This window comes from Neobacillus drentensis, from assembly GCF_021560175.1.
Taxonomy (GTDB): domain Bacteria; phylum Bacillota; class Bacilli; order Bacillales; family Cytobacillaceae; genus Neobacillus; species Neobacillus drentensis_A.
Map to the genome: position 1 here is coordinate 115,343 of NZ_CP091110.1, position 115,343 is coordinate 230,685.

Genomic DNA, 115,343 nt, shown 5'->3' on the forward strand with positions numbered 1-115,343 from the left:
TGATTTGTTTACTGCAGCAGAGAAGAGAAATGAGGCACCGTTCTTTTTACTGCTTGATGAAATAGAGGATCCCCATAACCTAGGTTCCATTATGCGGACTGCGGATGCAGTTGGGGCACATGGTATCATCATTCCAAAACGGAGGGCGGTTGGATTAACCGCAACGGTGGCAAAGGCTTCAACAGGGGCAATTGAATATATTCCAGTGGTCCGGGTAACGAATATGGCACGTACGATTGATGAGCTGAAAGAACGGGGCGTATGGATTGCTGGAACAGATGCCAAGGGAAAGGAAGATTACCGTCAGATGGATGGAACGCTTCCACTCGGTTTAGTAATTGGCAGCGAGGGAAAAGGAATGGGAAGGTTAATTCGTGATAAATGTGACTTTCTCATCCAATTGCCAATGGCCGGTAAAGTAACTTCATTAAATGCTTCTGTAGCTGCATCCCTACTCATGTATGAGGTATATCGCAAACGTCATCCACTTGGCAGGTAGTGGATATGGACATCCTGCTTGTCGACGGATACAACATTATTGGATCCTGGCCAGAATTAAAAGTACTCAAGGACAGGGATTTACCGGCTGCAAGGGATCGACTAATCGAAAAAATGGCCGAATATCAGGCCTTTTCCGGTTACCGTGTGATTATTGTTTTTGATGCCTATTATGTCCAAGGGATAGAGAAAAAGTATAAAAATCATAAGGTTGAGGTTATTTTTACAAAGGAAAATGAAACAGCGGATGAGCGGATTGAAAAAATGGCGATTAGCTTAAGCAATCGAAGAACACAAATCCATGTAGCAACCTCTGATTTTACAGAACAATGGGCGATATTTGGACAGGGTGCATTAAGAAAGTCTGCGCGTGAACTGCTGATTGAAATGTCCTCCATTGAAAAAGGAATCGAAAAGAAAGTGAAAAAGATCCAAGAAAAAAAGCCGTTCTCTAAGATACCGATTAGTGAAGAAATGGCAGAAATTTTTGAAAAATGGCGCAGAGGCGAGAAATGAGCTATCGACTTCAAAATATTTCTAATGTATACTAGTAATATCTATGCATGTTCGGTGGAGGGGATCTACTATGAGTACGGACTTCGGAGCAAAGATTAACGAACACTTTTTCGTAATGGAAGACGAGGGAATTGTCGACTTGGTACACCAAGGTGATAGTGAAGCATTGGATTATTTGATTCACAAGTATCGTAATTTTGTGCGTGCAAAAGCAAGATCCTATTTTTTAATTGGAGCAGATAAGGAAGATATTGTCCAAGAAGGAATGATTGGCTTATATAAGGCCATTCGTGATTTTCGCGAGGACAAGCTGACTTCCTTTAAAGCGTTTGCTGAACTCTGTATTACCCGCCAGATCATCACGGCAATTAAGACCGCAACACGGCAAAAGCATATTCCGTTAAACTCGTATGTATCATTGGACAAGCCTATTTATGATGAAGAATCTGACCGTACTTTAATGGACGTTCTATCAGGTGCGAAGGTCCTGGATCCTGAAGAATTAATTATCAATCAAGAAGAATTCGACCATATTGAAGTAAAAATGACTGAGTTATTAAGCGACCTAGAACGAAAGGTGCTAGCACTCTATTTAGACGGCCAATCGTATCAGGAAATTTCTGAAGAGCTGAATCGTCATGTGAAATCTATTGATAATGCCTTACAGCGGGTTAAGCGAAAACTAGAGCGTTATCTGGAAATTCGAGAATTTTCGTTGTAGGTAAAGCAATGAAATAGTATGTCAATATTAGTAACCCGTTTTAGGAGTTATTGACATTAAATAGGGGTCATGTTACATTTTTAGTGAAACAAAAGAAGAATGTTGAAGGTGTCGAATATGAGTAAAAAAGTCATCTTAGCTTGTGTGGAGTGCGGCTCCCGAAATTATTCGACAGTCGGTAAAGACACACAATCGGAACGATTAGAATTAAAAAAGTTTTGTAAGACCTGTGCGGCCCATACGATCCACCGGGAAACAAAATAAAGATAGATACTAGCATTGCTTACTTAAGTTGTTGGGGGTTACGAGATCATGCAGCGCATAACGAAATTCTTCAGTGATATATTCCGTGAAATGAGAAAGGTCAGCTGGCCGAAACGTGGGGAATTGGTTCGTTCGACGGTTACTGTTTTAACAACAGTCGTATTTTTCGCAGCGTTTTTTGCTGTACTAGATTTAGGAATCTCTAAATTGATTCGGCTAATTCTTGAATAAATAGCCATCATTCATGGTATAATGGAAATTATTAAAGGAATTTTTATCTAAAAACCCGTATAAACGGGTTTTTTAATTTGTCTTGAAAAGTGGAAGCGGTTGGGTTAGTGTCGTGATGCTCAGGAAAGGCATTAAAATTTCTGCAAAATTGAGGGAGGGACGGACGATCTAGTCCTCTTAAATGGAAAAGAATTGGTACGTAGTTCATACTTACTCTGGTTATGAAAATAAGGTAAAAGCGAATTTAGAAAAAAGGGTTGAATCAATGGGCATGGCAGATAAAATATTCCGTGTCGTTGTACCTGAGGAAGAAGAAACAGAAATTAAAAACGGCAAAAAGAAGGTTGTCAAACGTAAGGTATTCCCTGGTTACGTATTAGTCGAACTAGTTATGACAGATGATTCTTGGTATGTAGTCCGTAATACTCCTGGTGTAACAGGATTTGTGGGTTCTGCCGGTTCCGGCTCAAAACCAACACCATTACTTCCTGAGGAAGTAGTCGTGTTACTTAAGCGGATGGGTGTAGAAGAAAAACGGATTGATGTTGATTATGAAATTGGAGAAACAGTTCGCGTAAAGGAAGGTCCTTTTGCTAACTTCACTGGATCTGTCGAAGAAATGGACAAGGACCGTTCAAAACTCAAAGTTCTTGTAAATATGTTTGGCCGTGACACTCCGGTAGAACTTGATTTTACACAGATTGAAAAATTATAAAAACCTATGTGTTGGAACAGAATTTTTGTGTGATTTAAAAGAAAAATAATCAGTTATTGTAAAAAAACTTGAAATCATATTTAAAAAATGTTACTATTTCATAGGTCAGTATGTCTCCGTTGTGAGATTAGACTAATGTTTAAGTTCTTTATGATTTTTATATAAAGACATATGTTGAGTGGGAGGGTCTAATTGGTCCCTATTACCACATCACGGACTTTAAGGAGGTGTGTCTCGTGGCTAAAAAAGTAATTAAAGTCGTTAAATTACAAATTCCTGCTGGTAAAGCTAATCCAGCGCCACCGGTTGGTCCTGCACTAGGTCAAGCAGGTGTTAATATCATGGGATTCTGTAAGGAATTTAACGCTCGTACAGCAGATCAAGCTGGATTAATCATTCCTGTTGAAATTACGGTATTTGAAGACCGTTCATTTACATTTATTACGAAAACTCCTCCTGCTGCCGTTCTTTTAAAAGTAGCAGCTGGAATCCAGTCTGGTTCAGGTGAACCTAACCGTAATAAAGTAGCAACAGTAAAGCGTGATAAAGTACGCGAGATTGCGGAACAAAAAATGCCTGACCTAAACGCAGCTAGCGTTGAAGCAGCAATGCGCATGGTTGAAGGTACTGCACGCAGCATGGGTATCGTTATCGAAGACTAATCCATGTAACTGAAGCGCAAGTGTAATGAAGGGGTTGCGATATTTTAATATACTCGCAACCTTTGTTCTGTCTAGCAGCGGCATTTCGTTTTAAGGTCAATAGATTCTTAAAGATAGAAATGCCTCGGCTTTTCGGCGTGGGAGAATAATTCGCTAAAACCACAATCTAGGAGGAAATAAAAATGGCTAAAAAAGGTAAAAAGTATTTAGAAGCTTCAAAGCTTGTAGATCGCTTAAAAGCATACCCAATTGCAGAAGCAATTGATCTTGCTAAAAAAACAAACTTCACTAAATTTGATGCAACTCTTGAAGTAGCTTTCCGTTTAGGAGTAGATCCTAAGAAAGCTGACCAACAAATCCGTGGCGCAGTAGTGCTTCCAAACGGAACTGGTAAAACTCAACGCGTTTTAGTATTCGCGAAGGGTGAAAAAGTGAAAGAAGCAGAAGCAGCTGGAGCTGATTATGTAGGTGATTCTGAATACATCAACAAAATCCAACAAGGTTGGTTTGATTTTGATGTAATCGTAGCAACTCCTGACATGATGGGTGAAGTTGGTAAACTTGGTCGTGTTTTAGGACCTAAAGGCTTAATGCCAAACCCTAAAACTGGTACAGTTACATTTGATGTAACAAGAGCAATCAATGAAATTAAAGCAGGTAAAGTTGAATACCGTGTAGACAAGTCTGGTAACATTCATGTTCCTATCGGTAAATCATCTTTCGAAAACGAAAAGCTTGTTGAAAACTTCAACACTATTTTTGATACAATGTTGAAAGCTAAACCTGCAGCTGCAAAAGGAACTTACATGAAGAACGTTACAGTTTCTTCAACAATGGGCCCTGGTGTAAAAGTAGATCCTTCTACTGTAGCAGCTAAGTAATTTATTACCAATTGACAATCTAGAGTATATTTTATATAATCTAGATTGTTGTTTAAAATAAAACATTTGTACTGTAGACAGCAGGTGCCTTACGGCTTAATTTCCTGCCGAGGTAGAGCGAATAGATTAAGCTGATTATTCAGCTTTTGAATGCTGCCTCCATGTCTTGCTCGATATGGAGGCTTTAACTTGCCTGGTATAAATGGAGATAATCTACAGGAGGTGTAAAGATGAGCAGTGTAATCGAACTAAAGAAACAATTAGTTGACGAAATTACTGACAAGTTAAAAGCAAGTGTATCAACTGTCGTTGTTGATTATCGTGGTCTTTCAGTTGCAGAAGTAACTGAACTTCGTAAACAACTTCGTGAAGCAGGCGTTGAATTCAAAGTTTACAAGAACTCAATGGTACGCCGTGCAGCTGATGCAGCTGAGCTTTCTAACTTAAACGAAGCATTAACTGGTCCTAACGCAATTGCGTTCAGTACTGAAGATGTTGTAGCACCAGCGAAAATCTTGAATGACTTTGCGAAAAAGCACGAGGCACTTGAACTTAAAGCAGGTGTAATCGAAGGCAACGTTGCAACAGCTGAAGAGATTAAAGCTCTAGCTGATCTACCATCACGCGAAGGCTTGCTATCTATGCTACTCAGCGTACTACAAGCTCCAATTCGCAATCTTGCTCTTGCTGCAAAAGCAGTTGCAGATCAAAAAGAAGAACAAGGCGCGTAAGCTAGAAAAGCTGAAGCGACCGTTTAGCAGCGTATGGCCTGGAGCGCTTCGACTGAGATAAAGGAAACACGGAGAGCGCAAGCGAGCCGATGTTGACTTATCGTAGGGAGAAGAGCGAAGGACACTAGCTGCTGGGAGCTGAAGCTGGACAAATCTGAAACGCAAAACTAATAAAACGTAACGAAAACTAAGGAGGAAACATAATCATGACTAAAGAACAAATCATTGAAGCAGTTAAATCTATGACTGTTTTAGAACTTAACGATCTTGTAAAAGCAATTGAAGAAGAATTCGGCGTAACTGCTGCTGCTCCTGTAGCAATGGTAGGCGGAGCTGGAGCTGCTGCTGTTGAAGAGCAAACTGAATTTGATGTAATCCTAGCTAGCGCTGGCGATCAAAAAATCAAAGTTATTAAAGTTGTTCGTGAAATCACTGGTCTTGGACTTAAAGAAGCAAAAGACCTTGTTGACAACACTCCAAAAGCAATTAAAGAAGGCGTTGCTAAAGAAGAAGCTGAAGCAATCAAAGCTAAGCTTGATGAAGTTGGAGCTAACGTTGAAGTTAAGTAATTCTACTATAAAAAAGCTCGCTGCATAAGCGGGCTTTTTTTGGCTATTTTAAAGCAAAGACGACTTGGTTTGCAATCCATGGAGAATCCATTCGTTGCTAGTCGTTTGAGCAGATAGTTCATAAGGTTCAAAGGGTTATACTTTAATGATGAGCTATTCCTCTTATTTCTTCATATAATGATCTCCGGAGGTGAGTCTATTGTCCGAACACTACTATTCTCGAACACAAAACGTGGAAAGTGATCCGAAACATTGGGATTATCGATTACGAAACCATTCTTTCCATTTTAAAACTGATAACGGTGTTTTTTCAAAACGAGAAGTAGATTTTGGCTCACGTTTACTCATAGAGTCTTTTATGATGCCAGACGTTGAAGGACATGTTCTTGATGTAGGCTGTGGGTATGGACCAATTGGTTTATCAATTGCGAAGGAATTCAATGACCGCTTTGTTCATATGGTAGATGTAAATGGGCGGGCCATTGAGTTAGCTAAGGAAAATGCCACTATAAATCATATTACAAATGTTGATATTTATGAAAGCGACCGCTTATTAAATATTAAAGGTGATCATTTCGCAGTCATCTTAACAAATCCACCAATTAGAGCAGGTAAACAAACTGTTCATGATATTTTTGAACAAAGCTTTGCGCATCTGGTTCCTAATGGCGAACTTTGGATTGTCATCCAAAAGAAACAAGGAGCTCCGTCTGCGCTTGAAAAATTAAAAACCCTATTTTCTGAAGTTGAGACCGTCGACAAAGCCAAAGGTTATTTTATTATTAAGGCAATAAAATAGTTGACTCGACTTTGTCGTTGTGTTAGCATTATAAAATGCCATCATAATAATTTCCGATTTATTCCTAAAAATACTTATTTTCTTAGTATAAAAACGGCATAAGAAGGAAATGATGACAAAATAATAATCAAAATGTGAAAATGTGGTTTTTAATGAAAAAACCCTTTTTCTTTTTGTCTAATTGGTAGAGTTTTTAGCTTCTATTATTAGACGTAATAGATTTATTAAAAAACGCTTGATTTGAGGGGTGAATCAGTTGACAGGTCAACTAGTTCAGTATGGACGACACCGCCAACGTAGAAGTTACGCACGAATCAGTGAAGTTTTAGAATTACCAAATCTTATTGAAATCCAAACCTCTTCTTATCAATGGTTCTTGGATGAGGGATTACGTGAAATGTTTCAAGATATTTCACCGATTGAAGATTTTACTGGTAACCTATCACTGGAATTTATTGATTACAGCCTTGGCGATCCAAAGTATTCTGTAGAAGAATCGAAAGAACGGGACGTTACATATTCTGCTCCATTACGTGTAAAAGTACGTCTTGTAAACAAAGAAACTGGTGAAGTAAAAGACCAAGATGTATTTATGGGTGATTTCCCGCTGATGACAGAAACAGGTACATTTGTCATTAATGGGGCAGAACGCGTTATAGTATCACAGTTAGTGCGTTCACCGAGCGTTTACTTTAGTGGAAAACTTGATAAAAACGGCAAGAAAGGTTTTACTGCGACAGTAATTCCGAACCGCGGCGCTTGGCTGGAGTATGAAACAGATGCCAAAGATGTAGTTTATGTAAGAATAGATCGTACTCGGAAACTGCCCGTTACGGTTCTTTTGCGTGCATTAGGCTTTGGTTCCGATCAAGAAATCATTGAATTGATTGGTGATAACGAGTACATCCGCAATACGCTTGAGAAGGATAACACAGAGGGTGTTGACAAAGCGCTATTAGAAATTTATGAGCGTCTTCGTCCGGGCGAACCGCCGACAGTTGATAACGCTAAGAGTTTGTTAGTGTCACGTTTCTTTGATCCGAAGCGTTATGATCTGGCGAATGTTGGTCGTTACAAAATCAATAAAAAGCTTCATATCAAAAATCGTTTATTCAACCAGCGTTTAGCAGAGTCACTTGCTGATCCTGAAACTGGTGAAATCATTGCCGAAAAAGGAACACTCCTTGATAGGAGAAACCTTGATAGAATTATCCCTGCCCTTGAAAAGAATATTAATTTCCGAGGCCACAACCCTGTTGGTGGTGTAGTAAGCGAAGAGATCATTCTTCAAGGCATTAAAATCTATGCTCCTGGCGATGAAAATGAAAAAGTGATTAATGTACTAGGTAATGCCTATGTGGCAGAGCCAATTAAAAATATTACACCAGCAGATATCATTGCTTCGATTAGCTACTTCTTTAATTTATTACATGGAGTAGGCGATACAGATGATATCGACCACTTAGGTAACAGACGTCTTCGTTCTGTTGGTGAACTATTGCAGAACCAGTTCCGGATTGGTTTATCTCGTATGGAACGTGTTGTCCGCGAGAGAATGTCTATCCAAGATACTGCAACCATTACACCGCAGCAATTGATTAACATTCGACCGGTTATTGCATCAATCAAAGAGTTCTTCGGAAGCTCGCAATTATCACAGTTCATGGACCAAACCAACCCGCTTGCGGAGTTAACCCACAAGCGTCGTCTATCAGCATTAGGACCTGGTGGTTTAACACGTGAACGTGCAGGGATGGAAGTACGTGACGTACACTACTCCCACTATGGACGTATGTGTCCAATTGAAACACCTGAAGGTCCAAACATCGGTTTGATCAACTCACTTTCATCCTATGCGAAGGTAAACCGTTTTGGTTTTATTGAAACACCATACAGACGTGTTGACCCGGATACAGGTAAGGTGACAAGCAGAATCGATTATCTGACAGCGGATGAAGAAGATAACTATGTAGTAGCACAGGCGAATTCTCGTCTTGGTGATGACGGTGCCTTCCTCGATGACGAGGTAGTAGCTCGTTTCCGTGGTGAAAACACAGTTGTAAAACGCGAACGCATTGACTACATGGATGTATCACCAAAACAGGTAGTATCAGCGGCAACCGCGTGTATTCCGTTCCTTGAAAATGATGACTCAAACCGTGCTTTGATGGGTGCGAACATGCAACGTCAAGCAGTTCCTCTAATGCAGCCTGAAGCGCCAAGAGTTGGTACTGGTATGGAATATGTATCAGGTAAAGACTCCGGTGCAGCAGTTATCTGTAAGCAGGAAGGTATTGTTGAACATGTTGAAGCCCGTGAAGTTTGGGTGCGAGAAGTCAAAGAACTAGATGGCCAAGAAGTAAAAGGCGATCTTAAAAAATATCGATTACTGAAATTTATCCGTTCTAACCAAGGTACTTGCTATAATCAACGTCCAATCGTGGCTGTTGGCGACCGCGTGAAAAAGGGTGAAATCTTAGCGGACGGTCCATCCATGGAATTAGGAGAGTTAGCACTTGGACGTAACGTTCTTGTTGCCTTCATGACATGGGATGGTTATAACTATGAAGATGCCATCATTATGAGTGAACGTCTTGTAAAAGATGATGTCTATACTTCCATTCATATTGAAGAATATGAATCAGAATCTCGTGATACCAAGCTTGGACCTGAGGAAATTACCCGTGACATTCCAAACGTAGGGGAAGATGCTCTTCGTAACTTGGATGAACGTGGTATTATCCGCACTGGAGCCGAAGTAAAAGACGGTGACCTTCTTGTTGGTAAAGTAACACCAAAAGGTGTAACAGAATTAACAGCTGAAGAACGTCTCCTTCACGCTATTTTTGGTGAAAAAGCGCGTGAGGTCCGCGATACTTCACTAAGAGTTCCGCATGGCGGCGGCGGTATTGTTCATGACGTTAAAGTCTTCAATCGTGAAGATGGTGATGAACTGCCACCAGGTGTAAACCAGCTTGTCCGTGTTTATATCGTTCAGAAACGTAAGATTCACCAAGGTGATAAAATGGCGGGGCGTCACGGTAATAAAGGGGTTATCTCACGGATTTTGCCGGAAGAAGATATGCCTTACTTACCAGATGGCACACCTGTAGATATCATGTTAAACCCATTAGGGGTACCATCTCGTATGAATATCGGTCAGGTGCTTGAGCTTCATTTGGGAATGGCAGCAAGATACCTAGGTATCCATGTTGCAACACCAGTATTTGATGGTGCTCGAGAAGAAGATGTTTGGGGTACGATCGAAGAAGCAGGTATGGCTCGTGATGCCAAAACCGTTCTGTATGATGGCCGTTCAGGGGAACCGTTTGATAACCGTGTATCCGTTGGTGTCATGTATATGATTAAATTGGCGCACATGGTTGACGATAAACTCCATGCCCGTTCTACAGGACCATACTCACTTGTTACACAGCAGCCATTGGGCGGTAAAGCACAATTCGGTGGTCAGCGTTTCGGTGAGATGGAGGTTTGGGCGCTTGAAGCATACGGTGCTGCCTATACACTTCAAGAAATCCTAACCGTTAAATCGGACGACGTTGTTGGTCGTGTGAAGACATATGAAGCGATTGTAAAAGGTGAAAATGTTCCTGAGCCAGGTGTTCCTGAATCCTTCAAAGTATTAATTAAAGAACTTCAAAGCTTAGGTATGGATGTAAAAATCCTTTCCGGTGATGAAGAAGAAATTGAAATGCGAGATACAGAAGATGATGACGACTTACAACAAGTTGACACATTAAACATCGCACCAGATGCACCAAGTTTCGAATCTGAAAAAGTAGGTTCAAAAGAGTAATTTCTCGAGTTGAAGCGCACGCAACAATGTGTGTGCGCTTCTGCTTTTCTAATAAGGGTAGAACCTGGATATCGAAAGGGAGGTAGGCCCCTTGCTTGACGTTAATAATTTTGAGTATATGAAAATTGGTCTTGCTTCACCGGATAAGATCCGTTCATGGTCATTCGGAGAAGTGAAAAAGCCAGAAACCATTAACTATCGTACGTTAAAACCTGAGAAAGACGGCTTATTCTGTGAGCGAATCTTTGGTCCAACGAAGGACTGGGAATGTCATTGCGGAAAATATAAGCGTGTCCGTTACAAGGGCGTTGTTTGTGACCGTTGTGGTGTTGAAGTAACACGTGCAAAAGTACGCCGCGAACGTATGGGTCATATTGAATTAGCTGCACCTGTCTCACATATTTGGTACTTTAAAGGTATTCCAAGCCGAATGGGTCTTGTGTTAGACATGTCCCCTCGTGCTTTAGAAGAAATTATCTACTTTGCTTCATATGTAGTGACAGAATCAGGTGATACTCCACTTGATAAAAAGCATCTTTTATCTGAAAAAGAATATCGTGCCTATCGTGAAAAGTACGGAAACAAATTCCAAGCTGCCATGGGCGCAGAAGCGATTAAAAAGCTTCTTTCGGATATTGATTTAAATAAAGAAGTAGACATCCTAAAGGAAGAACTTAAGACTGCACAAGGCCAGCGCCGTACACGCGCGATTAAGCGTCTTGAAGTCTTGGAGGCCTTCCGTAATTCTGGTAATGAGCCATCATGGATGATTCTTGATGTACTTCCAGTTATTCCGCCGGAACTTCGTCCGATGGTACAATTGGATGGCGGACGTTTTGCAACATCTGACCTAAACGATCTTTATCGCCGTGTTATCAACCGTAATAACCGTTTAAAGCGTTTATTAGATCTTGGTGCTCCAAGCATTATTGTTCAAAACGAAAAGCGTATGCTTCAAGAAGCAGTCGATGCCTTAATTGATAACGGCCGTCGCGGCAGACCTGTTACAGGTCCTGGTAACCGTCCGTTAAAATCTCTTTCTCATATGCTTAAAGGTAAACAAGGACGTTTCCGTCAGAACTTGCTCGGTAAACGGGTTGACTATTCCGGCCGTTCCGTTATCGTTGTTGGTCCGAACCTAAAAATGTATCAATGTGGTCTTCCGAAGGAAATGGCTCTTGAATTATTCAAGCCATTTGTGATGAAAGAGTTAGTTGAAAAAGGATTGGCACACAACATTAAATCAGCAAAACGTAAAATCGAACGTGTATCTCCAGATGTTTGGGATGTACTTGAAGATGTTATTAAGGAGCATCCAGTTCTGTTGAACCGTGCCCCTACACTTCATAGATTGGGTATTCAGGCATTTGAACCAACACTTGTTGAAGGACGGGCGATTCGCCTTCATCCACTTGTATGTACAGCATATAACGCGGACTTCGACGGTGACCAAATGGCTGTTCACGTACCATTATCATCTGAAGCTCAAGCAGAGGCTCGTCTGTTGATGCTAGCAGCTCAAAATATCTTGAACCCTAAAGATGGTAAGCCGGTTGTTACTCCTTCTCAGGACATGGTATTAGGTAACTATTACCTAACCTTAGAGCGTGAAGGCACGATTGGTGAAGGTATGGTCTTTAAAGACACTAGTGAAGCAATCCTTGCCTACCAAAACGGCTATGTACACTTCCATACACGTGTAGCTGTTCATGCTGGTTCATTAGGCAATGAAACCTTTACAGAAGAACAAAATAATAAATTATTAATGACAACGGTTGGTAAACTTATTTTTAATGAAATTCTTCCGAAGTCATTCCCGTATATCAATGAACCAACAAGACATAATCTAGAAGTCGAAACACCTGCCAAGTATTTTATTGAAAAAGGTGAAGACGTAAAAGCTAGAATTAAAGAAATGCCTTTGATTGATCCATTTAAAAAGAAAATTCTTGGAAATATCATTGCTGAGGTCTTTAAGCGATTCAAAATTACCGAAACTTCTAAAATGCTTGACCGCATGAAGGATCTAGGCTTTAAACATTCAACTAAAGCCGGTTTAACCGTTGGTGTGGCTGATATTGTCGTACTTCCTGAAAAACCGCAAATTCTTCATGAAGCTCAAGAAAAAGTAGATAACGTAATGAAGCAATTCAGACGTGGTCTAATTACTGAAGATGAGCGTTACGATCGTGTTATTGCGATCTGGAGTGCTGCAAAAGATACCATTCAAGGTAAACTGATGCAGTCCTTGAATAAATCGAATCCGATCTTTATGATGAGTGATTCCGGTGCCCGTGGTAACGCCTCTAACTTTACACAGCTTGCTGGTATGCGTGGTCTGATGGCCAACCCGGCTGGACGTATCATCGAATTACCAATTAAATCAAGTTTCCGTGAAGGATTAACCGTATTAGAGTACTTTATCTCGACTCACGGTGCCCGTAAAGGTCTTGCCGATACAGCCCTTAAAACAGCCGATTCAGGTTACCTAACTCGTCGTTTAGTTGACGTAGCCCAGGATGTCATTGTTCGTGAGGACGATTGTGGTACTGACCGCGGCTTCCTAATCAGTGCTTTAAAAGATGGTACAGAAATCATCGAAGGTTTGGATGAACGCTTAATTGGCCGTTATGCTCGTACGGCTATCAAACACCCTGAAACAAAAGAAGTGCTTGTTCCTGAAAACGGCCTAATTACTGAGGACTTAGCAGAAATTATCGTTAATGCAGGAATTGAAGAAGTGAAAATTAGATCTGCCTTTACGTGTAATACTCGTCATGGTGTATGTAAGAAGTGTTATGGCCGTAACTTGGCAACTGGTCAAGAAGTTGAAGTGGGCGAAGCAGTTGGTATTATCGCTGCCCAATCAATCGGTGAGCCAGGAACACAGTTAACGATGCGTACATTCCATACCGGTGGGGTTGCTGGAGATGATATTACCCAAGGTTTACCGCGTATCCAAGAGATTTTTGAAGCGCGTAACCCTAAAGGTCAAGCAGTCATCTCTGAAATTCAAGGTGTTGTTGTAGGAATTAATGAAGGCCGTGACCGCCAGCATGAAATCGTGGTTCAGGGTGAAGTTGAATCTCGTACCTATAATGCTCCATATACAGCCCGCTTGAAAGTAGCAATCAATGAACAAGTAGAGCGTGGTCAAGAACTAACTGAAGGTTCTATCGATCCGAAAGAATTAATAAAAGTAAAAGACGTTACGTCCGTTCAAGAATACCTATTGCGTGAGGTTCAAAAAGTTTACCGTATGCAAGGGGTTGAAATTGGCGATAAGCACGTCGAAGTAATGGTTCGTCAAATGCTGCGTAAGATCCGTGTTAGCGATGCAGGGGAAACAGATGTACTTCCAGGTACGCTTCTTGATATTCATCAGTTTACTGATGCAAACGAGAAGGCTTTGCTTGAAGGTAAGTTGCCTGCAACTGGACGTCCAGTCTTACTTGGTATCACCAAAGCATCACTTGAAACAGATTCATTCTTGTCAGCAGCATCATTCCAAGAAACAACAAGAGTTCTTACTGATGCGGCAATCAAAGGAAAACGCGATGAGTTACTCGGCTTGAAAGAAAATGTAATCATCGGTAAACTTGTTCCTGCTGGAACAGGAATGCAGCGTTATCGTAAGGCAGAGCCAGTCCTGCGCGATACCACCTCTGAAGAAACTGTTGCAATTGATTAAATAAGCTGTGGTACCTGCAAAATGCAGGTACCACATTTATGAAATTATTACCACTGAGTACTTTGAATAAAATTTACGAAACATTTGTTGACATCTTTTTGGTAAGATGATATTATATCAAAGGTGCTCCTATTCAACGGATACTTTGGAGGATATACTCTATGTCTTATGAAAAAGTATTAAAAGCACACAAGATTGTTATTGGTACAAAACAAGCAGTGAGAGCACTGAAAGAAGGAACTGTACAAGAGATTCTCGTTGCAAACGACGCTGAACCAAAGTTAACAGCAAAAGTCGTTGAAGAAGCACTCTTGATGAAGATCCCAATCCAGTATGTAGACTCGATGAAAAACCTCGGTAAAGCATCTGGAATTGAAGTCGGTGCAGCAACTGTCGCTATTATCCGTTAAAAACTGTTTTTGTAGATAGAGTAATCTGCAAAAACTTTGTTTTTGCAAAAAAATGAACCACCTGGATGTGTGGGCTTACAAATAACGAAGGGAGGAAAAATCATGCCTACTATTAACCAATTAGTGCGCAAACCTCGTCAATCTAAAGAGGAAAAGTCAAAATCACCAGCACTTAACAAAGGTTATAACAGCTTTAAGAAATCTCAAACAAATGTATCTTCACCACAAAAACGCGGAGTATGTACTCGTGTTGGTACAATGACTCCAAAGAAACCAAACTCAGCGTTACGTAAATATGCACGTGTACGTTTGACAAATGGTATCGAGGTGACAGCTTACATTCCTGGTATCGGCCATAACCTTCAAGAGCACAGTGTTGTTCTTATCCGTGGAGGACGTGTAAAGGACTTACCGGGAGTACGTTATCACATCGTACGTGGAGCGCTTGATACAGCTGGAGTAAACAACCGTATGCAAGGCCGTTCTAAATATGGTACTAAGAGACCAAAAGCAGCTAAGAAATAATACACACTAAATAGAAGCTTCTTTGAAAGGAGGAAACAAAATGCCACGTAAAGGTCCTGTAGCAAAAAGAGACGTGTTACCTGATCCACTTTATAATTCTAAATTAGTTACTCGTCTAATCAACAAAATGATGATCGATGGTAAAAGAGGTAAATCTCAAGAAATTCTTTATTCTGCGTTCGATACAATTCGTGAACGTACTGGCAAAGAGCCGATGGAGACTTTCGAAGCAGCAATGAAAAATATCATGCCTGTTCTTGAAGTTAGAGCTCGTCGTGTAGGTGGTGCGAACTACCAAGTACCAGTTGAGGTGCGCCCTGATCGTAGAACAACTTTAGGTCTTCGCTGGTTAGTGAACTATGCGCGTCTTCGCGGAGAAAAAACGATGGAAGAGCGTTTAGCTAACGAAATCATGGATGCAGCTAACAACTCTGGTGCATCTGTTAAGAAACGTGAAGATACACACAAAATGGCAGAAGCAAACAAAGCGTTTGCTCACTATCGTTGGTAATTTAACCTTCAATATAAAAACTTTCATACTAGGAAGGAGAAAGACCCAATGGCAAGAGAGTTCTCCTTAGAAAATACTCGTAATATCGGTATCATGGCACACATTGATGCCGGTAAGACGACTACCACTGAGCGTGTTCTTTACTACACTGGTCGTATTCATAAGATTGGTGAAACACATGAAGGTGCTTCTCAGATGGACTGGATGGAGCAGGAACAAGAACGCGGTATCACTATCACATCAGCAGCAACAACTGCATCGTGGAAAGGCCACCGCGTAAATATCATTGATACACCAGGACACGTAGACTTCACAGTTGAAGTTGAACGTTCCCTGCGTGTACTAGATGGTGCGGTAGCAGTACTAGATGCACAATCTGGTGTTGAGCCACAAACTGAAACAGTATGGCGTCAAGCAACAACTTACGGTGTACCACGTGTCGTATTCGTAAACAAAATGGACAAAATCGGAGCTGACTTCCTATATTCTGTAGGAACAATTCACGACCGTTTGCAAGCGAATGCGCATGCGATTCAGTTACCTATCGGTGCTGAAGATCAGTTTGAAGCAATCATTGACCTTGTAGAAATGAATGCTGTATTCTACGGTAACGACTTAGGAACTGATATTGAAGTTCGTGAGATTCCAGAAGAATACCGCGCTCAAGCTGAAGAATACCGTGAAAAGCTTATTGAAGCAGTTGCAGAATTAGATGAAGAGTTAATGGAAAAATACCTTGGCGGTGAAGAAATCACTAAAGAAGAGCTAAAAGCAGCTATTCGTAAAGGTACTGTTAACGTAGAATTCTACCCTGTAATCTGTGGATCAGCATTTAAAAACAAAGGTGTTCAATTAATGTTGGATGCAGTTATCGATTATCTTCCATCTCCACTAGATGTACCTGCTATTAAAGGTCATGCGGTTGATGATGAAGAAGAAATTCTTGAGCGTCACTCAAGCGATGAAGAGCCATTCTCAGCTCTAGCATTCAAAGTTATGACAGACCCTTATGTAGGTAAATTAACGTTCTTCCGTGTTTACTCTGGTACTTTAGAGGCTGGATCATATGTTCAGAACTCAACTAAAGGAAAGCGTGAGCGTATCGGACGTATCCTACAAATGCATGCTAACAGCCGTCAAGAAATCTCTAAGGTTTTCGCGGGTGATATTGCAGCAGCTGTAGGTCTAAAAGATACAACTACTGGTGATACTCTATGTGATGAGAAAAACCTTGTTATCTTAGAGTCTATGCAATTCCCAGAGCCAGTAATCCAACTTTCAGTTGAACCAAAATCAAAAGCAGACCAAGACAAAATGACAACTGCTTTACAAAAACTTCAAGAAGAAGATCCAACTTTCCGCGCACATACAGACCAGGAAACTGGACAAGTCATCATTGCTGGTATGGGTGAACTTCACCTTGACATCATCGTTGACCGTATGCGTCGTGAGTTCAAAGTTGAAGCTAACGTAGGTGCTCCACAGGTTGCTTACCGTGAAACATTCCGTGCTTCTGCACAAGTTGAAGGTAAGTTTGCCCGCCAATCTGGTGGTCGTGGACAATACGGTCACGTTTGGATCGAATTCGGACCTAATGATGAAGGTAAAGGATTTGAATTCGTAAACGGTATCGTTGGTGGTGTTGTTCCTCGTGAATACATCCCTGCAGTACAAGCTGGTCTTGAAGATGCACTAGATCGCGGTGTTCTTGCTGGTTATCCATTAGTTGATATTAAAGCAAGATTATTCGATGGATCTTACCATGATGTTGACTCCTCTGAAATGGCGTTTAAAATTGCTGCCTCAATGGCGCTTAAAAATGCTGCTTCTAAGTGTCAGCCAGTTATCCTTGAACCTGTTATGAGAGTAGAAGTTGTAATCCCTGAAGATTACCTAGGTGATATCATGGGTCAAATTACTGCTCGCCGTGGCCGTGTTGAAGGTATGGAAGCTCGTGGTAATGCACAAGTAGTTCGTTCAATGGTTCCACTTTCTGAAATGTTTGGTTATGCAACTGCACTTCGTTCAAGTACTCAAGGTCGTGGAGTATTCTCTATGCACTTTGATCACTACGAAGAAGTTCCAAAATCAATTTCTGAAGAAATCATTAAAAAAAATAAAGGTGAATAATTGATTTTCACCCTTATATAAAGTATAACTACTTATGTAAGAACGGAAACTGTTGATTGGCTAACTCCTTTTAACAGTTTCCACTTAAAATATACTTAAAACCTTATAATCCAAAGGAGGATTTTCCAAATGGCAAAAGCTAAATTCGACCGTTCAAAGCCACACGTTAACATTGGTACAATCGGACACGTTGACCATGGTAAAACTACTTTAACAGCTGCAATCACTTCTGTTCTTGCTAAATCAGGTAAAGCAGAAGCTCGTGCATACGATCAAATTGATGGTGCACCAGAAGAAAAAGAACGTGGTATCACAATCTCTACTGCACACGTTGAATATGAAACTGATAACCGTCACTATGCACACGTTGACTGCCCAGGACACGCTGACTATGTTAAAAACATGATCACTGGTGCTGCGCAAATGGACGGCGGTATCCTAGTAGTATCTGCAACTGACGGCCCAATGCCACAAACTCGTGAGCACATCCTTCTTTCTCGTCAGGTAGGCGTACCTTACCTTGTTGTATTCATGAACAAGTGTGATATGGTTGACGACGAAGAGCTTCTTGAATTAGTAGAAATGGAAATTCGTGACCTATTAACAGAATACGATTTCCCTGGCGATGACACTCCAGTTATCAAAGGTTCTGCTCTTAAAGCTCTTGAGGGTGAAGCTGAATGGGAAGAAAAAGTTCTTGAATTAATGGCTGCTGTTGATGAGTTCATTCCAACTCCAACTCGTGACACTGACAAGCCTTTCATGATGCCAGTTGAGGATGTATTCTCAATCACTGGTCGTGGAACTGTTGCTACAGGACGTGTTGAGCGTGGTGTAGTTAAAGTTGGTGACGTAGTTGAAATCGTTGGTTTCACTGAAGAGCCAAAATCTACTACTGTAACAGGTGTAGAAATGTTCCGTAAGCTTCTTGATTTTGCTGAAGCTGGTGACAACATCGGTGCCCTTCTTCGTGGTGTTGCTCGTGAAGAAATCGAGCGTGGACAAGTTTTGGCTAAGCCAAAATCAATCACTCCACACACAAAGTTTAAAGCACAAGTTTACGTATTATCAAAAGAAGAAGGTGGACGTCATACTCCATTCTTCACAAACTATCGTCCACAATTCTATTTCCGTACTTCTGATATTACAGGTATCTGTAATCTTCCAGAAGGTACTGAAATGGTTATGCCTGGCGACCATATTGAAATGACTGTTGAACTAATCGCTCCAGTTGCGATCGAAGAAGGAACTAAGTTCTCTATTCGTGAAGGCGGACGTACAGTTGGTTCAGGTTCAATCACAACTATTCAAGAGTAATCACTCTATAAAAAGCAGATGGATGACGATCCATCTGCTTTTTTTTGTTTATGAATGAAATTAATGAATTCTGGTCTATTTTCGGATTCCATATCAATAATCTCATTCTATTGGACGATTTTTCATAAGGAAACTTAAAGGTTGTCCGATAGTTTCTTTCTATTAGACAAAATTGTGAGGTTGCAAAAAGATTTTGTCTAATAGGCGCTTTCTAATGGACAAACTTATGATTTTCAAAGAGATTATGTCCAATAGGGTGCTGCTATTGGACAATTTTTATAAGGAAACAGAAAATTTGTCCGATAGACTCAGTCTATAAGACAAAATCGTGGTGGTGTAAAAGGATTTTGTCCAATAGGGAACTGCTATTGGACAGTTTTCATAAGGAAACAGAAAATTTGTCCGATAGCCCAAGTCTATAAGACAAAATCGTAAGGAGTAAAAGGATTTTGTCCAATAACCCCATACTAAACGACAATTATTCACCCCTCAAACATACTTAGAACTTCCCCCATATCCAACCCCTAAGAAACTAATCCATAAAACCACAGCAAATTCACTCCATATTTCTTCTATATATATATAAGTTAGATAATTTCGAAATTAAGTAAATAAAGTTGAATGAATTAGGATATTTTTGGAGATTAAGATTAACAGTTGAAAAAGACTGTAACAGCCTTTATAATAGAAAAAGTGTTCAAGACAGAAGCATAAAGAAAAAGTCATAAAAAAATGTTGCTTTACCTTTATGTTTTATGTATAATAGACAATGTTGGTCTTTGACTGCGATGATGTGGAAGGTTGCTGACACACCCGGCCGCTTTGCCATGGCGAGTGTGTGGGAAATTTTCACTGAGAATGTCTATTTTGAAAATAGGCGAATAAAGGAGGGAAAATAATGGCAAAACAAAAAATTCGTATCCGTCTTAAAGCGTATGATCACAGAATCCTTGATCAATCAGCAGAAAAAATCGTTGAAACAGCAAAACGTTCTGGTGCGGCAGTTTCTGGTCCGATTCCGCTACCAACCGAAAAATCTGTTTACACAATTCTTCGTGCGGTTCATAAGTATAAAGATTCTCGTGAGCAATTCGAAATGCGGACACATAAGCGTCTAATCGACATCGTTAACCCAACTCCACAAACAGTTGATGCGTTAATGCGTTTAGATTTACCATCTGGTGTTGATATCGAAATTAAACTTTAATCAAATAAACATTTAAAAATATAGGAGGTGTGACTTACATGACCAAAGGAATCTTAGGAAGAAAAATTGGTATGACTCAAGTATTTGCAGAAAACGGACTCTTAATTCCAGTAACTGTTGTTGAGGTAGCTCCAAACGTTGTTCTTCAAAAGAAATCTGATGATAGCGATGGATATGTTGCTGTTCAAGTTGGTTTTGAAGACAAGCGTGAAAAGTTAGCTAACAAGCCTGAAAAAGGACATGTTGCGAAAGCAAATACTGCTCCTAAGCGCTTCATTCGCGAATTCCGCGGAGACGACTTAGCAGCATATGAAGTTGGTCAGGAAGTCAAAGTTGATATTTTCGCTGCAGGAGATATCGTAGATGTAACAGGAATCTCAAAAGGTAAAGGTTTCCAAGGCTCAATCAAACGCCACGGACAATCACGCGGCCCTATGGCTCACGGTTCTCGTTATCATCGTCGTCCAGGTTCAATGGGACCTGTTGCTCCAAACCGTGTATTCAAAGGTAAAGCATTACCAGGACGCATGGGTGGGGAACAAGTTACTGTTCAAAACCTTGAAATTGTTAAAGTTGACACAGAGCGCAACTTATTATTAATCAAAGGTAACGTACCTGGTGCTAAAAAAGCATTATTAAAAATCAAAGGTGCGGTTAAAGCATAATTCACTTTGTAAGAAAGGAGGAACAAAGGAATGCCTAAAGTAGCATTATTAAACCAAAACGGTTCTCAAGTTGGAGACATCGAACTTAATGACTCAGTTTTTGGTATTGAGCCTAACCAACACGTATTATTTGAAGCAATTGTTATGCAAAGAGCTTCTTTACGTCAAGGAACTCATAAAACAAAAGTTCGTTCAGAAGTAGCAGGCGGTGGCCGTAAGCCATGGCGTCAAAAAGGAACAGGACGTGCTCGTCAAGGTTCCATCCGTTCACCACAATGGCGCGGAGGTGGTACTGTATTTGGTCCAACACCACGCAGCTACAGCTACAAATTACCTAAAAAAGTTCGCCGTTTAGCGATCAAATCTGCACTTTCATCTAAAGTGTTAGACGAAAATATCTTGGTACTTGAAAGCCTAGCTTTTGATGCACCAAAAACAAAAGAATTCAAATCAGTATTAGGTGGCCTTTCTGTTGAGAAGAAAGCACTAATCGTTACTGCTGACCTTGATGAAAACGTAGCATTATCTGCTCGTAACATCCCTGGTGTAACAGTTGTAACAGCTGATGGAATCAACGTATTAGACGTTGTAAATCATGAGAAGTTAATCATGACTAAAGCAGCGGTTGAAAAAGTAGAGGAGGTGCTTGCATAATGGATGCACGCGATATCATTAAGCGCCCCGTTATCACTGAACGGTCTACTGACCTAATGTCTGAAAAGAAATATACGTTTGAAGTTGATGTTAGAGCTAATAAAACACAAGTTAAAGATGCTATTGAAGAAATCTTTGGCGTAGATGTTGATAAAGTAAACATCATGAACTATAAAGGTAAATTCAAGCGTATGGGAAAATTCGGCGGATACACTAACAAGCGTCGTAAAGCGATTGTTAAATTAACTGCTGATAGCAAAGAAATCGAAATCTTTGAAGCATAAGAAGCTATCAAGAAGAGGAGGGAAATAATATGGCGATTAAAAAGTACAAACCTACCTCCAATGGTCGTCGTGGAATGACAGTTTCTGATTTCGCTGAAATCACAACTAGCACTCCAGAGAAATCTCTATTAGCTCCATTAAAGAGCAAAGGCGGCCGTAATAACCAAGGTAAGTTAACTGTTCGTCATCAAGGTGGCGGCCATAAGCGTCAATATCGTTTAATTGACTTTAAACGTAACAAAGATGGCATTCCAGGACGCGTTGCTACAATCGAATACGATCCAAACCGTTCTGCAAATATTGCCTTAATTAACTATTTAGATGGAGAAAAGCGTTATATCTTAGCTCCTAAAAACTTAGAAGTTGGTATGGAAGTAGTGTCTGGTCCTGAGGCTGACATTAAAGTGGGTAACGCACTTCCACTTGCTAACATTCCTGTTGGTACTGTAGTACACAACATTGAGTTAAAACCAGGTAAAGGCGGACAATTAGTTCGTTCTGCAGGAACTTCTGCTCAAGTACTTGGTAAAGAAGGTAAATACGTACTAGTACGTTTAACTTCTGGTGAAACTCGTATGATTCTTGCTGAGTGCCGTGCTTCAATCGGCCAAGTAGGTAACGAGCAGCACGAACTTATTAATATTGGTAAAGCAGGTCGTTCACGCTGGTTAGGCAAGCGTCCAACTGTACGTGGATCTGTTATGAACCCTAACGATCACCCACATGGTGGTGGTGAAGGACGTTCACCAATCGGACGTAAGTCACCAATGTCTCCTTGGGGTAAACCAACTCTTGGATACAAGACTCGTAAGAAGAAAAATAAGTCAGATAAGTTTATCGTACGTCGTCGTAAAAAATAACGGGACTAACCTACGGTTCATGAGTAGAACCGTAGTACAGTCACGAAGGGAGGTTCCTTCATGGGTCGCAGCTTGAAAAAAGGACCATTTGTTGATGATCATTTAATGGTTAAGGTCGAAAAGTTAAATGAAACTGAGAGTAAACAAGTTATTAAAACTTGGTCTCGACGTTCTACGATCTTCCCACAATTTATCGGCCACACTATCGCAGTTTATGATGGTCGCAAACATGTGCCTGTATATGTTACTGAAGACATGGTAGGACACAAGCTTGGAGAATTCGCTCCAACACGTGCTTACAAAGGCCATGGTAATGATGACAAGAAAACAAGACGTTAAGAGAGGAGGGCATCCAAATGCAAGCTAAAGCTGTTGCAAGAACAGTTCGTATTGCTCCTCGTAAAGCACGTTTAGTCGTTGATTTAATCCGAGGTAAGCAAGTTGGTGAAGCGGTGGCGATTTTAAATCTCACTCCTAAGGCTGCTTCTCCAATCGTGGAAAAAGTACTAAAATCTGCTATGGCAAACGCTGAGCACAACTATGAAATGGACGTTAACAATCTAGTTGTTGCACAAGCATTCGTCGACGAAGGACCAACCTTAAAACGTTTCCGTCCTCGTGCTATGGGCCGTGCAAGCCAAATTAACAAACGCACAAGCCACATTACAATCGTTTTAACAGAAAAGAAGGAGGGATAAGCTGTGGGTCAAAAAGTAAATCCAGTCGGTTTGCGTATCGGAATCATCCGTGATTGGGAATCTAAGTGGTACGCAGGTAAAGACTTCGCTGATCTTTTACACGAAGACCTTAAAGTTCGTGAGTATATCACGAAGCGTTTAAAAGATGCTTCTGTTTCTAAAGTAGAAATCGAACGTGCGGCTAACCGTGTGAATGTAACTGTTCATACTGCGAAACCTGGTATGGTTATCGGTAAAGGCGGTACTGAAGTTGAAGCACTTCGTAAAGCTCTAAATCAATTAACTGGCAAACGCGTTCACATCAACATTCTTGAAATCAAAAGAGCTGACGTTGATGCTAAACTAGTTGCTGAAAATATTGCTCGTCAATTAGAAAACCGTGTATCTTTCCGTCGTGCACAAAAGCAAGCTATCCAACGTGCTATGCGTGCAGGAGCAAAAGGTATTAAAACAATGGTATCTGGTCGTTTAGGCGGAGCTGATATCGCTCGTTCTGAACACTATAGCGAAGGTACTGTTCCACTTCACACACTTCGTGCGGATATCGACTATGCTACAGCTGAAGCTGATACTACTTATGGTAAGCTAGGCGTTAAAGTATGGATCTATAAGGGAGAAGTCCTTCCTACTAAGAAGAAAAATGCGGAAGGAGGCAAATAATTATGTTATTGCCAAAACGCGTAAAATATCGCCGTCAACACCGTGGAAAGATGCGCGGTCAAGCTAAAGGCGGTACTGAAGTAACATTCGGTGAATACGGCCTACAAGCTTTAGAAGCTTCTTGGATTACAAACCGTCAGATTGAAGCAGCTCGTATTGCGATGACTCGTTACATGAAACGTGGCGGTAAAGTTTGGATCAAAATTTTCCCTCACAAGCCTTACACTGCTAAGCCTCTAGAAGTTCGGATGGGTTCCGGTAAAGGTGCTCCTGAAGGATGGGTAGCTGTTGTAAAGCCAGGAAAAATCATGTTTGAAATCGCTGGTGTTTCTGAAGAAATCGCACGTGAAGCACTTCGTCTTGCAATGCACAAACTTCCAGTTAAATGTAAGTTTGTAAAACGTGAAGAAATTGGTGGTGAATCAAGTGAAAGCTAATGAACTACGTGAACTTACCACTGCTGAAATTGAACAAAAAGTTAAATCTCTAAAAGAAGAACTTTTCAACCTTCGCTTTCAATTGGCGACGGGACAACTTGAAAACACAGCTCGTATTCGTGAAGTACGCAAATCAATTGCTCGCATGAAGACAGTTGTTCGTGAAAGAGAAATCAGCGTTAACAAGTAATTATCCGAGAGGAGGTTCACACAATGAGTGAACGTAACCAGCGCAAAGTTTACACTGGACGCGTTGTTTCTGACAAAATGGATAAAACCGTTACTGTTCTAGTAGAAACACATAAAAAGCATCCTTTATACGGTAAACGCGTGAAATACTCTAAAAAGTTTAAAGCTCATGATGAGCAAAACGAAGCAAAGATCGGCGATGTAGTACGCATCATGGAAACTCGCCCACTTTCAGCTACTAAACGTTTCCGTTTAGTTGAAATCGTAGAAAAAGCAGTTATCATTTAATTGTTCGGATAAGCTTCATTCCGAAGGGAGGTTACACACATGATTCAACAAGAATCACGTTTAAAAGTTGCTGACAACTCTGGTGCTCGTGAAGTACTTACGATTAAAGTTCTTGGTGGTTCTGGTCGCAAAACTGCTGGTATTGGTGATGTGATCGTTTGTACAGTAAAACAAGCAACACCAGGTGGCGTTGTTAAAAAAGGTGACGTTGTTAAGGCTGTTATTGTACGTACAAAGAGCGGTGCGCGTCGTCCCGATGGTTCTTACATTCGTTTCGATGAAAACGCATGTGTCATTATTAAAGATGATAAAAGCCCTCGTGGAACTCGTATCTTCGGACCAGTTGCCCGCGAACTTCGCGACAACAACTTTATGAAAATCGTTTCTTTAGCTCCAGAAGTATTATAATTTTAAAATTAATTGCCTTTAAGGAGGTGCGCACAGATGCATGTAAAAAAAGGTGATAAAGTAAGAGTCATCTCTGGTAAGGATAAAGGCAAAACAGGTGTAATCCTGGCTGCTTATCCAAAAGATAACCGTGTAGTGGTTGAAGGTGTGAACATTGTGAAAAAACACTCTAAGCCATCTCAAGTGAATCCACAAGGCGGAATTATTAACTTTGAGGCTCCTATCCATGTATCAAACGTAATGCCTATCGATCCTAAAACAGGTAACCCAACTCGTGTAGGTTACACAACGGTTGATGGCAAAAAAGTACGCGTAGCAAAATCCGGTGAAGTATTAGATAAATAGTTTATAAAAGAAGGGAGGTACAATGAATGAACCGCCTAAAAGAAAAATTTGTTAAAGAAGTAACACCTGCTCTAATGAGCAAGTTCAACTATAAATCAGTTATGGAAGTTCCAAAACTTGAGAAAATCGTAATCAACATGGGTGTAGGTGACGCAGTTGCAAATGCTAAAGCACTTGACAATGCTGTTGAGGAGTTAGCTACTATTACTGGTCAAAAGCCAGTTGTAACTCGTGCGAAGAAATCTATCGCTGGTTTCCGTCTTCGTGAAGGTATGCCAATCGGTGCAAAGGTTACACTTCGCGGTGAGCGCATGTACGAATTCTTGGATAAATTAGTTTCCGTTTCTTTACCTCGTGTACGTGACTTCCGTGGTGTTTCTAAGAAAGCATTTGATGGTCGCGGTAACTACACTTTAGGTATTAAAGAACAATTAATCTTCCCTGAAATTGATTACGATAAAGTAAGCAAAGTTCGTGGTATGGATATCGTTATCGTAACGACAGCAAACACTGATGAAGAATCACGTGAACTTTTAACTCAATTTGGAATGCCATTCCAAAAGTAATCGTTAAATAAGGGAGGCGAAAACGTGGCTAAAAAGTCAATGATTGCGAAACAACAACGCACGCCTAAATTCAAAGTACAAGAGTACACTCGCTGCGAACGTTGCGGACGTCCACACTCTGTATACCGTAAATTTAAGCTTTGCCGTATTTGTTTCCGTGAATTAGCATACAAAGGACAAATTCCTGGTGTTAAAAAAGCTAGCTGGTAAAACTAGAAGTTGGGAAGGAGGTAAAAATAATGGTCATGACAGATCCTATTGCTGATATGCTTACTCGCATTCGTAATGCGAACATGGTACGTCACGAAAAATTAGAAGTGCCTGCTTCTAATTTAAAGAAGGAAATCGCTGAAATTCTGAAGCGCGAAGGTTTCGTTCGTGATGTAGAGTTTATCGAAGACAACAAACAAGGTATTATCCGTATCTTCTTAAAGTACGGTGCAAATAACGAACGTGTTATTACTGGTCTTAAGCGCATAAGCAAGCCTGGACTTCGAGTTTACGCTAAATCAAATGAGGTACCACGTGTACTTAACGGACTTGGTATTGCATTAGTTTCAACATCAACTGGTGTTGTTACCGATAAAGAAGCTCGTGCAAAACAAATCGGCGGCGAAGTTCTAGCATACGTTTGGTAATTAAGTTTTTGAATGAATGGAGGTGCACTAAATGTCTCGCGTAGGAAAAAAACCAATCGAAATTCCAGCAGGAGTTACGGTTACTTTAAACAACAATACTGTGACTGTTAAAGGACCTAAAGGCGAACTTACTCGTACTTTTAATCCTGATATGTCAATTAACGTAGAAGAAAACACTGTAACAATTACTCGTCCATCTGACGTGAAAGAACACCGCGCATTACATGGTACTACTCGTGCCGTGATCGCAAACATGATCGAAGGTGTTTCTACTGGCTTCACAAGAGGCTTAGAGTTAATCGGGGTTGGTTATCGTGCTCAAAAGCAAGGTAACAAGCTTGTATTAAACGTTGGTTACTCACATCCAGTTGAAATTGAACCTGAAGCTGGCCTTGAAATCGAGGTACCTGCCAATACTAAAATTATTATTAAAGGTACTGACAAAGAACGTGTTGGTGCATTAGCAGCCAACATCCGTCAAGTTCGTCCTCCAGAGCCATATAAAGGCAAAGGAATTCGTTACGAAGGTGAATTCGTTCGTCGTAAAGAGGGTAAAACCGGTAAGTAATGCCGCATAAGTAAACGAAAGGAGTGACGTAAATGATTACGAAGCAAGATAAGAACGCTACTCGCAAGAAAAGACACGCTCGTGTTCGTGCGAAACTTAGCGGTACTTCTGCTCGTCCACGTCTAAATGTGTACCGTTCAAATAAACACATTTATGCTCAATTAATCGATGACATGAATGGAGTCACTTTAGCAAGTGCCTCTACAATAGAAAAAGATTTCGCTCTTGAATCTACAAGTAATCTTGAAGCTGCAAAAGCGGTCGGTGAATTAGTCGCTAAACGTGCGGTTGAAAAAGGTATCACTGCTGTGGTCTTTGACCGTGGGGGATACCTATATCATGGACGTGTGCAAGCACTGGCTGACGCAGCCCGTGAGAACGGCTTACAATTTTAATAGACAAAGGAGGGACACAAAAAGATGCGTCGTATTGATCCAAACAAACTTGAACTAGAAGAACGCGTAGTAACCGTTAACCGTGTTGCGAAAGTTGTTAAAGGTGGACGTCGTTTCCGTTTCACTGCTCTTGTAGTAGTTGGGGATAAAAACGGTCATGTAGGTTTCGGAACTGGTAAAGCTCAAGAAGTTCCAGATGCAATCCGTAAAGCTATCGAAGATGCAAAGAAAAATTTAATCGAAGTACCAATGGTTGGAACTACAATTCCTCACCAAGTAATTGGACGTTTTGGTGCTGGCGAAATTCTCTTAAAACCTGCTTCTGAAGGTACTGGAGTTATCGCTGGTGGACCGGTTCGTGCTGTCCTAGAATTAGGCGGTGTTGCTGACATCCTTTCTAAATCATTAGGAACTAACACTCCGATTAACATGGTTCGCGCAACAATTGATGGTTTAACACAATTAAAACGTGCTGAAGACGTAGCTAAATTACGTGGTAAATCAGTAGAAGAACTGTTAGGATAAGGGGGGAATTCAAATGGCGAAACTTTTAATTACCCTCAACCGCAGCGTAATTGGTCGCCCTGAGGACCAACGTGAAACAGTTAAAGCGCTAGGTTTACGTAAATTAAATCAAACAGTTGAGCATCAAGATAACGCTGCTATCCGCGGTATGATCAACAAAGTTGCTCACCTTGTAACAGTAAAAGAACAATAATTTATTGTTTTCTTTCATAAGGAGGTGCCAATATGAAACTTCATGAATTAAAGCCTGCCGAAGGTTCTCGTCAAGAACGCAAACGTTTAGGTCGTGGAATCGGTTCTGGTCAAGGTAAAACAGCAGGTAAAGGTCATAAAGGTCAAAACGCTCGTTCTGGTGGCGGTGTCCGCTTAGGTTTCGAAGGTGGTCAAACACCTTTATTCCGTCGTTTACCAAAACGTGGTTTTACCAATATCAGCCGCAAAGAATATGCTGTTGTCAATCTTGATGCTTTAAATCGCTTTGAAGAAGGTACAGAAGTTACTCCAGAACTTCTTATCGAAACAGGCGTTGTAAGTAACGAAAAAGCAGGAATCAAGATTCTTGCTAAAGGGAACGTAGAGAAAAAGTTGACTGTTAAAGCTCACAAATTCTCCTCTGCTGCTAAGGAAGCTATCGAAGCTGCTGGTGGAACTACTGAGGTGATCTAATGTTCCAGACAATCTCCAATTTTATGCGCGTGGGTGAGATAAGACGTAAAATAATATTCACCCTTTTAATGTTAGTCGTTTTTCGACTAGGTACATTTATTCCTGTACCGAATGTAAATGCTGATGTACTTGCTAATCAGGATAAGCTAAGTGTTTTCGGTATCCTTAATACCTTTGGAGGTGGAGCATTAAAACAATTCTCCATCTTTGCAATGGGTATTATGCCGTATATCACAGCTTCGATTATCATTCAGCTTTTACAAATGGACGTAGTTCCGAAGTTTACAGAATGGTCCAAGCAAGGTGAATCGGGCCGTCGTAAGATTGCTCAATTTACCCGATACTTTACTGTTGTGCTTGGATTTATCCAAGCATTAGGTATGTCCTACGGATTTAATAATCTGGCCAGCGGACAATTGATTGAGAATCCAGGTGTTGGTACGTATCTATTAATTGCAGTTACCTTAACTGCCGGAACATCATTCTTAATGTGGCTTGGCGAGCAAATCACTGAAAAAGGTGTGGGAAATGGAATTTCCATTATCATCTTTGCAGGAATTGCTGCTGGGATCCCATCAACTGTGAATCAAATTTATGTTCAACAGTTTGAGAATGCTGGTGAAGCATTATTCTTACGTATTGTGACGGTTGTTTTAATCGTGATTGCGATTATTGCGATTGTTGTAGGGGTTATCTTCATTCAACAAGCAAATCGTAAAATACCAATTCAATATGCAAAACGTATGGTTACAGGTCGTAATCCTGTAGGCGGACAGTCTACTCATATGCCGTTGAAGGTTAACGCTGCAGGTGTTATCCCGGTTATCTTTGCGGTATCTTTCATTGTAACGCCAAGAACCATTGCATCATTCTTTCCAACTAATGATGTAACATTGTGGATTACAAGAAATCTTGACTATACTCATCCAATTGGGATGACGTTATATGCCATTTTAATTATCGCGTTCACATATTTCTATGCTTTTATCCAAGTTAACCCTGAACAAGCAGCGGAAAACTTACAAAAGCAGAGCGGCTATATTCCTGGCATTCGTCCAGGAAAGAGTACGCAGGAATACTTAACTCGCGTCTTATACCGTTTAACCTTTGTTGGTGCTCTTTTCCTAACCATTATTGCGATTCTTCCTACTATTTTTATAAAATTAGCGAATTTACCGCAATCGGCTCAAATTGGTGGAACAAGCTTGTTAATCGTAATCGGTGTTGCACTGGATACGTATAAACAACTTGAGGCCCAGCTAGTTAAACGTCATTATAAAGGCTTTATAAAATAGGTTTTTAGGGACCTTTGGCCCCTAAAAACCCATTTAAAGCACGAGGGGGAACACGTGTGAATTTAGTATTAATGGGGCTTCCAGGTGCCGGAAAAGGCACACAAGCTGAAAGAATCGTCGAGCAATACGGCATCCCTCATATCTCTACTGGAGATATGTTCCGTGCAGCGATGAAAGAAGGAACAGAACTAGGTTTACAAGCTAAATCATTTATGGATAAAGGCGAGCTTGTTCCAGATGAGGTAACAATCGGCATTGTTCGTGAACGACTTAGTAAAGAAGATTGTCAAAAGGGTTTCCTTTTAGATGGTTTTCCTAGAACTGTACCTCAAGCTGAAGCTTTGGAAAATCTACTAACTGATTTAGATAAAAAGATTGACTATTGTTTAAATATCAATGTTGATAAAAGTATTTTAATGGATCGTTTGACTGGACGTCGGATTTGTAAAGAATGTGGTTCAACTTACCATCTAATCTTTAATCCTCCTGCAAAAGAAGGAACTTGCGACAAATGCGGCGGGGAACTGTACCAAAGAGCAGATGATAATGCTGAAACTGTTCAAAATCGCTTAGATGTTAATATCAAACAACAAGAACCATTACTTACTTTCTATGAAACAAAAGGCTATCTTCGCAACATTGATGGCCAGCAGGATATAAAGAAAGTATTTGCTGATATCCAACAAATACTTGAGGAATTACGTTAATGGTCATTGGTATCAATGTGCGAGCGACTCTCGACAACTCTTCCATTAGATCTAAAAGTATGTGCTAGAAAATTGCTTTTCTATAGTACTGAGTATGTAGAACCGAGAGTTGGGCAAGACTTACAGAGGAATTACTTATTCTTGCATATGTAGAAAAAAGTTGCGGACAGAAGACGAACAATATGGTAATATTAAAAGGTTGCTAATGTTGAACGAATAATAGTTTTGCAATATATTTTCGAACACTATTTTTGATTAAAGAAGGGAGACGAGACAATGGCCAAAGATGATGTTATTGAAATTGAAGGTAAAGTACTAGAAACTTTGCCAAATGCGATGTTTAAGGTAGAATTAGAAAATGGTCATACAGTGCTGGCTCATGTTTCTGGTAAAATTCGTATGCATTTCATTCGGATTCTTCCAGGAGACAAAGTAACAGTTGAGCTTTCTCCATATGACTTAACACGCGGAAGAATTACCTACCGCTTCAAATAAACTGCTTGCTTGCACTCCGTACTATTAAGGAGGTTAGGATAATGAAAGTAAGACCATCTGTCAAACCGATCTGCGAAAAGTGCAAAGTTATCCGTAGACGCGGAAAAGTTATGGTTATCTGTGAAAACCCTAAACATAAACAAAAACAAGGTTAATTTTAAGGAGGTGCGCTCATTATGGCACGTATTGCTGGTGTAGATATTCCACGTGAAAAGCGTGTAGTTATCTCTTTGACTTACATTTATGGTATTGGTAAAGCTACTGCACAAAAAGTATTAGCTGAAGCTGGTGTTTCAGAAAATACTCGTGTACGTGATCTAACTGAAGACGAATTAAACAAAATCCGTGACATCCTCGACAGATTAAAAGTTGAAGGTGATCTTCGCCGTGAAATTTCTCTTAACATTAAGCGTTTAATGGAAATCGGCTGCTACCGCGGATTACGTCATCGTCGTGGTTTACCGGTTCGTGGACAAAATACGAAAAACAACGCTCGTACACGCAAAGGTCCTCGTAAGACTGTTGCGAACAAGAAGAAGTAATCGGCAAAGGAGGTTAATTTAAATGGCTCGTAAAACTAATACACGTAAACGTCGTGTTAAAAAGAATATTGAATCTGGTATCGCTCATATCCGTTCAACATTTAACAATACTATTGTAACTATTACTGATGTTCATGGTAATGCAATTTCATGGTCAAGTGCAGGTGCGCTTGGATTTAGAGGTTCACGTAAATCTACTCCATTCGCAGCGCAAATGGCAGCTGAAACTGCAGCTAAAACTTCCATCGAACATGGTATGAAAACTTTAGAAGTTACCGTTAAAGGACCTGGTGCTGGCCGTGAAGCTGCGATTCGTGCTCTTCAAGCTGCTGGTCTAGAAGTAACTGCTATTAAAGACGTTACACCTGTTCCTCATAATGGATGCCGTCCGCCAAAACGTCGTCGTGTTTAATTTTTCTGTATAGAATTCTTATCATATGTCTATAATGGGATATGATATTAATTATTTGCACTAATACAGAATATTTTATTCCAGTTGTTGTGCACAAAACGGGAACGTATACATGGGGGAATTTCAGTTAGGAATACCTAATGAAGTTTCGACGTTTTGAAGGAGGGTTATTTGATGATCGAAATAGAAAAACCAAAAATCGAAACGATTGAGATCAACGATGATGCCAAGTACGGTAAGTTCGTCGTAGAGCCACTTGAGCGTGGATATGGTACCACTTTGGGTAACTCCTTACGTCGTATCCTATTATCTTCACTCCCAGGTGCCGCTGTTACATCGATTCAAATCGATGGGGTACTTCATGAGTTCTCAACAATTGAAGGCGTCGTAGAGGATGTAACATCCATCATTTTAAACATTAAAAAATTGGCTTTAAAAATCTACTCTGATGAAGAGAAAACTCTTGAAATTGATGTTCAAGGTGAAGGACCTGTAAAGGCTAGCAGCATTACCCATGACAGCGATGTTGAAATCTTAAATCCAGACCTTCATATTGCAACAATGGCTACAAATGGACATCTTCGTATGCGTCTAACTGCTAGACGTGGTCGTGGATATACACCGGCTGAACAGAACAAAAGAGAAGATCAACCGATTGGTGTTATTCCGATTGACTCTATTTATACGCCAATTTCACGTGTGTCTTATCAAGTAGAAAATACTCGTGTAGGTCAATTATCAAATTTTGATAAGCTAACGCTTGATGTTTGGACAGATGGAAGCACTGGGCCAAAAGAAGCGATTGCTCTTGGTTCGAAAATTTTGACCGAGCATTTGAATATTTTCGTAGGTTTAACCGACGAAGCTCAAAATGCTGAAATTATGATTGAAAAAGAAGAAGACCAAAAAGAAAAAGTTCTTGAAATGACTATTGAAGAACTAGACCTTTCTGTTCGTTCTTACAACTGCTTAAAGCGTGCTGGAATCAACACTGTTCAGGAACTAGCTAATAAAACTGAAGAAGATATGATGAAAGTTCGTAACTTAGGCCGCAAATCACTCGAAGAAGTGAAGGCAAAACTAGAAGAGCTTGGATTAGGCTTACGTAAAGACGACTAGTCAATCGTAGCTGATATCTGTTTTATGACTTCAACAAAGGAGGGAACCCTTCATGGCATACAGAAAGTTAGGACGCACAAGCGCACAGCGTAAAGCTATGCTACGTGATTTAACTACAGATTTAATTATCAACGAGCGCATCGAAACAACAGAAACTCGTGCGAAAGAACTTCGCTCAACTGTTGAAAAAATGATTACATTAGGTAAGCGCGGAGATCTTCATGCTCGCCGTCAAGCTGCTTCTTACGTTCGTAATGAAGTTGCTAATGCTGAAAATGGTCAAGATGCTGTTCAAAAACTTTTCGCTGATATCGCTCCACGTTACCAAGAGCGTCAAGGTGGATACACTCGTATTATGAAACTTGGACCTCGCCGCGGTGACGGTGCGCCAATGGTTATTATCGAGTTAGTTTAATACACTTTAACAGACAACAAGGGCGCTGGACAGTTTTCAAACAAACTTGTTCTTTGCCCTTTTTCTGTAAAGGAAATTCTTATAATTGTTCGACACAAGCCAAACGAGTGTTATGATGAGCGTGACTCTTATCTTAGGAGCCATCAGAGGTCTATTTATCCTCTTCGGAATGAAAACCCATTTATTGTTTTCTTCTTCACGTCTCGTCTAGCTCATGCACCTCCTCCCATTTCTTTTTAGAAATCCCTTTATTTGCAGTTTAATACGTGCTGCTTAGGGACGAGGTGCAGGCTTTTTTTGTTATATACAAGGTAAAATGATTTGCAGCGTGTGAGCGGAGAATAGTTTAGCTAGGAGAATGGGCGATGAAAAAGTCAATTGTATCTCTTAATGGTGTATCCTTTCAATATGATACACAGGAACGGTATGCCTTGAAAAATGTGAGCTTTGATATTTATGAAGGGGAATGGTTAGCGATTGTTGGACATAATGGGTCCGGTAAATCAACAATGGCGAAATTATTAAATGGTCTTCAGTTTCCGCAGGAAGGCGATATTACCATTGATCATGTAGTGCTGACAGAAGAAACGATTTGGGATGTTCGAAAAAGGGTTGGTATGGTTTTTCAAAATCCTGACAACCAATTCGTAGGGACAACGGTTCAGGATGATGTGGCTTTTGGTTTAGAAAATAATGGGATACCTCGAGAAGAAATGGTGCATCGCGTAGAAGATTCCTTAAAAAGAGTAAAAATGGATCAATTTCTATATCAAGAGCCCCACCATCTATCAGGTGGACAGAAGCAGCGTGTAGCGATTGCAGGTGTACTAGCCTTAAGACCCTCCATTATTATTCTCGATGAGGCCACCTCTATGCTAGACCCAAGAGGCCGTGAAGAGGTATTAGAGACTGTACGGCTGCTTAAACAAGAGAAGTCTCTTACTGTCATTTCCATTACCCATGACCTCGATGAGGCTGCCAAAGCTGACCGAATTATTGTCATGAACCAAGGAGAAGTATTTCGTGAGGGATCACCGGAAGAGATTTTTGCCATGGATGAACAATTGATCCAGTTAGGATTGGACATCCCTTTCTCTGTAAAGATGAGCAAAGCTTTCCGTCAAAATGGAATGACACTATCAAAGCACTATTTAACGGAAGAAGAGTTGGTGACAGAGTTATGGACATCTCACTTCAGCAAGTAGAATATCGATACCAGGCAAATACCCCTTTTGAACGGCTGGCGATTGAAGATGTGTCAATTGATATCCCAGCTGGCACATACATGGCGATCATTGGTCATACAGGCTCAGGTAAGTCAACGGTTCTTCAGCATTTAAATGCATTGCTCCAGCCTTCCAAGGGGATTGTGAAGATTGGTAGTCATGAAATTAAATCCGGACAGAAAAATAAGCATTTAAAACCTGTTCGACAAAAGGTTGGTATCGTTTTTCAATTTCCAGAGCATCAGTTATTTGAAGAAACGGTGGAAAAGGATATTATTTTTGGACCAATGAATTTTGGAGTCTCTGAAACAGAGGCTAAGGAACGGGCAAGACTTGCATTAAAACAAGTGGGACTTGCAGAAGAGATTCTATTCAAATCTCCATTTGACCTCTCAGGCGGGCAAATGCGGCGTGTGGCCATTGCCGGCGTGCTAGCAATGGAGCCTGATGTGATTGTCTTAGACGAGCCGACAGCAGGGCTAGACCCGCGAGGCCGTAAAGAGATTATGGATATGTTTTATGAACTTCATAAGGAAAGAAAGCTTTCTACCATATTGGTAACCCATAGTATGGAGGATGCAGCAAGGTATGCGGATCAAATCGTCATCATGCAGCAGGGCAGAGTCGCCAAAAAAGGGACGCCAGAGGAAATCTTCTCAGCTCCAGTTGAATTAGTAGAAATGGGCCTCGATGTTCCGGAAGTAGTTCGCTTTCAGTTGAAACTAGAAAAACAAACAGGCATAAAGTTAGACAAAATTTATCTCACAATTGAAGAGTTATCGTCAAAGGTTGCTGAGGTATTAAGCAGGGGTGTTCGCTCATGATGGAAAAAATGATTTTTGGCCGTTATGTCCCTGCTGATTCGACCATTCACAAAATGGATCCTCGTTCAAAACTATTAATTATCTTTTTATTTGTCTGTATTATCTTTTTTGCTAATAACTGGATTACTTATATACTTATAGGTATTTATACTTTTTATATGCTAGGCATGTCGAAGATTCCTGTCCGCTTTTTATATGGCGGCCTTAAGCCGGTTATATGGCTTGTTTTGTTTACGTTAGTACTGCAGTTGTTTTTTACAAAGCAGGGTGACCTTCTATTTAAATGGGGTCCTCTGGAGATTTATGAAGAGGGAGTAAGAATGGGGATTTTTATTTCACTAAGATTCTTTTTCTTAATTCTCATGACTTCTTTATTAACACTAACAACTAGTCCGATTGAAATTACTGATGGGATGGAAACTCTTTTAAATCCGTTGAAGAAGGTCCGGTTTCCGGTCCATGAAATGGCGTTGATGATGTCTATTTCTCTACGGTTTATTCCGACGCTCATGCAGGAAACCGATAAGATTATGAAAGCGCAAATTGCCCGTGGAGTGGAATTTGACAGCGGTCCAATTAAGGAACGGGTAAAGGCAGTTATTCCACTCTTGATTCCTTTGTTTGTCAGTGCCTTTAAACGGGCGGAGGAGCTAGCCATTGCTATGGAGGCACGAGGCTATCGCGGCGGTGAGGGAAGGACAAAGTACCGTCAGCTGAGCTGGAGGCCAGTGGATACACTCCAAATTCTTTTATTAGTTGTATTAACTGCTTTACTTATCCTATTACGGTCATAATGGAGCGAAATGATGCAAAGGTATAAGTCGATTATTTCTTATGATGGTTCAAGTTTTTTTGGTTACCAAGTACAGCCAAAGAAACGAACTGTTCAATATGAACTAGAAACTGCTTTAGCCAAGATGCATAAAGGAGAACACATTAAAGTTTTTGCATCAGGTAGAACGGATGCGGGGGTTCATGCAAAGGGACAAGTCATTCATTTTGATTCTCCACTTCCAATTTCGGTGGAGAGATGGCAAATAGCTCTTAATTCGCTGCTGCCGCAGGATCTATCTGTTCTTTCGGTTATAAAAGTAGATTCCTCGTTCCATGCCCGTTTTGATACGATTGGAAAAGAATATCGCTATGTTCTGCAGCTAACGAAAATAAGGGATCCTTTTCAACGGAATTTCTCTGTTCTGTACCCGTTTGATTTAAATATAGAGGCCATGAAGGAGGCTAGCCGCTTTTTCATTGGTACTCATGATTTTACTAGTTTTTGCTCAGCAAAGACAGAAGTTGAGGATAGAGTTCGGACCATTGAAACCATTGATTTTTTACAAGACGAAGATTTTCTGACGCTGCGTTTTGTGGGCAATGGATTTTTATATAATATGGTTCGTATCCTGACAGGAACATTATTGGAAGTGGGCAGTGGAAAGTTGAGACCGGAAGAAATCGCGGATATTTTGGTTAAAAAGGACCGCCGCTTTGCCGGAAAAACGGCTCCAGCCCAGGGTCTTTATCTTTGGAAAGTATTTTATGAATAAATTTTCTAAAACAACTTTTCCTGGTGTAACATTTCCTTGACATTTAGACCTGTAGTATTTATTATATTAGATGTGCGTGTTTTTAATCCCACGATTAAGCCCCGGAAAGTCTTCATCGTGATTGAAAATATATGATTTTGAAAATGACTGCACGAGGATATCAGCTGTTTATTCCCGGAACAGAATCGAACGCTGATAGCTTTAAAAGTGCGAAAATAATAATCTTTAATGGATTTAATAGGAGGGAAACTCATGCGTTCAACGTTTATGGCAAATGCCAACAATATCGAGCGTAAATGGTATGTGATTGATGCAGAAGGCAAAACTCTTGGTCGTCTTGCTTCTGAAGTAGCTTCAATCTTACGCGGTAAAAACAAACCAACTTTTACACCACATGTTGACACTGGTGATAATGTAATTATTCTTAACGCTTCTAAAGTAGAACTAACTGGTAAGAAATTAACTGACAAGATTTACTACCGTCACACAATGCATCCAGGTGGTTTAAAAACTAGAACTGCTCTTGAAATGCGTACGAACTATGCAGAGAGAATGATCGAGCTTGCAGTTAAAGGCATGCTTCCAAAGAATTCTCTAGGACGCGCAATGTTCAAAAAATTACACGTGTATGCTGGCAGTGAGCATCCACACCAAGCACAAAAACCTGAAGTTTACGAACTTCGCGGTTAATTTAGAAGGAGGGACAAAAACTATGGCACAAGTTCAATATATCGGTACTGGTCGTCGTAAGAGCTCTGTCGCACGTGTGCGCTTAGTTCCAGGCACAGGTAAAATTGTAGTTAATGGTCGTGAAATCGAAGATTATATCCCATTTGAAGCATTACGTGTTGTTGTAAGACAACCTCTAGTTGCAACTGAAACAGTTGGCAGCTATGATGTTCTTGTAAACGTAAGCGGCGGTGGATACACTGGTCAAGCTGGCGCAATCCGCCACGGTATTGCTCGTGCATTACTTCAAGCTGACCCAGAGTTCCGTCCATCATTAAAGCGCGCAGGTTTATTAACTCGTGATGCACGTATGAAAGAGCGTAAAAAATACGGTCTTAAAGGTGCTCGTCGTGCGCCTCAGTTCTCAAAACGTTAATATTTGCGGAACTACAAAGACTCTCAACCTTTTGGTTGGGGGTCTTTTTTTATGCTTAAAATAAGAAATTGGTCGTACAACAGAACAATTAAAGTTTTGTTAAATGAACTATTTGATCATTAAGGGGAATGGTCATATTTTTTGGGATAAAGTTGAGTTCACCGAAAACATATCACTTTCATTTTAAAAGAGTGAAGGAAGAATTAGTCACTATTTGCATAATTTAATCTGCCTTAGGTAATTATACCAATGTTCTTATTAAAATTAGAAAGTCTTGAGGAGGTATAATGACTCTGATTGGAGTAATTTATCATCAAAAATCCAATTTATTAATTCATAATGTCAGGGGGGTATTTTCGTAATGCAATTTTTAAAGTCATTAGGTTTAGTCTTGCTAGCGAGTATGGTTATAGTTGGCTGTCAGTCAAATAATGACAAGAATAATGCAAAAAACAAAGGGGAAACCAAGGAATCCAACCAGGCAAATCAGAAAGATGAGACAGGATTCCCAAATTGGGGGTATGACTTTCAACATACCCGACATGTGCCCTATAAACAGATTACAAAAGATAATGTGAAAAAAATGGGGATTGCATGGCAGCAGGATATCTTAGATTGGAATAACGATGTCCCAAATTTACAAGAAGATTTCCCGGTCGTTCACGACGGGGTCATGTATGTGACTAGTGCGAAAAATCATGTGTTTGCGATCGATGCCGCAAGTGGAAAGAAACTTTGGGCATGGACACCGCCCAAGGACGTACTTGATCATATTAATGGTTTGCCATGGCAGTCTAATGTGGCAAGCAGGGGTGTCGCAGTGGCCAATGGAAATGTATTTGTCTTGATGATCGATAATCGACTGGCCAAACTTGATGCGAAGAACGGAAAACTGTTAAAAATGGTCAACTTTTGGGATCATGAACCTTCTATCAAGTTAGAAAACAGATATTATGAATCTTCTGCTCCGATGTACTATGATGGCAACGTTTACGTTGGAAGCAGCGGCGGTGATAATGGTACAAGAGGTTTTGTTTGGGCTTTTAAAGCAGATACATTGGAACCGCTATGGAAAGAGCCGTTTTGGACCGTTCCTGAAAGAGGAACGGGTTGGGCAAAAGGTAAATATACAGGCGGAGGTTCCGTATGGACACCGATGTCGTTTGATCCAGATACTGATATGATGTATTTTGCAGTAGGGAATCCAGCCCCGGACTTTTATGATGCAGATAGAAAAGGAAAAAATCCATATACCGATTCTATCACTGCTTTAGATAGTAAAACAGGGAAGTTAAAGTGGTCATCTACTCAAGTTGATCATGATATATGGGATTATGACGCTGCCGCGACACCGATGATTCTCAATGCAAAAGTCGGCGGGAAAAAGCAAAAGGTTGTGGTTGAAGGCGGTAAAAATGGAAAGTGGTATGCGTGGGACGCAAAAACAGGGAAAACCATTTATGATGGGGTACCTTTTGTAAAAATTCAACATTCAGACATACCAAGCGATGAGAGTAAGGCTGTACTTCAATGGCCAGGAACGCCAGGTGGAGAAAGCTATGCCCCGCAGACTTATGATCCCGAAACCAACTATGTGCTTATTCCTGGTATTAATAGTCCTAATTTAATGGTAGCAGCTAAAGATGCAGAAGAGATTGCAAAAGATAATAATACCTTCCCAGGAACAAAGATCCTTCCTTTGCCAAAGGATGTTGATGTTTCTGGTACCATTACAGCAATTGATATGAATACAGGGAAAAAAGTATATCAAAATAAAACGGATGATCCGATGTATGGCGGATTCACAAGTACTGCTGCTGGTCTTGCTTTTTACGGGGAATTGGGTGGAAACGTAAATGCTCTTGATGTTAAAACAGGCAAAGTATTATGGAGTATGCAAAGTGGAGGAAAACAAATCAAAATGGCACCTTCCATATATACAGTTGACGGGCATGAATATGTTGCAGTCATTACTGGTGGTACGAAGGTTGTTGTTTATGGTCTCGGAGGTAAGTTAAAACCTGGAGCCATAAATAAAAATGCAAAATTACAAGGAGAAGCAGACGTAGTTATCGATCCGGAAAAGGTATACAAAAGAAGTTGTATTTCCTGTCACGGGGATAATCTCCAAGGCGCAACAGCTCCAAATCTTCAACACATAGGTAAAACTATGTCTAAAGAGGACATATTGAATAAAATTCTAAATGGTGGCGACCGCATGCCTGCAGGCATGGCTAAAGGTGCAGAGGCTGAAGCACTAGCGGATTGGCTATCCAAAAAGAAATGATTTCTACTCTAGCAGCAATCCGAGTCTGACTTCTTTAACGGACTCAGATTATTTCTTAAAAGGATAAATATAGATTGGCGAAACATCAGATATTCACGATAAATAAGGATGGTGGTAAAATGAGAAAATTACTGAATTATACCGTGCGATTCATTGGTGCCGCCTTATGTATTTCCTTAGTCTTTGGATTTGCTTCCCCAACTTTGACTAATGCTCAATCAAGTATAGGTTTAGGTTCGTCCGAGGATAACGGAATCAGGTTAACCATCAATGACTATTCGATAATAAACCACGGCCAAGACATTCAGCTGCATTATACGATAAACACAAATTCAAATATACAAGTTAGTTCGAATACTAAAAGTTTGATTGAAAACCCGTATATTTGGATTGGGAATACGTTAGTCCGTGAGGAATCAGAATCGTTTAAGAAGGTAAGTAAGAATGAGTATAGAGGGACGATAATAGCACAGATGCATCATTACCGAACCGATAATTCTAAAATGTCATTTCATACGCATGGAATATTGAATCAAAAGGGTCAATGGACAGTTGATTTTATGTTAAAGAGTAGTCAGTACTAAGGTAGATGTTGAAAAACTAAAGGGATCCCGTACCATTCTTAAAACGTATGATAGAACCAAGAAAACCTGAGTCTACGGACTCAGGTTTTTTTGTTCTAGGAAATTATAGATTTACTACTTGTGGATAACTTTTTACAGGGTTAGATACGTCCAGCTCCAGCGCCTAGCCCCTCGAGGTCATAAGCTTATCCAGTTGCGGCTCCTTGGGACTCGAGTCATAAGCCATCCCTCGAAGAAGGCAAAAAGCGCCTTCTTGCGGGGGCCGTCTTATGCCTTCGTCCCAGGGCAGTCGCCTCCACATTTAGGTCAATCCGTCCAAAAGGTTAAAGAGCAACCTTTCAGCCGGCTCGTCTTATGCTTGTCGGGGCTAACCAAGGCGCTTGCGCTTTTGTTCTGATACTGTGCTTCGAAGCTTGTCCTTTTTTGCAGTATTTTGCAAAATACAGGCACATTTGGACAACCCCAAGTTGAAATTTTAGTTATTTTGGTGTTTCCGCTGACATAAGATTGTTTTGAAAGGTAATATCAAACACTCCTTAAAAAAGTAATCATGATTGAAAGTGTCAAGAAAGGGGGGAATCACATGTGGTTAAAGCCTGAGTACGAAATAATCAACACTTCTTGCGAGGTGACGATGTATTCCTACATCGCGAAATAGTGGAAACTGCTTGCCTCTTGTTCATGATTTTAATCAAAAAACGGAGGGTGTGTATATGAATCGTTACTTAAAATCAGTAATTGGCATGATGATCGGGGGTGCTACAGCAGGTGGGTGGCTGCTTGTCGATCTTCTGCTTCCTGATCCAATAGGGGACTATTTGCTATATATCCTGATGGCTGTGGTGAATATGGCGATAGGATGGCAGGTTGCAAGGTTTTTTGGAAAACCCCGGAATATAGAAAAAAACAATGCCCGCATCAAAGGGAAAGGACTGAAACCAAATTCGAATTAGAGTATTAGGAGCGGCGGCTGGAGGAGGCTTTCCGCAGTGGAACTGTGCCTGTCCCAACTGTCGGGCAGTCCGCTCAGGAAATGCTGAACTCCAGCCGTTATTACAATCTTCGCTTGCGGTAACTGCCAATGAAAAGGACTGGTACCTCATCAATGCAGGTCCGGATATTCTCAGGCAAATTGAATCGTTTGATTCACTAAATGCAGGTCCAGGCATAAGAGAGACCCCTCTTGCGGGTGTTCTTTTAACGGATGCGGAGCTAGACCATACGCTCGGGCTATTGTCACTGCGGGAGGGCTCCAGTCTTACGATTTATGGGACCAAGGTGGTACAAAGCTGCTTGCAATCCGCTTTTCCGGTGTTTCCAATGCTAAAAAACTATTGTTCATGGGAATGGCAGTCTCTTGATCCAGGAATTCGGCAAAGGGTGGGACCATTACTTGAAGGGGCAGGAGAAACCATCACCGTTGAGCCGGTTCCCGTTTCGAAAAAACCGCCGCTCTATGCCAAGTCTGTTCAGGAGCTGGACTGTCAAGAGGATATTTGGGAGGTTGGACTGGTTCTTCATAATGAGGATTCGGGCAGGTGTCTTGCTTACTTCCCTACATTAGAAAAGATCACTCCGGCTATAGAGGCGTGTTTAAAGAAAGCCGATATTCTGATGGTAGATGGAACTTTTTGGTCTGAAGATGAATTAACCGGGTTAGGGGCAGCTGCTCGTGACGCAAGAAGCATGGGCCACTTACCGATTAGCGGACCTTCAGGCACCTTGGAGTTATTAGCTTCGATCCCGGCAGAGAGAAAAATCCTAATCCACATTAACAACAGCAACCCTATTTTGAAAAAGGGCTCAGTGGAGAGGAATACATTAGAGAGGCTTGGAATTGAAGTCGCCTATGATGGCATGGAAATGGAGGTGTGATGATGCTGGAGCAAAAAGGGTTCATCAACCGTAATAAAAAAAGAGAAGAGCTTTGGTCGGCGGATGAATTCACGGAGCGGCTAAGGAATGTAGGGAGTTCTTCTTATCATGACAAACATCCATTTCATATCGTAATGCACCAAGGAAACTTAAGCAAAGAACAGATCTGCGGCTGGGTGGCCAACCGATACTACTACCAGAAATCAGTCCCAATTAAAGATGCAGCCATTCTGTCAAATCTGCCGTCAAGGGAACTGAGACGGGAGTGGATTGGCCGCATTCTTGATCATGACGGAAGGCCTGGTGAAGATGGCGGTATTGAAGCATGGCTGCGGCTGGGAGAAGCGGTAGGATTATCTCGGGAAGAAGTCATACGGGAAGAGCATGTGGTCCCGGGTGTTCGATTTGCGGTGGATGCCTATGTGAACTTTGCTCGGACAAAACCGTGGATTGAAGCGGTTGCCTCAAGCTTGACGGAATTGTTTTCGCCTGACCTTATCTCAAAAAGGATAAAAGTTTTTGAGCAGCTGTATCCTTGGATTGACCGTTCAGGGCTTGATTATTTTCAAAGCCGCTTGACACAAGCACCTTGTGATTCGGATGTGGCCCTCAGGCTTGTTTTAACACAATGTCGAACACCAGAAGCGCAGCAGCGGGCTGTCAATGCATTAAGGTTCAAATGTGATGTATTATGGGCACAGCTTGATGCAATCGAAAAGGCCTATCCCTCTAAACCGTGACTAGGAAAAATAAATGATTGGTGGTGGAGTCTATTTTTGTAGCTGGCAGTCCTCCAAAACTCGCTGCAAAGGCGCGATTAAAATTTGATAAAGTGAGAGAAAAACATCTCCTTTTGCTGCCGGAAAAGGTTGTAGTCCTAAACGAAACTGCAGCGTCGATCCTTCGTTTATGTGACGGGAGCCGGACCGTAAATACCATCACTGAATACATCAGGAATTCTCTAATGGCAGGCTCAGAAACAGGAAGTTCGGGTGCTGTGCCCGAATTGAAAACAATGGAGGCTGACATTTCCGAATTTTTACAGGAGATGGCGGATCAGGGATGGGTGGTGATTCAGCATGAAGACGCAGAGCCATAGTGCCGTTCAACCCCCTTATTCGCTGCTTGCTGAATTAACCCATCGCTGTCCTTTACATTGTCCGTATTGTTCAAACCCTATTGAAATGGCAAAGGAAGCTAAGGAACTTTCAACGGAGGAATGGAGACGGATCTTGTCCGAAGCTGCCGAATTGGGAGTAGTTGAAGTTCATTTTTCTGGCGGCGAACCGCTGTTTCGGGATGACCTGGAAGCCCTTATCAGCCACGCTGCTGGATTAGAGATGTATGTCAATCTCATTACAAGCGGCATTGGTTTAACAGCGGAAAAAGCGATTCGGCTTAAGGAAGCCGGTTTAGCTAATGTGCAGGTGAGCTTTCAAGCAGCAGAAGCGAAACTTTCCGATCGGATCGGTGGGTACAAAGCATTTGAGAAAAAACGGGAAGCGGTCACTGCTGTAAAACAGGCAGAATTGCATTTGTCATTAAATGTGGTGTTACACCGAATGAATCTTGATCAGGTGGGGGAAATCATTCAGCTTGCGGAAGAACTGGGAGCAGAGCGGTTGGAGCTGGCGAACACCCAGTATTATAACTGGGCGCTGCTGAATCGGGAGAAACTGCTGCCAAGCAGGGACCAGATTGAGCGTGCAAGTGCAGTCTATGAAGCCGCTATAGCAAGACTGAAGCGGAAAATGGAAATCATTTGGGTTATTCCTGATTATTATGCATCTGCACCCAAGCCTTGCATGGGGGGATGGGGAGCTATTGGTCTAACGGTAGCTCCGAATGGAACTGCACTTCCGTGTCCAACCGCCGGGATTATAAAAGAATTATCTTTTGAAAATGTCCGTGAGTCTTCGCTAGAATTTATTTGGTATGAATCAGAATCTTTTAACCGTTTCCGGGGGGAAGAATCGATGCCCAAAGCTTGTCTCAGCTGTGATTTGAGGCAGCAGGATGGAGGAGGGTGCCGCTGTCAGGCTTTTGCCTTAACGGGAGATGCTTATGCGGTGGACCCAGTCTGCCAATGGGCACCAGAACATCATTTAATTGAAAAAGCTGTACAGGAGGCCAACAGCAAACCGGTTGAATCATCATCCCCCCTAATCTATCGGAGATACTCTCACGAAAGATCTGCAATAGAACGGTTATTAAAAAAATAGGCGTTGCCAAAGTGGTGCTGCAGGGGACACGTACATACCCTTTAGTACCATTTTTTTTTTTCGACTGTGTTCAACTTTAAGTCCCTTCCATGTACCTGCCATAATCGAATTCCCTTTCCACTCCTTAAGCTTATTCCTCTATTTACCATAAATCCCTTGAAACATGTCATTCCATGGTTAACTTTGTTTGTTTATACCTATGAATAAATGAAATTGAGAATTGGCACCCTTTTAAGTAGAACCCTGGTAACCTAAAAATTACCTATTAAATGAAAGGGTAGTGATTAAAATGAAGTTTACAGGAATTGATCAAATTCATCCGGTGGTCAAACGGCTCATGCTGGTAAATTTTGTTCGCAGTATCGGACAAGGCATGATGGTAGTGCAATTGGCTTTATATCTTGATTCACTGGGATGGAGCACGGCAGGGATTGGGAGTGTGCTTGCTGCAGGAGGATTGCTTGGTGTTGTACTTGCACCTTTTATAGGTGTTTATAGTGACAGGCTTGGCCGAAAACCGTTTGTCCTTATTTCTGAACTAGTTACCGCCGCATGTGCACTGGTCGGGGTATTAACCACTAATCCAATTTTATTGTCTATTGCGATTACACTTTCCGGATTTGGAAAAGCAGACGCGGGTTCACCCAGTCCAAGCGCCCCTGCAGAGCAGGCCTGGCTTGCATCCTTTGTCCCAACAGCAGAACGAGGCAGAGTATACAGTTTGAATAATGCCCTCAGTTTTTTCGGAATGGGGGCGGGGGCAGTGCTAGCGGGGGCTGCTGCATCCTTTTTGAAGACTGGAGTATCTCCTTCTCGCCTTCTATTCTGCTATATTCTCGTTGCATCGTTGATCACAGCCTACATCATTTTAACCATTCAAGGAGGAGAAGCCGAAAGCTCCCAAGGAGACAAAAAAGAGGGACGGAGGAATGAAGAAAAGAAAATCTTGCAGGAAGAAAATGCAGCGGTATACAAGCTTGCAGCCATTAACATCCTTAATGGAATTGCCATCGGGCTGACCGGCCCAATGATGTCCTATTGGTTTTCGGCTAAATTTGGGGCAAGCCCTGCTCAAATTGGCAGCACATTGGCGGTTACTTTTTTCACGACCGGTGCTACCTCCATTTTACAAGCAAGATTATCTCATAATCATGGGACAATCCGGTCCATTGTTTTCATCCGTTTTATCGGAAGTTTGCTTTTGATTCTGATGCCCCTACTATCATCATATGCACTGGTTTCTGTTATTTATATACTTCGAACGGCTTTAAATCGAGGTACTCAGGGGGCACAGCAGGCGCTGAGTGTGAGTTTAACACGTAACAAGCGGAGCGGATTTGCGTCAAGCATCAATCTTTTTTCAATGAAGCTGCCCACCTCTATTGGACCGTATATTACAGGCTATCTTTTTGGATTGGGCTCCCTGTCCCTGCCCTTTTACATAGCCTCATGTCTACAACTCAGTTTTGCTTATTTATACGGCAGAATTTTTTCTACATACGATATTCGCATGAAATCGCATGCTTCATCGGGTTGAGAGTTTTAGAGTTAAAATCCTGCGAACATTCAAAGATCTCAACCACTAAGTTGAGGTCTTTTTTTGCGCCCAAGGGATATACCACTTGCCTATTTTTTGTTTGACTAGAAAACAGTGATTTAGACTAATGTACCTTATCACAGTAGTATTTTTATAGTGTCCTTTTCATTTATCTTCTGCAAACAAGCAGCATTCCCTTAGATCTTCAAAGTAAAATAGGCTTTTACATTAGTAACAACGCCCCAGAAAAAACCATATTTTGTTGAAGAGAGTACATCAGTACCAAAAATCTCTTTTACACAAAATTCACAAATTATCTTACTCTCTTTTCAGGTTTCTGTTGCATATGGTGATTAAATACAAAGGGGAGGAATAAAAGTGCAAAATTTTCATAATGAGCTGCAAGGGTTGGCAATGGACCCTTATCAAACGGGTGAGTTAGTTTCATACGCTCCACAATTCCAGGATGAGCGCTTGTGGGGTCGCTGTGGAGGCTTCGGACGTTGTGGAGGTTTCGGACGTTGTGGAGGCTTCGGCTTCCGCTGCGGCGGCTGTTTTGGTTGCGGCGGATGTGGCGGATGTGGCGGCTGCTTTGGCGGCTTTGGTTGTGTCGGCATTGGCTTTGGTTGCTTTGGCTTTGGTATTGGTTTTATTTAATCTTGTCCATGAGGAATTACAAAAGAAAATGTTATTTTATAAAGAAAGTGCTCCTGCTCCGACTTGTGCCGCAGGGGCACTTCTTTACTATGTCTATCATATTGGACAAAAAACCGTACATAAACTGATAGTGCATAGGTTGTAACGACAAGGAATAAGGAGGCGCTGAATGACAAAACTTACCTCGTCCTCACGATTGAAAGCCAAAAGGGATACATTTTTTCTTCCAGATCAAAAGGGGGGTGTCTATTTTAGAAATAATGTAAGTTCCTTCCGTATCGAAGGCAAAACCATTTATCAATGGATTGAGAAGTTGCTGCCGATGTTTAATGGAGAGCTAACATTAGGTGAATTAACGGAGGGTTTAACGGGAGCGTACCGTGACAGGGTATATGAAATCGGAGAAACGTTGTACAAAAATGGTTTTATTCGAGATGTAAGCAAAGATCTACCCCATCAATTAAATCGTCAAGTGCTAGAAAAGTATGCTTCACAAATTGAATTTATCGAGAATTTTACCGAATCAGGTGCATACCATTTTCAAAAGTATCGACAGGCTAGCGTCTTGGCTGTGGGCTCTGGGCCCTTCCTTGTATCGCTGGTTTCTGCATTAATGGATTCGGGGCTGCCTAAATTAAATGTTATGGTCACTAATGCAGTTCCCACCAATAGGCTGCGCCTTAATTTACATGTGCAGAATGCGAGGAAAATAGATTCCGATATCGAGATGGTGGAAGTACCCTATCCGAAAGATGCAGGAAAAAAGGTTTGGAAAGATGCCGTTCAGCCCTATGATTGGATTCTGTATGTCTCTCCGGATGGAGATATAAATGAATTAAGGAATCTGAATCAAATTTGCAAAGAAGAAAAGAAGGCATTTCTTCCCGCCATCTATTTAGATGGAGTTGGATACTCTGGCCCGTTAACCCATCCAGAATCAGAGGGATGCTTTGAGTCTGCATGGCGCAGAATCCATCAAACGTCCTTACAAGCAGATAGGCAGCCTCAAGCTTTCTCCTCCACTTCAGGAGCGGTTTTGGCCAATGTCTCTGCATTCGAATTTTTCAAGAGGGTGACAGGGATAGCAGATTTAAATCAAAGTAATCAAATTTACATGCTTGATCTTGAAACATTGGAAGGAGACTGGCTTTCATTCATTCCACATCCATCGATAATGACTATTAAGCGAACACCTAAACTGGTTGAAGATCTTGAATTAAACCTTAAACAAGAATCAGGCAGGGATGAACAGCAAGAATTGCTTTTGGAATATTTCAGCCGCTTAACTTCAAAAGAAATAGGCATTTTCCATACCTGGGAGGAACGGAATTTGTTACAGCTTCCTCTTTCCCAATGCTATGTTCAGGCCGTTGACCCAGTGTCAGAGGGACCGGCAAAACTGCTGCCGGAAGTGATCTGTTCGGGGCTGACTCATGAAGAAGCAAGAAGGAATGCCGGTCTAAAGGGTATCGAAATGTATGTTTCCAAAATGATCACTTCCTATGGTTCTGGCTTCCTTAATCAGACAGATAAAGTGAATGTTCATCTTCCAGAAGAGTTTCTTGGCATCGGTGCAGGGGAAACTACTGCAGAAGCTGTTTGTCGGGGGCTGCAAGCCTATCTGGATGAAACATTGAAAAAGAGACAGGAAAACCCTCTAAATAAGGTTTTTCGTATGTCAATTGGTGCCATAGAGGATAAAAAATGCAGATTTTATTTAAATGCCCTGATCACCTTGAACGGTGCACCGACCATTGGTTTAAAAGAAGATGTATTAGGCTTCCCGATTGTATCGGTAAGATCAAAAGGCTGTTGGTACACAGGGACAGGTCTAAATACAACTTTGGCGTTACAAAATACATTGCAGCAAGCATTATTGGATGCTCAAAATCGGGTACATTCTGTCGTTAGGCAAGAGGGTGAGTCGATGATTTATCTAGAAAAGGAGGAAAGCAAACTCGAAATCACTTCTTGTGATGACATGACACCATTAGCGCTCTTACAATCTTCGATACAGGTTTTGAATCGAAACGGCAAAAAGCTGGTTGTCTATGACCTCGCGATGGAGCCGTTTTTAAAACAAGAGCTTGCAGGGGTATATGGTGTGCAGGTACGAGAGGGGGATTCCTAATGACTGCCCAGATTCTCATTACCGGAAACGGCTTATTAGCGGATTATGTCTCAGCTCAATTGTCACCCGACTATCTCATAAGACATCAAGCCATTTTCGAAGAGATACCTGAAGAAACAGAATTAGCTCTAGTGCTTAGCGATGCTTGGCATCCATCCATTCATCAACAAGCGGAAGAGAGATTTAGGTCCTCTGGTCTCCCTTGGCTTCGAGGTTTTGTTTCGTTCGGTGAGGGGATCATTGGTCCATTCGTACGGCCCGACAAACCGGGATGTTCTCTCTGTGCTGATAAACGACGCTTGTTAGCCGGCCCTGATCGCCTTGAAATGTGGGAGATTAACAGAAGATTGGCTAGTGGGGCGGGTGTTCAGCGTGATGCATGGGCCTCAAGAACGGGACTATCGCAAATGGCAAACTTCATTAGTAACGAGGTGAAGAAAGTTCTGCAAGGAGAGCCCACTCCCTTGGAAGGAAGGTTGTTCATTACCAACCTGAGAACGTTAACGATCTCCAGTCACGTTTTCTTGGCTGATCCATTGTGCTCGATTTGCAGTCCGTTACCTGAGGACACACCAGAATTAGCTCAAATTAGGTTGGAGTCCAGCCCTAAATTAAATGGTACTGGTTATCGCTGCCGTTCGATTGATGAATTGAAAACAGTGTTGGTCGAGGACTATCTAGATGAACGTACAGGCATCATGAATGGGCAAATGGAGGATTTCAGGCTGCCATTTGCTGATGTTTTGGTTAACATGCCGTTGTTTGGGGCTGACGAGGGAGTAGCTGGACGTTCTAATTCCTATGAAATCAGTGAGTTAACAGCCATTTTGGAGGGGTTGGAGCGATATTGCGGAATTGAGCCTCAAGGAAAAGCGAAGAAAGTTCGTGATAGTTATCGCCATTTAAAGGATATTGCATTAAATCCTGCTAGAGTTGGTTTACATGAACAGGAACAATATGCAAAGATGCATTTTCCGTTTAAACCGTTTCATCCTGATGCCCCTATGAATTGGGTCTGGGGTTATTCGTTTTTACAAGAACGTCCTATTCTGGTTCCGGAGCTACTCGCTTATTACAGTTTGGGCTTTAATGAGGAGGGTTTTGTTTATGAAACCTCCAACGGATGTGCATTAGGTGGAAGTATGGAGGAAGCGATATTCCATGGCATTATGGAGATCGTTGAGAGGGATTCCTTCTTGATAACGTGGTATGCACAGCTGTCTATTCCGCCTCTTGATTATCATTCAGCAAACGATAAAGAATTAGAGTTGATGGTTGATAGAATCCGTGAGGTTCAGGGGTATGACGTTTATTTATACAATTCAACCATGGAACACGGAATTCCCAGCGTTTGGGCAGTGGCAAAAAACAGAAGATCAACTGGGGTGAATCTTATCTGCGCGGCAGGAGCTAATCCTGATCCTGTAAGAGCGGTAAAAAGCGCGATTTACGAGCTGGCTGGAATGATGGTTAGGCATGACAAACTATTGGAGGAAAACCGGCAAAAATATGAGGAGATGCTAAAAAATCCATTTGCGGTCCAAAATATGGCGGACCATGGCCTGCTTTACGGTCTGCCGGAAGCAGAGGATCGGCTGAACTTTTTATTGCAGGATAATCGCCCATTACGAACGTTTGCGGAGGAATTCAAACAGCCTCCGGAGAATACCGATTTGAAGGATGATCTTCAGGAGATTCTTGATCGGTTCCGACAATTAGACCTCGAGGTCATTGTGGTGGACCAAACCACTCCCATAACCAAACGGAACGGATTGTTCTGTGTTAAGGTATTGATTCCTGGGATGCTGCCGATGACATTCGGGCATCACCTTACTCGTGTTCGAGGGCTGGAAAGGGTCCTTCAAGTGCCGATGAAACTAGGGTATACCAAACAGCCGTTAACGTATGAACAGCTTAATCCATATCCTCACCCATTCCCATAATGAAAAATAGGAGGTGTAAAAGTGGATCTTGAAACATTTCTGCATCATCTTCACTTTGATACGGATAAGTCAGCTCCTCCCGATTGGCAAGTGGATTGGGAGGATGCACCACTTCCCTATAAACTCTACCGCGGCCTGCCGGAGATTTCACTATCTGCAGATGTACCATTAACCCTCAAGCAAAGAGAAGCTCATGCAAAACCTGCACTTGAGGAACTTGGTCATTTCTTATGGTATGTATATGGACTTACTCACTACGCTCAAACCGCCTTTACCGAGGAAAATGGTGAAAAAGCCGCTGTAAGTTATACCCAGTTAGTACGAAGATTTGTTCCCTCTGGAGGGGCACTGTACCCCAATGAATTATACGTCTATATAAAGCTTGAAGACGTACCGGCGGGAATTTACCATTACGATGTGGCGCATCACCGCCTCCTTCTGCTGCGAGAAGGGAATCACGATTTTTACTTATCCAGAAGTCTCGGAAATAGCTATGATCTGTCCGATTGTTTTTGTACGGTTTTTGTCTCGACCGTTTTTTGGAAAAACTTCTATAAATATAATAATTTTTCCTATCGGCTTCAAGGATTAGACGCTGGTGTGTTAATAGGGCAAGCATTAGAAGCGGCTAATCAGATGGGATTTTCTTCACGGGTATGCTACCAATTCCTTGACCGGTCGATCAATCATTTACTTGGCCTGGCTGAACAGGATGAAAGCGTATATGCCATTATCCCGTTATCCACTAAACAATCTATTAATAGTGTTTACAAAGATAATCATAGTGACGACATTGTTTCTGATACAGAATTGACACAAGAAGTTCCAATGCTGATACACGAGACCTATAATCGATCAAAGAGAGTCATTGATTATCCATTGCTGAGAAAAATGAATGAAGAATCGTTGTTAGACACAACGAATTCATTTGTGAAGATCAGAAACAATGATCGTGTGAAGGCTGACTTCGGTATGGAGGCAATCATGCTGCCATTTACCGGGCACTTCGCATACGATTTTGCATCCATTTGCCGGGAGCGGCATTCCCCTGATATGGATTTTATCATGAGGAAAGTCAGTCAAACGCAATTATCTACTTTGTTAAAAGAGACATTTTCCTTATCGTATCAGAATGATCTTAATGACACCTACGGGAATGCTGAGAATCATGTCACATTGTATGGCAGTTTTTATAATGTGGAGGGAATTCCAAATGGTGCTTATGCATATGACAAAGGTGCTCATGCACTGCGGAGAATAACCCACGGGGATTTTCGGGAGTTTTTGCAGTATGGGTTAACCATGCCCACTGTTAATCTGTTTCAAGTTCCTCTAGTCCTGCACCTTGTTGGAGACAAGGACCATTTTAAAAAGGAATTGGGATATAGGGGATACCGCATTCAACAAATGGAAGCGGGGATCCTCTTGCAAAGACTGCTTTTAGTAGCGAGTGCATTAGAAATGGGGGGGCATCCACTATTAGGATTTAATGCGAACCAATCTGATGAACTTTACGGGATCACTGCAAAGGACAAAACAAGTTTAATCCAAGTTCCGGTTGGTCCTTATCGTCCCCGCGCCTGGTTAAAAGGGGGGTTGCTTAGCTAAGTATGTCTAGTTCGTCAACTGTGCCGGGTTTCTTTTAATTTATAAAAGGATCTGTACAGATATCTAAAGACTCTTAACCATATGGTTGGAGTCTTTTCTTAAGGCTTGGATAACCCTTTGATGTGGATCAATTTCCGTTTGCAGCCGCCCCTCCTAAAACTAAGGTTCAATCAATAACTCCTGATTCTGTAATCGTTACATTTGCATGAACGCTTACTTGAAAATCCTTATAATCTGTTTCCCACTTATTAAAATCGAAATGTCTTGTTTTGCTTTTAATAAAATGTCCGAATCCTACAGGATCAAGGTTTTTTGCTTGAAATCTTTTGGTTAACCTTACACATTCGAATTCAATATTATTTTCTAATTTCCCCTCTATTTTTTTTAATTTCTGGGGTGTTATACGAAAACCTGAGTATTCATTTAAGATGGCCTTTACATTAATGTTGACCGTAACCTTGTAAGGATTTCTTGAAGAAAGACGCATTTTGTAATTCGAACGAATACTTTCAATGGCAGCAGCATCTTTTCCAAGATTCACTTTTAACGTTCCTTTACTATATTTATCTACTAGCAGCTTAAAGTAAAACATTTTGTCAGCTGGAATGGTATCGACGACATGCCCATATCGAAAAAAGCTGAGACCGCTAATTTCAATGTCCTCCTTTCCCCACTTTTTTAAGCGGGGAAGATAAGGGGTCTTTCCTTTCTGATTAAAATCAAATAAAAAACGCTGAAGGTCCGTTTTGGGCACGTCTTTTGATTGCATATTATGGCGGATAAGATGGGATAGATAAATCGCATTGCCTCTTTCTCCATAATTTCCATTCATCACAGACTTTGAATCCCCTTCAGTTACGGCTAAGTATAATCTTGCCCCAATGCTTGGATCACGTTGAAAGGAGTCAATTAAGTCCAAAATTCCCTTTTCTTTTGCAAGCCGTTCACCAAAAAGGACTACTTTAAGACTTCCTGCTACAAGGGGATCAGAAGATTGGCGTTGTACATCTCTTAAAAAATCCCGGCTTAAATTTGAGGAAGATGAAAAGGTTTTGTTACTAACTGATTTATTCGATAAATAGATAGGAACTAATGCCGTCCCATGGATTTTCCCGCCTATATAATCATAGGCAGCTCCAGTCTCTAGATTCACATCATCAACGATTTCCTTATGGACACAACCTGTAAGAAAGGTTGAAAGGATAAGAAGAGTATTAAGAACTTTCATTTTTTTTCACCCTCTTTACAATCAACACAAGAACAAATAGAAAAGGGATATAGACATAATTCAGGAAAAAGGAAACCATTCCTGTGTAGTCAAGGATGGTATTAATCTGCTCTCGTGTTTTTAAAAAATTTATTAAAATTAAAACCACTGCTGATAAAAGAAGGACACCATGCTTCTGTTTTAGGCGGGTAACCCGTTTTAAAATCCGGCTTCCACACCAAAGGGCAATACAGATATTAGGCAGGATGACAATATTCCAATTAGCAATCCCGATGTATTCAAATCTCTCCACAAATGGCATCTCGACCACTTTCCAAATAGTCAAGGTAGCCCAGATATTTTTTTGGAGCTGGCCTTCAGAAAAATAGGAAAAGGTGGTAATGGTGATGACTGTATAGAGAATGGTGGTATATAGGACACCCAGGTGAGCCCATTTCTTAGACTTCTCGGGATCTTTGATATAAGGATAAAAAAGTAAAAGTGTCTCATAGCCAAGATAGGTAAGTGACATATGATAGGCTGCCTTAATCAAATCACTGATCGAGTGATCAAAGATTGGAAGTAAGTTTCTGAAATCGGAATAGGGGAAGGCAAAGAAAAAGGTGAAAATTAAATAGAATGGAAGAACCACTCCAAAAAAAGCTACCCCTGTGACGGTACGAAAGCCGCCAAATACGATATAGACAGCCAGCAGACAGAAAACGAAGGAATACCAAAATGTACTCATATCCTGAAACATCCAGACTTGAACCACTTCGATAAATGACCGGAGCAGGATGATAGCGACGCATAAAAAGTAGAGAACAAAAGGTAGTGAAAGGATTCGGCCCAATTTATTGCCAAAAACATAGGAATGGGCAGATATAAAATCGCCTTTTACGGTTCCAAGAATCTTATACATCATATATAGAATGACATGAATGCTTAGTCCGGCTAAAATGACCGAAATCCATGCATCATATCCAGCTGTTAACGCAATAATACGCTGAAACCCTAAAACACCAATGCCCAGCTGTATGGTATGGACTAGAAAAAAAACCAAAAAAGGCGATATTTTTGCTTTTTCAGGTACTAAATGTTCCATAGACCTTCCTCCGCTTTACTCGTCAATGTCACTTTTTTCAGGATAACGAACAGGATTTTTTGTCCTAAGTGCTTGTGGTCGTAAGGATTGTTTGTTAAATGGCAGTCTGATAAGTGAATCCTTAAGGTCTGTCCTTCTAGGCGGATATAAAGGTTCCAAAAAAGGCCTGTTTAAAGAGGTCAGCCGGATTAAATGGGTCATTAAAAAACAAAAACACAAGACAATCCCCAGCAGTCCCCAGAGTTCGGCAAAAAACAAAAATGGAAATCGGAGCAGTCGAATGGCATTGCCCATTTTATAAACAGGGGTTGTAAAAGAGGCCAATGCTGCAAGAGCGACAATGATAAGCAGAACATTACTCGTTAATCCAGCCTCAACAGATGCCGTTCCAATGACAATACCTCCTACGATACCTATGGTTTGCCCTACCTTTGTAGGCAGACGGGCTCCTGCTTCTCTTAGGAGTTCAATGGTCAGCTCTAGGAAGAATGCTTCTAAAATAGGCGGAAGCGGTATATCTCTCCGGGAAGTAACTAGGGTGTTCATCAAGTCTGTCGGTATTAATTCATAATGATAGGATAATGTCGCTACATAAACAGGTGTTACCAAGATCGAAAATGCAACAGCAAAGAGCCGAATTAACCGGAAAAAGGAAGCCAGCACCCAATTTAAAAAATAATCCTCATAAGAACTGAAAAATTCAACGAGTGTAGTAGGTGTAATCAAGGCATGCGGCGATCCATCTACAAATATGGCAACTTTCCCTTCAGCTAAAATAGACGTTACCCGGTCTGGCCGCTCCGTATCCAAAAGCTGTGGAAAGGGGGAATTTCGATTATCGGAAATCAACTGAACAATATAAGAGCTATCCGTAATCGCATCGAATTCTACATTTTTAAGCCGGTCCATAACGGTTTGGACGTTGGCAGGATCGACGATGCCGTCCAAATATAAAATCGATAACTTCGTTTTGGAAAGCGACCCAAGTGTCAGCTCTTCGACGATTAATTCCTTGACGGGAAGCCGCTTGCGAATAAGGTTTACATTTTGATCAATCGACTCAACAAAGGCCTCTTTCGGGCCAATGACGCTGAACTCCACTTCTGGTGGTGAAATGCTTCGGACGAGTTCCTTTTGTGCAGCTAAAAATACATAATGATTACGGTCAGAATCCAACGTCAAAAGGACATAGCCAGTGAACAACTTCTGTTCAATCTCATTTGGGTCGGTACTAATTTGGACATCGGCGAGGGCAATAATTTTTTTTACATCCTCAATTTTTTCAAAGGGTTTCTCTAATAAATAGGGAAGAGCGTTCTCCTGTAATATGCTCTCATCAATAAGGGTTGAAATAAACCAAATAGAAAACTGTTTATTCGTCGGTACGTTGATATAAGAAATCTTTTTAAAATCCTTTGACCGTTTGAGGAACTTCTCCAATTCCTCTCTTTCGGGTTGTTGATTATTTTTTGAGAACCAGCCCATGCTTACTATCACCCCTATTTAGCCTGATATTATCGTTTCCCATTATTGGAAGGATTATGAATAACAGCGGTTTAGTGCTTACCTTAATCAAAGATGTGCTATTAAAAATTGGAAATCATGACTTTGCATTTCTTAGACCTAAGGGTTAAAGAATAGTCCTAAGAGGTGAAAAGTAGTGACTGTTATAACAACCTTTAAAGAAAAACGACGTGAAAAGCAGATTAAATATGAACGTTCCGTGCTGCGGGATTTATCGATTAATACATTGAAGGAAAGAGTTAAACACTATTTCGGTTCCACAAGCCTTGCGACAAGCTTTGTGATGAATACAGGAATAGAGGAAGCCTGTTATGATGTCGCCTTAGAAGCATTTCTCTTGGGAGCAAAATTCAGTAAGTTTGGCTATTATGGTGAAAACGTAGAAGAAGTACGCAAACGATGTTTTAAAGAAGAAAAACATCTGATTGATACGCTTTATAATTTCCTGCTCTACTGGGGAAATGGACAAGAAGGCACCATGAGTGAATCCCTTTACTATCTCTGCGAACAATATATCATTGTCTGGTGGAAAGAGGGGTATGAAAAAGGGCAGAGACGTCATAAGTTAAGATTACATTAAACGAGCTAGACCAAAAGCATCCTGCTGTGAGACTTACTGTGCGAGGCTTTATGAATGCTCAGTACACTGCTTTATGGATGCTTTTTACGGTTCTAAAACTTCCCCTTGTCCCATATAGTTAATTGAACAGGGACGAGCGGGAAGGAGGATATGGGTGGCTAAAAGCAGAATAAAGATTATTAGCTTTATTACAGGATTAATTGTGTTATTTTTTATACTACAGCATGATTTTAGTGAAAATAATTCATGGAAAACCTGGAACCTTCCTTTATCAGGAAAAATAATCTTGTTGGATGCAGGCCATGGCGGGCCGGATGGCGGGGCAGGAACGGGCCAAACGCTTGAAAAGGATATCGCTTTAGAAATCACCAAAAATGTTCGTGATTATCTGCAAGGGCAGGGAGCTCTTGTAATCATGACAAGGGAAAAGGATGAGGATTTAGCTGATCCTGATACAAGGGGATATAGCCGCAGGAAGGTAGAGGACCTTAAAAAAAGATTAAAAATGATAAATAATACCGACATTGATTTGTTTGTCAGTATTCACTTAAATGCCATTCCTTCATCAAGATGGAGCGGTGCCCAGACCTTTTATGCTCCACAACATAAGGAAAACGCTCGAGCAGCAAAGTTTATCCAGGAAGAGCTCCGCAGGAATCTTGAAAACACCGAACGGAAGGCTAAGCCAATCAATCAAGTGTATATCTTAAAGAATGCCAAAAAACCAGGTGTCCTAGTTGAAGTAGGATTCCTCTCTAATCCAAGAGAGAAGGAGCTGTTAAAAAAGGAATCCTATCAAGAAAAAGTGTCCGCCTCGATCAATAACGGCATTCTACGCTACTTTACGAATGAAAAAGAATTAAAAGAAACAGATTAAGGAGGATGGAAGCATCTTCCGTTTTTTTATGGTAAATAGTACGAAACATGTGATTGAATTAACTGTTTCTTGTTTAGGTTATGGTATACTGAAAACGGAAAAGAATTCATAGGTGAGGTGCATGTTATGTTAACAGAGAAAAAAGTCCGAGAAGTTTTGGGCGGCCTCAAAGAGCCCTTTTTACATAAAACATTAGCTGAATTAAATGCAATTGAAGAAATTAAAATTAAAGAAGAAAAGAACCATGTTAGTGTGAAGGTATTAATTGCGAAAACGGGTACAAGTGAACAGCTGCAGCTTCAAACACAAATTGTCAGTGTGTTAAAGGAGGCAGGGGCGGCTACCGTGGGGATTCGATTTGCTGAATTGCCCGAAGAGGTATTGGCACAACATCGTAATGCCGAACCTGAGAGCAATCAAACCCTTCTTAATTCTAAGGAGACAACTTTCATTGCGATTGCCAGTGGAAAAGGGGGCGTTGGTAAATCAACGGTTTCCGTTAACCTAGCTGTGGCGCTAGCGCGTTTAGGCAAAAAGGTTGGACTAATTGACGCCGATATCTACGGATTTAGTGTGCCGGATATGATGGGCATAACAAATCGCCCTGTTGTGCGCGGCGAAAAAATCATTCCAGTTGAACGATTTGGTGTACAAGTTATTTCAATGGGCTTCTTTGTAGAGGACAATGCCCCTATAATCTGGCGTGGACCGATGTTAGGTAAGATGCTAAATAGCTTCTTTAGTGAAGTAGAATGGGGAGAGCTTGATTATTTATTATTAGATCTGCCTCCTGGTACAGGGGACGTTGCTTTAGACGTTCATACGATGCTGCCATCTTGTAAGGAAATTATCGTCACAACTCCACATCCGACCGCTGCTTTTGTAGCAGCACGCGCAGGTGCAATGGCACTAAAAACCGAGCATGAAGTACTGGGTGTTATTGAAAATATGGCCTACTTTGAAAGTAAGCTAACCGGAGAAAAGGAATATGTGTTTGGCCGTGGCGGCGGTGATAAACTGGCTGAAGAATTAAATACGGTCTTGCTTGGACGTTTGCCGTTGAACCAGCCTGATTGGAATGATGAGGATTTTGCCCCATCGGTTTATCAAGAAGATCATCAAATCGGAAAAATTTACTTAGAAATAGCTGAAAAGGTAACTGGCCTGCTGAAAAAATAAGAATAAGAAGAGGCTCCCCGTACCGCCCGCGAACCGCTCGTGCCTGGAGCGGAAATCAACATACTAGTTAAATGTATAAAAACAAGAAGGTGCCCCTTATACTTTTGGGACACCTTTCTTTTTGTTATCTATGATTTTTTAGATGCTTCCTCAGCAGCCTTTAGCAGCAATTCCTGTATTTTAGCCTTATAAAGCGGACTATCAATTGTTTCGGTAATGACCTTTTGAAGGTGTTCCCGGTATTCCTTACTTTTGAGAGCATCAGCCATTTGTTTTTGAATATCTGGCTCTTTAAAAACTTCAATCATCATGGTCCGATACTCAGGGTCATTCATTAATTCCTTTAATAAAGCTTTATTTTCGTTTTTCATACTTTTAGCTACACCTTTGGCGAACTTAGGATCGCTAAACGTTTTTTTCCAAAAATCAGTCGCTTTATCGGATGTTAGAGTTGTTTGAATGGTGTCAGCAACAACCTTTTGGTCCATGACAAGCTTCTCTTTCATTGCTTCAGATGTCATCACATCTTGAATGGCCTTCTTACCATCATCGGTTTTAAGAATATCAACCACCATTTTTTTGGTCTGATCATAGTCAGGTTGTACGTTGCTTAAATCATTACTAGAAGAACAGCTAGTCAGGAACAACAGAATGGGCAGGAGGAGCACCATACTTTTTCTTCTCATTTTAAAGCCCCTTTCACATATAAATCCTTAATTTTAGGATGAGAAATTACAGCGAGATTATTCGCATGAAAAAATGAAATTATGGATTTTTCACATTTTGATTGGTACAATCAGTAGGGTAATCATTTTTTGTATGCTGGAGGTTTGATTAGTGACAAGCCGTAATTGGGTAAGACTATTTATGTCCACATTATTAGTTGGCGGGGTCACGACGGCTATTGTGGGTTTTATTATTCGCTGGGGTGAATTTCAGCCCTATTTTATCCATTTTAAAATTATTGATATTTTATCGACATTAGTTTGGCTTATTGTTATGGGATTTCTGTTTAGTGTCATTAGCCAAATGGGCTTCTTTTCTTATTTAACGATCCACCGCTTTGGATTAGGGATATTTAAGTCCGTATCGCTCTGGAATTCTGTGCAAGTGGTTCTTGTTCTGTTTGGTTTATTTGATTTAGTTTACCTTCGTTATACGAATTTTGCTAAGCCTGGGGATTCCGTGCTTCCATACTTTGGACCAGCCATTCTTCTTTTAGCTGTTTCCCTTGTTGTTGCCTGGTATAAGGTAAAGCAAACAAACCGGGGAGCTTTTATCCCGGCGTTATTTTTTATGGTTGTTGCTACATTAGTTGAATGGGTTCCGGTGCTTCGTGAGAATGAAAAGAATTGGTTCTATCTCATGATGATTTCTTTACTAGCATGTAATGCCTATCAAATTTTAATACTTCATAAATTAAACGCTCAATCCGTTCAAGAGAGGCAAAAGCGAGCAGAGCAAACCATTCCTAAAACAAAAAACACAAACAAAAATAAAAAAATGACTAAAAAACCGTCCATGTAATATGGGCGGTTTTATTAGTTAAAATTCAAGTTAATTGATTTCCTTAGAATGGACCTCACCGTTAGCAATCATTTCCGAAATAGATACTAGTTTTAGTCCTTTCTGTCGAATATCAGCAAGAATCAGCGGCAGGGCTTTCGCTGTTTGTTTTGCTGAATCTGAGGCATGAAGCAGGACGATATCCCCATCTCCTGCTCTACTTACATTTTCCACTATTTTTTCAACGCCTGGATTTTGCCAATCCTTAGAGTCTATCTTCCAATGAACAACGGTATAACCATAACGCTTCGCTATTTTTAATGTACGCTCATCAAAATGACCTGTCGGTGCCCGTAAAAGCTTAATATTCTTTACGTTTAATTTAGTGAAGACTTCTTGGGCTTTGGAAATATCCTTAGCAATTTTAGCATCCTCTACATCAAAGTAATCCACATAATCATAGCCCAGAACTCCAATTTCGTAGCCATCTTTAACGATGCGGCTGACAATGTCAGGGTGACGTTCGGCCCAGGAACCAGCTAGGAAAAAAGTTGCAGATTTAACATTCTCTTTTTTCAGCACATCTAAAATAGGCTCCGCTTTTTCATCCCCCCACCCAATATTAAACGTAAGGGCTAAATCTTTTTCACCGCGATAAATAGCATTTGTGCTGTCCTTTGTGGAAAACACAGGTATCTGGACTAAATTTTCCAGGTAGAGAAACCATGCTGTGAAAAAAGCAGCAATGAGGATCAGTGATACATTTTTTAGCGATTTTCCATTGAATACAAAAAAGAAATTCATTCTTCCCACCTCGTCCAATATATCCTTGTCTCAACCTATGCTTTGTTTTTTGAAAATATGATTTAACTTTTTAATTATAAAATTTCTAAATTTGGAAAAGACTACTATAACTAATTATTTCGCTGGAGGTTTTTCAATGTTTGGGCTTCTAATAAGTGAGAAAGAAGTAAAAGAAATGGAATACCTTATTAAGAGAGAAATGGATGAAATTCTATTTGACTTAAAAGATGATCGAATTGACCATATTGTAAAAAGATCAATGGAGGAAAGATACAAGATTCTTTTTACTTTATTTAAGCGGGTTGCCTCTCCTCAAGAATGCTTTAAATACATACGAAGAGGCACAAAGGATCGGAAAAAGGGTTAAGTTTAAAAAAATGTAAAAAACACGTTGACATATAATTATTATCTTGTTATAGTAATAAACGTCGCTGCTGGCGGTAAAAAATAATCTTTAAAAAAGATGTTGACTTTGCCGACTGTGGATGATATATTATAAAAGTCGCTTTTAGCGAATGGGTATTTTGTTCTTTGAAAACTAAACAAACAAAAACGTCAACAAACAATAATATTCATTTCTTACGAAATGAAGCCAACGTTTTAAATTATGAGCTAATCAACTTTCATGGAGAGTTTGATCCTGGCTCAGGACGAACGCTGGCGGCGTGCCTAATACATGCAAGTCGAGCGAATCAATAGGAGCTTGCTCCTGTTGGTTAGCGGCGGACGGGTGAGTAACACGTGGGCAACCTGCCTGTAAGACTGGGATAACACCGGGAAACCGGTGCTAATACCGGATAATCCTTTTCCTCTCATGAGGAAAAGCTGAAAGTCGGTTTCGGCTGACACTTACAGATGGGCCCGCGGCGCATTAGCTAGTTGGTGAGGTAACGGCTCACCAAGGCGACGATGCGTAGCCGACCTGAGAGGGTGATCGGCCACACTGGGACTGAGACACGGCCCAGACTCCTACGGGAGGCAGCAGTAGGGAATCTTCCACAATGGACGAAAGTCTGATGGAGCAACGCCGCGTGAGCGATGAAGGCCTTCGGGTCGTAAAGCTCTGTTGTTAGGGAAGAACAAGTACCGGAGTAACTGCCGGTACCTTGACGGTACCTAACCAGAAAGCCACGGCTAACTACGTGCCAGCAGCCGCGGTAATACGTAGGTGGCAAGCGTTGTCCGGAATTATTGGGCGTAAAGCGCGCGCAGGCGGTCCTTTAAGTCTGATGTGAAAGCCCACGGCTCAACCGTGGAGGGTCATTGGAAACTGGGGGACTTGAGTGCAGAAGAGGAAAGCGGAATTCCACGTGTAGCGGTGAAATGCGTAGAGATGTGGAGGAACACCAGTGGCGAAGGCGGCTTTCTGGTCTGTAACTGACGCTGAGGCGCGAAAGCGTGGGGAGCAAACAGGATTAGATACCCTGGTAGTCCACGCCGTAAACGATGAGTGCTAAGTGTTAGGGGGTTTCCGCCCCTTAGTGCTGCAGCTAACGCATTAAGCACTCCGCCTGGGGAGTACGGCCGCAAGGCTGAAACTCAAAGGAATTGACGGGGGCCCGCACAAGCGGTGGAGCATGTGGTTTAATTCGAAGCAACGCGAAGAACCTTACCAGGTCTTGACATCCTCTGACACTCCTAGAGATAGGACTTTCCCCTTCGGGGGACAGAGTGACAGGTGGTGCATGGTTGTCGTCAGCTCGTGTCGTGAGATGTTGGGTTAAGTCCCGCAACGAGCGCAACCCTTGTTCTTAGTTGCCAGCATTCAGTTGGGCACTCTAAGGAGACTGCCGGTGACAAACCGGAGGAAGGTGGGGATGACGTCAAATCATCATGCCCCTTATGACCTGGGCTACACACGTGCTACAATGGATGGTACAAAGGGCAGCAAAGCCGCGAGGCCTAGCCAATCCCATAAAACCATTCTCAGTTCGGATTGTAGGCTGCAACTCGCCTACATGAAGCCGGAATCGCTAGTAATCGCGGATCAGCATGCCGCGGTGAATACGTTCCCGGGCCTTGTACACACCGCCCGTCACACCACGAGAGTTTGTAACACCCGAAGTCGGTGGGGTAACCGCAAGGAGCCAGCCGCCTAAGGTGGGACAGATGATTGGGGTGAAGTCGTAACAAGGTAGCCGTATCGGAAGGTGCGGCTGGATCACCTCCTTTCTAAGGATAATGCAGTCATTATGGACTGATAAGAAGTTGACCACTTTTTGTTTGTTTAGTTTTGAGAGTACAATCTCTCAAGAAATTTCGTTCTTTGAAAACTAGATAATCGTATAGAAGAAACCAAGTAAAAACCGAGTAAAATCGCCATTTTAGTTTTTCTCTCTATTAATATAGAGTAAAACCTTTTAGGTTAAGTTAGAAAGGGCGCACGGTGAATGCCTTGGCACTAGGAGCCGATGAAGGACGGGACTAACACCGATATGCTTCGGGGAGCTGTAAGTAAGCTTTGATCCGGAGATTTCCGAATGGGGAAACCCACTGTTCGTAATGGAACAGTATCTTTACCTGAATACATAGGGTATTGATGGCAGACCCGGGGAACTGAAACATCTAAGTACCCGGAGGAAGAGAAAGCAAACGCGATTCCCTAAGTAGCGGCGAGCGAAACGGGATTAGCCCAAACCAAGAGGCTTGCCTCTTGGGGTTGTAGGACACTCAACATGGAGTTACAAAGGAACGGGGTAGATGAAGCGGTCTGGAAAGACCCGTCATAGAAGGTAAAAACCCTGTAGTTGAAACTTCGTTCCCTCCTGAGTGGATCCTGAGTACGGCCGGACACGTGAAATCCGGTCGGAAGCAGGGAGGACCATCTCCCAAGGCTAAATACTCCCTAGTGACCGATAGTGAACCAGTACCGTGAGGGAAAGGTGAAAAGCACCCCGGAAGGGGAGTGAAATAGTTCCTGAAACCGTGTGCCTACAAGTAGTTAGAGCCCGTTAATGGGTGATAGCGTGCCTTTTGTAGAATGAACCGGCGAGTTACGATTACATGCAAGGTTAAGTTGAAGAGACGGAGCCGCAGCGAAAGCGAGTCTGAATAGGGCGAATGAGTATGTGGTCGTAGACCCGAAACCAGGTGATCTACCCATGTCCAGGGTGAAGTCCAGGTAACACTGGATGGAGGCCCGAACCCACGCACGTTGAAAAGTGCGGGGATGAGGTGTGGGTAGCGGAGAAATTCCAATCGAACTTGGAGATAGCTGGTTCTCTCCGAAATAGCTTTAGGGCTAGCCTCACGTAGTTAGAGTCTTGGAGGTAGAGCACTGTTTGGACTAGGGGCCCTCATCGGGTTACCGAATTCAGACAAACTCCGAATGCCAAAGACTTATCCGTGGGAGTCAGACTGCGAGTGATAAGATCCGTAGTCAAAAGGGAAACAGCCCAGACCACCAGCTAAGGTCCCAAAGTATACGTTAAGTGGAAAAGGATGTGGAGTTGCTTAGACAACCAGGATGTTGGCTTAGAAGCAGCCACCATTTAAAGAGTGCGTAATAGCTCACTGGTCGAGTGACTCTGCGCCGAAAATGTACCGGGGCTAAACGTATCACCGAAGCTGTGGATTGACATCTTTGATGTCAGTGGTAGGAGAGCGTTCTAAGGGCGTTGAAGCTAGACCGTAAGGACTGGTGGAGCGCTTAGAAGTGAGAATGCCGGTATGAGTAGCGAAAGATGAGTGAGAATCTCATCCACCGAATGCCTAAGGTTTCCTGAGGAAGGCTCGTCCGCTCAGGGTTAGTCGGGACCTAAGCCGAGGCCGAAAGGCGTAGGCGATGGACAACAGGTTGATATTCCTGTACCACCAAAGAATCGTTTGAGTGATGGGGGGACGCAGGAGGATAGGGTAAGCGCGCTGTTGGATATGCGCGTCTAAGCAGTTAGGCTGAGAAGCAGGAAAATCCGCTTCTCGTGAAGGCTGAGCTGTGACAGCGAGGGAAATATAGTACCGAAGTTCCTGATTCCACACTGCCAAGAAAAGCCTCTAGCGAGATTCAAGGTGCCCGTACCGCAAACCGACACAGGTAGGCGAGGAGAGAATCCTAAGGTGAGCGAGAGAACTCTCGTTAAGGAACTCGGCAAAATGACCCCGTAACTTCGGGAGAAGGGGTGCTCTTTGGGGTTCATAGCCTCGAAGAGCCGCAGTGAATAGGCCCAGGCGACTGTTTAGCAAAAACACAGGTCTCTGCGAAGCCGCAAGGCGAAGTATAGGGGCTGACGCCTGCCCGGTGCTGGAAGGTTAAGAGGAGGGGTTAGCTCACGCGAAGCTCTGAATCGAAGCCCCAGTAAACGGCGGCCGTAACTATAACGGTCCTAAGGTAGCGAAATTCCTTGTCGGGTAAGTTCCGACCCGCACGAAAGGCGTAACGATCTGGGCACTGTCTCAACGAGAGACTCGGTGAAATTATAGTACCTGTGAAGATGCAGGTTACCCGCGACAGGACGGAAAGACCCCGTGGAGCTTTACTGTAGCCTGATATTGAATTTTGGTACAGCTTGTACAGGATAGGTAGGAGCCTGAGAAGCCGGAGCGCCAGCTTCGGTGGAGGCGTCGGTGGGATACTACCCTGGCTGTATTGAAATTCTAACCCGCACCCCTGATCGGGGTGGGAGACAGTGTCAGGTGGGCAGTTTGACTGGGGCGGTCGCCTCCTAAAGAGTAACGGAGGCGCCCAAAGGTTCCCTCAGAATGGTTGGAAATCATTCGTAGAGTGTAAAGGCACAAGGGAGCTTGACTGCGAGACCTACAAGTCGAGCAGGGACGAAAGTCGGGCTTAGTGATCCGGTGGTTCCACATGGAAGGGCCATCGCTCAACGGATAAAAGCTACCCCGGGGATAACAGGCTTATCTCCCCCAAGAGTCCACATCGACGGGGAGGTTTGGCACCTCGATGTCGGCTCATCGCATCCTGGGGCTGTAGTCGGTCCCAAGGGTTGGGCTGTTCGCCCATTAAAGCGGTACGCGAGCTGGGTTCAGAACGTCGTGAGACAGTTCGGTCCCTATCCGTCGTGGGCGCAGGAAATTTGAGAGGAGCTGTCCTTAGTACGAGAGGACCGGGATGGACGCACCGCTGGTGTACCAGTTGTCTTGCCAAAGGCATCGCTGGGTAGCTATGTGCGGACGGGATAAGTGCTGAAAGCATCTAAGCATGAAGCCCCCCTCAAGATGAGATTTCCCATAGCGTCAAGCTAGTAAGATCCCTGAAAGATGATCAGGTTGATAGGTCAGAGGTGGAAGCGTGGCGACATGTGGAGCTGACTGATACTAATCGATCGAGGACTTAACCAAGTTTTAAAGCGATGTAACTCGTTTTTATAAAGTTTCTTCTACATTATCTAGTTTTGAGAGAATGAAAAAAGTTTAAAATTTCTCTTGCAAAAATAAAAAAAGACATTATAATAAAATAGTGTCAAATAAATAGTCTGGTAATTAAGGCGAGAAGGTCACACCCGTTCCCATACCGAACACGGAAGTTAAGCTTCTCAGCGCCGATGGTAGTTGGGACTTTGTCCCTGTGAGAGTAGGACGTTGCCAGGCTGTTATCTTATTGTTCCGCAGTAGCTCAGTGGTAGAGCTATCGGCTGTTAACCGATCGGTCGTAGGTTCGAGTCCTACCTGCGGAGCCATTTTTATGTCATCATAAAGTATAGCTGTGCTTCCATAGCTCAGTAGGTAGAGCACTTCCATGGTAAGGAAGAGGTCAGCGGTTCGAGCCCGCTTGGAAGCTTACCTTTAATTTAAATTTTTAGGCCCCTTGGTCAAGCGGTTAAGACACCTCCCTTTCACGGAGGTAACACGGGTTCGAGTCCCGTAGGGGTCACCATCTTAATATGGAGGATTAGCTCAGCTGGGAGAGCATCTGCCTTACAAGCAGAGGGTCGGCGGTTCGATCCCGTCATCCTCCACCATAATTTTTTCTTATTTTACGCCGGGGTAGCTCAATTGGTAGAGCAACTGACTTGTAATCAGTAGGTTGGGGGTTCAAGTCCTCTCGCCGGCACCATCTTTTTTTTTCTGAATATGGAGGGGTAGCGAAGTGGCTAAACGCGGCGGACTGTAAATCCGCTCCCTCCGGGTTCGGCGGTTCGAATCCGTCCCCCTCCACCATTCATATTTTTTAAAAAGTTGGACATACTAGAAGTAATTACATCTTTGGGCTATAGCCAAGCGGTAAGGCATCGCACTTTGACTGCGACATGCGTTGGTTCAAATCCAGCTAGCCCAGCCAAGAGCCATTAGCTCAGTTGGTAGAGCATCTGACTTTTAATCAGAGGGTCGAAGGTTCGAGTCCTTCATGGCTCATTTTATTTTCTAATCTTTATCCGCATAGTTGCGGAAGTAGTTCAGTGGTAGAACATCACCTTGCCAAGGTGGGGGTCGCGGGTTCGAATCCCGTCTTCCGCTCCAATGGGGTCTTAGCTCAGCTGGGAGAGCGCCTGCTTTGCACGCAGGAGGTCAGGGGTTCGATCCCCCTAGACTCCACCATCACACTACATATTTTGTCTTAAATCATGAACATGATTTAAGGCTTTTTTTATTTTTAGGACTTGGTGATTTTTATTTTGGATGTAAGGAAGTCCTTTATTAGCATACTTATTAAAATGGTTGGAATTTATTCAGTTAAGTTTTTTAAAGCAGTTGTCTAAAGGACAATTTACATAGGGAATTGTCCTTTTTTGTCCAATAGCTCTTGTCTATAAGACAAAGTTTTAAGAGCAGCCAAGAGTTTTGTCCAATAGCCCCCACCGATTGGACATTTTTTTGATAATCTGAGGAAGATTGTCCAATAGAGAGGTTCTATAAGACAAAATTTAAGAGCAGCCAAGAGTTTTGTCCAATAGCCCCCGCCTATTGGACATTTTTTTGATAATCTGAGGAAGATTGTCCAATAGAGAGGTTCTATAAGACAAAATTTAAGAGCAGCCAAGAGTTTTGTCCAATAGCCCCCACCGATTGGACATTTTTTTGATAATCTGAGGAAGATTGTCCAATAGAGAGGTTCTATAAGACAAAATTTAAGAGCAGCCAAGAGTTTTGTCCAATAGCCCCCGCCTATTGGACATTTTTTTGATTATCTGAGGAAGTTTGTCTAATAGAGAGGTTCTATAAGACAAAATTTAAGAGCAGCCAAGAGTTTTGTCCAATAGCCCCCCGCCTATAGGACATTTTTTTGATAATCTGAGGAAGATTGTCCAATAGAGAGGTTCTATAAGACAAAATTTAAGAGCAGCCAAGAGTTTTGTCCAATAGTCCCCACAGATTGGACATTTTTTTGAAAATCTGGGGAAGTTCGTCCAATAGAGGGGTTCTATAAGACAATATCTCTCCAAAACCAGAAACAATCTCCGCCCTAAAAATGTAACCGCCTAACTACAGAATATTTTAACAATACCGTATATATATGCAAAATTTTGTCGAGTTGAGTCATCGGTATGAAAGCGGTTAAAATAGGTAGTATAACAGGCAAAGGGGAGAAAAGAGATGACAAAGAAACTATCAATTATTGGAATGCCAATGGACTTAGGACAAATGAGACGGGGAGTAGATATGGGGCCTAGTGCCATCCGTTACGCGGGAATTAATGAGCGCCTAAAGCCTTTATTTGAAGAAATACATGACTGGGGCGATATCCCAGTTGGCAGACCAGAAGTCGTCATCGATAAAGAATCCAATCTTAGAAACTTAGATCTTGTAGCAGAAAAAAGCGCGTTGCTTGCCGAAAAGGTTGATGAAGCAATTCAATCTGGTTCCTTTCCACTCGTACTAGGAGGAGACCATAGCATTGCTATTGGAACATTAGCCGGTGTTTCTAAACATTATCAAAACCTGGGAGTCATCTGGTATGATGCGCATGGAGATTTAAATACAGCTGAAACAAGCCCATCAGGAAATATCCATGGTATGCCCCTTGCCGTAAGCATAGGCTTAGGTCACCCGTTATTAACCGAAATTGGCGGATATAATCCAAAAGTAAAACCAGAGAATATTGTCATTATTGGTGCAAGATCACTAGATGATGGAGAAAAGGAATTAATTAAGGAAAAGGGCATTAAGGTTTATACCATGCATGAAATAGATCGATTAGGCATGACAAAAGTGATGGAAGAAACGATTGCTTACCTAAAAGAAAAAACAGATGGTGTTCATCTATCACTTGATTTAGATGGCTTAGACCCAAATGATGCTCCAGGAGTAGGAACCCCAGTTATTGGAGGGATCAGCTACCGCGAGAGCCATCTGGCCATGGAAATGCTTGAAGAGGCAGGCGTGATTACTTCTGCAGAATTTGTGGAAGTAAATCCAATCCTGGATGAGAAAAATAAAACAGCCATTTGTGCTGTAGAGCTAATGGGATCACTATTTGGTGAAAAATTATTATAAAAAAAGAAAGCTGCATACTAAACTATGCAGCTTTAACTATCCTACTGGGCCAATAATAGATGATATTTGTTAAGTAAGGAGTCAAGCTTCTTGCTTGCCTCAATTACTTTTTGATTGGACAGAGATGTTTCAGATGCCAATCGAATCATATTATTTCGTTGAATTTCTATTTCTTCTACTAATCCTCCTCGGTTTGAAGAAGACATCATCTTCCACCTCTTTCTATGTACATACTATCTTTTTCCCCTGCAAAAAAAACTTTAAACATATTTTGTCCCACATTAGTAAATTTTTGTTAATATTAAGGGTATTGAGAAGTTTTTCGTTTCAAAACGAAACCTTTTTGGCTGAAGTTCGTATATCGTATAGCGACAATGGAGCTGAGGAAACTTAATGGATACAATTGTGAAAAAAAGGATAAAACAGGTCATTAAAGGAGATCAAGATGCCTTTGGTGAGATCGTAGAAATATATAAAAACAGTATCTACCAGTTATGTTACAGGATGATTGGCAATCGTCATGAAGCAGAAGATCTTGCACAGGAAGCATTTATTCGTGCTTATGTGAACATACAGTCGTTTAACCAAAATTTAAAGTTTTCAACATGGCTTTTTAGGATTGCCACCAATCTTTGTATTGACCGTCTGCGCAAAAAGAAGCCAGATTATTATTTAGATGCGGAAGTCGCTGGAACAGAAGGTTTAACGATGTATTCGCAAATTTCCTCGGATTCTCCTTTGCCAGAGACCGAAGTAGAAAGTCTAGAGCTGCAGGAGACCGTTCAAAAGGAAATATTAAAATTGCCAGAAAAATATCGTTCCGCAATCGTCTTAAAGTATATGGAGGACATGTCCTTAAATGAAATAAGTGAAATCCTTGACCTCCCTCTTGGAACAGTTAAAACAAGAATTCATCGCGGCCGGGAAGCATTAAGGCAGCAATTACGATATGTATAATGAGGTGAAACATAAATGTGTCCAGAACAGATCATCGAACTCATGCATGATTACTTAGATGAAGAACTAGACCTAGATGAAGAAAAAATCCTAAGAGACCACCTCAAAAGCTGTAAAGAGTGTGAAATGATCTTTAATGAATTAAAAAAGACAGATGTGTTTGTTAGAGGCATTTCCCATATGCAGGCACCGCCTGACTTCACAGCAAATGTATTGGCCAAATTGCCGAAGGAAAAGAAAAAGGTGTGGATGCAGCGGTGGTTTACCAACCATCCTATGCTCACAGCAGCGTCTGTTTTTATTATTTTAATGATGGGAAGCTTGTTCTCCAGCTGGAGCCAGGATCAAGAATTCTCTGTCTCAAAGCAAAAGAATTTAGTGGTTAAAAATCATACGGTCATTGTTCCTAAAGGTGAAACCGTCAAAGGAGATGTCGTTGTTCACAATGGGAACGTGCGGATTGAAGGAGAAGTTAAAGGTGATGTCACCGTCATTAACGGAGAAAAATACTTAGCTTCTGCCGGTCATGTAACAGGACAAATAGAAGAAATAAATGAAGTTTTCGACTGGATTTGGTATCATATGAAAAAAACAGCTCAAGATGTAATGGATATTTTTGGCCAGCCTGAAACTAAATAAAAACAAATCACTCCACGGGGGTGATTTGTTTTTTTAACTACATACATATAATAAAGTTGTCTGGTGAATTTATGTTATAATAATTAAGTTGTATGAATTATATGTTGTTAGAAAGTTACGGAGGAACAAACAATGCAGTTTGCGGATCTCAGTATATGGAAGTATCTAGCTAGTATTGTTGATATTGCCCTCGTATGGTACGTCATTTACAAACTGATTAATGTGATAAGAGGTACAAAGGCAGTTCAATTATTAAAAGGAATCCTTGTTATTCTTCTTGTCAGGGTGGTCAGTGAGTGGCTTGGCTTAATTACGTTAAGCTGGATGATGCAACAGGCCATAAATTGGGGATTTCTTGCGGTTATCATTATCTTTCAGCCTGAGCTCAGGAGAGCCCTTGAACAATTAGGAAGAGGGCGATTCTTCTCGCGAAGCAGTACACAAGACGATGATAATCAGGAAAAAACAGTCGAAGCGATTGTTAAGGCAACAGATTATATGGCAAAACGCCGTATTGGTGCCTTAATTTCAATTGAAAGAGAAACGGGCATGAGTGATTACATAGAAACAGGTATACGATTAAATTCCAATATCTCTTCGGAATTGCTCATTAATATTTTTATTCCCAATACCCCACTTCACGATGGTGCGGTCATTATCCAAAAAAATAATGTGTCAGCGGCAGCATGCTATCTTCCCCTATCTGAAAGTCCATTTATCTCAAAGGAGCTGGGTACAAGGCATCGGGCAGCTTTAGGAATAAGCGAGGTCACCGATAGCTTAACCGTCATAGTTTCCGAGGAGACGGGAGGGATTTCACTGACAAGGAATGGAGAGCTTCATCGTGATTTAAAAGTGGAGGAGCTAAAAGAACTGCTGTCCAGTGAAATGATGATTCATAATAAAGCGAAACAGGCTTCTTCAGCTCGTTGGAACTGGAGGGGAAAACAAAATGGATAAATTGTTTGATAATCCTTGGTTTATAAAAATACTGGCCTTGTTATTGGCAGTCCTATTATATTCATCTATACCACATACTGGTCAAAAGTTAACGGATGTGAATGTTCCTGGAGAGCAAACAACAGAGACCATAAAGGATATTCCTGTAAAAGTTTATTATGATACGGAGAATTTAGTGGTTTCAGGGATACCGAACACGGTAGATGTAACCATTAAGGGCCCCATTACACATGTCCAATCGGCGAAGGCATTAAAAAACTTTGAGGTATATGTTGATTTAACAAATGCTAAGATTGGAAGGCAGAATGTAAAGCTCAAGATTCGAAACTTATCTGATAAATTAAAGGCAACTATGAACCCGGCAAGTGTGAAGGTGTCTGTGCAAGAAAAGATTTCGAAGGAATTCAGGGTCGAAGCAGAATTCGATGGCGGCCAAATAGAGGATGGATACTCAGCTGGTCTTCCTGAGGTTGAGCCTAGAAAAGTAAAAATTACCGGCGCTAAAAGTGACATTGACAGAATTACTTACGTAAAAGCCACTCTTGATGGTACTGGAAAACTAAAAGCAACCATTTCAAAACAAGCTCAAATTCAAGTACTGGATAAAAAGTTAAATAAGTTGGATGTAACGGTTGATCCTGAAACGGTTCAAGTGACGATTCCAATAAAGTCGAACAGCAAAACGGTTCCGATCAATATTGTAAAAAAAGGAACTGCTCCGGAAGGGATTACGGTTGAATCGATTGAGTTAGACGAAACAGAAGCCAAAATTACTGGAAGTGAAGAGGTCTTAAAAGATACAGACAGTGTACGGGTGGAAGTCGACTTAAGTAAGATTACGGAAAACACTACACTTACCCTGCCAGTGATTATTTCAAATGGAGTGACGAAGGTCACCCCTCAGTTAGTAAAAGCAACTGTAGTGGTGAAGAAAGTGGAGCAACAAAAACCAGCTGTAGAACAAACAACGGCCACGGATCAAGAAAAAACGGTCTTGGGCATACCTTTAACACTTCAAGGCTTAGCTGATAATTTTAAAGCCGAAGTAACTGATCCCACAAGTCAGACTGTTAATTTACAAGTGAATGGACCAGCTGAGTCTGTAACAGGGCTGGGACCTAGTGATTTCACAGTTTTTATCGACTTGACCGGCTTGAGCGAAGGGACCCATGATGTCGAAATCCAAGTAAAAGGGCCAAAGGATGTCCAATGGACGCCTGACAAATCCACCGCAAAAATAACTATTACTAATAATGCCTAATTTATAGCATTACACATGTTGAAGGAGAGATTTTTTAAGATGGGTAAATATTTCGGTACCGATGGGGTACGTGGAGTAGCAAACAGCGAATTAACACCGGAAATGGCCTTTAAATTAGGCCGATACGGCGGTTATGTATTAACAAAGGATAAGGATCGCCCTAAAGTACTAATTGGCCGTGATACCCGTATCTCAGGTCATATGTTAGAAGGAGCACTAGTAGCTGGGTTACTATCAATTGGAGCAGAGGTAATGCGTTTAGGCGTCATCTCAACCCCGGGGGTATCCTATTTAACCAAAGCATTAGGAGCTCAAGCGGGTGTCATGATTTCTGCTTCACATAATCCTGTTGCAGATAATGGAATTAAATTCTTTGGTCCAGATGGTTTTAAGCTGTCTGATGAGCAAGAGTTAGAAATCGAGAACTATATTGACCTACCGGAAGACCAGCTGCCAAGACCAACCGGGGCAGAACTTGGTCAGGTGATGGATTATTTTGAAGGCGGTCAAAAGTACCTGCAATACCTAAAGAATACAGTAGATGAAGACTTCTCAGGCATCCATATTGCCTTGGATTGTGCCCACGGAGCAACAAGTGCGTTAGCAAGCCATTTATTTGCAGACCTTGACGCGGATTTATCGACAATGGGAGCATCACCAAATGGATTAAACATTAATGCTGGAGTCGGATCAACCCACCCAGAAGCACTTGCAGCTCTTGTGAAGGAAAAAGGTGCTGATGTAGGTCTTTCTTTTGACGGTGATGGGGATCGTTTAATTGCAATAGATGAAAAAGGTAATATTGTCGATGGCGACCAAATCATGTACATCTGCGGAAAGTATATGAAAGAGCAAGGCCGTTTAAAACATGGGACGATTGTTTCAACAGTAATGAGTAACCTTGGTTTTTACAAAGCCCTTGAAATTCATGGAATCCACAGTGTACCTACAGCAGTAGGAGATCGTTATGTGGTAGAAGAAATGAAAAAAAGTGGTTTTAACCTTGGCGGTGAGCAATCAGGACACATCATTTTCCTAGACTACAACACAACAGGTGATGGGTTATTATCAGGATTGCAATTAGTGAATATTATGAAGGTAACCGGGAAGCCATTATCAGAGTTAGCGGGTGAAATGAAAAAGTATCCGCAAAAACTTGTTAACGTACGAGTAACGGATAAAAACCATGTGACCGATAATGTAAAGGTAAAGGCTGTAATCGAGCAGGTTGAAGCGGAGATGGAAGGAAACGGAAGAATTCTTGTTCGTCCAAGTGGAACAGAACCACTCGTTCGCGTCATGGCAGAAGCAGCAACAGAGGAACTTTGTGAATCTTTTGTGAACCGGATTGTTGATGTTGTTAAAGAAGAAATGGAATTAAAGGAATAAACGATACAACGAATATCGTACTACCTAAAAAAAACTTTTTTAGCGGTATGGTATGTCTTCTTTTATGCATAAGGGAACAGATTCGTTCTCTTATGCATATTTTATAAGGAAAGTTGTGAATCATTTTTTGGCGTTTAAGTTTTTAGTTGACGGGCGATTGACAAATCATGTAAGATTAGTGTGCTTGTGTCTTAAAGCGAAGCTTTGGAAGGAGGATAGAGGTAGAAGCTAGGAAAAACTAAAAGCGCCTGGACTAATCAGAAGAGAGTTGATTAGTTGACGAGGAGGAGGATTATCGAATGTTCGGCGGATACCTCCCGGTTGCCTGCACACAACCGAAAAGTTCTTCTTTAAAACCTAGAGGCAACTCTATGCACAAAGAGAAGAATATGCGCATACTAACTGTAATGTTTAGAAAGGTATAGACAGATACCTTAATCAAAAGCAGAGATAAGGGGGCAAGCACTGCCTCCAAAAGCATTCTTGCCCCCTGATTCCAGGGAGGAAAAAGAAAATGTGTGGAATTGTTGGATATATTGGTCAAAACGACTCGAAAGAAATTCTTTTAAAAGGCTTAGAAAAGCTTGAGTATAGAGGGTATGATTCTGCAGGCATCGCTGTAAAGAATGAATATGGTGTTCATGTTTTTAAAGAAAAGGGCCGCATTGCGGATTTACGTGAAATTGTCAATGAAGAGGTAAAAGGCAATATGGGAATTGGTCATACTAGATGGGCGACACATGGTGTTCCTAGTAAGACAAACTCCCATCCACATCAAAGTGCGTCAAGCCGTTTTACACTTGTTCACAACGGTGTAATCGAAAACTATGAGCTCTTAAAGCGTGAGTACTTAGCAGGTGTACCATTCAGAAGTGAAACAGACACAGAAGTTGTCGTTCAACTGATTGAGCTATTTGTTCAAGAGGGCTTAGAGGTGATTGAGGCATTTCGTAAAACGTTATCCCTATTACATGGATCATATGCCATTGCGCTTTTAGATGAAGAAGACAGTGAGACTATTTATGTTGCTAAAAACAAGAGCCCGTTGCTTGTAGGCCTTGGCACTGACTTTAATGTTGTGGCAAGTGATGCCATGGCAATGCTTCAAGTGACCAATCAATATCTTGAATTGATGGATAAGGAAATTGTCCTTGTAACGAAGAATGAAGTGACCATTCAAAACCTAAATGGGGATATTATTAGCCGTCAGCCCTATACAGCGGAACTTGATGCAAGTGACATTGAAAAGGGAACTTACCCGTACTATATGTTAAAAGAGATTGATGAACAGCCATTGGTTGTGCGTAAGATCATTCAAACCTATCAAAATGAGCAAGGGGCATTGACCGTTGACCCTGACATCATTCATGCTATGAATGAATCTGACCGTGTCTACATTATTGCAGCTGGAACATCCTATCATGCTGGGTTGGTTGGAAAGCAGTTTATTGAAAGCATTGCAAAACTGCCAGTTGAAGTCCATATTGCAAGTGAATTTGTTTATAATATGCCGCTTCTGACCAAGAAGCCGTTGTTTATCTTCATTTCACAAAGCGGTGAAACTGCTGACAGCCGTGCTGTCCTTGTAAAAGTGAAAGAGTTGGGTTACCGTACCTTAACCATCACAAATGTACCAGGGTCAACGTTGTCACGTGAAGCAGATTATACACTGTTATTGCATGCAGGTCCGGAGATTGCTGTTGCTTCCTCCAAAGCCTATACAGCACAGTTGGCTGTGTTAGCTATTTTAGCGGAGGTAACTGCCAAGAGCCAAGGAATTTCGGTTGATTTTGACTTGATCCATGAACTGGGTATTATTGCAAATGCAATGGAAGTACTTTGTGACTCAAAGGAGCTAATTGAGCAAATCTCAAGAGAGTTCTTATCTGTTACACGCAATGCCTTCTTCATTGGCCGCGGGGTTGATTACTACGTGGGACTTGAAGGTGCCTTGAAACTTAAGGAGATTTCCTATATTCAAGCAGAAGGTTTTGCTGGCGGGGAGCTAAAGCATGGTACGATTGCATTAATTGAAGAGGGCACACCTGTTATTGCCCTTGCTACGCAAGCGAGCGTCAACTTAAGTATTCGTGGAAATGTGAAGGAAGTTGTAGCGCGCGGAGCAAACCCATGCATTATTTCAATGGATGGTCTAAACATGGATGAAGATAGTTTTGTCATCCCAGAAGTACATGAAGTATTAACACCGCTTATCTCTGTTATACCATTGCAATTACTTGCCTATTACGCTGCCTTACACCGTGGTTGTGATGTCGACAAACCACGAAATCTTGCAAAATCAGTAACGGTTGAGTAAAAGGATTATGATAAGGCTGGAGACGAATCATACTTGATTCATCTCCAGCCTTTTTTGTTTTTTTTGAAAAAGTAAATGTTGTCAACAACCACAGTGACAAAATGAAATTTAGTATCAATTGATGAAAGGATGAAAGCGTTTTAATATTAAGCTAGAAAGATAAAAAATATCAAGTGGGGGGAAACCTGATGAGTGAAACAGTTAAAGTGAAGTCAGAAGTAAACGGGACAAACGTGACTGCTAAAGAAAAATCAGATGCAAAAGTTAAAATACAGAAATTCGGAAGTTATTTAAGCGGAATGGTCATGCCAAATATCGGTGCCATTATTGCTTGGGGTCTAATTACCGCATTATTTATTCCGACCGGATGGCTTCCTAACAAGGATCTCGCTACACTAGTAGGCCCAATGATTACCTACTTATTGCCATTATTAATCGGTTTTACCGGTGGTCGTATGGTGGGCGATATCCGTGGTGGGGTTGTCGGTGCGACAGCAACCATGGGTGTGATTGTCGGATCAGATATCCCGATGTTCTTAGGCGCGATGATTATGGGGCCGCTTGGGGGATTTGTCATTAAGAAGTTCGACCAACTGATTGAGGGAAAAATTAAGTCAGGATTTGAAATGTTAGTGAATAACTTTTCAGCGGGTATTCTTGGAGGCGCTTTAACACTGCTAGCCTATAAAGGTGTTGGCCCTGTCGTTGAAGCATTAAGCAAATTTTTAGCATCTGGAGTTCAGTTCATCGTCGACCATAACATGCTCCCACTTGCTAACATATTTATTGAACCAGCAAAAGTACTATTCTTAAATAACGCCATTAACCACGGTATTTTAAGTCCAATGGCCATTGAGCAAGCATCAAAAGCAGGAAAATCCATTCTATTCTTACTAGAAACAAACCCTGGTCCCGGACTAGGTATCTTACTTGCTTTCTGGTTATTTGGTAAAGGGACAGCGAAACAAACGGCACCAGGTGCTGTGATTATTCACTTCTTAGGCGGTATCCACGAAATTTACTTCCCATACATCCTAATGAAGCCAATGTTAATTTTTGCTGCAATGGCCGGTGGTGTAAGTGGAGTATTCACATTTAGTGTGCTTCACGCTGGACTTGTCGCTGCACCATCACCAGGCAGTATCTTCGCATTACTTGCGATGACACCAAAAGGTGGATATTTTGCAACTCTTGCCGGTGTTATTGTGGCAACAGGCGTGTCCTTTGCAGTAGCCTCATTGATTTTAAAAACAAGTAAGGCAACTGCTGAGGAGGATTTATCTTCTGCAGCAGTGAAGATGGAAGCAATGAAGGGGAAGAAAAGTTCAGTATCTTCCGTTTTAACCACGCAAGATGAAATCAAGCCTGAAAATGTAAACAAAATCGTCTTCGCATGTGATGCGGGTATGGGATCCAGTGCAATGGGGGCCTCCATTTTAAGAAAAAAGGTGCAAAAGGCGGGCATAGATATGACGGTTACCAATACCGCTATCAATAATTTACCTGTCGATGCGGATGTGGTTGTGACTCATAAGGATCTAACAGACCGAGCAAAAGCTAAATTACCAAATGCTAAGCATATCTCAGTTGAAAACTTTTTAAACAGCCCTAAGTATGATGAGTTAGTCAATAGCCTTAAAAAATAATTATAAAAGGGCCTGCACCTAATCATGTGCTAGGCTCTTTATTTTAATCATGTCAACAATACAAGGGACTAAATCATAAATAGCTTTTATTGTGTAAGGGGGTTCGTGAATTTACAATTAATATTGTAAGGATCAAATTTTAATTTTGACAACAACATCCGTTTCAAGGAACGCGGTCGTCCCATAAGGAAGGTGAGAAATGTATATTTCGGCAAGAGAGCGACAAATTCTTGAAGTCCTATTAAAGACCCCGAATGAAACAACCGTGAAAGACCTGGCAGAGTTCATTGGTGTTAGCGGCAGAACGATCCATAGAGATTTAAAAAACATAGAAGATATTCTTGAAGAATACAACCTGTTATTACAAAAAAAATCGGGGGTTGGTGTCCAAATAACGGGCGAACAAAATAACATTAGAGAACTGGAACTTTATTTGTTTAATCTCTCACATAAAGAATATACGCCAGATGAACGACAAACCATTATGCTGTGTGAACTTTTAGAAACAAGCGAACCTGTAAAACTTCTTGCACTTGCCTCAGACTTAAATGTAACAATTGCAACGGTAAGCTCTGACCTAACTAAGCTGGAAGAGAGGTTAAAAACGTATGGATTAACCCTGATTCGAAGGAGAGGCTACGGTGTTGAAATCGAGGGGGAAGAAAGTGCAAAAAGAAGGGCAATGAGTCAGTTGATTTCGGAATACCTGGATGAATCTGAGCTCCTTTCTTTAACACGGGATAATATCCAACAGAGGTCGACTCAGCAAATTCATAGCATTTCTGAAAGATTAATGGGACTGGTTGAAAAAAAGAAATTGGTGATTGTTGAAAATATCGTTAATTCGATTGTTCAAGAACTGCCATTCTCAATGGCCGATAGTGCTTATATAGGTCTTGTGGTTCATTTAGCACTGGCTGTAGAAAGGATCCAAAAAGGAGAAGGAATTAATATCAATTTTTCCTATTTGGAGGACCAGAAGGTTACAAAGGAATACACATTTGCAGAGAAAATAGTATCACAATTAGAACGGGTATTTACTATTAGTATACCGGAAGCGGAGATTGCTTATATTACCATGCACTTAAAGGGTGCAAAACTAAGACATGAAAATGAACATTCAATCGAGGATACAAGTTTACTGGCAGCTATAAAAACGAAAAAGCTGGTCGAAATAGTAGGGAAGCTAGCAGGAATGGATTTATCAACAAATCGCTCACTTTTTGAAGGTCTAAGTGTGCATCTAAAGCCAGCAATCTATCGTATAAAGCAAAAGATGGGCATCAGTAACCCTTTGTTGGAAAAGATTAAAAAGGATTATGCCGATTTATTTGAGCTTGTGAAACAAGCGGTAAACCAGGTATTCCCTGAGTTTTATGTTCCCGATGAGGAAACGGGCTATCTAGTCCTGCACTTTGGGGCAGTATTAATGGGCAGCAAAGACCTTGGCAATTTTAAAACCCTAGTGGTCTGTTCGAGTGGAATAGGTACCTCTAAAATGCTGGCAACTAGATTACAAAAAGAGTTTCCTGAGTTGAGGTTCATCCAAAACGTCTCGGTAATGGAATTTCAGAAAATGGATAAGACCGATTATCAACTTGTTATCTCTACTATCCCTATCCCTGATTATAACGGGGACTATATAGTGGTCAATCCCTTCTTAAATAAGGATGAAATAGAAAAAATCCGCTCCTTTATGAATGAATACAAATTTGTAAATAGTTCAGAAATGCAACTTCCGGTGACGTTCAAGAGCCAAAAGTCTACTTCCAAATTAATTGAAGAGATGAAAACGATCAAAGAGTATGCAGGAACGATTGCAGCCATTCTAGAGGGATTTGATTTAACCGAATTAGGTAATGAAACTGTAAAAGAACTTTTAAACGTGACCTGTCAAAAGGAAATTCAGCAACAAAGAATCATTGACGTCGAAAAGGTTGTGGATGCCATTCTTGAAAGAGAAGGACTTGGAGGGATTGGTATTCCCGAAACAGCCATGGCGTTATATCATGCGCGATCCCCATATGTCATTCAGCCGATTTTTACGATCACGACACTAAATAAGCCGATAAGAGTTTTCGGTATGGATGGTGTAGAAATGAACATGGAATGTCTTATCTTGCTTTTATCACCTGCCAATGCATCAGAACAGATGTTAGAGGTATTGAGTTTTTTAAGTTCATTGTTAATTGAAAGCGAAGAGAATAGTAATGTTTTTCAATCTGCTATCAAGGAAAAAATAGCCGGATTGTTAACAGACAGACTGGGACAATTTTTTAATCATAAATTAACGGAATTAAGGAGTGTAGAAGGATGACAAAGTCTATCTTAGCAAAAGAAAATATTCGATTAAACACAATCGTAGATTCTAAGGAGGAAGCGATTCGATTAACAGGCGGAATTCTTGTAGAAAAAGGTTATGTGGATGCTGACTATATTGAAAAAATGCTTGAAAGAGAACAATTAACGTCTACTTATATGGGTAATTTTGTCGCTATTCCACATGGTACCGAGGATTCCAAGTCATTTGTAAAGGAATCTGGCATATCATTTGTTCAAGTTCCACAAGGGGTGGACTTTGGAGCTGGAAATATGGTTAAGCTTCTGATTGGCATTGCCGGAAAAGATAATGAACACCTAGATATTCTATCTAATATTGCCATTGTTTGTTCTGAAGAAGAAAACATCGAGAAGCTTGTCTCTGCCAGATCAGCGGATGAGATTTTGGCCATCTTTGAAGATGTCAATTAAGTCAATCGAAGCCATCATGCCGAAGTAATTAAGGATAAGCCGTGAACCTTTTCACCATTAACCTTTTTTGTTAGAAGTGCTGTATATTCAATTTTCTTTGAGAAACAATAGGTTTGTCCTAGTATGTGTGACAAATCTCACTTTACTCTTTATTGAATGCAGTGATTCAGTGCCTTACTATAGATAGGGTACTAAAACAAAGAAGGGATGAGAGCAAATGGCTCAATCTAATATAAAGGTAGCTGTACAAAAATTCGGCAACTTCCTAAGTTCGATGGTTATGCCGAATATATCAGCTTTCATAGCGTGGGGGTTAATCACGGCCTTATTTATACCAACAGGTTTCTTTCCGAATGAAAGCCTTGCCAAAATGGTCGGCCCAATGGTTACATACTTACTTCCGCTTTTGATAGGTTACACGGGAGGTAAGCTTGTACATGACCAACGCGGAGGAGTAGTTGGGGCAATTGCAACAATGGGTGTTATTGTCGGAACAGATATTCCAATGTTCTTAGGCGCCATGATCATGGGACCGTTCGGCGGTTGGGTAATTAAGAAATTTGACCAATCTGTTGAAGGGAAAATTAAAGCGGGCTTTGAAATGCTTGTCAATAACTTTTCAGCAGGTATCCTAGGTGGATTGCTGGCAATCCTATCTTTCTTAGCAATTGGTCCAGCCGTGGATGTATTTACCGGATGGCTTGTTGCGGGTGTTGATTGGCTGGTAAGCACAGGTTTATTGCCATTAACAAGTATCATTATTGAACCTGCCAAAATTCTGTTCTTAAATAATGCGATTAACCATGGTGTATTATCACCAATCGGTGTTGAGCAAGCAAAAAACACAGGAAAATCATTATTGTTTCTTCTTGAAGCAAATCCAGGACCTGGTATCGGAATCCTTTTAGCGTACTGTATTTTTGGAAAAGGTACAGCGAAACGAACAGCACCTGGAGCTGCCATTATTCAATTCTTTGGTGGAATTCATGAAATCTACTTCCCTTATATCTTAATGCGCCCAATGTTGTTCCTAGCAGTTATTCTAGGTGGAATGAGCGGCGTATTTACATTAGTCCTTTTAGGCGGTGGATTACTTGCTCCTGCATCACCGGGTAGTATCCTTGCTATTATGGCAGTTACCCCGCATCATGCAGGCACGTATCTTGCCAACCTGGCAGGGGTGCTGGTAGCAGGAATTGTTTCGTTTGTTGTTTCATCGTTTATTCTTAAAACGGGCAAACAACAAGAGGAAGATATCGAAGTAGCTGCCAAAAAAATGCAGGAAATGAAAGGAAAGAAGAGTTCTGTATCGAATGTCTTTTCTGCCACTTCCGTTACAATGCCTGAAACTGTAAATAAAATTGTGTTCGCTTGTGATGCAGGAATGGGTTCAAGTGCAATGGGTGCATCCTTGCTGCGTAAAAAGGTAAAAGAAGCTGGATTAAATATTTCGGTTACTAATACAGCGATTAGTAACTTGCCAGCTGATGCTCAAATTGTTGTTACACAAGAAGAGCTAACACCTAGAGCACAGAATAAGCTACCAAATGCCTACCATATTTCAGTGGATAATTTCTTATCAAGTCCAGAATATGATAAATTAATTAACCAGCTTAAAAACCCGGAAACGGCTGAACTTCAAGAATTGGTAGACGATGCGGAAGCAAATGTTCCTGATGGAAAAAATCAAGCGGATGATGCATTACTTCTTGAGGAGAATATCTTCTTAAATCAGTCTTTCACGACAAAAGAAGAGGCGATTCGTTTTGCAGGAAGAGCGTTGGTGAAGGCGGGATACGTAAAAGAAAGCTATATCGATGCTATGATCGCAAGAGATGAAATGACGTCAACTTATATGGGGAATGATGTAGCAATTCCGCACGGAACCGAAGATGCGAAAAAGGATGTCTTAAATTCCGGGTTTACCGTATTACAAGTACCAGATGGTGTCGACTTTGATGGCCAAAAGGTTCGATTAATTTTTGGTATTGCCGGAAAAGATGGCACACACCTTGAAATCTTATCTGGAATTGCCGTTACATGCTCAGATATGGAAAATATTGAAAAATTAGTGGAAGCAAAATCAGCAAGAGAAATTATCGACATTTTAAATGATAAATAAACATCAGATCGTTTGTGAATAGAAAAGCTGTTCTGCTGCTTTTCTATTCACTTTTTTAGAAAATGCCTCCATCCTCATTCATCATCCTTACAAATCGGTAAGTTCTCATATTGTTACGATCACAGAAACGAGCTGGTACCATGTATATAACAAATAGGGAAAAGGCAATTATTGAATTACTCGTTAAAACATCTGGAAAACAAACAGCAGCATCTCTGGCGAACCACTTAAATGTAAGCGGCCGTACCGTTCACCGTGATCTAAACGGGGTAGAAAAGATACTTCAGACGTTTGGTCTTCACTTAATCCGTCATTTGGAAACAGGGCTTAGGATTGAGGGGAAGAACGAGAATATCTTTCGGTTAGTACAGAAGGTAATGAGTATGGTTCCAATCGATCAAACTCCGGAAGAGAAGAAATTGCAGCTGTTGATTGTCTTGATGCAAGAGGATGCCTTTAAAATTCAAGCTTTAGCAATGGAACTCGGTGTTAGTAACGCAACGATAACGAACTATATTGAGGAATTGACGGAATGGTTAAGCCCATTTAATGTGACAATTACCAGGAAAAGAGGAGTTGGCGTTGATCTTACGGGATCAGAGTCAGCTAAACGAAAAGCGCTGGCTAGCTACTTTTTGTTGTATTTTTATGAAGAGTTAATTGAGAGTTTATTTTTAGTAGAAAACGGAAAATATACTCAAGAATTAATGGTGAACTACTTTGTTCCTGAATACATGGTTGTGATTGATCGACTAGTAAATACGATATTTAATCGTACAGAGCAGCGGTTAGCCGATAATGATTATATCGGACTTATTGTACATATAGGTATAACCATGCAACGGACCGATGCTCTTTTCCTGCTTGAAGAAGAGACAGGGTCTATGAATAACCTGCTGACCGAATATAACCTGATTAAAGAAATATGCGGGCGGCTTGAAGAAGCCTTCTCAGTAACATTTAGGGAACAAGATCTGATTTATTTGGCTGGGATCTTGAAGGGATCTAAGCTTCAGTCGGTAGATGTTGTGCCTTATGACAGCCTTGTTCTAAGTAAAATGGTAAAGACCCTTATACAGGATGTTTCATCACAGTTACATATCGATCTCACGAATGATTTTTCCTTGTATCAAGGGCTCTTAGCTCATATGGAACCATCCCTGTATCGAATCAAACAACAAATGGGATTGTTTAATCCTTTAAAGGAGGAAATAAAACAGAAGTATCCTTTTCTGTTTTTGGCGGTTAAAAATAGTGTTGAAAAGCAGTTTACCGATATTGATTCTATCCCAGATGATGAAATTGCCTTTATTGTCCTTCATTTTGGGTCTGCCTTAGTGATGCGGGAAGAGAAATTATCAATAAATGCATTAGTTGTCTGTCCAACAGGAATTGGGACATCCAAAATGTTAGCTAGCAGGATAAAAAAAGAGATTATGGGTATTGACCATATTGAAATAAAATCATTAAAAGAAATTCAGGATCAAACAAAATTGAAAAGGTTTGATCTCATCATTTCGACCGTAAAGCTTCCTTTTCTAGACATTGATTATCTTTTGGTTTCTCCACTTTTAACAGAGGAGAACATTCTCACCATTAGGAACTTTTTAAAAAATAACCTAAAAAAGGTAACGGAAAAAAGAAATTATCTACCCCCGTCAGATACAAAAGCTTCATCAACGGGTGTTAAACCAAATGGAACTATTTATGAAGTGTTACACCTGCTGAAGGATGTACAAAAAAGTATTGAGGCTCTATTAACTAATTTCAAAGTGTATCAACTGCAACAGGTAAAGGATCATGAAAAAGTGCTGGCAGAAATGGTCCTTACGATTCAAAAACAAAAGCTTTTAAACTCGGCAATAGATGTGCTAGCCTCGTTAAGGGAGCGGGAAAGAAAGGGCGGCCTGGGTATACCGGGTACAGGAATGGGCCTTTTCCATTGCAGAGATAAGAATATTCATGAACTTATTTTTCAAATCTCGCCTTTACAGGAACCGATTATGGTTAAAGGCATGGACGGAAAGGATATGTCCATGAAAACCTTGCTATTACTGCTCGCTCCTGAGGAATTAAGTGTGACAGAGCAGGAAATAGTAAGCTTGATTAGCACAAGTTTGATTGAAAACCAAGAAGCCATTATGATTTTTTCATCAGCAAATGAGCAAGTGATTCGTGCAAAATTAGAGGCGATTTTTTTACATTATCTCCAAACAAAAATTATAAAGGAATGATAAGAATGGAACTAGCAGTTCATTTTGGAGCAGGGAACATAGGAAGAGGATTTATTGGGGCGCTTTTTTCACAGTCTGGCTATCATGTTACCTTTGTGGATATTGCCGATCAAATCATTAATCAATTAAATGAGGAAAAACAATACCAAGTAAAATTAGCCACGGCTGAACAAGAAAGTATGACGATCAAGAATGTTTCCGGATTAAATAATATGACGCAAGAAAGTGATGTAATCGAAGCCATCAAACAAGCTGTCTATCTAACTACTGCGATTGGACCGAATATTCTTCCGCATATTGCACCGTTAATTGCTAAGGGATTGGCCGAAAGAGTAAAGAATAATGATGAAAAACTGTATGTAATAGCATGCGAGAATCAAATTTCGGCTACTGACTTACTAAAAGGATATATCTTTGAACATTTAGATAGTGAAACGAAGGAGAAATTAGAGGGTAAAGTATACTTCTTTAATTCGGCAGTTGACCGAATCGTTCCCCTTCAAAACAATCAAGGATCACTTGATGTGTTGGTAGAACCTTATTATGAATGGGTAGTAGAAACCAGTGAAAACATTCCACCAGTTGAAGGAATGAAAATGGTCGCTGATCTTGCTCCTTTTATTGAACGGAAATTATTCACCGTAAACACAGGTCATGCCGTGATTGCGTATTTGGGATATCTAGCGAAGAAGTCCACGATTGATCAAACATTAGCAGATGAGGAAATCGTCAAACAGGTACAAGTAACGCTAGGCGAAACAGGTGCCTATCTCATTCATCAATATGGTTTAAATCCAGAAGAACATGGTCAATACATCGATAAGATTATTCATCGTTTCCAAAACGCTTATTTAAATGATGATGTGACTAGAGTAGGACGCTCGCCACTCCGTAAGCTTGGTCCTAATGATCGTCTCGTACGTCCTGCTGTTGAAGCAAATAAAGCCGGACTTTCATACACGAACCTTGCAAAGGCAATTGCGTCCGCTTTGCTGTTTGATTACCAAGAAGACCCAGAAGCTGTAAAGCTGCAAGCTATGATCAAGGAAAACGGACTCCCAGCTGTCTTGAAAGAAGTGAGCGGCTTGGATGAGAATAGTGAAATTACAGTAGAAGTAATCAGGTATTATGATTTATTAAAGAAATAAAAGAAAGGGGTCAGTCCCTCGCTGCTTGTAAAGGAGCGGGAGGCTGATCCTTTTTTTGCTATTGAATAATAAAGATTTTCTCTTTAAGATAGTAGAAAAGTTGGTACAAAGGGGATTGAGTCATTTGGAACAAAAGATATTACCTGCTTCAGGGAATATGAAGGAATTTGAGAAATTCCTAAAAAGCCCATTTGAAATCGGTGTTTATTTAGATATGCACATTGCGCAGCTAAAAAATATTAACTTAATGGCAAAGCAGCACAATAAACAAATGATTTATCATGTTGATTTAATCCATGGAATTAAAAATGATGAATATGCAACCGAATATATCTGCCAAGAATTCAAGCCTTATGGATTAATTTCAACCAAGTCAAGTGTCATCCAAAAGGCAAAGCAAAAAGGTGTAGTTGCAGTGCAAAGGATTTTTTTAATTGATAGTCATGCACTTGAAAAAAGCTACAAGCTGATTGAAAAGACACAGCCAGATTATATTGAAGTACTTCCTGGAGCAATGCCTAAAATGATAACAGAAGTAAAAGAACGAGTGAAAACACCTATATTAGCTGGAGGACTCATTCGAACATCTGAAGACGTTTATGCAGCATTAGAAGCCGGTGCCTCTGGAATTACCACATCTAAAAAAGAGCTATGGAACCTATTTGCCAATTAGTTTTTAACTTTAATACTATTTTAATCATAAAAAGGCATTGACACCGCTTTCAACTTTGTACTATACTCGTCTTAAGTTAATATTTTGTGACGGAGATAAGGAGATTCACACAGAGACCCATTAATGGGTTCATTCTGTTGTGAATCTCTTTTTTTCGTTTACAGCCTAGACGTAACAGGAAAAATAATTTAAAAGAGAGAGGGAAAGAAAAAATGACACCATTCGTTGGGGAAATGATTGGAACAATGATTCTTATTGTGTTTGGCGCAGGAATTGGGGCTGGCTCTTCTTTAAAGAAGTCATATTCCAATAATGCGGGATGGATCGTAATTACAGTTGCTTGGGGACTTGCAGTAACAATGGGGGTTTTTGCGGTAGGTTCGGTTAGTGGAGCTCACTTAAACCCGGCTGTCACAATAGCCTTAGCACTAAATGGAGATTTTCCTTGGTCTGATGTGCCGTCCTATATTTTGGCACAAATGCTTGGCGCTATTTTAGGATCGGTGTTAATTTATTTACATTACCTTCCTCACTGGAAGGAGACGGACGATCCTGCAACAAAGCTTGGGGTATTTGCGACAAGTCCTGCTATATCGCATACTTTTTCAAATCTATTAAGTGAAATGATTGGTACCTTTATCCTTGTTCTTGGTCTATTATTTATTGGAGCTAATAAATTTACAGAAGGATTAAATCCACTTGCAGTCGGTTTATTAATTGTGGTCATCGGGATGTCTTTAGGTGGGACAACTGGTTATGCAATCAATCCAGCTCGTGACCTTGGTCCGCGAATTGCTCACTTCTTATTGCCAATCAGTGGAAAGGGAAGTTCTAATTGGGGCTATTCATGGATTCCGGTTGTCGGACCGCTTTTAGGCGGCAGCCTTGGTGCAGTTTTTTATAAAACAGTCTTTTTAGGAAAAGCAACAGGGTCTCTTTGGATTGTATTAGGAATCAGTGTTGTGGTCCTATTACTTTCATTTGTAACTAGTAAAAAGCAGAGTTCTCTTAGAAGTCAGGCTAACCAAGTAGCTTAATAGTAAGATATTTTATAAATGGGGGAATTTATCATGGAAAAGTATATTTTAGCTTTAGATCAAGGTACAACAAGCTCAAGGGCTATTCTTTTTAATAAAAATGGAGAAATTGTTCATACTGCTCAAAAGGAATTTATACAGCACTTTCCGAAGCCAGGATGGGTGGAACATAACGCAAATGAAATTTGGGGTTCCATTCTTTCTGTCATAGCAGGTGTGCTCTCTGAGTCAGGCATCAAACCTGAACAGATATCTGGAATCGGCATCACCAATCAGCGTGAAACAACGGTTGTATGGGATAAGGAAACGGGAGAGCCTGTATACAATGCACTTGTTTGGCAGTCTCGCCAGACAAGTGAAATTTGTGAACAGCTGAAAGAGAAGGGATATAATGATCTTTTCCGTGAAAAGACAGGGCTTCTCATCGATGCCTATTTTTCCGGAACCAAAGTAAAATGGATTCTTGACAATATAGAAGGTGCGCGCGACAAAGCAGAGCAGGGCAAGCTTTTGTTTGGCACAATCGATACATGGCTGATTTGGAAGCTCTCCGGGGGCCGTGCCCATGTAACCGATTATTCTAATGCATCTCGTACACTCATGTTTAATATTTATGACCTTAAATGGGACGATGAATTATTAGAAATACTAGGGGTTCCAAAATCAATGCTTCCAGATGTACGCCCTTCATCAGAAGTTTATGCAAACACCGTTGATTACCATTTCTTTGGCAAAGAAATCCCGATTGCAGGAGTGGCAGGGGATCAGCAGGCAGCATTGTTTGGGCAGGCTTGTTTTGAAGACGGAATGGCTAAAAACACATATGGCACAGGCTGCTTTATGTTAATGAATACGGGAGAAAAAGCAGTTCGGTCTGAACATGGCTTATTAACTACCCTTGCCTGGGGATTAAATGGCAAAGTAGAATATGCACTGGAAGGTAGTATTTTCGTAGCAGGTTCAGCCATCCAATGGCTGCGTGACGGCTTACGAATGTTCAAGGACGCCAAAGATAGTGAGGAATATGCAAAAAGGGTTGAATCTACGGAAGGTGTGTATGTCGTCCCTGCTTTTGTTGGATTAGGAACACCTTATTGGGATAGTGATGTCCGCGGAGCTGTGTTTGGTTTAACAAGGGGAACATCGAAGGAACACTTGATCCGGGCAACGCTTGAGTCATTAGCCTATCAAACAAAGGATGTATTATCCGCAATGGAAGCAGATTCTGGAATAGAACTGAAAGCACTTCGTGTTGATGGCGGTGCTGTAAAAAATAACTTTTTAATGGAGTTCCAAAGTGATTTATTAAACGTCCCGGTTGAACGTCCGGTTGTAAACGAAACAACTGCATTGGGAGCTGCTTATTTAGCGGGACTGGCAGTCGGTTTCTGGGAAAGCCAAGAGGAAATCGCAAAACAATGGGCGGTAGACTGTAAGTTTGATCCAAAAATGACAGACGACAATCGAAACAATCTATATGATGGCTGGAAAAAGGCAGTTAAAGCTGCAATGGCCTTCAAATAATATTAGTTGTATCATGATGATTCAATATGTTAAGATAAACCTAAGTTAATATTTGTCAGGAGAAGTCGGAGAGACCACAAAAACATTATCGCAATTGGATAATGTATTTTGTGGTCTTTTTCTATTTCCATCCTATATTTCAATGCATATGTAAATTATAAGACACGTATTCGGGAGGAAGAGACGATGAAATTTTCAACCTTACATCGAGAAGAGATAGTCAATAAATTAAAAGGTGAAACATTTGATGTATTAGTTATTGGAGGCGGTATAACCGGCGCAGGGATAGCCTTGGATGCCGAATCACGTGGATTGAAAGCGGCTCTTGTTGACATGCAGGATTTTGCAGCGGGTACATCAAGCAGATCAACAAAACTCGTTCATGGCGGCTTACGATATTTAAAACAATTTGAAATAAAGATGGTAGCGGAGGTTGGAAAAGAACGGGCCATCGTTTATGAGAATGGTCCCCATGTAACGACACCAGAATGGATGTTATTACCGATCCACCAAGGGGGAACGTTTGGTAAGTTTAGTACATCCATCGGCCTGCGGGTTTATGATTTTTTAGCGGGAGTGAAAAAGCAAGAACGCAGAAAAATGCTTTCAGTTGAAGAGACACTTGCCAAAGAACCATTGGTGAAGAAATTAGGATTAAAGGGAGGCGGTTATTATGTAGAATATCGTACGGACGATGCCCGTCTGACGATTGAAGTAATGAAGGCTGCCGTTGAAAAAGGTGCCACTGCCAGCAATTATACAAAAGTAATGAAGTTGCTTTACAACAATGGAAAAGTGATTGGAGCACTTGTACAAGATCTGTTAACCGGTTATAAATACGAAATCCATGCAAAAAAGGTCGTCAATGCTGCCGGACCGTGGGTTGATAAGATCCGCGAAATGGATCAGTCAAAAAAAGGAAAAGTGCTGCAGCTGTCTAAAGGTGTCCACCTTGTGATTGATCAGTCACGCTTCCCTTTAAAACAAGCTATATACTTTGATACACCTGATGGCAGAATGGTATTTGCGATTCCTCGTGATGGTAAGGCGTATGTTGGAACAACTGATACTTTCTATAATGAGGATGCAGTAAATCCTAACATGACGGTTGCTGATCGGAATTATATTATCAATGCTATCAATTATATGTTCCCAGAAGTAAAGATAAGCGAGAATGATATTGAATCAAGCTGGGCAGGTGTTCGCCCGCTGATTTATGAAGAAGGAAAAAGTGCGTCTGAGATCTCTCGAAAAGATGAGATTTGGGAATCTGAATCAGGATTACTTACTATTGCTGGAGGGAAATTAACGGGTTATCGTAAAATGGCTGAAATTGTGGTTGATCGATTAGTAGCTATATTTCAATTAGAAGAATCAAGAAGTTTCTCACCTTGTCAAACAAAGCATCTGCCGATTTCTGGTGGAGATGTGGGAGGTTCAAGTAATTTTAATAGTTATGTTGCTAAGATGCTTAAAAAAGGAGAGGACGCTGGACTAACAAAAGCAGAAGCGGAACATTTATCGAGAATCTATGGCTCGAACGCAGCTGCTGTTTTTAACATTCTTAAGGAGAATGCAGCTGATGCAGTGAAATATAACTTACCGCTGCCTCTTTTTGCAAAATTAATTTATGGAATTGAACATGAAATGGTTGTAACACCAATTGATTTCTTTAACCGCCGTACTGGAGCTATTTTGTTTGATATTCAAACAGTGCAAAGGTGGAAAAATCAGGTGATTGCCTTCATGGCTGAGAAACTAAACTGGACGGAACAAGTTAAAAATAATTATTTACTATTACTCGAAAAAAATTTAACAGATGCTATGATCCCTTTAGATGAACAAGATGTACCACTTCGTGTAGTTAACGGGGACTAAATATTCCCTTTTCAATATGGCACATAAAAAACAATCCAGCTTCATAAAACTGGATTGTTTTTTGATCAAACTAGATTGCCCAATCCCCATTACGGAAAATGGGAACTATTGTACCATCTTGTTTAATGCCATCAATATTCATTTTGTCAGAACCAATCATGAAGTCGACATGAACAGTCGAAGTATTCATGCCATGTTTTAATAATTCCTCTTCACTCATCTTTGTACCACCTTGAATCGTAGTAGGATAAGCTGCCCCAATAGCTAAGTGGTTGGATGCATTCTCATCATATAGAGTAGTAAAGAATGTAATCCCAGATTGCGAAATAGGGGATGGGTCTGGAACGAGGGCAACTTCACCCAAGCCGGTTCCGCCTTCGTTATCAAAAACCAATTTCTTAATGGTCTCATCGCCTTTTTCAGCGGAAATATCAACGATCTTTCCGTCCTTAAAGTGTACCTCGATGCCTTCAATTAATGTACCAGCATAGCTAAGTGGCTTTGTACTGCGTACGACTCCATCCATACGGTGGGTATCAGGTGCGGTATAAACCTCTTCAGTCGGCATATTAGCGATAAATTCTTCCCCTTTTGGATTATGGCTTTCTGCGCTCATCCAAATATGATTTTTAGGCAGACCTAAAGTCAAATCTGTACCAGGGGCTGTGTAATGCAAAGCATCAAACTGAATCTCATTTAATTTTGCTGCTTTATCATTCAATGTCTGCTTATGTTCATCCCAGGCTGCTACTGGGTCATCCGCATAAACACGGCAGGTTTTGAATATTTGGTCCCAAAGGGCATCCACTTGTTCTTCCGAGGTGGCTAAGTCAGGGAAGACCTTAGCTGCCCAGCCAGCTCCGGCAGCCGAAGCAACCGTCCATTTTAAATCGTCATTTTGTGTCGCTACACGTTGAGCTTTGAAGGCCTTTCCGGCTTTATTTTGGTAGGCAGCAATTTTAGCAGGATCCACTTCATTTAATAAACCAGGATCACTTGAAACAATCGAAAGCCTGCTTACACGATGATTTAAAACATGGTCTTCAGATTCCTGAATTTCGTAGTCAGGGATGTTGGTTAATACTTCTACAGGTTGATGTAAGTAATTAAGTTTACTAATTTCATCATCAGACCATTTTATAATTACCTTTTCAGCACCTAGTGCATAGGCTTCTTTTGTGATATAACGTGCTAAAGGAGCTTGGTCAACAGTAATCGTCATTTTAACCCAATCGCCAGGCTGAACATTAATACCTTTGGCAACAAGTAATCTTGCATATTTATGTAGATTTTCTTCAAAGTTAGGCAGCACTTTGTTTCCCTCCATTCATTTACCATCAATAACTATACTAGCATAGTATGCGAAATTTTCCAGAAACTAAGCCCTATCTTTCCCATCATGAATTTGATTTTAAAAAAGGTCAGTCTTTCAGAGGTGAAGGGCTGACCTGTAATGGTCGAGATTTACCTGCTCTCGCTTGGTTTTTTATCTTTTTCCAGTAATACAATTAAACCTGGCAGTAAGATCCCTCTAATGAAGAAGGTATCAAGTAGGATTCCGACAGCAACAATGAAACCGAACACAAATAATAATTGAATCGGCTGGGTCATCAAGACGGCAAAAGTGGCAGCCAGGATGATCCCTGCGGATGAAATGACTCCGCCTGTGCTGGCAACAGCAATTTCCACTGCGTCCTTTACGGTATGTTTCTTTTGTTCCTCTTGGAATCTTGAGATTAGCATAATATTATAGTCAATTCCGAGAGCTACCAGGAAAACAAACGCATAAAGGGGAACGCGGTCACTGACAGTGCTGATATCAAAAAATAGACTGCTTAAAAACGTACCTAAACCTAGTGCTGCAAGGAAGGAAATTAAGATGGTCCCCATCATATAAATGGGCATCTTAAACGACTTGGTTAAGATAATTAACATGGCAAAAATTAAGATCGTCTCAAGCAGGACAATGACCAGTACATCGCGATTATTGGTCGCACGGTCATCCACTTTGGTAGCCGTTTCGCCTGCAAAATAAAGCTTTCCATCCAAACCACTGTTGTCGATTATTTTCCCGGATTTATTAATGACTTTTTCCATCGCATCGATGGTCGAAGTGAAATATGGATTTCCCTTAAAGGTCATGCTGTAGTTAATCACCTGTTGGTTCTCTGTTATCCCATTTACGCGGACACTGCTAACATGCGGCTGATCCGAGAGAACCTTTTTTACTTTCTCTTGTTGTTCGACAGTGACCGGCTTTGGTGATTCCAAAATAACGGTTGTTGGAGCCAGATCCCCTTTTTCAAACTTTTTCTCTAAAACCTCATAGCCTAATCGTGATGGCATATCTTTAGGGAAAGACTTCATGGTGTCAAATTCATATTTAAGATTAAACATATTACTTGCAGCTAAGAGAAGCAATATACCGATCGCAGCAACGGATAGACCAGGTTTATTGGCAACAAAACGGCCTGCTTTGCTCCAAAGGGAATGGTGGTTGATTGCCGAATCCCCGACCTTTGGAACTTTAGGCCAGAAGGACTTCCTGCCAAAGAGGGTAAACAAGGCCGGAACAAGTGTAATCGAAGCCAGCATAATAATTAGCATTGTAGTGGCGAAAGTAGGAGCAAAATTATGATAGTCGCCGGACTTTGCAAAAAATAACACTAGCATGGCCGCGAGTACAGTTCCCCCTGAGAAGAATACAGGCGTACCCGTTTCCCTCATTGCTTCTTTCATGGCATCATATTTATTTTCATATGCTTTCAGCTCCTCACGGAAACGTGAAAAAACAAACAGTGAATAGTCTATAACGGCCGCAAAGAGAAGGATCGACATTATCGATACAGTTTGGCTGGTCATCACGAGTCCTGCTTTTCCCATCAATCCGAGTGTTTGAGTCACAACCTCATAGACAAAGACTGCCGCAAGGAGTGGAATGAGTGCCAGTAATGGCGAGCGATAGATAATGATTAATAATAGAAGGATTAAACCAACTGTAGAGAAAATAAGGACTAAATCAGCACGTGAGAAAAGGTCAAGTGTATCAGTTGCAATCCCTGCCGGTCCGGTCACATACAATTTTAATTTTGTTGTGTCGTTGGTAATCTTAGTAATTTCCTCAATTGACTTTTTCACTTCTTTTGTTTCTAAGGATGAATCAAATGTCAAAGGAATGATGGCTGTCGTCTTGTCAGAAGAGAAGAAACCAGCTGCAGCCTGAGGAGGCAATGCTGATAAGGAGACTACTTGTTGTACTCCCTTGATTTTTTCATCTTTAACCTGGTCTAAAAGCTTCGTTAGATCACTAAGGTTGATCTCACCATTTTTCATTTGGAAGACTAATATGGCCGGAAGCCCATCATTATCTTTAAAATATTGGTCAACTTTCTTTTGGGCAATGACGGATTTTGCGTCATCCGGAAGCGAAGCAATATTGGAAACCTCATAATCTCTTACACTTGGAGCAAAGACAGCTAAAAGCATAGTGAGAATTAACCAGGCAGAAAGTGTAATCCACATTCCTTTTCTGGTTGTTACGCGGTCAGTAATCGCTTGGAGAAGATTTTTCATACATTTACTCCTTTTCTTTTGATTAGTTCCCCCAAAGTGACACCTGTGTCACTTTGGGGGAAGAAAGAATAAACACCTGTGTTACTTTAATTATCAGTTAAAGTGACACTAGTGTCAATTATTCATTTCTTAACATTCCATGACGAATCATTTCTTTAATTGAACTAATCCATATGGAATGAGGAATTCCAAAGTGATTGGGAATCATAATCGTTTGAAAAATGAATCCAAGTATTAACGGATCGGGCAGTGTCTCTTTCAACTTTAATTCCTGCCTGCCAAGGGAGATGAAGCCTTGTAAATGTTGATACATATCTAAATGTTGTTTATCGAGCTTTTCGTGGTTTTCTTTGACCTTTTGGTTGCCGTTGATGGGTATGCGGCGTCCTAATTCAATCATATGCGGAATGGTCGAATTCTTGAAAATAAGATTTATTAAAAAGTCAAACTGTGCATCAAAACCATCTACGGATTCAATGTCCTTTAATTCCGCCAGAAAATGCTCCATTTCATAAAGCATATAATCTGTGATGAGTTCTTCTTTATTATCGTAATACTTGTAAATGGCTCCTCGGGAGATTTCCAGCTGATCAGCTAAAAGACTAAATGAAAATCCTTCATAGCCATGTGCTAAAAGCATTTGTTTGGTAACTAGAAATAAATTATCTGTTGAAAATTTGCGCTCACGTGCCATGTTCTCACCCCAATCATATTATAGACGATTGAGAGAGCAATGAAAATTCTCTCTAGTGATAGACTTGTGAACATTCATTATAAAACAGCTTAGCCACAATATCATTTCCTTTGAGTTGGTGAAACTAATTAAACGTTTGATTAACTTTTTGAGGTGGTGAAAACTAATTAAACGTTTGATTAACTTTTTGAGGTGGTGAAAACTAATTAAACGTTTGATTAACTTTTTGAGGTGGTGAAAACTAATTAAACGTTTGATTGATTTTTTGAGGTGGTAAAAACTAATTAAACGTTTGATTAGACGAAAATCTGCCTACAGGGAAGGGATTTAGGAGAACTATTCAAACGTTTAGTTAAATAATAACAGTATAGAAAAACTAAACGAACGTTTAATTAAATTTTTAAATGAAGTTGAAAACCGGAAAATACCGCTAGAGTAAAAGAAAAGCCGGCCTCCACTATGAGGCTGGCCTGTTTTACTTTTGAATATAATGCTCCTCACTCTTAAATTCCGGCTCACTTGTGTTCGGTAAATACCAGAGTGTTTTTAAGGTAATGCCATTTTCAGTAAATATCGCTCTCAGTTCTTCCATAAAAATTCCTTTTATCGGGTCACAAGAGGGGCTGCTTTGTATTCCTAGTAAGCCCATAATCTCGTAACCGTTATTAACATAATCTTGTGCCTGATGAAGGATAGAGAGTAAGATTTCTCTGCAATGTTTCCTGTATTCCGGGGTATTGTATTCTTCATAGGTCATTGATGGCCGGTCTAAACCAAGGAAGGTAAATTCCGGACAGGGAAGCTGAAGAAATCCGTATCCTTGTTTTAGGGCCCACTCTACTGCTGAAAGGACGGCGCCTTCTGCCCGGGCTTCACCTTCAATAACCGTATTTTGGTTTAAAATGCAATGAGAGACGATTAAAATCTTTTTGCTACGCTGCATTACTTTTCCCCTTATTGATGATTTTTGAGAAATTTGGCAGACGAGAAATCATAAACGCAACCAGCAGGCAGGTAATAATTTTATCCACAAAGTTCCCAGTAATCCTTGAAATAAACGTCGAGGCAAACACGCTTTCTCCAGCAGAACGCAGCCATAAGACGACTAGGTCCATACCGCTTCCATTTAATCCTCCATAGACCGCAACGGCAATTGGCGTTCCGATGAGCGGAGCAATAATGGATAATACAATTCCGGTGAGTAAGGCAATGTACCATTTTCTAAAATCAAATCTTTTCGCCATGTATCCAGCAACCAATGCAATGGCCACATTGACAAGTCCAAAGAAGATCGCAGATGGCTCGGTTGTCACGCCAAGAACCATATTAGTTAAAGCGCCGGCCAATGCTCCCCACCATGGACCGAACAACACGGCAATAAGGACGGTCCCTATGGTATCGAGGAACAATAGTGGTATTTTCAGCGTAGAGACGACAGTGCCTAAGATAACGTTCAGTGCAATGGCCAATGCTGAGTAAGTTAAGATTAGTGTCTTGCTAGTTTTCATTCTGTACTCCTCCTTGTTTAGGATCCTATTAGTTCGGAAAATTCTTTGATAATCGGACGATCTTTCGCATCACTAAGAGTGGTAAAATAAAAATTTCGTTGGAAAGGTTCAAATTTTTCAATTATTTGTATCCGCTTTGCTTTGGCAGCTGGGAGGGCTGCTAGTTTTGAAACAAAACTAATCCCAAGTCCTGCTTCTACCGCAGCTATGACGGCTTCAGTACTTCCGATGGGTACAACAGACTTTAAATCAGCAAGTGAATGGGAATGGATTGATAGGTAATCTTCCATAACCTTTCGGGTACCGGAACCCTCCTCTCTAATCACAAAATCAAACTGTTTAATTTGTTCAAAGGTTGGCTCATTAGAAAGCCCCAATGGATGGTGATAGGGGGCAATTAATACTAAGGCATCAGAGGAAACCTGTTTATAGCTAAGTTCTTTCGATTCAGAAGGCAGTCCGGTAATGCTGACATCCACGAGCTGATTGTGAAGTTTGCTAAGAGTCTCTTTGGAATCGCTAATCTCAATGGTTACAGCAACGTTCGGATAGAGACTTCGGAATTTTTTAACCCAGCTTGGGACCAGGTAAGTACCAGGGATGGTGCTGGCTCCGATGGTTAGGGTTCCTGTCAAGGTGTCTTCAAAGACACGGAGGTCATCTTCGAGCTTGCGCCAGCGCCGTACCATCTCTTTGGAGGCTTGGTAAACAATCATACCTGCTGCCGTCGGCTGAATAACCGAACTACCACGATCTAAGAGGTCCAGCCCCATTTCTTCTTCTAAACTCTTAATTTTTAAACTAGTCGCAGGTTGAGAACTTTTAAGAGCGATGGCTGCTTCGGAAAAACTTTTCTTTTCAATAACTAAAATAAATGCTTTAAGTTTCGTTAAATTCATAAATTCTCCATGGCGTATAAGATTTTTTAATACTTTGTATAAATTAATTTTAATGAGGATAATTGGATTTTATAACAGGAAAAATAAAAAATATTTGTCTATTTTGGGAATACTTAATTTAGGAGTAATGCTAAAGGACAAAATTACTGATTTGAGGAAAAAAGTGTCCAATAGCAGAGTTCTATTGGACAAAAAAGTTCCCCCGAATAAGAAACTGTCCAATAGAGCCATTCTAAAGGACAAAACTTCTGATTTGAGGAAAAAAGTGTCCAATAGCGGAGTCCTATTGGACAAAAAAGTTCCCACGATTAAGAAATTGTCCAATAGAGCGGTTCTAAAGGACAAAATTTCTAATTTGAGGAAAAAAGTGTCCAATAGCGGGGTCCTATTGGACAAAAAAGTTCCCCCGATTAAGAAATTGTCCAATAGAGCGGTTCTAAAGGAGAAAATTACTGATTTGAGAAAAAAACTGTCCAATAGCGGAGTCCTATTGGATAAAAAAGTTCCCCCGAATAAGAAACTGTCCAATAGAGCGGTTCTAAAGGACAAAATTTCTAATTTGAGGAAAAAAGTGTCCAATAGCGGACTCCTATTGGTCAAAAAAGTTCCCAGCATTAAGAAACTGTCCAATAGAACGCTTCTAAAGGACAAAATTTCTAATTTGAGAGAAAAAGTGTCCAATAGCGAAGGACCTATTAGACAAAATAAGAAGTAATCCCAGCCAATCGATCAAACTAAAAAGTATCACTCATAATAAACCCATCGTCGGTCTCCAATCAAATTAAAGTTCCTTTCAAGAATTCGATTTATTCTCCGCTTACACTCGACGACCTGGCACCATTCATGTACTGTACCAGTTGTGATTTTTCGGTCTGGAAAAAGAAGCCGTAACTCTGCCACATGCCGTAATACAGCTGATTCTACCTCCTCTACATGACCGCATTTCCCACAGACACAGTATTTGCCGCGTAGAAAAACCATAAAAGAATGGCAAACTTGACAAACAATCCCCTTCTTTAATTGATCATAAGTATAAGCTGGCAAAATAGAATAGGGTGACTTAACAATATGGAGTGAGAGTAGTTGATCCGCAAGCCTTTCGTGCTTACTAGTTAATTTCGATGGGGTAGTGTTTATTTTATTTATATAGCGTTTAACTTGTGTTGGGAGAATAATTTGTTCATTCCGTGGGGCTTGATATAAGGAAAATTCAGGATTAATATGAACAACCCAAGGTTCAATTGGTATAGGAAATCCAAGATATTGGAGCAATTGGCGGAGGAGAGAAGAACAGCGGTCCAATTGGAGTAGGGGGTCTTTCCGTTCTTTTTCATTTATAGAATAGAACTTCTTATTTTCATAGAAGTAGTCACCTTCAATGTTTTTCACTTCGTTCAGGTAAATAAGCTGTTGCATGATGATCAATGAATCAATTTGGAATTTTGTATGGTTGATCTCAAATAGTAACCCATTTAAAATAAGACAATCGCATTCAAGTTTTTCCGTCATCGAATTGAAAATCACCTCACCCTCATACCCTCTTTTTAAGTTTTCAAAGTTTTGCTTGTCATCCTTGGTTAAATTCATCCGTGTATTTAAATAATCAAGGATAAGTAAGTCAGTCGATTTAGTTAAAGCCTTCTTAATCATCACTTCCACTTCCACTTCCTTTCTACTATCAAATCCATTCTACTAAAAAATCTCTCCTTGAGAAGTGAAAACTTTGAAAACACTTCCAAATATCTCTACCTATGTTTGAATGGAAGCAAAAGCTATGTTATAGTAAAATATGACCAGAGAACTAAATTAGTCAAATGGGAGGGTTGTAAAATGGCTTCCGACAGAAGAACCATGATTGTAGAAGCGGCAACAAAGTCCTTTTCTTTATTCGGCTATAAGGCCACCACCATGGACCAGGTAGCAAGGCTCGCTAATGTTGGAAAAGGAACCATTTATACCTTTTTTAAAAATAAAGAAGAACTATTTGAAGAAATCATATCTAAATTAGTAAAAGAAATGATTGCCGAAGCAGAAGCCGTTATCGAGCCTGGATTACTATTTACGGAAAATGTTCACCGGGCTCTGACTCGATTACTAGCTTTTCGTTCGCAGCACCAGCTGATGATCAAGCTAGTCCAAGAGGAAAAAGAAATGGGTACATTAGCCGTATCTGATATGTTACGGCATGTTGAGGATGAAATCATTGCTTATTTAAGAAAAAAGATTGAAATAGCGATTGAAAAAGGAGCTATCCCACCTGGAAATACAGAGGTTATTAGTTTCCTCCTGTTAAAAATGTACATAGCCCTTGTTTCCGATTGGGAAAGAGATCATGAACCATTAAGTTCGGAGCAAATTGCCGAGCTCATGAAAATCTTCCTAGTGGGAGGACAACCAAAATAAAAAGACTTGTGATCACTCACAAGTCTTTTTTTCTAGCTCCAGCGCCTCGAGGCCCTTAGGTCAAACCCGCTCTTTAGGGCGCTTTCGTTTCTTTTTGTGTAATCATAATAAAACTGCCCTGAGGACCGTGCCATCGATGTTTTTCCTTTATTTGAATGAGTGTATTCTTCCATTAAAGATAAAAAGGTTCCAAATAGAAATAGGACGATAGAGGCGGCTGTTATGCCGATGCCAAGTCCAAGTATAAGATTGTAATCGCTTGCAAAAATTCCGAATAAAAGAAAGATGATTCCAATTCCCCCACCGTAGGCTGCTGCCATTTTAAAAGCCCGTAAATTCTTTACCTGTTTTTCATGCATCTCAACCACTCCCCTTTATACTGAATATTCTACCAATTGTCACAGAATTGTCAAACTTTTTTTGAAATAATGTTAGAGCCATTGACAAATGGCTCCTTTAAATTATTGTCTTTTAGTCAAGTTTTCCTGTGCCATTTTGACCAGTTCACGGACCATGCTGCCGCCTAGTCTGCCGCCGACCTTCCCAGCCTGTTCAGATGTCAGTTGGCCATTATACCCTTTTTTCAGGGGAACACCAACCTCTTCAGCTGCTTCAAATTTAGCATTCTCAGGACTACCCGATTGGACCACTCTTGCTTTTAAGGCGTCTAATCCATTACGGGCTTCTGGAACAAGTATTTTGTTGCGTCTTGACATGAAAATCCCTCCTTTACAGTAAGGATTCCCAATGAAAAAAATAATCAACGCCTATGGATAAATCCTTATCTTTCCAGTATAATAACTGTTAATCAACTGCAAAATCTATGAAAAAGAGAGTAGTTATCTGGGAAGTCCTAGCGAGTCAGGGACGGTGGAAGCCTGATATTGAGCAGATAATGAAGCGCACTTTGGAGATGCCAGCCTGAACGAAATAGGGTGTGGCCGGAGATTCCTCCGTTACAAAAGAAAGCTGGTTCATTTGAACAATTAGAGTGGTACCGCGGGAAATACAAACTCTCGTCTCTTTTATAGAGGCGGGGGTTTTTTTATTTATTTTTTTCAAAAAAGGAGGCTATTAATAATGAACTATAAAAACGAGCTGGCATCCATACTCAATGGGCTGCTTGACCAAGAAATTTCAACTGCACAATTGGAAATTTTAATTGAAAAACCAAAAAATCCCGACCATGGAGACTTAGCATTCCCCTGCTTTACACTTGCTAAAATAAAACGAAAATCACCTAACGTTATTGCCAACGAACTAAGCGAGCAAATTAAATCACCAGCTTTCGATAAAGTAGAGGTCGCAGGCGGGTATATCAATATTTTCTTAAATAAAAAGCTGGTGTCTGAAAAACTCATTAACCAAGTGATTACGGAAAAGGGACAATTTGGCGCACTTGATTTCGGGAAGGGTGGCACGGTCACGATTGATATGTCATCGCCGAATATTGCCAAGCCGTTCTCAATGGGACATTTGCGTTCGACCGTGATAGGGAATGCCTTAGCTCATATTGCAGCAAAATGCGGCTATAAGCCGTTCAAGATTAACCACCTTGGCGATTGGGGTACACAGTTTGGAAAACTAATTACGGCCTATAAACTTTGGGGCGAAGAAGAAAAGGTTAAACAAAATCCAATCAAAGAACTCCTATCCCTGTATATTAAGTTCCATGAAGAGGCAGAAGGGGACAAATCGTTAGAAGATGAAGGCCGCAGCTGGTTTAAAAAGCTGGAGGATGGAAATGAGGAGGCACAGAAACTTTGGCAGTGGTTCCGCGACGAGTCACTAAAAGAGTTCTCGCGAATATATGACCTGATGAATGTAGAATTTGATTCGTTTGCCGGTGAAGCTTTTTACAATGACAAAATGGATCGAATTGTCAACCTGCTTGAGGAAAAACAGCTATTAGTAGAATCTGATCAGGCGATGGTCGTGGATTTAACAGAGGAACAGCTCCCGCCATGTCTAATCAAAAAGTCGGATGGGGCTACACTTTATGCCACCCGCGATTTGGCAGCAGCACTGTATCGTAAAGAAAACTATGATTTTGTTCAGTCGTTATATGTAGTCGGCCATGAACAAAGTCTGCATTTCAAGCAGCTTATCGCAGTTCTAGGGAAAATGGGTTATGAATGGGCTGAGAAAATGGTTCATGTCCCATTCGGAATGATGTTAAAAGACGGCAAAAAGATGTCCACACGTAAGGGTAAGGTCGTTTTATTAGAGGAAGTATTAAACGAGTCGATCGCAATGGCTCGCCATAATATTGATGAAAAGAATCCGAATTTGCTTAACAAGGATCAGGTAGCGAAACAGGTGGGCGTAGGAGCGGTCATTTTCCATGATTTAAAAAATAACCGCATGAATGATATTGAATTTTCCCTGGAGGAAATGCTCCGTTTTGAAGGAGAGACAGGGCCATATGTGCAGTACACCTTTGCACGTGCATGCTCGATTCTACGAAAAGGAGATTATCACGCAGAAGCTCTTGCTGATAACGAGCCAAATACGTGGGAAAAGGAATGGAAGGTAGCGAGTCTCTTGCTGGACTTTGCACCGGCTATTAAGCGGGCGTGTGAGAATCATGATCCATCGCTTGTCGCGAAGTACATTATTGATGTAGCGCAAAGCTTTAATAAGTACTATGCAGAAGTGAAAATCCTAGAGGAAAATGAAAATCTAGCGTCCCGCCTAGCGCTTGTCTTTTCGGTTACCGTTGTCCTTAAAGAGGGCTTGCGCCTGTTAGGTATTGAAGCACCTGAAGAAATGTAAAGTCGTTTCATTTAATATTAGTTCCATATTGAGTATAGAATAGAAAGCGAGAAGGTATGAGAGGAGAAGATAGAATGAGTGAACTGCTAATTAAAAGCTTTGAGCTGACAAGAAGTAAATTAGTAAAAAGTGTAGAAATGCTTAATGAGGCAAATGTGGATGTACAACCAGTGGGATTTAACAATACCATCCATTGGCATGTGGGTCATGTCCTAACGGTTGCAGAACAATTTATGTTTGGTTTTCCTAAAAAGTCAACCAGTCTTCCTGCTCATTATATGGAGTATTTTGCCACTGGTACAAAACCAGCTGATTGGCAAGGTAAGGTTCCATCCATAAAAGTATTAGCGGAGCAGTTAAAGGACCAAATGAACAGAATCAAGGAAATTCCGGCAGAGAGCTTTAGTGAAAGGTTAAAAACACCGTTTCTTGGTCAAGAAACCTTTGGAGAATTGGCTAATCTTGCTATCTTTCATGAGGCGAACCATCTAGGTCAAATCCAAGCGATGAACCGAGTAATTGATACAGCAAACACCAAATAATTTTCGCGGAAAGTCGTTTCTATTGATCAACAGAAACGACTTTTCATACATATAAGGGAAGGGGATTCTTTGCTTTATGGAAAAACAGCTTCAGAAAGAAAAGATTTGGACAAAAGACTTTATACTGATTTGTCTGGCTAATTTCTTTATCTTTCTTGGGTTTCAAATGACACTTCCGACGATTCCACTGTTTGTGGAAGATTTAGGCGGCAATGATCAGTTAATTGGCTTTGTTGTCGGAATATTTACATTTTCTGCGTTATTGCTTCGTCCTTATGCAGGTAAGGCTCTTGAAACGAAAGGCAGAAGATTTGTGTATATAATCGGCTTAGCCATCTTTGTGATTTCAGTTGGCTCTTTTGGTTTCTTAACTAGTATCGTTTTGTTATTTATGATGCGGGTCGTACAAGGTGGCGGCTGGGGCTTTTCTACAACGGCATCAGGAACGATCGCCTCAGATTTAATTCCTGTCTCGAGGCGGGGGGAGGGGATGGGTTTTTACGGACTATCAGGTAATTTGGCGCTGGCGTTTGGCCCGTCATTAGGTCTGATTTTAACAGAGATTATCCCGTTTAAACCATTTTTTCTTCTTTGTGCTGGTTTAGGCTTGGCCGCACTGATTCTCTCATCGAGAATTACCTATAAACAAGTGGACCCCAAACCGGTGCACGGAAAAACCAAACTTGATCTGTATGAAAAAGGGGCCTTAAAGCCATCAGCTCTAATGTTTTTTATTACGTTTACCTTTGGCGGGATTGCAGCCTTTCTTCCGTTATATACAGCCGAAAAGCATATTTCGGGGATTCAATTATACTTCTTATTCTACGCAGTGGCTTTGATGATCACGAGAACGTTTGCGGGTCAGTTATATGACCGAAAAGGACTTCGGGCCGTTTTTATTCCGGGAACCTTACTCATTTTAGTTGCTATGATACTGCTAGCCTGGCTGCCTAATAGCCTCATCTTATATCTTGCGGCGATTCTATATGGATTGGGATTTGGGATGGTCCAGCCCGCTCTTCAGGCCTGGTCTATTGAAAAGGTGCCTGTCAATCGAAGGGGAATGGCGACAGCCACCTTCTATTCCTTTTTTGACCTGGGAATCGGCCTTGGTGCCATGATATTCGGCCAAATAAGCCATCTCCTTGGCTACAGCAGTATTTATCAAACAGCAGCTGTCTCAATTGCGGTTTCGATGCTGCTCTATTTCTATTTCTTACATAGGGATCGCTTGAGGTCCCAAAGAATGGGTAATTAAAAGGTATGGATTAGATCCATACCTTTTTTCGATCCTTTGGGATAAAGCTGGATGATTTCATTGGAAATGGAAACAGTAAAGGTAGCTATCCCTTTTTAAATGACAGACGCTTACATAAACAGCGTTCATCAAAATGTTAAATATTGTGCTCTTTTTTAAAGAAATACTTCATATTAACAACGCTGTTGTGATAAAATCAATCGGTAATTCTACTTCAAAAAGTGGTGGGTGAAAATCACGTGCTTTCTTCTTTTAAGCGTTTTTTAATCGGCCGTCCGTTAAAGTCGACGGAATTGGGCGAGCAAAAGTTAGGAATTTTAAAGGCGTTAGCCATTTTATCTTCAGATGCCTTATCGTCAGTAGCTTACGGAACTGAACAAATCCTGATTGTACTAGCAACGATTAGCGTTTTGGCTTTCTGGTATTCCGTACCTATTGCTGTTGGGGTACTATTTCTCTTAGCTGCACTTATATTATCTTATCGGCAAATTATTTATTCGTATCCTCATGGCGGAGGGGCTTACGTCGTTTCGAAAGAAAATATCGGAGAGAAGGCAGGTTTAATTGCCGGTGGCTCCTTATTAGTTGATTACATCTTAACGGTGGCGGTGAGTGTTACAGCCGGTACGGATGCGATTACCTCTGCGTTTCCGTCTTTACATCAACACACTGTTTCCATTGCCTGTGTATTAGTTATATTGATTACGATTTTGAATCTGCGCGGATTAACCGAATCTGCCACCATTTTGGCTTATCCGGTCTATTTATTTGTCATAGCGCTGTTTTTACTAATTGGTGTCGGGATTTTTAAAGTTTTAACGGGGGATATTTCCCCAACTGCCCAGCATGCTCCAATTGGGGCGCCTGTTCAGGGAATTACCCTATTCTTGCTTCTTCGTGCCTTTGCATCAGGATGTTCAGCCTTAACAGGAGTAGAAGCCATTTCTAATGCAATCCCAACCTTTAAAGACCCGGCACCTAGAAATGCCGCGAAAACATTAGTATTAATGGGTTCCCTATTGGCCTTGTTATTTTCGGGAATTACCTTTTTGGCCTATTATTACGGAATTGCACCGAAAGTGGACGAAACCGTTGTTTCACAAATTGCCAAAGAAACTTTTGGGCGTAATTATCTTTACTTCTTTGTCCAAGGAACAACAGCCTTGATTTTGGTGCTAGCTGCCAATACCGGCTATTCAGCTTTTCCACTATTAGCGTTTGCGCTTGCAAAAGATAAATACATGCCGAGGATGTTTACGATTCGAGGAGACCGTCTTGGTTATTCCAATGGGATTGTGTCTTTGGGAGTTGCTTCCATCATTTTAATCATCGTGTCAAAGGGCCAGACGGAGCACTTAATCCCACTTTATGCGGTTGGTGTGTTTATTCCGTTTACCTTATCACAAACAGGGATGATTATTAAATGGCTGCGTTCAAAACCAGCGGGCTGGGTAGCCAAATTAACCGCCAATCTCATTGGGGCGCTGATTACTTTAACCGTATTAATCATTTTCTTTGTGACGAAATTTAGTCAAGTATGGTTTGTCGTTATATTCTTGCCGTTAATTGTTCTTATGTTTAAACGAATTAATTCACATTATGAGTCAGTTGGGGAACAGTTACGAATCCATCCGGAAGATGAAGCAATGGCGATTCAAGGAAACGTCATTATTGTTCCGGTTGCTGGGATTACCAAAGTGGTAGAAAACTCTATCAATTACGCGAAATCTCTAACAGATCAAATTTTTGCTGTTTATGTCTCCTTTGATCGTGAAGATGAAAAACGATTCGAGGAAAAATGGCAGAAGTGGCAGCCTGATGTCCGGTTGGTCACCTTGCACTCACACTATCGCAGCATCTTAAATCCATTGTCAAAGTTTATTGATACAGTTGAGCACAAAGCGAGCGAAAATAATTATCGAGTTACTGTGCTGATTCCGCAGTTTATTACGAAAAAAAGCTGGCACAATATCCTGCACAACCAATCAAGTTTGTTAATTCGTGCTTACCTGATTTTTAAGAAGAAGGTTATTGTGGCGACACTTCCTTTTCATTTTAAGAAATAGGAATGGCTGCTTTTATGGAAAATATACTTATAAAAAATGGTTTTCTAGGGTTCCGTGGTCTAAAACCGGTCTGGTCCGAGAGAAAACGTACAGAAGCATCTGCTTCTGTATCCACGGAAGGAGAAAAGCCTGGGAGAAATGGTCGTGCAGCGATCTTTCTTTCAGGTTTTTTATTTTGGATAGGAAGGGATTGTTGATTTTGGAATTTTTGCTTGAAAATAAATGGGTGATATTAGTCAGTCTTGAAGTACTGGCATGGACTTCTACTTTTTTTCTTTTATATGCACGGTACCGGCTTAAGTCTAGCTTTTGGTTTAAGGTGGCGACAGTTTTATTCGCCTTAACAGGTGTCATTCCGCAAGTGCTCATGGGGATCATCAATTTTATTTCATCGAAACGAATCGATCTGTTTACGCTGATTATTGTCCTGCTCCTTGTATATGGCTTTACGATTGGGAAACAACATGTAAAAAGGCTTGATGCCTGGGCCAAAACAAAATTTTCAAAGCAATCGACATGAAAAAGCCACCGAGAGTCATTACTCGGTGGTTTTCTTCATTTTTTTAACTAAATAATAAATAGCACCCAACACAATAGCCGCAATAATAAGCGGTATGACATAAGGCTGTGCGACCTCTTTTACATGTGACCAGTTGCTGCCTAACGCCTTTCCTAAATACAAAAATAGGATTGACCAAGGCAATATTGCTGCGACCGTGTAAAGAATAAATTTACTGGCAGGCATTTTGGCAATCCCTGCTGGAATAGAGATAGCGTGTCTTACCACGGGAATAAAGCGAGCAGAAAAGATGACTCCGGCTCCATACTTTTCAAACCAGTGTTCTGCAACATCGATATGTTTCTTTTTAATGAGGATATATTTCCCGTATTTCTCCAAAAAGGGTCTTCCGCCATAATAACCGGCCCAATATAGAAACAGCTGGGCAATCGTTCCGCCAATTGTCCCGGCAATCACAGCGCCGATAAAATTCAAGTGCCCCTGTGAAACCATATAGCCGCCATAGCCTAAAACAATTTCACTTGGGATAATCTCGATCATCAGTCCCAAAGCAACACCAAAATAGCCTAACTGTGATAAGAATTCCAAAATAGAGCTAATATAGTCTGTCATAATTCACCTTCGCTTAGTTCTTGTTAACAAATTATGTTTCTTATTTTATACCAGTTTGTCTCATATTGAAATAAATATGGTGGTACTTTCAAAATCATGCCTGTTTCAGAAAAGTGACTTCTAGTATTAACGATTTTTTAAGCGAAAGGTTTCATTTTTTTTGTAAATTTAAAAAGTATAGAACATGACTTTGAAAATTGTCCAGCTCCAGCGCCCTAGCGGCTAGTGTCCTTCGCGCTCCGCCCTACGATAAGTCAACATCGAATCGCTGCCGCTCTTCGTGTTGTCTAGCTCCAGCGCCTAGGGGCTCGGGGTCATAAGCCAATCCGTCAAGAAGGCTAAAGAGCAGCCTTCTCGCCGGCTCGTCTTATGCCTGTCGCCCCTATCAAGGCGCCTCCGCTTTTCGCCTTTCCTTTATCTCAGTTGGAGCACTCCACAAGGAATGCTTCGGCAGCATAAGCATCGCACGAAGGAAAAGCGATAGCTTTTCCGAGGAGGCCATACGCCGCTGACCAGGGCGCTTGCGCTTTTCTTACATTAAGTGTTTTAGAAACATCGTTGCGATCCCAAAGTAAGTCATGAGTGAGAAGATATCATTTAACGTTGTAATTAACGGACCTGACGCTACTGCCGGGTCAATCTTCAAACGATATAAAATCAACGGTATAATCGTCCCGGCAAGGGTCCCAATAATGAGCGTTAAAAAAAGCGAGGACCCTACGACAGCACCTAAAATTAAATTGCCCTGCCAGATGTATGCGATAATGGCGATAATTAGCGCACAGATTACCCCAATTGTAATCCCAACACCAAGTTCCCGTGCAACTAATCGAGTAATCACCTTTTTATTGACCTCTTGTGTAATCAACCCTCTGACCACCACTGCGAGCGACTGAGTGCCGGTATTTCCCGTCATCCCAGCAATCATCGGCATAAAGAAGGCCAATGCCACAACTTTCTGCAGGGTCTCCTCAAAACTGCTAATGATCCTTCCGGAAATAACACCTATAAATAATAATAAAATCAGCCATGGTAACCGCCTCGCTGCAGCTACCAACGTTTTTGTTTCGAAGTCAATCGATTTCCCGGAAGCTGATAATTTTTCAATATCTTCATTCGCCTCTTGGATGAAAATATCAATAATGTCATCGACCGTCACAATCCCGACTAAGACAGAGTTTTCATCCACAACAGGTATGGCCAGGAAATCATATCGTTCAGCCGTTTGGGCAACGACTTCCTGGTCGGTGGTAACGGAAACGGCAATCACTCGTTCGTACATAATGTCACGGATTTTTTCCGACGGTTCGGCCAGTAATAAATCCCGATAGGAGACAACGCCAACCAGCTTCCGTTCCTCATCAATGACATACAGGTAGTTAATCGATTCAGCAAACTCGGCAAATACTTTAAACTTGTCTACCGCTTCCCTGACTGTAAAATAGTCACGAATCCAAACAAAGCGATTGGTCATCACTCGCCCCGCTGTTTCCGGCGGATAATTCATAATGCCTTGAACGGCATGAGACTCCTCTTTCTTCATTCCAGATAAAAGGGAATCCTTTTTCTCTGGGGATAATTCATTTAACAACAGGGCTAAATCATCATTGTCCATCAAGTCTAAAACTTGACTGGATTTTTCAATTCCTAGAATATTTAATAACCCAAGCTGTTCCTCCTTATCAAGCTCCTCCATTAAGTCTGCTAATACATCAGTGTTTAAAAATAGTAAAAATCTTCCCTTATGCTTTTCCGGCAGGTCCTCATAGATTTTAGCGACATCATAGGGCTGAAGCTCCTCAAGGATTGCTTCAAATTCAGCTTTTTTATTTTCCTTTAGCGTTTTAATGATATAAAGGCTTATTTCATCTGCCGTCATATTTTTTATCATCTTAAATTGCCCCTTTCTGTGGGTGCCGTTAAAAATTAGCTGTTAAAAATGGTAGACGAACAAATAATAAAGACTAGGATATATAAAATAGTATGTGTAATTGCTGAAAATTTTTTGTAAAAGAAATGAAATATGCTATTAGGCCTATAATTTGATAAAATAAGGAAGGACTTACAAAAGTAAAATTGGAAGTTTTATGGAAGCTGTCCATTAACATATTACAAGTGGTTGAACGGAGGAGTTTGGCTTTGAAAAAGCATCATCAAGACATACGGGATCTTATCTATGTACATCTTAATCAATCTGACCAGTATGTCATGTCCTACGGTATCGAATTCAGCGAATTTGCTGCTGCTTTTTCAGGTTCATTAAATCATTTGCTTTTACTCAAGCACCGTTTTGATGATGCTGATTTTAATATGCATACCCTGCTCGATTATTGTCCGGACGACCGAATTGATAAGTTAGCAGCAGAGGATGTTTACAGTTACGGAAACTTTTGCTGGATTGATTTCACAGAGGAAGAAGTATTGAATGAACTTTCTGGTCAGGAATTAGCTGAATTATTATACCTAGGACATCAGAAGCAGCATTTAAAGCTGCCCTTTTACAATAAACTAGGCAATCGCTTTGTTTATTTAGCCCATGATGATGGGTGGTATAACAAAATTTATTATCGAAGCTTTAAGGATTTTTTTCACTTACTAAGTGAAGTGATTTCCGTTAAGCTTGGGGAACTAAAGCTTGAAAAAACGATCCTTGGAATCAGAAAGAAACGAAGTTATCCGCAGGTCAATAAAGAATTTCTTCTCTCGTTAACACCGTTTATGAAAGAGGGTATTTGTATATCCCTACGAGATGCGGAACACCAGCGGACTAGAATTGATATTCCAATTTGGGTCATGGGTGATTTTGATAATATGGATGATATGTATGAGGAGTATCAACATATTTCCAATAAGCCATACCATGCCAAACTCATCTTTGATAAAAGAACAAAAGAGTGGAAGCTCAATGTCGTATAAGATAGAAAAACAGTCCTAGTGGCAGGACTGTTTTTCTTATAAATGGAGGTTTATTCTTTCCTAGATTTCGTTTTGATCGTGCTTCAGAAGCAGTGCTTACATTTTCTTCGTTCCCTCCTCCTGCAGGGAGAACAAGCCTTATGGATAGACAAGGTGACAAAATACTGATAGACGGTATTGAAGCAAGCATTAGGCATCATAAAATAATACATAAGGGAAAAAAACATGTAAAAACAGGTCTGCGACATTTCCTTTCTTAATTAGTAAAATGGTAAAATAAAATGTGATAGAGAATTTGGAGGAATAGAAATGAAAACAAAATTAGGTTTGTTATATGGAGGAAAATCTGCTGAGCATAAGGTTTCCTTACAGACAGCTCTAGCTGTAATTCGAGCATTAGACCTTGAGAAATTTGAAATTTATCCAATTTATATAAATGTTGAAGGACAGTGGATTAAAGGGCCGCAGCTGCTTGAGCCAGTTGAAAATGTTCAAGCGCTTGAATTCACCAATGCGCCCCAGTTATCCCCTTTATCATTGGCTCCTGCCCTTTTTCATGCCAATCAGCAAGATGCTGAAGCGCTTGATGTTATTTTTCCATTACTACATGGGCCAAATGGTGAAGACGGAACCGTTCAAGGCTTATTAGAGCTGCTCAATTTGCCGTATGTAGGAAATGGAGTTCTTGCTTCAGCCGCTGGTATGGATAAAGTGTTGATGAAAAATATTTTCGCACAAGCAGGGCTGGCTCAGGTTGACTATGTTTCTTTCATCAAAAGTGAATGGGCGAAGGCGAAGGAAGAGGCCTATACTCGTGTAGAAGAACAGCTTGGTTATCCATGCTTTGTTAAACCAGCAAACCTTGGCTCTAGTGTGGGAATCAGCAAATGTACCAGTCGTGCTGAATTAGATGCTGCATTTGTGGAGGCCTTTCAATTTGACCGGAAAGTCATTATTGAACAAGGAGTCGTTGCCCGTGAGGTTGAAATTGCGGTTCTTGGCAATGATGAGCCGGAATGCTCGGTAGCCGGTGAAATCGTTCCGAAGAAGGATTTTTATGATTACAAAGCGAAGTATGAAGATGGGGAAACAGCGTTAATTATTCCTGCTGAGGTGACCAAAGAAGAATACGTACAAATGAAGGAAATGGCTGTTCGTGCTTTTAAAGCACTAGACTGTTCTGGACTTGTTCGTGCTGATTTCTTCTTAACAAAGGATGGCAAAGCCTTCATTAATGAGGTAAATACGATGCCGGGCTTCACCCCTTTCAGTATGTTCCCGCTTTTATGGAAGCATACAGGCTTAGAGTATCCGCAGTTGATTGAACGACTTGTTCAGCTTGCCAAAGAGCGACATGCGGAGAAACAGCAGATTAAGTATACGTTTTAATTAAAATAATGGAGACACGGCTCAGATGCCGTGTCCGTTTCTATTTAGCAAATAGAAAAAGGAGGGAAACCAATTGATCAAACGTTCTTTAAAACAGATTTCAGACATGGCCTCCGCCATCAATGATATTACCCCATTCGCTGATATTGTCATTGAGGGGGTTACCATCGACACGCGAAAGGTCCAAGCAGGTAATTTATTTGTACCCTTTAAAGGTGAACATGCCGACGGTCACAAGTATGTAGAAGAGGCAATCAAAAAAGGGGCAGCAGCATCTCTATGGCAAAAGGATGTACCCAATCCGCCGCAAGGGCTGCCAATTTTACTTGTTGATGACTGCCTTGTTGCTTTGCAGGAGATGGCGCGAAAATATCGACAGGAATTATCAGTAAAAGTAGTAGGGATTACGGGCAGTAATGGTAAAACCACTACAAAGGATATGACAGCAAGTTTATTATCTACCCAGTATAAGGTTCAAAAGACGGAAGGGAACTATAATAATCATCTTGGACTTCCATTAACGGTTTTAGGATTAAGTGAGGAAACTGAAATTGCCGTATTGGAGATGGGAATGAGCGGGCGTGGGGAAATTGCTTTTCTGACCAAACTTGCATGCCCTGATGCCGTGGTGATTACCAACATTGGGGAATCTCACTTACTTGACTTGGGTTCAAGAGAAGCGATAGCCGAAGCGAAACTTGAAATTCTTCAAGGGCTCCGTGATGGTGGACTTGCCGTGCTTCACGGTGATGAGCCCTTATTAATGGAGCGGATTTACCAATATAAAGGGAATATTAATATCCAAACCTTTGGAAGAAATGTAACGAATGATCTTTATCCTAAGGATATAACCCAAATCGAGCAAGGCAACTCCTTTAAAATTAATGCATCCGAGACGACATTTGAA

Annotated in this window: 115 protein-coding genes, 10 tRNA genes, 3 rRNA genes, 1 riboswitch and 2 other annotated features (2 of these 131 running past the window's edge); of the genes, 111 read left to right on the plus strand and 17 right to left on the minus strand. The window is 41.0% G+C overall.

Going from position 1 to position 115,343, the window contains the following annotated elements:
• The 66 genes from rlmB to L1999_RS00905 form a co-directional block, all read left to right on the plus strand.
• On the plus strand, window positions 1-499 hold the 3' portion of the coding sequence (rlmB, locus tag L1999_RS00585; protein WP_235741821.1) for a 23S rRNA (guanosine(2251)-2'-O)-methyltransferase RlmB. 245 nt of this gene lie to the left of the window's left edge; the window shows 499 of its 744 coding nt (coding positions 246-744); its start codon lies off the left edge, out of view; it ends in the stop codon at window positions 497-499.
• Between the two features lie 5 nt (window positions 500-504).
• On the plus strand, window positions 505-1,014 hold the full coding sequence (locus L1999_RS00590; protein WP_235741822.1) for an NYN domain-containing protein: 510 nt from the start codon (window positions 505-507) through the stop codon (window positions 1,012-1,014).
• A gap of 70 nt (window positions 1,015-1,084) precedes the next feature.
• Entirely contained in the window at window positions 1,085-1,735 is a 651-nt protein-coding gene (gene sigH, locus L1999_RS00595; protein WP_235741823.1) for an RNA polymerase sporulation sigma factor SigH, read from the plus strand.
• Between the two features lie 117 nt (window positions 1,736-1,852).
• Complete coding sequence (gene rpmG, locus L1999_RS00600; RefSeq protein ID WP_215047115.1) at window positions 1,853-1,999, plus strand: 50S ribosomal protein L33; 147 nt, start codon at window positions 1,853-1,855, stop codon at window positions 1,997-1,999.
• Window positions 2,000-2,047: 48 nt separating this feature from the next.
• Window positions 2,048-2,230 (plus strand): preprotein translocase subunit SecE, encoded by a 183-nt coding sequence (secE, locus tag L1999_RS00605; RefSeq protein WP_215047113.1) that lies wholly within the window; start codon window positions 2,048-2,050, stop codon window positions 2,228-2,230.
• Between the two features lie 181 nt (window positions 2,231-2,411).
• Window positions 2,412-2,945 (plus strand): transcription termination/antitermination protein NusG, encoded by a 534-nt coding sequence (nusG, locus tag L1999_RS00610; RefSeq protein ID WP_215047111.1) that lies wholly within the window; start codon window positions 2,412-2,414, stop codon window positions 2,943-2,945.
• A 236-nt stretch (window positions 2,946-3,181) separates the two neighbouring features.
• Complete coding sequence (rplK, locus tag L1999_RS00615) at window positions 3,182-3,607, plus strand: 50S ribosomal protein L11 (RefSeq protein ID WP_141561102.1); 426 nt, start codon at window positions 3,182-3,184, stop codon at window positions 3,605-3,607.
• A 182-nt stretch (window positions 3,608-3,789) separates the two neighbouring features.
• Window positions 3,790-4,488 (plus strand): 50S ribosomal protein L1, encoded by a 699-nt coding sequence (gene rplA / locus L1999_RS00620; RefSeq protein ID WP_098533243.1) that lies wholly within the window; start codon window positions 3,790-3,792, stop codon window positions 4,486-4,488.
• Window positions 4,489-4,541: 53 nt separating this feature from the next.
• Window positions 4,542-4,685, plus strand: a sequence feature (ribosomal protein L10 leader region).
• Between the two features lie 33 nt (window positions 4,686-4,718).
• Window positions 4,719-5,219, plus strand: a complete 501-nt coding sequence (gene rplJ / locus L1999_RS00625; protein WP_235741824.1) for a 50S ribosomal protein L10 — start codon at window positions 4,719-4,721, stop codon at window positions 5,217-5,219.
• 206 nt (window positions 5,220-5,425) lie between these two features.
• Complete coding sequence (gene rplL, locus L1999_RS00630) at window positions 5,426-5,788, plus strand: 50S ribosomal protein L7/L12 (RefSeq protein WP_101645926.1); 363 nt, start codon at window positions 5,426-5,428, stop codon at window positions 5,786-5,788.
• A gap of 199 nt (window positions 5,789-5,987) precedes the next feature.
• Window positions 5,988-6,587: a class I SAM-dependent methyltransferase gene (locus tag L1999_RS00635; protein WP_235741825.1), complete on the plus strand. Its 600-nt coding sequence runs from the start codon at window positions 5,988-5,990 to the stop codon at window positions 6,585-6,587.
• Between the two features lie 256 nt (window positions 6,588-6,843).
• Window positions 6,844-10,404, plus strand: a complete 3,561-nt coding sequence (rpoB, locus tag L1999_RS00640) for a DNA-directed RNA polymerase subunit beta (protein WP_235741826.1) — start codon at window positions 6,844-6,846, stop codon at window positions 10,402-10,404.
• 91 nt (window positions 10,405-10,495) lie between these two features.
• The gene (gene rpoC, locus L1999_RS00645) at window positions 10,496-14,095 is read left to right on the plus strand and encodes a DNA-directed RNA polymerase subunit beta' (RefSeq protein ID WP_235741827.1); all 3,600 of its coding nucleotides are present in this window, start codon (window positions 10,496-10,498) and stop codon (window positions 14,093-14,095) included.
• A 161-nt stretch (window positions 14,096-14,256) separates the two neighbouring features.
• Entirely contained in the window at window positions 14,257-14,505 is a 249-nt protein-coding gene (locus L1999_RS00650; RefSeq protein ID WP_215047102.1) for a 50S ribosomal protein L7ae-like protein, read from the plus strand.
• A 102-nt stretch (window positions 14,506-14,607) separates the two neighbouring features.
• Window positions 14,608-15,030: a 30S ribosomal protein S12 gene (gene rpsL, locus L1999_RS00655; protein WP_026565517.1), complete on the plus strand. Its 423-nt coding sequence runs from the start codon at window positions 14,608-14,610 to the stop codon at window positions 15,028-15,030.
• A 40-nt stretch (window positions 15,031-15,070) separates the two neighbouring features.
• Complete coding sequence (gene rpsG / locus L1999_RS00660; RefSeq protein WP_215047099.1) at window positions 15,071-15,541, plus strand: 30S ribosomal protein S7; 471 nt, start codon at window positions 15,071-15,073, stop codon at window positions 15,539-15,541.
• A gap of 48 nt (window positions 15,542-15,589) precedes the next feature.
• Window positions 15,590-17,671, plus strand: coding sequence for an elongation factor G (fusA, locus tag L1999_RS00665; protein ID WP_235741828.1), 2,082 nt, complete (start codon window positions 15,590-15,592; stop codon window positions 17,669-17,671).
• Between the two features lie 129 nt (window positions 17,672-17,800).
• The gene (gene tuf, locus L1999_RS00670; protein WP_235741829.1) at window positions 17,801-18,988 is read left to right on the plus strand and encodes an elongation factor Tu; all 1,188 of its coding nucleotides are present in this window, start codon (window positions 17,801-17,803) and stop codon (window positions 18,986-18,988) included.
• Between the two features lie 898 nt (window positions 18,989-19,886).
• Complete coding sequence (gene rpsJ, locus L1999_RS00675) at window positions 19,887-20,195, plus strand: 30S ribosomal protein S10 (RefSeq protein ID WP_007085291.1); 309 nt, start codon at window positions 19,887-19,889, stop codon at window positions 20,193-20,195.
• A 38-nt stretch (window positions 20,196-20,233) separates the two neighbouring features.
• On the plus strand, window positions 20,234-20,860 hold the full coding sequence (rplC, locus tag L1999_RS00680) for a 50S ribosomal protein L3 (protein ID WP_235741830.1): 627 nt from the start codon (window positions 20,234-20,236) through the stop codon (window positions 20,858-20,860).
• A gap of 30 nt (window positions 20,861-20,890) precedes the next feature.
• Window positions 20,891-21,514, plus strand: a complete 624-nt coding sequence (gene rplD / locus L1999_RS00685; RefSeq protein WP_235741831.1) for a 50S ribosomal protein L4 — start codon at window positions 20,891-20,893, stop codon at window positions 21,512-21,514.
• The gene (rplW, locus tag L1999_RS00690; protein ID WP_098533217.1) at window positions 21,514-21,798 is read left to right on the plus strand and encodes a 50S ribosomal protein L23; all 285 of its coding nucleotides are present in this window, start codon (window positions 21,514-21,516) and stop codon (window positions 21,796-21,798) included. The genes rplD and rplW overlap by 1 nt, the downstream gene beginning before the upstream one ends.
• 29 nt (window positions 21,799-21,827) lie before the next feature.
• Complete coding sequence (gene rplB / locus L1999_RS00695; RefSeq protein ID WP_235741832.1) at window positions 21,828-22,658, plus strand: 50S ribosomal protein L2; 831 nt, start codon at window positions 21,828-21,830, stop codon at window positions 22,656-22,658.
• 60 nt (window positions 22,659-22,718) lie between these two features.
• Window positions 22,719-22,997, plus strand: coding sequence for a 30S ribosomal protein S19 (rpsS, locus tag L1999_RS00700; protein WP_026565526.1), 279 nt, complete (start codon window positions 22,719-22,721; stop codon window positions 22,995-22,997).
• 17 nt (window positions 22,998-23,014) lie between these two features.
• Window positions 23,015-23,356: a 50S ribosomal protein L22 gene (gene rplV, locus L1999_RS00705; protein WP_098533214.1), complete on the plus strand. Its 342-nt coding sequence runs from the start codon at window positions 23,015-23,017 to the stop codon at window positions 23,354-23,356.
• Between the two features lie 3 nt (window positions 23,357-23,359).
• Window positions 23,360-24,016, plus strand: a complete 657-nt coding sequence (gene rpsC / locus L1999_RS00710) for a 30S ribosomal protein S3 (protein ID WP_098533212.1) — start codon at window positions 23,360-23,362, stop codon at window positions 24,014-24,016.
• A gap of 2 nt (window positions 24,017-24,018) precedes the next feature.
• Window positions 24,019-24,453 (plus strand): 50S ribosomal protein L16, encoded by a 435-nt coding sequence (rplP, locus tag L1999_RS00715; RefSeq protein WP_098533210.1) that lies wholly within the window; start codon window positions 24,019-24,021, stop codon window positions 24,451-24,453.
• Window positions 24,443-24,643: a 50S ribosomal protein L29 gene (gene rpmC / locus L1999_RS00720; protein WP_098533209.1), complete on the plus strand. Its 201-nt coding sequence runs from the start codon at window positions 24,443-24,445 to the stop codon at window positions 24,641-24,643. The genes rplP and rpmC overlap by 11 nt, the downstream gene beginning before the upstream one ends.
• 23 nt (window positions 24,644-24,666) lie before the next feature.
• Window positions 24,667-24,930 carry a 30S ribosomal protein S17 gene (rpsQ, locus tag L1999_RS00725; RefSeq protein WP_066094707.1) on the plus strand — a complete coding sequence of 88 codons (264 nt, stop codon included), beginning with the start codon at window positions 24,667-24,669 and terminating at the stop codon, window positions 24,928-24,930.
• 39 nt (window positions 24,931-24,969) lie between these two features.
• On the plus strand, window positions 24,970-25,338 hold the full coding sequence (gene rplN, locus L1999_RS00730; RefSeq protein ID WP_034676100.1) for a 50S ribosomal protein L14: 369 nt from the start codon (window positions 24,970-24,972) through the stop codon (window positions 25,336-25,338).
• A gap of 36 nt (window positions 25,339-25,374) precedes the next feature.
• The gene (gene rplX / locus L1999_RS00735; protein WP_215047087.1) at window positions 25,375-25,683 is read left to right on the plus strand and encodes a 50S ribosomal protein L24; all 309 of its coding nucleotides are present in this window, start codon (window positions 25,375-25,377) and stop codon (window positions 25,681-25,683) included.
• 26 nt (window positions 25,684-25,709) lie between these two features.
• Window positions 25,710-26,249: a 50S ribosomal protein L5 gene (gene rplE / locus L1999_RS00740; RefSeq protein ID WP_098533207.1), complete on the plus strand. Its 540-nt coding sequence runs from the start codon at window positions 25,710-25,712 to the stop codon at window positions 26,247-26,249.
• Window positions 26,250-26,273: 24 nt separating this feature from the next.
• Entirely contained in the window at window positions 26,274-26,459 is a 186-nt protein-coding gene (gene rpsN / locus L1999_RS00745; RefSeq protein WP_007085277.1) for a 30S ribosomal protein S14, read from the plus strand.
• A gap of 29 nt (window positions 26,460-26,488) precedes the next feature.
• On the plus strand, window positions 26,489-26,887 hold the full coding sequence (gene rpsH / locus L1999_RS00750; RefSeq protein WP_098533206.1) for a 30S ribosomal protein S8: 399 nt from the start codon (window positions 26,489-26,491) through the stop codon (window positions 26,885-26,887).
• Between the two features lie 31 nt (window positions 26,888-26,918).
• Window positions 26,919-27,455, plus strand: coding sequence for a 50S ribosomal protein L6 (rplF, locus tag L1999_RS00755; protein WP_235741833.1), 537 nt, complete (start codon window positions 26,919-26,921; stop codon window positions 27,453-27,455).
• A 32-nt stretch (window positions 27,456-27,487) separates the two neighbouring features.
• Complete coding sequence (gene rplR, locus L1999_RS00760; protein ID WP_215047083.1) at window positions 27,488-27,850, plus strand: 50S ribosomal protein L18; 363 nt, start codon at window positions 27,488-27,490, stop codon at window positions 27,848-27,850.
• A gap of 24 nt (window positions 27,851-27,874) precedes the next feature.
• Window positions 27,875-28,375, plus strand: a complete 501-nt coding sequence (rpsE, locus tag L1999_RS00765) for a 30S ribosomal protein S5 (RefSeq protein WP_215047081.1) — start codon at window positions 27,875-27,877, stop codon at window positions 28,373-28,375.
• Window positions 28,376-28,388: 13 nt separating this feature from the next.
• The gene (gene rpmD / locus L1999_RS00770) at window positions 28,389-28,568 is read left to right on the plus strand and encodes a 50S ribosomal protein L30 (protein WP_098533198.1); all 180 of its coding nucleotides are present in this window, start codon (window positions 28,389-28,391) and stop codon (window positions 28,566-28,568) included.
• A 32-nt stretch (window positions 28,569-28,600) separates the two neighbouring features.
• The gene (rplO, locus tag L1999_RS00775; RefSeq protein ID WP_098533196.1) at window positions 28,601-29,041 is read left to right on the plus strand and encodes a 50S ribosomal protein L15; all 441 of its coding nucleotides are present in this window, start codon (window positions 28,601-28,603) and stop codon (window positions 29,039-29,041) included.
• Complete coding sequence (secY, locus tag L1999_RS00780; protein ID WP_235741834.1) at window positions 29,041-30,336, plus strand: preprotein translocase subunit SecY; 1,296 nt, start codon at window positions 29,041-29,043, stop codon at window positions 30,334-30,336. The genes rplO and secY overlap by 1 nt, the downstream gene beginning before the upstream one ends.
• A gap of 56 nt (window positions 30,337-30,392) precedes the next feature.
• Window positions 30,393-31,043 carry an adenylate kinase gene (locus tag L1999_RS00785; protein ID WP_235741835.1) on the plus strand — a complete coding sequence of 217 codons (651 nt, stop codon included), beginning with the start codon at window positions 30,393-30,395 and terminating at the stop codon, window positions 31,041-31,043.
• A 276-nt stretch (window positions 31,044-31,319) separates the two neighbouring features.
• Entirely contained in the window at window positions 31,320-31,538 is a 219-nt protein-coding gene (gene infA / locus L1999_RS00790; protein ID WP_034676129.1) for a translation initiation factor IF-1, read from the plus strand.
• A 41-nt stretch (window positions 31,539-31,579) separates the two neighbouring features.
• The gene (rpmJ, locus tag L1999_RS00795) at window positions 31,580-31,693 is read left to right on the plus strand and encodes a 50S ribosomal protein L36 (protein WP_000868344.1); all 114 of its coding nucleotides are present in this window, start codon (window positions 31,580-31,582) and stop codon (window positions 31,691-31,693) included.
• Window positions 31,694-31,714: 21 nt separating this feature from the next.
• Window positions 31,715-32,080: a 30S ribosomal protein S13 gene (rpsM, locus tag L1999_RS00800; RefSeq protein ID WP_215047072.1), complete on the plus strand. Its 366-nt coding sequence runs from the start codon at window positions 31,715-31,717 to the stop codon at window positions 32,078-32,080.
• A gap of 22 nt (window positions 32,081-32,102) precedes the next feature.
• The gene (rpsK, locus tag L1999_RS00805; protein ID WP_024027886.1) at window positions 32,103-32,492 is read left to right on the plus strand and encodes a 30S ribosomal protein S11; all 390 of its coding nucleotides are present in this window, start codon (window positions 32,103-32,105) and stop codon (window positions 32,490-32,492) included.
• A 174-nt stretch (window positions 32,493-32,666) separates the two neighbouring features.
• Window positions 32,667-33,611, plus strand: a complete 945-nt coding sequence (locus L1999_RS00810; RefSeq protein WP_215047070.1) for a DNA-directed RNA polymerase subunit alpha — start codon at window positions 32,667-32,669, stop codon at window positions 33,609-33,611.
• Window positions 33,612-33,663: 52 nt separating this feature from the next.
• A complete protein-coding gene (gene rplQ, locus L1999_RS00815) occupies window positions 33,664-34,026 on the plus strand; it encodes a 50S ribosomal protein L17 (RefSeq protein ID WP_215047068.1) in 363 nt (120 codons plus the stop codon).
• A 365-nt stretch (window positions 34,027-34,391) separates the two neighbouring features.
• A complete protein-coding gene (locus L1999_RS00820; RefSeq protein WP_235741836.1) occupies window positions 34,392-35,231 on the plus strand; it encodes an energy-coupling factor ABC transporter ATP-binding protein in 840 nt (279 codons plus the stop codon).
• A complete protein-coding gene (locus L1999_RS00825; protein WP_235741837.1) occupies window positions 35,207-36,076 on the plus strand; it encodes an energy-coupling factor ABC transporter ATP-binding protein in 870 nt (289 codons plus the stop codon). Before L1999_RS00820 ends, L1999_RS00825 begins: the two co-directional genes overlap by 25 nt.
• Window positions 36,073-36,870, plus strand: a complete 798-nt coding sequence (locus L1999_RS00830) for an energy-coupling factor transporter transmembrane component T family protein (RefSeq protein WP_235741838.1) — start codon at window positions 36,073-36,075, stop codon at window positions 36,868-36,870. Before L1999_RS00825 ends, L1999_RS00830 begins: the two co-directional genes overlap by 4 nt.
• A gap of 12 nt (window positions 36,871-36,882) precedes the next feature.
• Complete coding sequence (gene truA / locus L1999_RS00835) at window positions 36,883-37,623, plus strand: tRNA pseudouridine(38-40) synthase TruA (RefSeq protein WP_235744202.1); 741 nt, start codon at window positions 36,883-36,885, stop codon at window positions 37,621-37,623.
• A gap of 252 nt (window positions 37,624-37,875) precedes the next feature.
• Complete coding sequence (gene rplM, locus L1999_RS00840; RefSeq protein ID WP_215047058.1) at window positions 37,876-38,313, plus strand: 50S ribosomal protein L13; 438 nt, start codon at window positions 37,876-37,878, stop codon at window positions 38,311-38,313.
• Window positions 38,314-38,335: 22 nt separating this feature from the next.
• Entirely contained in the window at window positions 38,336-38,728 is a 393-nt protein-coding gene (gene rpsI / locus L1999_RS00845; RefSeq protein WP_215047056.1) for a 30S ribosomal protein S9, read from the plus strand.
• A gap of 361 nt (window positions 38,729-39,089) precedes the next feature.
• Window positions 39,090-41,015, plus strand: a complete 1,926-nt coding sequence (locus tag L1999_RS00850; protein WP_235741839.1) for an outer membrane protein assembly factor BamB family protein — start codon at window positions 39,090-39,092, stop codon at window positions 41,013-41,015.
• A gap of 119 nt (window positions 41,016-41,134) precedes the next feature.
• On the plus strand, window positions 41,135-41,599 hold the full coding sequence (locus L1999_RS00855; protein WP_235741840.1) for a hypothetical protein: 465 nt from the start codon (window positions 41,135-41,137) through the stop codon (window positions 41,597-41,599).
• Window positions 41,600-42,182: 583 nt separating this feature from the next.
• Window positions 42,183-42,257, plus strand: coding sequence for a pyrroloquinoline quinone precursor peptide PqqA (pqqA, locus tag L1999_RS29820; protein WP_205182009.1), 75 nt, complete (start codon window positions 42,183-42,185; stop codon window positions 42,255-42,257).
• 55 nt (window positions 42,258-42,312) lie between these two features.
• Window positions 42,313-42,552 (plus strand): hypothetical protein, encoded by a 240-nt coding sequence (locus tag L1999_RS00860; protein WP_235741841.1) that lies wholly within the window; start codon window positions 42,313-42,315, stop codon window positions 42,550-42,552.
• On the plus strand, window positions 42,548-43,474 hold the full coding sequence (gene pqqB / locus L1999_RS00865) for a pyrroloquinoline quinone biosynthesis protein PqqB (protein WP_235744203.1): 927 nt from the start codon (window positions 42,548-42,550) through the stop codon (window positions 43,472-43,474). The genes L1999_RS00860 and pqqB overlap by 5 nt, the downstream gene beginning before the upstream one ends.
• Window positions 43,474-44,214: a pyrroloquinoline-quinone synthase PqqC gene (gene pqqC, locus L1999_RS00870; protein ID WP_235741842.1), complete on the plus strand. Its 741-nt coding sequence runs from the start codon at window positions 43,474-43,476 to the stop codon at window positions 44,212-44,214. Before pqqB ends, pqqC begins: the two co-directional genes overlap by 1 nt.
• Window positions 44,215-44,234: 20 nt before the next feature.
• Window positions 44,235-44,573, plus strand: coding sequence for a pyrroloquinoline quinone biosynthesis peptide chaperone PqqD (pqqD, locus tag L1999_RS00875; RefSeq protein ID WP_235744204.1), 339 nt, complete (start codon window positions 44,235-44,237; stop codon window positions 44,571-44,573).
• A complete protein-coding gene (gene pqqE, locus L1999_RS00880; RefSeq protein WP_235741843.1) occupies window positions 44,554-45,696 on the plus strand; it encodes a pyrroloquinoline quinone biosynthesis protein PqqE in 1,143 nt (380 codons plus the stop codon). The genes pqqD and pqqE overlap by 20 nt, the downstream gene beginning before the upstream one ends.
• 289 nt (window positions 45,697-45,985) lie before the next feature.
• On the plus strand, window positions 45,986-47,233 hold the full coding sequence (locus tag L1999_RS00885) for an MFS transporter (protein ID WP_235741844.1): 1,248 nt from the start codon (window positions 45,986-45,988) through the stop codon (window positions 47,231-47,233).
• Window positions 47,234-47,647: 414 nt separating this feature from the next.
• Complete coding sequence (locus L1999_RS00890) at window positions 47,648-47,890, plus strand: hypothetical protein (protein ID WP_235744205.1); 243 nt, start codon at window positions 47,648-47,650, stop codon at window positions 47,888-47,890.
• A gap of 169 nt (window positions 47,891-48,059) precedes the next feature.
• A complete protein-coding gene (locus tag L1999_RS00895) occupies window positions 48,060-50,021 on the plus strand; it encodes a putative thiazole-containing bacteriocin maturation protein (RefSeq protein WP_235741845.1) in 1,962 nt (653 codons plus the stop codon).
• Complete coding sequence (locus tag L1999_RS00900) at window positions 50,021-51,964, plus strand: TOMM precursor leader peptide-binding protein (protein ID WP_235741846.1); 1,944 nt, start codon at window positions 50,021-50,023, stop codon at window positions 51,962-51,964. The genes L1999_RS00895 and L1999_RS00900 overlap by 1 nt, the downstream gene beginning before the upstream one ends.
• Before the next feature lie 21 nt (window positions 51,965-51,985).
• Entirely contained in the window at window positions 51,986-53,572 is a 1,587-nt protein-coding gene (locus L1999_RS00905; RefSeq protein WP_235741847.1) for a SagB family peptide dehydrogenase, read from the plus strand.
• A gap of 166 nt (window positions 53,573-53,738) precedes the next feature.
• Here the strand turns inward: L1999_RS00905 and L1999_RS00910 are convergent, their stop codons facing one another.
• The 3 genes from L1999_RS00910 to L1999_RS00920 are packed head-to-tail and all read right to left on the minus strand — an operon-like array spanning window position 53,739 to window position 57,369.
• On the minus strand, window positions 53,739-54,800 hold the full coding sequence (locus L1999_RS00910; RefSeq protein WP_235741848.1) for a Ger(x)C family spore germination protein: 1,062 nt from the start codon (window positions 54,798-54,800) through the stop codon (window positions 53,739-53,741).
• Window positions 54,787-55,884, minus strand: a complete 1,098-nt coding sequence (locus tag L1999_RS00915; RefSeq protein ID WP_235741849.1) for a GerAB/ArcD/ProY family transporter — start codon at window positions 55,882-55,884, stop codon at window positions 54,787-54,789. The genes L1999_RS00910 and L1999_RS00915 overlap by 14 nt, the downstream gene beginning before the upstream one ends.
• A 15-nt stretch (window positions 55,885-55,899) precedes the next feature.
• Complete coding sequence (locus tag L1999_RS00920) at window positions 55,900-57,369, minus strand: spore germination protein (RefSeq protein WP_235741850.1); 1,470 nt, start codon at window positions 57,367-57,369, stop codon at window positions 55,900-55,902.
• A 175-nt stretch (window positions 57,370-57,544) separates the two neighbouring features.
• On the opposite strand from L1999_RS00920, the gene L1999_RS00925 reads away from it, so the two are divergent.
• The 3 genes from L1999_RS00925 to L1999_RS00935 all read left to right on the plus strand — a co-directional run bounded on the left by L1999_RS00925 (window position 57,545) and on the right by L1999_RS00935 (window position 60,044).
• Entirely contained in the window at window positions 57,545-57,988 is a 444-nt protein-coding gene (locus L1999_RS00925; protein ID WP_235741851.1) for a YbaK family protein, read from the plus strand.
• A gap of 154 nt (window positions 57,989-58,142) precedes the next feature.
• A complete protein-coding gene (cwlD, locus tag L1999_RS00930; protein WP_235741852.1) occupies window positions 58,143-58,865 on the plus strand; it encodes an N-acetylmuramoyl-L-alanine amidase CwlD in 723 nt (240 codons plus the stop codon).
• A gap of 126 nt (window positions 58,866-58,991) precedes the next feature.
• Window positions 58,992-60,044, plus strand: coding sequence for an Mrp/NBP35 family ATP-binding protein (locus L1999_RS00935; protein WP_235741853.1), 1,053 nt, complete (start codon window positions 58,992-58,994; stop codon window positions 60,042-60,044).
• Window positions 60,045-60,172: 128 nt separating this feature from the next.
• On the opposite strand, the gene gerD is transcribed toward L1999_RS00935, so the two are convergent.
• Window positions 60,173-60,730: a spore germination lipoprotein GerD gene (gerD, locus tag L1999_RS00940; protein ID WP_235741854.1), complete on the minus strand. Its 558-nt coding sequence runs from the start codon at window positions 60,728-60,730 to the stop codon at window positions 60,173-60,175.
• Window positions 60,731-60,881: 151 nt separating this feature from the next.
• On the opposite strand from gerD, the gene L1999_RS00945 reads away from it, so the two are divergent.
• A complete protein-coding gene (locus L1999_RS00945; RefSeq protein ID WP_235741855.1) occupies window positions 60,882-61,571 on the plus strand; it encodes a KinB-signaling pathway activation protein in 690 nt (229 codons plus the stop codon).
• A gap of 30 nt (window positions 61,572-61,601) precedes the next feature.
• Here the strand turns inward: L1999_RS00945 and pdaB are convergent, their stop codons facing one another.
• Window positions 61,602-62,354: a polysaccharide deacetylase family sporulation protein PdaB gene (pdaB, locus tag L1999_RS00950; protein ID WP_235741856.1), complete on the minus strand. Its 753-nt coding sequence runs from the start codon at window positions 62,352-62,354 to the stop codon at window positions 61,602-61,604.
• A gap of 136 nt (window positions 62,355-62,490) precedes the next feature.
• On the opposite strand from pdaB, the gene L1999_RS00955 reads away from it, so the two are divergent.
• The 15 genes from L1999_RS00955 (at window position 62,491) to rocF (ending at window position 70,745) form a co-directional block, all read left to right on the plus strand.
• On the plus strand, window positions 62,491-62,721 hold the full coding sequence (locus L1999_RS00955; RefSeq protein ID WP_235741857.1) for a hypothetical protein: 231 nt from the start codon (window positions 62,491-62,493) through the stop codon (window positions 62,719-62,721).
• 255 nt (window positions 62,722-62,976) lie between these two features.
• Window positions 62,977-64,526, plus strand: a 16S ribosomal RNA gene (locus tag L1999_RS00960).
• Window positions 64,527-64,717: 191 nt separating this feature from the next.
• Window positions 64,718-67,652, plus strand: a 23S ribosomal RNA gene (locus L1999_RS00965).
• Window positions 67,653-67,785: 133 nt separating this feature from the next.
• A 5S ribosomal RNA gene (gene rrf / locus L1999_RS00970) occupies window positions 67,786-67,901 on the plus strand.
• The 16S, 23S and 5S rRNA genes sit together here with 10 tRNA genes alongside, the layout of an rRNA operon.
• A gap of 14 nt (window positions 67,902-67,915) precedes the next feature.
• Window positions 67,916-67,990, plus strand: a tRNA-Asn gene (locus tag L1999_RS00975).
• A gap of 28 nt (window positions 67,991-68,018) precedes the next feature.
• A tRNA-Thr gene (locus L1999_RS00980) sits at window positions 68,019-68,091 on the plus strand.
• 21 nt (window positions 68,092-68,112) lie between these two features.
• Window positions 68,113-68,187, plus strand: a tRNA-Glu gene (locus L1999_RS00985).
• 9 nt (window positions 68,188-68,196) lie between these two features.
• Window positions 68,197-68,272 (plus strand) — tRNA-Val (locus L1999_RS00990).
• 19 nt (window positions 68,273-68,291) lie between these two features.
• Window positions 68,292-68,367 (plus strand) — tRNA-Thr (locus L1999_RS00995).
• Window positions 68,368-68,386: 19 nt separating this feature from the next.
• Window positions 68,387-68,471 (plus strand) — tRNA-Tyr (locus L1999_RS01000).
• Window positions 68,472-68,517: 46 nt separating this feature from the next.
• Window positions 68,518-68,592: transfer RNA gene (locus tag L1999_RS01005), tRNA-Gln, on the plus strand.
• Between the two features lies 1 nt (window position 68,593).
• Window positions 68,594-68,666, plus strand: a tRNA-Lys gene (locus tag L1999_RS01010).
• 30 nt (window positions 68,667-68,696) lie between these two features.
• Window positions 68,697-68,771 (plus strand) — tRNA-Gly (locus L1999_RS01015).
• Between the two features lie 2 nt (window positions 68,772-68,773).
• Window positions 68,774-68,849 (plus strand) — tRNA-Ala (locus tag L1999_RS01020).
• Window positions 68,850-69,845: 996 nt separating this feature from the next.
• On the plus strand, window positions 69,846-70,745 hold the full coding sequence (gene rocF / locus L1999_RS01025; protein WP_235741858.1) for an arginase: 900 nt from the start codon (window positions 69,846-69,848) through the stop codon (window positions 70,743-70,745).
• 41 nt (window positions 70,746-70,786) lie between these two features.
• Here the strand turns inward: rocF and L1999_RS01030 are convergent, their stop codons facing one another.
• Window positions 70,787-70,954 carry an aspartyl-phosphate phosphatase Spo0E family protein gene (locus tag L1999_RS01030; protein ID WP_235741859.1) on the minus strand — a complete coding sequence of 56 codons (168 nt, stop codon included), beginning with the start codon at window positions 70,952-70,954 and terminating at the stop codon, window positions 70,787-70,789.
• 184 nt (window positions 70,955-71,138) lie between these two features.
• Here L1999_RS01030 and sigW point away from each other — a divergent pair, with 184 nt between their 5' ends.
• The 16 genes from sigW to L1999_RS01110 all read left to right on the plus strand — a co-directional run bounded on the left by sigW (window position 71,139) and on the right by L1999_RS01110 (window position 93,281).
• Window positions 71,139-71,702 (plus strand): RNA polymerase sigma factor SigW, encoded by a 564-nt coding sequence (gene sigW, locus L1999_RS01035; RefSeq protein WP_235741860.1) that lies wholly within the window; start codon window positions 71,139-71,141, stop codon window positions 71,700-71,702.
• A 15-nt stretch (window positions 71,703-71,717) separates the two neighbouring features.
• Entirely contained in the window at window positions 71,718-72,341 is a 624-nt protein-coding gene (locus L1999_RS01040) for an anti-sigma factor family protein (RefSeq protein WP_235741861.1), read from the plus strand.
• Between the two features lie 132 nt (window positions 72,342-72,473).
• On the plus strand, window positions 72,474-73,301 hold the full coding sequence (cdaA, locus tag L1999_RS01045) for a diadenylate cyclase CdaA (RefSeq protein WP_235741862.1): 828 nt from the start codon (window positions 72,474-72,476) through the stop codon (window positions 73,299-73,301).
• Window positions 73,294-74,562 carry a CdaR family protein gene (locus L1999_RS01050; RefSeq protein ID WP_235741863.1) on the plus strand — a complete coding sequence of 423 codons (1,269 nt, stop codon included), beginning with the start codon at window positions 73,294-73,296 and terminating at the stop codon, window positions 74,560-74,562. The genes cdaA and L1999_RS01050 overlap by 8 nt, the downstream gene beginning before the upstream one ends.
• 39 nt (window positions 74,563-74,601) lie before the next feature.
• The gene (glmM, locus tag L1999_RS01055; RefSeq protein ID WP_235741864.1) at window positions 74,602-75,951 is read left to right on the plus strand and encodes a phosphoglucosamine mutase; all 1,350 of its coding nucleotides are present in this window, start codon (window positions 74,602-74,604) and stop codon (window positions 75,949-75,951) included.
• A 514-nt stretch (window positions 75,952-76,465) separates the two neighbouring features.
• Window positions 76,466-78,268 carry a glutamine--fructose-6-phosphate transaminase (isomerizing) gene (gene glmS / locus L1999_RS01060; protein ID WP_235741865.1) on the plus strand — a complete coding sequence of 601 codons (1,803 nt, stop codon included), beginning with the start codon at window positions 76,466-76,468 and terminating at the stop codon, window positions 78,266-78,268.
• A gap of 188 nt (window positions 78,269-78,456) precedes the next feature.
• Window positions 78,457-79,914 (plus strand): PTS mannitol transporter subunit IIBC, encoded by a 1,458-nt coding sequence (locus tag L1999_RS01065; RefSeq protein WP_275677336.1) that lies wholly within the window; start codon window positions 78,457-78,459, stop codon window positions 79,912-79,914.
• A gap of 199 nt (window positions 79,915-80,113) precedes the next feature.
• Window positions 80,114-82,231, plus strand: a complete 2,118-nt coding sequence (locus tag L1999_RS01070; RefSeq protein WP_235741866.1) for a BglG family transcription antiterminator — start codon at window positions 80,114-80,116, stop codon at window positions 82,229-82,231.
• On the plus strand, window positions 82,228-82,665 hold the full coding sequence (locus L1999_RS01075; RefSeq protein WP_235741867.1) for a PTS mannitol transporter subunit IIA: 438 nt from the start codon (window positions 82,228-82,230) through the stop codon (window positions 82,663-82,665). Before L1999_RS01070 ends, L1999_RS01075 begins: the two co-directional genes overlap by 4 nt.
• Window positions 82,666-82,882: 217 nt before the next feature.
• Complete coding sequence (locus L1999_RS01080; RefSeq protein ID WP_235741868.1) at window positions 82,883-84,787, plus strand: PTS mannitol transporter subunit IICBA; 1,905 nt, start codon at window positions 82,883-82,885, stop codon at window positions 84,785-84,787.
• 140 nt (window positions 84,788-84,927) lie between these two features.
• Entirely contained in the window at window positions 84,928-87,021 is a 2,094-nt protein-coding gene (locus L1999_RS01085) for a BglG family transcription antiterminator (RefSeq protein WP_235741869.1), read from the plus strand.
• 5 nt (window positions 87,022-87,026) lie between these two features.
• Entirely contained in the window at window positions 87,027-88,169 is a 1,143-nt protein-coding gene (locus L1999_RS01090; protein WP_235741870.1) for a mannitol-1-phosphate 5-dehydrogenase, read from the plus strand.
• Window positions 88,170-88,293: 124 nt separating this feature from the next.
• On the plus strand, window positions 88,294-88,842 hold the full coding sequence (locus tag L1999_RS01095) for a glycerol-3-phosphate responsive antiterminator (RefSeq protein WP_275677339.1): 549 nt from the start codon (window positions 88,294-88,296) through the stop codon (window positions 88,840-88,842).
• A 212-nt stretch (window positions 88,843-89,054) separates the two neighbouring features.
• Complete coding sequence (locus tag L1999_RS01100) at window positions 89,055-89,879, plus strand: MIP/aquaporin family protein (RefSeq protein ID WP_215047612.1); 825 nt, start codon at window positions 89,055-89,057, stop codon at window positions 89,877-89,879.
• Window positions 89,880-89,912: 33 nt separating this feature from the next.
• On the plus strand, window positions 89,913-91,403 hold the full coding sequence (gene glpK / locus L1999_RS01105) for a glycerol kinase GlpK (protein WP_235741871.1): 1,491 nt from the start codon (window positions 89,913-89,915) through the stop codon (window positions 91,401-91,403).
• A 186-nt stretch (window positions 91,404-91,589) separates the two neighbouring features.
• The gene (locus L1999_RS01110) at window positions 91,590-93,281 is read left to right on the plus strand and encodes a glycerol-3-phosphate dehydrogenase/oxidase (RefSeq protein ID WP_235741872.1); all 1,692 of its coding nucleotides are present in this window, start codon (window positions 91,590-91,592) and stop codon (window positions 93,279-93,281) included.
• A 70-nt stretch (window positions 93,282-93,351) separates the two neighbouring features.
• On the opposite strand, the gene L1999_RS01115 is transcribed toward L1999_RS01110, so the two are convergent.
• The 6 genes from L1999_RS01115 to L1999_RS01140 all read right to left on the minus strand — a co-directional run bounded on the left by L1999_RS01115 (window position 93,352) and on the right by L1999_RS01140 (window position 99,955).
• Window positions 93,352-94,608 carry an aminopeptidase gene (locus tag L1999_RS01115; protein ID WP_235741873.1) on the minus strand — a complete coding sequence of 419 codons (1,257 nt, stop codon included), beginning with the start codon at window positions 94,606-94,608 and terminating at the stop codon, window positions 93,352-93,354.
• Window positions 94,609-94,745: 137 nt separating this feature from the next.
• A complete protein-coding gene (locus L1999_RS01120; protein ID WP_235741874.1) occupies window positions 94,746-96,854 on the minus strand; it encodes an MMPL family transporter in 2,109 nt (702 codons plus the stop codon).
• A 118-nt stretch (window positions 96,855-96,972) separates the two neighbouring features.
• Window positions 96,973-97,548: a TetR/AcrR family transcriptional regulator gene (locus tag L1999_RS01125; RefSeq protein ID WP_235741875.1), complete on the minus strand. Its 576-nt coding sequence runs from the start codon at window positions 97,546-97,548 to the stop codon at window positions 96,973-96,975.
• A gap of 475 nt (window positions 97,549-98,023) precedes the next feature.
• A complete protein-coding gene (locus L1999_RS01130; RefSeq protein ID WP_235741876.1) occupies window positions 98,024-98,491 on the minus strand; it encodes a CD3072 family TudS-related putative desulfidase in 468 nt (155 codons plus the stop codon).
• On the minus strand, window positions 98,481-99,056 hold the full coding sequence (locus L1999_RS01135; RefSeq protein WP_235741877.1) for a CD3073 family putative ECF transporter S component: 576 nt from the start codon (window positions 99,054-99,056) through the stop codon (window positions 98,481-98,483). The genes L1999_RS01130 and L1999_RS01135 overlap by 11 nt, the downstream gene beginning before the upstream one ends.
• A gap of 17 nt (window positions 99,057-99,073) precedes the next feature.
• A complete protein-coding gene (locus L1999_RS01140; RefSeq protein ID WP_235741878.1) occupies window positions 99,074-99,955 on the minus strand; it encodes a selenium metabolism-associated LysR family transcriptional regulator in 882 nt (293 codons plus the stop codon).
• A 34-nt stretch (window positions 99,956-99,989) separates the two neighbouring features.
• Between L1999_RS01140 and L1999_RS01145 the strand changes: the two genes are divergently transcribed.
• The gene (locus L1999_RS01145; protein ID WP_235741879.1) at window positions 99,990-100,670 is read left to right on the plus strand and encodes a hypothetical protein; all 681 of its coding nucleotides are present in this window, start codon (window positions 99,990-99,992) and stop codon (window positions 100,668-100,670) included.
• Between the two features lie 29 nt (window positions 100,671-100,699).
• On the opposite strand, the gene L1999_RS01150 is transcribed toward L1999_RS01145, so the two are convergent.
• Window positions 100,700-101,605: a nuclease-related domain-containing protein gene (locus L1999_RS01150; RefSeq protein ID WP_235741880.1), complete on the minus strand. Its 906-nt coding sequence runs from the start codon at window positions 101,603-101,605 to the stop codon at window positions 100,700-100,702.
• Window positions 101,606-101,785: 180 nt separating this feature from the next.
• Between L1999_RS01150 and L1999_RS01155 the strand changes: the two genes are divergently transcribed.
• Entirely contained in the window at window positions 101,786-102,358 is a 573-nt protein-coding gene (locus L1999_RS01155) for a TetR/AcrR family transcriptional regulator (protein WP_235741881.1), read from the plus strand.
• Window positions 102,359-102,390: 32 nt separating this feature from the next.
• Here the strand turns inward: L1999_RS01155 and L1999_RS01160 are convergent, their stop codons facing one another.
• Window positions 102,391-102,717, minus strand: a complete 327-nt coding sequence (locus tag L1999_RS01160) for a hypothetical protein (RefSeq protein ID WP_235741882.1) — start codon at window positions 102,715-102,717, stop codon at window positions 102,391-102,393.
• Window positions 102,718-102,819: 102 nt separating this feature from the next.
• Window positions 102,820-103,074, minus strand: a complete 255-nt coding sequence (locus L1999_RS01165) for an alpha/beta-type small acid-soluble spore protein (RefSeq protein ID WP_235741883.1) — start codon at window positions 103,072-103,074, stop codon at window positions 102,820-102,822.
• A gap of 98 nt (window positions 103,075-103,172) precedes the next feature.
• Window positions 103,173-103,385 (plus strand) — a binding site (T-box leader).
• Between the two features lie 53 nt (window positions 103,386-103,438).
• Here L1999_RS01165 and argS point away from each other — a divergent pair.
• The 5 genes from argS to L1999_RS01190 all read left to right on the plus strand — a co-directional run bounded on the left by argS (window position 103,439) and on the right by L1999_RS01190 (window position 109,519).
• Window positions 103,439-105,133: an arginine--tRNA ligase gene (argS, locus tag L1999_RS01170; protein WP_235741884.1), complete on the plus strand. Its 1,695-nt coding sequence runs from the start codon at window positions 103,439-103,441 to the stop codon at window positions 105,131-105,133.
• Window positions 105,134-105,207: 74 nt separating this feature from the next.
• The gene (locus L1999_RS01175; protein WP_235741885.1) at window positions 105,208-105,675 is read left to right on the plus strand and encodes a DinB family protein; all 468 of its coding nucleotides are present in this window, start codon (window positions 105,208-105,210) and stop codon (window positions 105,673-105,675) included.
• Between the two features lie 76 nt (window positions 105,676-105,751).
• On the plus strand, window positions 105,752-106,933 hold the full coding sequence (locus tag L1999_RS01180; protein WP_235741886.1) for an MFS transporter: 1,182 nt from the start codon (window positions 105,752-105,754) through the stop codon (window positions 106,931-106,933).
• Window positions 106,934-107,172: 239 nt separating this feature from the next.
• Window positions 107,173-108,999 carry an APC family permease gene (locus tag L1999_RS01185; protein ID WP_235741887.1) on the plus strand — a complete coding sequence of 609 codons (1,827 nt, stop codon included), beginning with the start codon at window positions 107,173-107,175 and terminating at the stop codon, window positions 108,997-108,999.
• A 33-nt stretch (window positions 109,000-109,032) separates the two neighbouring features.
• Window positions 109,033-109,137: riboswitch (guanidine-I (ykkC/yxkD leader) on the plus strand.
• A gap of 55 nt (window positions 109,138-109,192) precedes the next feature.
• Entirely contained in the window at window positions 109,193-109,519 is a 327-nt protein-coding gene (locus L1999_RS01190) for a hypothetical protein (RefSeq protein ID WP_235741888.1), read from the plus strand.
• 18 nt (window positions 109,520-109,537) lie between these two features.
• Here the strand turns inward: L1999_RS01190 and L1999_RS01195 are convergent, their stop codons facing one another.
• Entirely contained in the window at window positions 109,538-110,134 is a 597-nt protein-coding gene (locus L1999_RS01195) for an undecaprenyl phosphate transporter UptA (protein WP_235744207.1), read from the minus strand.
• Window positions 110,135-110,663: 529 nt separating this feature from the next.
• Window positions 110,664-112,022 carry a magnesium transporter gene (mgtE, locus tag L1999_RS01200; RefSeq protein WP_235741889.1) on the minus strand — a complete coding sequence of 453 codons (1,359 nt, stop codon included), beginning with the start codon at window positions 112,020-112,022 and terminating at the stop codon, window positions 110,664-110,666.
• A 248-nt stretch (window positions 112,023-112,270) separates the two neighbouring features.
• Between mgtE and L1999_RS01205 the strand changes: the two genes are divergently transcribed.
• The 3 genes from L1999_RS01205 to L1999_RS01215 all read left to right on the plus strand — a co-directional run.
• Window positions 112,271-113,047, plus strand: a complete 777-nt coding sequence (locus tag L1999_RS01205) for a hypothetical protein (RefSeq protein WP_235741890.1) — start codon at window positions 112,271-112,273, stop codon at window positions 113,045-113,047.
• 309 nt (window positions 113,048-113,356) lie between these two features.
• Window positions 113,357-114,436, plus strand: a complete 1,080-nt coding sequence (locus L1999_RS01210) for a D-alanine--D-alanine ligase (protein WP_235741891.1) — start codon at window positions 113,357-113,359, stop codon at window positions 114,434-114,436.
• 73 nt (window positions 114,437-114,509) lie between these two features.
• Window positions 114,510-115,343, plus strand: the 5' portion of a protein-coding gene (locus tag L1999_RS01215; RefSeq protein WP_235741892.1) for a UDP-N-acetylmuramoyl-tripeptide--D-alanyl-D-alanine ligase. The gene runs 546 nt beyond the window's last position; the window shows 834 of its 1,380 coding nt (coding positions 1-834); the start codon lies at window positions 114,510-114,512; the stop codon falls past the right edge of the window.

Excerpts from the sequence above, each read along its gene's own strand:
- L1999_RS00590 (WP_235741822.1), top strand. The coding sequence starts at position 505 with ATGGACATCCTGCTTGTCGACGGATACAACATTATTGGATCCTGGCCA.
- sigH (WP_235741823.1), top strand. The coding sequence starts at position 1,085 with ATGAGTACGGACTTCGGAGCAAAGATTAACGAACACTTTTTCGTAATG.
- rpmG (WP_215047115.1), top strand. The coding sequence starts at position 1,853 with ATGAGTAAAAAAGTCATCTTAGCTTGTGTGGAGTGCGGCTCCCGAAAT.
- secE (WP_215047113.1), top strand. The coding sequence starts at position 2,048 with ATGCAGCGCATAACGAAATTCTTCAGTGATATATTCCGTGAAATGAGA.
- nusG (WP_215047111.1), top strand. The coding sequence starts at position 2,412 with ATGGAAAAGAATTGGTACGTAGTTCATACTTACTCTGGTTATGAAAAT.
- rplA (WP_098533243.1), top strand. The coding sequence starts at position 3,790 with ATGGCTAAAAAAGGTAAAAAGTATTTAGAAGCTTCAAAGCTTGTAGAT.
- rplJ (WP_235741824.1), top strand. The coding sequence starts at position 4,719 with ATGAGCAGTGTAATCGAACTAAAGAAACAATTAGTTGACGAAATTACT.
- rplL (WP_101645926.1), top strand. The coding sequence starts at position 5,426 with ATGACTAAAGAACAAATCATTGAAGCAGTTAAATCTATGACTGTTTTA.
- L1999_RS00650 (WP_215047102.1), top strand. The coding sequence starts at position 14,257 with ATGTCTTATGAAAAAGTATTAAAAGCACACAAGATTGTTATTGGTACA.
- rpsL (WP_026565517.1), top strand. The coding sequence starts at position 14,608 with ATGCCTACTATTAACCAATTAGTGCGCAAACCTCGTCAATCTAAAGAG.
- rpsG (WP_215047099.1), top strand. The coding sequence starts at position 15,071 with ATGCCACGTAAAGGTCCTGTAGCAAAAAGAGACGTGTTACCTGATCCA.
- fusA (WP_235741828.1), top strand. The coding sequence starts at position 15,590 with ATGGCAAGAGAGTTCTCCTTAGAAAATACTCGTAATATCGGTATCATG.
- tuf (WP_235741829.1), top strand. The coding sequence starts at position 17,801 with ATGGCAAAAGCTAAATTCGACCGTTCAAAGCCACACGTTAACATTGGT.
- rpsJ (WP_007085291.1), top strand. The coding sequence starts at position 19,887 with ATGGCAAAACAAAAAATTCGTATCCGTCTTAAAGCGTATGATCACAGA.
- rplC (WP_235741830.1), top strand. The coding sequence starts at position 20,234 with ATGACCAAAGGAATCTTAGGAAGAAAAATTGGTATGACTCAAGTATTT.
- rplD (WP_235741831.1), top strand. The coding sequence starts at position 20,891 with ATGCCTAAAGTAGCATTATTAAACCAAAACGGTTCTCAAGTTGGAGAC.
- rplW (WP_098533217.1), top strand. The coding sequence starts at position 21,514 with ATGGATGCACGCGATATCATTAAGCGCCCCGTTATCACTGAACGGTCT.
- rplB (WP_235741832.1), top strand. The coding sequence starts at position 21,828 with ATGGCGATTAAAAAGTACAAACCTACCTCCAATGGTCGTCGTGGAATG.
- rpsS (WP_026565526.1), top strand. The coding sequence starts at position 22,719 with ATGGGTCGCAGCTTGAAAAAAGGACCATTTGTTGATGATCATTTAATG.
- rplV (WP_098533214.1), top strand. The coding sequence starts at position 23,015 with ATGCAAGCTAAAGCTGTTGCAAGAACAGTTCGTATTGCTCCTCGTAAA.
- rplP (WP_098533210.1), top strand. The coding sequence starts at position 24,019 with ATGTTATTGCCAAAACGCGTAAAATATCGCCGTCAACACCGTGGAAAG.
- rpsQ (WP_066094707.1), top strand. The coding sequence starts at position 24,667 with ATGAGTGAACGTAACCAGCGCAAAGTTTACACTGGACGCGTTGTTTCT.
- rplN (WP_034676100.1), top strand. The coding sequence starts at position 24,970 with ATGATTCAACAAGAATCACGTTTAAAAGTTGCTGACAACTCTGGTGCT.
- rplX (WP_215047087.1), top strand. The coding sequence starts at position 25,375 with ATGCATGTAAAAAAAGGTGATAAAGTAAGAGTCATCTCTGGTAAGGAT.
- rplE (WP_098533207.1), top strand. The coding sequence starts at position 25,710 with ATGAACCGCCTAAAAGAAAAATTTGTTAAAGAAGTAACACCTGCTCTA.
- rpsH (WP_098533206.1), top strand. The coding sequence starts at position 26,489 with ATGGTCATGACAGATCCTATTGCTGATATGCTTACTCGCATTCGTAAT.
- rplF (WP_235741833.1), top strand. The coding sequence starts at position 26,919 with ATGTCTCGCGTAGGAAAAAAACCAATCGAAATTCCAGCAGGAGTTACG.
- rplR (WP_215047083.1), top strand. The coding sequence starts at position 27,488 with ATGATTACGAAGCAAGATAAGAACGCTACTCGCAAGAAAAGACACGCT.
- rpsE (WP_215047081.1), top strand. The coding sequence starts at position 27,875 with ATGCGTCGTATTGATCCAAACAAACTTGAACTAGAAGAACGCGTAGTA.
- rpmD (WP_098533198.1), top strand. The coding sequence starts at position 28,389 with ATGGCGAAACTTTTAATTACCCTCAACCGCAGCGTAATTGGTCGCCCT.
- rplO (WP_098533196.1), top strand. The coding sequence starts at position 28,601 with ATGAAACTTCATGAATTAAAGCCTGCCGAAGGTTCTCGTCAAGAACGC.
- secY (WP_235741834.1), top strand. The coding sequence starts at position 29,041 with ATGTTCCAGACAATCTCCAATTTTATGCGCGTGGGTGAGATAAGACGT.
- infA (WP_034676129.1), top strand. The coding sequence starts at position 31,320 with ATGGCCAAAGATGATGTTATTGAAATTGAAGGTAAAGTACTAGAAACT.
- rpmJ (WP_000868344.1), top strand. The coding sequence starts at position 31,580 with ATGAAAGTAAGACCATCTGTCAAACCGATCTGCGAAAAGTGCAAAGTT.
- rpsM (WP_215047072.1), top strand. The coding sequence starts at position 31,715 with ATGGCACGTATTGCTGGTGTAGATATTCCACGTGAAAAGCGTGTAGTT.
- rpsK (WP_024027886.1), top strand. The coding sequence starts at position 32,103 with ATGGCTCGTAAAACTAATACACGTAAACGTCGTGTTAAAAAGAATATT.
- L1999_RS00810 (WP_215047070.1), top strand. The coding sequence starts at position 32,667 with ATGATCGAAATAGAAAAACCAAAAATCGAAACGATTGAGATCAACGAT.
- rplQ (WP_215047068.1), top strand. The coding sequence starts at position 33,664 with ATGGCATACAGAAAGTTAGGACGCACAAGCGCACAGCGTAAAGCTATG.
- L1999_RS00820 (WP_235741836.1), top strand. The coding sequence starts at position 34,392 with ATGAAAAAGTCAATTGTATCTCTTAATGGTGTATCCTTTCAATATGAT.
- L1999_RS00825 (WP_235741837.1), top strand. The coding sequence starts at position 35,207 with ATGGACATCTCACTTCAGCAAGTAGAATATCGATACCAGGCAAATACC.
- L1999_RS00830 (WP_235741838.1), top strand. The coding sequence starts at position 36,073 with ATGATGGAAAAAATGATTTTTGGCCGTTATGTCCCTGCTGATTCGACC.
- truA (WP_235744202.1), top strand. The coding sequence starts at position 36,883 with ATGCAAAGGTATAAGTCGATTATTTCTTATGATGGTTCAAGTTTTTTT.
- rplM (WP_215047058.1), top strand. The coding sequence starts at position 37,876 with ATGCGTTCAACGTTTATGGCAAATGCCAACAATATCGAGCGTAAATGG.
- rpsI (WP_215047056.1), top strand. The coding sequence starts at position 38,336 with ATGGCACAAGTTCAATATATCGGTACTGGTCGTCGTAAGAGCTCTGTC.
- L1999_RS00850 (WP_235741839.1), top strand. The coding sequence starts at position 39,090 with ATGCAATTTTTAAAGTCATTAGGTTTAGTCTTGCTAGCGAGTATGGTT.
- L1999_RS00855 (WP_235741840.1), top strand. The coding sequence starts at position 41,135 with ATGAGAAAATTACTGAATTATACCGTGCGATTCATTGGTGCCGCCTTA.
- L1999_RS00860 (WP_235741841.1), top strand. The coding sequence starts at position 42,313 with ATGAATCGTTACTTAAAATCAGTAATTGGCATGATGATCGGGGGTGCT.
- pqqC (WP_235741842.1), top strand. The coding sequence starts at position 43,474 with ATGATGCTGGAGCAAAAAGGGTTCATCAACCGTAATAAAAAAAGAGAA.
- pqqE (WP_235741843.1), top strand. The coding sequence starts at position 44,554 with ATGAAGACGCAGAGCCATAGTGCCGTTCAACCCCCTTATTCGCTGCTT.
- L1999_RS00885 (WP_235741844.1), top strand. The coding sequence starts at position 45,986 with ATGAAGTTTACAGGAATTGATCAAATTCATCCGGTGGTCAAACGGCTC.
- L1999_RS00890 (WP_235744205.1), top strand. The coding sequence starts at position 47,648 with ATGGACCCTTATCAAACGGGTGAGTTAGTTTCATACGCTCCACAATTC.
- L1999_RS00895 (WP_235741845.1), top strand. The coding sequence starts at position 48,060 with ATGACAAAACTTACCTCGTCCTCACGATTGAAAGCCAAAAGGGATACA.
- L1999_RS00900 (WP_235741846.1), top strand. The coding sequence starts at position 50,021 with ATGACTGCCCAGATTCTCATTACCGGAAACGGCTTATTAGCGGATTAT.
- L1999_RS00910 (WP_235741848.1), bottom strand. The coding sequence starts at position 54,800 with ATGAAAGTTCTTAATACTCTTCTTATCCTTTCAACCTTTCTTACAGGT.
- L1999_RS00915 (WP_235741849.1), bottom strand. The coding sequence starts at position 55,884 with ATGGAACATTTAGTACCTGAAAAAGCAAAAATATCGCCTTTTTTGGTT.
- L1999_RS00920 (WP_235741850.1), bottom strand. The coding sequence starts at position 57,369 with ATGGGCTGGTTCTCAAAAAATAATCAACAACCCGAAAGAGAGGAATTG.
- L1999_RS00935 (WP_235741853.1), top strand. The coding sequence starts at position 58,992 with ATGTTAACAGAGAAAAAAGTCCGAGAAGTTTTGGGCGGCCTCAAAGAG.
- gerD (WP_235741854.1), bottom strand. The coding sequence starts at position 60,730 with ATGAGAAGAAAAAGTATGGTGCTCCTCCTGCCCATTCTGTTGTTCCTG.
- pdaB (WP_235741856.1), bottom strand. The coding sequence starts at position 62,354 with ATGAATTTCTTTTTTGTATTCAATGGAAAATCGCTAAAAAATGTATCA.
- L1999_RS00955 (WP_235741857.1), top strand. The coding sequence starts at position 62,491 with ATGTTTGGGCTTCTAATAAGTGAGAAAGAAGTAAAAGAAATGGAATAC.
- rocF (WP_235741858.1), top strand. The coding sequence starts at position 69,846 with ATGACAAAGAAACTATCAATTATTGGAATGCCAATGGACTTAGGACAA.
- L1999_RS01030 (WP_235741859.1), bottom strand. The coding sequence starts at position 70,954 with ATGATGTCTTCTTCAAACCGAGGAGGATTAGTAGAAGAAATAGAAATT.
- sigW (WP_235741860.1), top strand. The coding sequence starts at position 71,139 with ATGGATACAATTGTGAAAAAAAGGATAAAACAGGTCATTAAAGGAGAT.
- L1999_RS01040 (WP_235741861.1), top strand. The coding sequence starts at position 71,718 with ATGTGTCCAGAACAGATCATCGAACTCATGCATGATTACTTAGATGAA.
- cdaA (WP_235741862.1), top strand. The coding sequence starts at position 72,474 with ATGCAGTTTGCGGATCTCAGTATATGGAAGTATCTAGCTAGTATTGTT.
- L1999_RS01050 (WP_235741863.1), top strand. The coding sequence starts at position 73,294 with ATGGATAAATTGTTTGATAATCCTTGGTTTATAAAAATACTGGCCTTG.
- glmM (WP_235741864.1), top strand. The coding sequence starts at position 74,602 with ATGGGTAAATATTTCGGTACCGATGGGGTACGTGGAGTAGCAAACAGC.
- glmS (WP_235741865.1), top strand. The coding sequence starts at position 76,466 with ATGTGTGGAATTGTTGGATATATTGGTCAAAACGACTCGAAAGAAATT.
- L1999_RS01065 (WP_275677336.1), top strand. The coding sequence starts at position 78,457 with ATGAGTGAAACAGTTAAAGTGAAGTCAGAAGTAAACGGGACAAACGTG.
- L1999_RS01070 (WP_235741866.1), top strand. The coding sequence starts at position 80,114 with ATGTATATTTCGGCAAGAGAGCGACAAATTCTTGAAGTCCTATTAAAG.
- L1999_RS01075 (WP_235741867.1), top strand. The coding sequence starts at position 82,228 with ATGACAAAGTCTATCTTAGCAAAAGAAAATATTCGATTAAACACAATC.
- L1999_RS01080 (WP_235741868.1), top strand. The coding sequence starts at position 82,883 with ATGGCTCAATCTAATATAAAGGTAGCTGTACAAAAATTCGGCAACTTC.
- L1999_RS01085 (WP_235741869.1), top strand. The coding sequence starts at position 84,928 with ATGTATATAACAAATAGGGAAAAGGCAATTATTGAATTACTCGTTAAA.
- L1999_RS01090 (WP_235741870.1), top strand. The coding sequence starts at position 87,027 with ATGGAACTAGCAGTTCATTTTGGAGCAGGGAACATAGGAAGAGGATTT.
- L1999_RS01100 (WP_215047612.1), top strand. The coding sequence starts at position 89,055 with ATGACACCATTCGTTGGGGAAATGATTGGAACAATGATTCTTATTGTG.
- glpK (WP_235741871.1), top strand. The coding sequence starts at position 89,913 with ATGGAAAAGTATATTTTAGCTTTAGATCAAGGTACAACAAGCTCAAGG.
- L1999_RS01110 (WP_235741872.1), top strand. The coding sequence starts at position 91,590 with ATGAAATTTTCAACCTTACATCGAGAAGAGATAGTCAATAAATTAAAA.
- L1999_RS01115 (WP_235741873.1), bottom strand. The coding sequence starts at position 94,608 with ATGGAGGGAAACAAAGTGCTGCCTAACTTTGAAGAAAATCTACATAAA.
- L1999_RS01120 (WP_235741874.1), bottom strand. The coding sequence starts at position 96,854 with ATGAAAAATCTTCTCCAAGCGATTACTGACCGCGTAACAACCAGAAAA.
- L1999_RS01125 (WP_235741875.1), bottom strand. The coding sequence starts at position 97,548 with ATGGCACGTGAGCGCAAATTTTCAACAGATAATTTATTTCTAGTTACC.
- L1999_RS01130 (WP_235741876.1), bottom strand. The coding sequence starts at position 98,491 with ATGCAGCGTAGCAAAAAGATTTTAATCGTCTCTCATTGCATTTTAAAC.
- L1999_RS01135 (WP_235741877.1), bottom strand. The coding sequence starts at position 99,056 with ATGAAAACTAGCAAGACACTAATCTTAACTTACTCAGCATTGGCCATT.
- L1999_RS01140 (WP_235741878.1), bottom strand. The coding sequence starts at position 99,955 with ATGAATTTAACGAAACTTAAAGCATTTATTTTAGTTATTGAAAAGAAA.
- L1999_RS01150 (WP_235741880.1), bottom strand. The coding sequence starts at position 101,605 with ATGATTAAGAAGGCTTTAACTAAATCGACTGACTTACTTATCCTTGAT.
- L1999_RS01155 (WP_235741881.1), top strand. The coding sequence starts at position 101,786 with ATGGCTTCCGACAGAAGAACCATGATTGTAGAAGCGGCAACAAAGTCC.
- L1999_RS01160 (WP_235741882.1), bottom strand. The coding sequence starts at position 102,717 with ATGCATGAAAAACAGGTAAAGAATTTACGGGCTTTTAAAATGGCAGCA.
- L1999_RS01165 (WP_235741883.1), bottom strand. The coding sequence starts at position 103,074 with ATGTCAAGACGCAACAAAATACTTGTTCCAGAAGCCCGTAATGGATTA.
- argS (WP_235741884.1), top strand. The coding sequence starts at position 103,439 with ATGAACTATAAAAACGAGCTGGCATCCATACTCAATGGGCTGCTTGAC.
- L1999_RS01175 (WP_235741885.1), top strand. The coding sequence starts at position 105,208 with ATGAGTGAACTGCTAATTAAAAGCTTTGAGCTGACAAGAAGTAAATTA.
- L1999_RS01180 (WP_235741886.1), top strand. The coding sequence starts at position 105,752 with ATGGAAAAACAGCTTCAGAAAGAAAAGATTTGGACAAAAGACTTTATA.
- mgtE (WP_235741889.1), bottom strand. The coding sequence starts at position 112,022 with ATGATAAAAAATATGACGGCAGATGAAATAAGCCTTTATATCATTAAA.
- L1999_RS01210 (WP_235741891.1), top strand. The coding sequence starts at position 113,357 with ATGAAAACAAAATTAGGTTTGTTATATGGAGGAAAATCTGCTGAGCAT.